This is a genomic window from Pseudomonas sp. UBA5706, assembly GCF_002419965.1.
GTDB lineage: Bacteria > Pseudomonadota > Gammaproteobacteria > Pseudomonadales > Pseudomonadaceae > Aquipseudomonas.
On sequence record NZ_DIHC01000016.1, the window covers coordinates 158,619 to 270,639 of the forward strand.

Consider the following 112,021-nt stretch of genomic DNA (forward strand, 5'->3'; position numbering starts at 1 on the left):
TTGGCGTAGATACACGTACCCAGGGCACCAAATCGCAGGCATTAAAAAGCCCGATAGCAACATCGGGCCGGGGTTGGCCAGGCAGGCCGTAATCTGAACTGCTTCGCGGTGCAATGCCGGAAAAAATCTGGAGACACATCTCACGCGTTAACGGAAACGACCCGTCTTGATGCACAGTGCACTGAATGTAGACCCTATTGGTGCATCTGTCTGCGGCGCGCCTGTTTATTTTTTCCATTCCCAGCCGATCATGACGGCCTCTGGTCGTTCGTTTCACCGCTGCGTTTAACGCCATCATTCTCTGAATACTCCCTTATAAAAAGTATCTTTTTACCTGCGATTTGCCGGTTTTGCCTGCTGTCTGTCGAATTGACAATTGCTGGAATATGGCCGAAGGTAGGCGCACCCAAATCAAACGGGCGTATGAATTGAGCGTTTGCCACAGGAACGCTCCGACAAACGCCCGAATCGTGTCGACGGGGTGCCTGGCGTTTGGTGTTCGCATTGACGGAGACGTCTATGTCTGCCGCCGGATTCCAGCGTCTGACGCGTATTGTTCAGCTTCCATATCGTGGAGATCAGTTGATGATTTACGAAGGTAAAGCCATCACGGTTAAGGCTCTTGAAAGTGGCATCGTCGAATTGAAATTCGACCTCAAGGGTGAGTCCGTCAACAAGTTCAACCGCCTCACCCTCAACGACTTGCGCCAGGCCGTCGACGCCATCAAGGCCGATGGTTCGATCAAGGGCGTCATCGTCAGCAGTGGCAAGGACGTTTTCATCGTCGGTGCCGACATCACAGAATTCGTAGAAAACTTCAAGCTCCCGGAAGCCGAACTGGTCGCCGGTAACCTTGAAGCGAACAAAATCTTTAGCGACTTCGAAGACCTTAGCGTGCCAACGCTGGTTGCGATCAACGGCATTGCACTGGGCGGCGGCCTGGAGATGTGCCTGGCAGCTGACTTTCGCGTGATGTCGGCTACCGCCAAGATCGGCCTGCCGGAAGTCAAGCTGGGCCTCTACCCTGGTTTCGGTGGCACCGTACGCCTGCCGAGGTTGGTAGGCGTTGACAACGCGGTCGAGTGGATCGCTTCGGGTAAGGACAACGGCGCCGACGATGCTTTGAAAGTGGGCGCGGTAGATGCGGTCGTGGCTCCAGAGAAGTTGCAGGATGCTGCACTCGATCTGATCAAGCGTGCCATTTGCGGCGAGTTCGATTTCCGGGCTAAGCGTCAGCCGAAGCTGGAGAAGCTGAAGCTGAATGCCATCGAGCAGATGATGGCCTTTGAAACCGCCAAGGGTTTCGTCGCCGGTCAGGCCGGCCCCAACTATCCGGCGCCGGTCGAAGCCATCAAGACCATTCAGAAAGCCGCGAACTTCGGACGCGATAAGGCATTGGAAGTGGAAGCCGCCGGCTTCGTGAAAATGGCCAAGACCTCGGCCGCCGACAGTCTGATTGGCCTGTTCCTGAACGACCAGGAGCTCAAGAAGAAAGCCAGAATCTACGACGAAGTCGCCAGAGATGTGAAACAGGCTGCGGTACTGGGTGCTGGCATCATGGGCGGCGGTATCGCTTATCAGTCGGCTGTCAAAGGCACGCCGATCCTGATGAAGGACATTCGCGAAGAAGCCATCGAACTGGGCCTGAACGAAGCGTCCAAGCTGCTGGGCAAGCGCGTCGAGAAAGGGCGTCTGACCGCAGCGAAGATGGCCGAAGCGCTGAACGCGATTCGCCCGACTCTGTCCTATGGCGATTTCGGTCATGTAGACCTCGTGGTAGAGGCGGTGGTCGAGAATCCAAAGGTCAAGCAAGCCGTGCTTTCTGAAGTCGAAGGGCAGGTGGCCGAGAACACGATTCTGGCGTCCAACACCTCGACCATCTCCATCAGCCTGCTGGCCAAGGCGCTCAAGCGTCCCGAAAACTTCGTCGGCATGCATTTCTTCAACCCGGTGCACATGATGCCGCTGGTGGAAGTGATTCGTGGCGAAAAGTCCAGTGACGTCGCGGTCGCAACCACCGTGGCGTATGCCAAGAAAATGGGCAAGAACCCGATCGTGGTCAACGACTGCCCGGGCTTTCTCGTCAACCGTATCCTGTTCCCCTACTTCGGCGGTTTCGCCAAGTTGGTCAGCGCCGGTGTCGATTTCGTACGCATCGATAAGGTCATGGAAAAGTTTGGCTGGCCGATGGGCCCGGCCTATCTGATGGACGTGGTCGGCATCGACACCGGCCACCACGGTCGCGATGTGATGGCCGAAGGGTTCCCGGATCGCATGAAGGACGAGCGACGCTCCGCGGTCGATGCGCTGTATGACGCTAATCGTCTGGGCCAGAAAAACGGCAAGGGTTTTTACGTCTACGAGACCGATAAGAAGGGCAAGCCGAAGAAGGTCGTCGACGCTTCTGTGGCACAAGTGCTCAAGCCGGTCATCTACGAACAGCGCGAAGTCAGCGATGAAGACATCATCAATTGGATGATGATCCCGCTGTGTTTGGAAACCGTACGCTGCCTGGAAGACGGTATCGTCGACACCGCAGCCGAAGCCGACATGGGCCTGATTTACGGCATCGGTTTCCCTCCGTTCCGAGGCGGTGCACTGCGTTACATCGACTCGATCGGTGTCGCCCAATTCGTTGCCCTGGCTGACAAATACGCTGATCTGGGCGCTTTGTACCACCCCACTGCGAAGCTGCGTGAAATGGCCAGGACCGGCCAGCGCTTCTTCGGCTAAGTGCCCAACGAACAGGTGAGAATATGAGCTTGAATCCGAGAGACGTCGTGATTGTCGACTTCGGTCGTACTCCGATGGGCCGCTCCAAGGGTGGCATGCACCGCAATACCCGCGCCGAAGATATGTCGGCGCACCTGATCCGCAAGCTGCTCGAGCGCAACAGCAAGGTCGATCCGGCGGAAGTCGAGGACGTCATCTGGGGTTGCGTCAACCAAACCCTGGAGCAGGGCTGGAACATCGCGCGTATGGCGTCGCTGATGACACAGATCCCGCACACCTCCGCTGCGCAGACGGTCAGCCGCCTGTGCGGTTCGTCCATGAGCGCGCTGCATACCGCTGCGCAGGCGATCATGAGCAATAACGGTGACGTGTTCGTCATTGGCGGTGTCGAGCACATGGGCCATGTCGGCATGATGCACGGCGTCGATCCAAATCCGCATTTGTCCCTGTATGCGGCCAAGGCCTCGGGCATGATGGGGCTGACCGCCGAGATGCTCGGCAAGATGCACGGCATTACTCGGGAAGCGCAGGATGCGTTCGGTGTGCGCTCGCACCGCTTGGCCCACCAAGCGACCGTTGAAGGCAATTTCAAGGACGAGATCATCCCCATGCAGGGGTATGACGAGGACGGCTTCCTCAAGATGTACGACTTCGACGAGACCATTCGTCCAGAAACCACGCTGGAAAGTCTTGCGGCGTTGAAGCCTGCGTTTAATCCAAAAGGCGGTACCGTGACAGCTGGCACTTCGTCGCAGATCACTGACGGTGCTTCCTGCATGATCGTGATGTCTGGTCAGCGCGCGATGGACCTGGGCATCCAACCGATGGCCGTCATTCGTTCCATGGCGGTGGCGGGTGTCGATCCCGCCATCATGGGTTATGGCCCTGTCCCGGCGACGCAGAAAGCGCTCAAGCGCGCGGGTCTTGGCATTGCTGATATCGACTACTTCGAGCTCAATGAAGCCTTCGCTGCACAGGCGCTGCCCGTGCTGAAAGATTTGAAAGTGCTCGACAAGATGGAAGAGAAGGTTAACCTGCACGGCGGCGCTATCGCTTTGGGTCACCCGTTCGGTTGCTCGGGAGCGCGTATTTCCGGCACCTTGCTCAATGTCATGAAGCAGAAGGGCGGCACTTTGGGTGTAGCCACGATGTGCATCGGCCTGGGCCAGGGCATCACCACCGTGTTCGAACGCGTTTAATCGGTGTGAGTGTGCAAGCCGGGGCCAGGTGCCCCGGCTTTTGCTTTTCTCGGGGAACGGTTTTGCATTATTTTTCGCGTCAATCCGTGAGGTCAGCAGCGTGCAGTTGAAGCCAGGTCTTTACCGACATTACAAAGGTCCCGAGTACCGTGTATTCGGTGTCGCAAAGCATTCCGAGACTGAAGAGCAAGTGGTGTTCTATCAGGCTCTGTATGGCGAATACGGCCTGTGGGTGCGTCCTTTGAGCATGTTTACCGAGTCAGTTGAGGTTGACGGCGAGCAAGTGCCGCGCTTTGCTTTGGTCCAGGCCGAAACCGACCTTTTTTCAAGGCCGTGAGGCGAGACCTTGCAACAGCCTGTGCTTGACCTCACCTTATAGCCACTATATATAGCGGGGCCTCGACGGCTCCAACGTCATTTTTCTCGCATTAGGAATTTTCCGATCCATGGGCAAATCGCTGGTCATTGTGGAATCCCCGGCTAAGGCCAAGACCATCAACAAGTATCTGGGCAGCCAGTACGTGGTGAAGTCGAGTATCGGCCATATCCGAGACCTGCCCACCAGCGGTTCGGCAAGCGCCGCCAAAGAGCCTGCTGCCAAACGTGGCAAGACTGCGTCTGAAGCGCCCGCGCTGTCGCCCAAGGAAAAGGCCAAGCGCCAACTCGTGGCGCGCATGGGTGTCGATCCCGAGCACGGCTGGAAGGCCAAGTACGAAATCCTTCCCGGCAAGGAAAAGGTGATCGACGAGCTGCGCCGCCTGGCCAAGGATGCCGACACCATCTACCTCGCGACGGACTTGGATCGCGAGGGAGAAGCCATTGCCTGGCACCTGCGCGAGGCCATTGGTGGAGACGACCAGCGCTACAAACGCGTGGTGTTCAACGAAATCACCAAGAAGGCGATTCAGGAAGCCTTTTCCAAACCTGGCGAACTGGACATCGACCGTGTTAACGCACAGCAGGCGCGGCGCTTCCTCGACCGGGTTGTGGGTTACATGGTCTCGCCGCTGCTGTGGCAGAAGATTGCCCGTGGCCTGTCCGCAGGTCGGGTGCAATCGGTTGCCGTGAAGCTGGTGGTGGAGCGTGAGCGCGAGATCCGTGCGTTCATCCCGGAAGAGTATTGGGAAGTCCACGCTGATCTGGGGACTGCCAAAGGCGCCAATGTGCGTTTTGAGGTGGCCAGAGAGAAGGGAGAAGCCTTCAAGCCGTTGAACGAAGCCCACGCCATGGCAGCGCTGGAAAAGCTCAAGGTTTCGTCGTACAGCATCGCCAAGCGCGAAGACAAGCCGACCAGCAGCAAGCCGTCCGCTCCGTTCATCACTTCCACTTTGCAACAGGCCGCAAGTAACCGCCTGGGCTATGGCGTGAAGAAAACCATGATGATGGCTCAGCGCTTGTACGAGGCGGGCTATATCACCTACATGCGTACCGACTCGACCAACCTGTCGGCGGACGCGGTAGCAATGGCGCGCACTTACATCGAAAGCGAGTTCGGCAAGAAGTATCTGCCTGATTCGCCGAACGTCTATAGCAGCAAGGAAGGCGCGCAAGAGGCGCACGAAGCGATTCGTCCTTCCGACGTCAACACTCACCCGAGCAAGCTGTCAGGTATGGAGCGTGATGCCGAGCGTCTGTACGAGCTGATCTGGCGCCAGTTCGTGGCCTGTCAGATGCCGCCTGCACAATACCTCTCGACCACCGTCAGCGTGGCGGCGGGCGACTTCGAACTGCGAGCAAAGGGTCGTATCCTCAAGTTCGACGGTTACACCCGCGTGTTGCCGCAGATGAGCAAGCCGGGCGATGACGACGTCCTGCCTGACATGGCTCAGGGCGACAGCATGAAGCTGATCAAACTCGACCCGAGCCAGCACTTTACCAAGCCGCCCGCACGTTATTCGGAGGCGAGTCTGGTCAAGGAAATGGAGAAGCGCGGCATCGGTCGTCCATCGACTTACGCGGCGATCATCTCGACTATCCAGGATCGTGGTTATGTGGCGTTGCACAACCGCCGCTTCTACTCGGAAAAAATGGGTGACATCGTCACCGAGCGTCTGTCCGAGAGCTTCTCCAACCTGATGGACTACGGCTTTACCGCCGGCATGGAGGAGAACCTTGACGACGTGGCCCAAGGTGAGCGCGACTGGAAAAACGTGCTGGACGAGTTCTATGGCGACTTCAAGAAGAAGCTGGAAGTGGCCGAAGCCACTGGCAGCGGAATGCGCGCCAACGAACCGGTCATGACCGACATCCCCTGCAAGGTGTGCGGTCGTCCGATGCAGATCCGTACAGCTTCCACGGGCGTGTTCCTCGGTTGCTCTGGCTACAGCCTGCCGCCCAAGGAGCGCTGCAAGGCCACCGTCAACCTGACCCCGGGCGACGAAATCGCCGAAGACGATGAGGGTGAGTCTGAGTCCCGCGTGTTGCGCGGCAAGCACCGATGCCCGATCTGCAGCACGGCGATGGATGCCTATCTGCTCGACGAGAAGCATAAACTGCACATCTGCGGTAACAACCCGGATTGCGCAGGCTACGAGATCGAAGAAGGCACGTATCGCATCAAGGGCTACGAAGGTCCAAGCGTCGAGTGCGACAAGTGTGGCGGCGAGATGCAGCTTAAGACCGGCCGTTTCGGCAAGTTCTTTGGTTGCACCAACTGCAAGAACACGCGCAAATTGTTGAAGAACGGTGAAGCCGCGCCGCCGAAGATGGACCCGGTCAAGATGCCCGAACTCAAGTGCGACAAGGTCGACGATACCTATATCCTGCGTGACGGCGCTTCAGGTCTGTTCCTGGCTGCCAGCCAGTTTCCGAAGAACCGAGAGACCCGCGCTCCCTTGGTGCTGGAAATCGTGCCGCACAAGTCAGAGATCGATCCGAAGTACCACTTCCTCTGCGAAGCACCGCAGAAAGACCCGGATGGACGCCCAGCGGTGATTCGTTACAGCCGCAAGTCCAAGGAGCAGTATGTGCAGACTGAAGTGGACGGCAAGCCTACCGGCTGGCGTGCATTCTACGACGGTGGCGTCTGGAAGGTGGAAGACAAGCGTTGATCGCCTGATGTCAGGTCGTAAGTGACTGGCGAGCGTTCGCACTTTGCGTTAAAAGAATCCCTCGATGGCATTCCTGTGCATCGAGGGATTTTTTTGCCTTGGCAGATTGGTTGAATTTCATTGATGTGGAGGCCACCTTCATGGCTCACGAACTCTATACCCGCACCAATCAGAAGATCTTCTTCGCAGGGCTGGCCCTCGAAGCGATGGCAAAAGCGCAAGAAAGCAGGGCGATGAACGCTCAAGGGCTTGAACAGGCAGAGCGAGAGTCGGCGATCTTCCATCTTTACGGAGCGTTGCTGGGCTTGTGCCACGAAATCGCCGGTTTTTACCGCCTCCCTCAGGCCAACAGCGCCCGTGCCGAGGATTTGCTGACCCCTCAAGTCCTGCAAGCCATCGCCATACCCGAAATGGGTGAGCTGGTGGAGTTGGCACAGCAGCGAGAGACTTGGCTGGCCCAGTTGCTGGCGTCCTATAACGCGCTGTTCCAGCCGCCCAAGGCGCCGAAAAAACCTAAGGGTGATGTCACCCAGCCATTAATCATCGCAGTGGGCGCTGATGAGGAAGTCGCGCTTGAACTGACTCGCGAGGAGTTGGAAAGCTGGCGGCAACAGCTCAAGCGCCTGGCAATTCGCTACCGGGAAGGGCTGAGCGAGTGTTGAGACATTGTGATAGGTGGGCTAGGGCATGACTCATCGGGCTGCTACAATGCCCGCCTTTCGTGGAGAACTGTCCTGATGCCAACCTCTTTTCTGGAAATTGTCGAATTGCCTGACGGCCGCATCGAGTTGCGCCGTGCTGAGGATGAAGGGTCACTGGTGACCTTGAACTTCTCCGAGGATGCCAAGGCATTTCTACATGGCCAACACGTCGAGGTCGCCAAAGCGATGCTCAGCGTGGGTGTGCAAATGGCCGGTCGCTTGGCTGAGGGCGAACTGACCAAGGAAGACGAGGGCGCGCGGGTTCTGCATTGATCCTGCGCTGTTTTTGTTCAGGGTCAGCCCAAGCCGCATCGACATCGTGTGTCACGGCTTCTTGCTGCTCAGGATTCGCGCTACCGCGCAGTCTTTAATAAATTCACTGCGGCGTTCACCTATATGCAGCCTGATTGTTCAGCCCAGGCGGATATTAAGGCTCTGCGCATTCCCGGTCCGTGCTGCGCCGATCAACTGCTGACGTGCACTGGCGGAAATCGGGTTGATCCAGCTCACCACCGTATGGCTTCGACCCAGGCGTAGTGCTTCGCCAGTCAGTTCCAATGCACTCTGCGTGCCCCTTGGATGCATCAGGATAATGCGTTCCCGGTTCAGGCCCGCGTCCCGCAGCCAAGCTTGCGTGACGCTGGAGGGTGGTGCAATGAGCGTCAGCCAGCGGTCATTCCGGTCCTGGCTCAGATCACGCAGGATGGGGGCAAGCAGATTCAGGCAGTTCCCGGCGGCTCCGCGCAATGACAATTCACTAAAGACTTCTGGTTCGTTGCTCCAGGGTGCTTCGACCCTATCGTCGATACCCGGCACCTGAAGCAAGGCAACGTCCAGCATTGGCAGTACAGGAGCCATAAATGCTTCGAACAGTGGCAGTTGTGCATGTTGTTGCGGTGTCTGTGGGAACTGCATAATCGTTCTCCTTAACGGCGAATCACGCCGACGCTCAGCCCTTCGATGACGAGGTCCTGATCTTTTAGGTTCACTTCAATCGGGGCGAAGTCAGGATTCTCGGCCAGCAGCCAGACCCTGCTGCCTTCGCGCTTGAAGCGCTTTACGGTTACCTCGTCCCCGATACGGGCCACGACAATCTGGCCGTTGCGCGCCTCGCGAGTGGTGTGGACGGCCAATAGGTCGCCGTCGAGGATGCCGACATCTTTCATGCTCATGCCGTGAACGCGGAGCAGGTAATCGGCACTTGGATGGAAGAAGGCCGGATTGATGGCCAGTGATTCTTCGATGTGTTGCTGTGCCAGGATCGGAGCACCCGCTGCGACCCTGCCGATGATTGGCAGGCCGTTTTCTTCGGCCTTTGCCTCGAAGCCCGGAATTCGGATACCGCGAGAGGCACCTGGGGTCATTTCGATCGCCCCCTTACGGGCCAGCGCTTTAAGGTGCTCTTCGGCAGCGTTGGGGGATTTGAACCCCAGTTCCTGAGCGATTTCCGCACGGGTCGGCGGGTAGCCGTTGTCTTCCAGACAGCGTTTGATGAAGTCCAGGATTTCAGCTTGGCGTGAGGTCAGTTTGATCATGTGAATCGCTCTGTCTTTTTATACAGTGACTGGGATTATATACAGTGATCGCGTATTGGCAATGATCCTTTTTACAAGCCTGATGAGTGGGGCCGGAAAATATCGAACCTGTCGAGCAGGGCAGTGGCAAAGCGCCGCATTTTTTGTGATTAAATGGCGCGACTGTTGATTCAGAAAGCGAACGGCCAGGGTTGACAGTCGATTGGCTGAAACGTATGTTTCAAACAAGTGTTTGTCAGGCGAGAAACCATGGCCCAGTCGGAAACAGTTGAACGAATTCTCGATGCTGCGGAGCAGCTGTTCGCGGAAAAGGGATTTGCCGAGACGTCATTGCGGCTGATCACCAGCAAGGCGTCGGTTAATCTGGCAGCGGTGAATTACCATTTCGGATCGAAGAAGGCGCTGATCCAGGCTGTGTTCTCGCGATTCCTGGGACCGTTCTGCGCCAGCCTGGATAAAGAGCTCGAACGTCGACAAGCAAAGCCCGAGCACAAGCCTTCACTGGAAGAGCTGCTGGAAATCCTCGTTGAGCAGGCTTTGGTCGTGCAACCGCGAAGCGGTAATGATCTATCTATCTTCATGCGTCTTCTAGGACTGGCTTTCAGCCAGAGCCAAGGGCACTTGCGGCGTTATCTGGAAGACATGTACGGTAAGGTTTTCCGCCGCTACATGCTGCTGGTCAACGACGCGGCCCCGCGTATACCCCCCATCGAACTCTTCTGGCGCGTGCATTTCATGCTCGGCGCGGCGGCGTTTAGCATGTCCGGTATCAAGGCATTGCGCGCCATTGCCGAAACCGATTTCGGCGTGAATACCTCCATCGAGCAGGTGATGCGTCTGATGGTGCCGTTTCTGGCGGCCGGTATGCGTGCCGAAACCGGCGTGACCGAACCGGCAATGATCAGCGCCCAGCTCAAGCCTCGCAGCAAAAGCACTGCGCCTGCCCCTGCCAAAGTCTGACATGCGTCCCAGGGGGTGCCGTGCATTGCATCGCACCCCTTGATCCCGCACCATGCCGCACTGGCAATGGTTGTTGAAGGATCTTCATATGAGTTCTGGTCTGCATGGCTCCCTGATGGTGGATATCGCCGGTACTTGGCTGACATCCGAAGACCGTCGGTTTCTGCGTCAGCCCGAGGTGGGCGGCCTGATCATTTTTGCACGCAACATTGAAAGCCCTCGGCAAGTCCGCGAGTTGAGCGCCTCCATTCGCGCGATTCGTCCTGATCTGCTGCTGGCAGTCGATCAGGAGGGCGGGCGGGTTCAACGGCTGCGCCAGGGGTTCGTGCGCCTGCCAGCGATGCGGGCACTCGCGGGCTGCCCGAACGCCGAAATGCTGGCAGAGCAATGCGGCTGGCTGATGGCGACGGAGGTGCTGGCGGTTGGGCTGGATTTGAGTTTTGCTCCGGTGCTGGATCTCGATTATCAGCGCAGCGCAGTCGTGGGCAGTCGCTCGTTCGAGGGCGACCCGCAACGAGCGACCTTACTCGCCGGCGCTTTTATCCGGGGCATGAACGATGCGGGCATGGCTGCCACCGGCAAGCACTTTCCCGGGCATGGATGGGCCGAGGCGGACTCCCATGTTGCGATTCCCAACGATGAGCGCAGCCTCGAGACCATTCGAGCGAACGATCTGGTGCCTTTTGCACGCCTGAGCCAGCAACTGGCGGCCGTGATGCCTGCTCATGTCATCTACCCGCAGGTCGACCCACAACCGGCCGGTTTCTCCCGGCGCTGGCTGCAGGACATCTTGCGTGGCGAACTGGGGTTCGATGGCGTCATCTTCAGCGACGACCTGTCCATGGCCGGCGCGCATGTGGTCGGCGACGCCGCCAGTCGCATCGAAGCAGCGTTGACCGCAGGCTGTGACATGGGGCTGGTGTGTAATGACCGTGCCGCCGCTGAGCTGGCCCTCGGTGCCGCGCAGCGGATGAAGATCCGCCCCCATGAGCGTATCGGCAGAATGCGCGGCCAGGGATTGGCGACTACCGAATACCGTCAGCACCCACGCTGGCTGGCAGCCCTGAGTGCGCTGCGCACCGCCCAATTGATCGACTGAGGATCTGCAATGACTGTCTACGCGATTATCGGCGGTACCGGGCTGACGCACCTTGAAGGGCTGACGATTCGCCAATCTTTACCCGTGAACACGCCCTACGGTGCACCGTCCGGCGAGATCCAGATCGGCGAACTGGCCGGGCGCGAAGTCATGTTTCTTGCCCGCCACGGGCACCCGCACCGGCTGCCACCGCACAAAATCAACTACCGGGCGAACATCTGGGCGTTGAAACAGGCAGGTGCACAGGCGATTCTGGCAGTGAACGCGGTAGGCGGTATCCATCCTGACATGGGGACCGGCCACTTCTGCGTGCCTCACGATCTGGTGGACTACACCAGTGGCCGGGAGCACACCTTTTTTGCCGACGACCTGGAGCAAGTGACCCACATCGATTTCAGCCACCCGTACAGCCACCCGTTGCGCACGCGACTGATTGCTGCGTTGACGGCCGAAGGGTGCCGGTTCAGTGATGTCGGCGTGTACGGCTGTACTCAAGGGCCACGTCTGGAAACGGCCGCAGAGATCGTCCGGCTACAGCGCGATGGCTGCGACATCGTCGGTATGACCGCAATGCCGGAGGCTGCGCTGGCCCGCGAACTCGAGCTGGAATATGCCTGCCTGGCGCTGGTCGTCAATCCGGCGGCGGGCAACGGAGCGGCTGTGATCAGCATGGCGGAGATCGAGCAGGCGCTACATCATGGTATCGACACAGTCAGGGCAGTACTGTCCCGGGTGTTGAACGCCCCTTAAGTGTTGCACCGATGTGCGGTCCAGGGCATTTGCATCGATGTTGTCTGTCATCGAGCGCGCAGCAGCAGATGCCCCTGTTCATTGATGGAAATGCCGTAGGCGTCATAGCTGTTCAAACTCGGGTATGGGGTCGCAAGGGAGTGCTTGTGGGTCGCGGTAATGACCATGACCTTCGCCCCAGCCGCTTCAGCGGCGGCGATCCCGGCCGGCGCGTCCTCGAATACCAAGCATTGCTCAGGCTTCACGCCCAGCCTTCTGGCGGCCAGCAGGAAGCAGTCAGGCGCCGGTTTGCCGCGCTCGACATCCTCGGCAGCCACCATGATCCGGGGCAGTGGCAGCCCTGCCGCCTGAATCCTGCGCTCGGCCAGCAGCCTTGGCGCAGACGTCACCACCGCCCAGCGATCGGCAGGCAGCGCCGCCAGAAAACGCGCCGCGCCTTCGATGCACACTACGCCTGCCACATCGTTGGTTTCAGCCTGGGCGATCAGCTCTGCCTCGCGCTCGGGATCAACGCCCGGCAGGTTCAGCCGACGTATAGTGTCCACGCAACGCACGCCATGAATGCTCGCCAGCAGCTCTTCGACATTCAGCCCCTTGCTCTGCGCCCATCGGGTCCAAACCCTCTCTGCGGCGGCGATCGAGTCAGTCAGCGTACCGTCCATGTCGAACAGGAAGGCAGCGAATGTGTGCTGTCCCAGCATGTTCATGTGCCCTCAGTTATAGGTGTGTCCGGGATGCTAGCACGCCGATTTTCACTCGATGCTCGGCAAACGACGCTTTTTTCAGGACGCTGGTCGGCCAGGCGGTCGTGCTGCGGCCTTGCTCGACAGCTATTGTGTACTCTGTCCAATCACCTATCTTCGATGAGGAAAGCTTATGAATACCAGCGATCTGCTGGAAAAACTCTTGCGTGCCAGTCAAGGGGCGGCAACGCAGAACAATGGCGATGCGTCGGGGCGGGGCGGCCTTGGAGGATTACTTGGCGGGCTATTGGGCGCTGGTTCAACTGGCAACGGCGCCGGTGGCGGTTTGGGCGGCTTGTTGGGTGGCCTGCTCAACGGGGGTGGCCTGGCGGGCAGGAGTGGCGGTACGCAGACCCAGCCCGGTGGTAACAATTACGCCATGTTGGCGTCGCTTGGCATGATGGCGTTTCAGGCCTACCAGGCTTGGCAGCGGCAGCAGGCCAGCGCTCCGCAAGAGCCGCCGCGTACCGTTGATCAATTGATGGGCCCGGAGGCCGACGATCACAGTCACGCTATCCTGGTCGCCCTGATTGCAGCCGCCAAGGCCGACGGCCACATCGATGACCAGGAGCAGCAAATGATTAACAAGGAGGTAGCGCGACACGCCGATGATCCGCAAGTGCAGCAATGGCTGAACGCTGAGGTGGCCAAGCCGCTGAGCGCTCCCGACATTGCGCAGGCAGCCAACGGACAGCCCGGCGTGGCCGCTGAGATGTACCTGGCCAGCGTGCTCATGGTCAATGATCAGCAGGTTGCCGAGCGCAGTTATCTGGATGAGCTGGCGGCTGCACTCAAGATCGACCCCCAGCTCCAGGTGCATCTTGAGCAACAGGCCAAGGGCGTGGCCGTCTGAAGGCATCAACGATGGAACCCTCGCGGCGCAACTTCCTCGAACCCTTGGGCGCTCTAAATCAAGCGTTTGCCAAGACACGAGTTAATTGGAGGGGGTTATGGGCATCAGTGTGGTCACATGGACATTGGGTATGACGGCTGCCGCCGAGGTGACATCCAAGGCAATCGAACTCGGTCTCGATGGGATTCAATATGCAGGTGATCATCGTGACGTTGCTGCGGCAGATCTCAAACATCATGCCACCCAGACGGGCTTGAAGATTATCGCCGTAGACCCGATCAATGCCGCGCCTTCGGAGCCGAAGGCGGCAACGGAAGCCGATGCCATCGCTTACTACCGCGACGTGGTGGATTTTGCAGCCGAGCTGGGTTCGGTGCCGGTGACCCTGCACGGCCTTTCACTCTGGACACGCAATTGTTCGGACAGCACCGCGGCCAGAGAAAGGCTTGTAAGGTGCTGCAAGGCCGTCGATGGCTATGCACAACAATGCGGCGTGAGAACCCTTTACGAGGTGTGTAATCACTACGAAGTGCCGCTCATACATACCGCCAGTGAGTGCAGGGAGCTTATGCGCCAGATCGGTGGGAACAACATGAGCCTGATCCTGGACAGCTTTCACATGAACATCGACGAACCTGATCCGAACCAGGCGTTGCGTGACAACCTTGACGTATTGGCGATCTACCACATATCCGACTCTGGACGTGGTGGTATCGGGAGCGGGCATCTCGACTTCCGGGCCCACCATGACATTCTCGTCGATGGCGGCTTTGCAGGTGAAATCGCCATAGAGCCTGTCTTGCCTCATCTCACCCCCAGCACTGCACCCACGAACAGGAGTGAACGCGCTGCGCTGGATCAGGAGATAGAGCGCAGCGCGCAGTGCTGGCGAGCCTATTCGGCACGCTAGGCAGGCCGAACGGAGTCGTCGAGAAAGGAGGGGGGCGAGAAATCCCCTATTCTTGCCACAATGCACTGCAGATTTCGAGCCTGTATGAGCCGTGGAGGATCGTCCTGCCCACACGATTTCAAACGGTGGGCGGATTGGGCGGCTAGTCTCGGAAGTCCCTGAAAGTCAACGCCATTTTGTTCAAAAAGTTGTCCACGGAAAGCGTGAATATCTCTGTGGATAACTGGCTGTAAGCCCTTAAATGCAAGGGCTTACTTGCAATGGTCGTTTAATGATCAGTTGATTCAATGGCGCCGATGCAACACGTTGATTGTCAGCAAACCCTTCACTGGAAAGCCGTGCTGAACGAGGTATCGATCACGCTCTGCGTATCAAATCTCTTGGGCAGGGCACCGGTCTGTACGAGAAAATCGGCAGTGTCCTGGTAATCCTTAGCTGCATCGGCATCCACGGGTCCTACACTCATGTCGGCCTGGCCGATCCAGTGGCGTGAGACTGCGTGATCCAGATTGGCCTTTTTTGCCCACACATCGGCATACGCCTGCTTATTGGCCTGCACCCAGGCTCGGGCTTTCTGCAGGCGACCGAGGAAGTCGGCAATGGCCGCCCGCTTCGGCTCGATAGCATGGGCACTGGCGGCGATGCTCGACAGGCCCGGCATCAGCCCGCGGGCAGTGATGATCGGCCGGGCGCCGGAAAATACCTGCTGTTGCGAGATGTACGGTTCCCACACCGGGAAGGCGTCGATGCTCCCTTGGGGCAGGGCGGCGGCTGCGTCGATCGGCATCAATTTGACGAACTCGACATAGTCTCTCGGCAATCCGGCTTTATCCAGGGCGCGCAGCGTCAGCTGCTGGCTCCAGGCGCCGGGCCAGTAGGCGACTTTTTTGCCTTTGAGGTCCTGGATGGTTTTCGCGGGTGAATCCTTGGGTACCAGCAGCGCGATGGTGTCCGGGTTTTGGCGCGACACGCCGATGAGCTTGACCGGTGCACCTTTGGCGGCGAGGAAGATGAAGCCCGAGTCTCCCAGAAAGCCCAGATCCAGCGCGCCAGCCTCCAGCCCTTCTGCAACGGGGGCAGCCGACTGGAAGTGCTTCCACTCAACGGAATAGGGGGCATCCTTGAGTGCACCGCTAGCCTCCACCGACGCGCGGACGTTGTAGTAATTCTGATCGCCGATTACCAGCGTGACGGGTGTAGCGGCGTGGGCGAAGGGTGTGAGCAGAGCAAGCGAAGCGAGGCTGTGGCGAAAAAAGCGGGGCAGGGTCATTGCGATGTCTCAATGGGGGTCGATCCGGGTGGGGTTAGTGTCGACGTACAAAAGTCAGAACGCTCAGGATTGGCCCGAGCGTGGACTGAGGATTGCAGGGGATGTGCCATCACCGCTGACCGTAACGGCGGCGGGCAAGCATTCTGGAGGGCGGGCGGTGTGCAGTAGCGGCTTGAATCAATAGTCGAGCAACGGCCGGTAGGCGAGTGTTCGAAATTGTTGAGGCAACGAAGCTTGAAAACAGCAAATTGAGCTTTCGCTGCTGCCTGGTAAACACTTGTACGAATCTGGTGACAACCGAAAACTTCGGGGAGCCGGGCTCTCCCGTCGTCAGCTGAGCATCGACGGGGTAGCGCGCGCGTCGCGCGCGCGCTTAGCAGCTCAGGACTGCGCCCATTCCACGTCCGTCAACCCAAGCTGCTCGGCCTTGGGTTTACTAACTTTCGGCACTTTGTCCGAACGGTATTTGGGTATCTGCCCAAATCCAGCGTCAACGGAAGCCCAATGCCAAGCGGAAGCGTTATCCATATTCTCGGCACTGATATAGAAGCTTTTGTATTTGCCATGCAGCAGATAATCGATTCTGAAATGCTTGTACTGTGCCACTCTCTGAAACCTCCCTATCAGTCGCTCACAGTTCGTTGAGTCGCCGCCGACGGGAAAATTCACTCGGATTAACGCATTCACGGCCAAATGGCTGGAAGTGGTACAGACGGGGGGTTAAAAGCTTACAGAGATTATCGAACGGATGGATTAAAGGTCGAAATCCTTTCGTTCGAGTATGTGGGCGAGGAAGCGGTGGGTAATGTTCTCACCTCGATCCAGTGCTGCGAAAGGCAAGTAAGTGCCGGGTCAGACAACTGACTGACCCGTCAACCTCGTAAACTCACAATGCAGTGAGTTCGAAACGCAGGCTATTTACCCGAAAACTTGAAAATCGTGGTTTGGGTGTATGCCTTGCCTGGATCCAGCCGCGTCGATGGAAAGCCCTTCTGGTTCGGCGAGTCAGGATAATGCTGGGTTTCGAGCGTGAACGCGCCCCAGTGCGGGTAGATCTTTCCTGCCTTGCCCTTGACCCTTCCGTCCAGGAAGTTGCCGGTGTACAGCTGGACCCCAGGCTCGGTGGTAAACAGTTGCAGACGGCGTCCGGATTTGGGATCGACCACATCGGCTGCCACGTTCGACACCTTGCCTGCGGTATCCAGCACCCAATTGTGGTCATAGCCACCTTGGGTGGGTTCGGCATGTTTCAACTGTTGATTATCCTCACGGATGCGCTGGCCGAAGGCGACAGGCTTGAGGAAGTCGAAGGGAGTGCCCGCCACCTGCGCCATTTCACCGGTCGGGATCAGCTTATCGGTGATCGGGGTGTAGCGGCTGGCGTGAACGATGGCCACCTGATCGAGTATGTCGCCATTTCCCGCACCTGCAAGGTTGAAATAGCTGTGGTTGGTCAGGTTGAGTACCGTCGGCTGATCGGTGGTTGCATGGTACTCAATGCGCAGTTCGTTCTTTTCATTCAGGCTGTACGTCACTTCTGTCTTCAGGGTGCCGGGAAAACCCATCTCGCCGTCGGCTGAAACGTAGCTTAGTTTCACCCCGACCCATCCCTTATTCTTGATCTGCTCGGCTTTCCATATCTGTTTATCGAAGCCTTTCGTGCCACCGTGCAGCGCATTGCTCTTGTCGTTCAGCGGGACTTGATACTGCTTGCCGTCGAGGCTGAACTTTCCATCGGCGAGGCGATTGCCGAAGCGGCCAATAGTGGCGCCAAAGTAGTCGGTTCCGTTCAGGTAGCCGTTCAGGTCGTCGAAACCCAACACCACGTCTTCGGTCTTGCCATGCTTATCAGGCACCAGTAGCGACTGCAGCGTGCCGCCGTAAGTGATCACCGTAGCCTGCATGCCCAGGCTGTTGCGTAAAACGTACTTCTCGACCGTCGTGCCGTCCGCCAGCTTGCCGAAGGCAGCATGCTCGCTGGTAAGTCCGGTGCCTGCCTGCGCCTGAAGGGCAGCGGCCAGTAAAGTCAGTCCGAGGGCGGGGATCAGTGTCTTTCTCATTGGCGGTGTTCCTGTTGTTGTTTTGAGGTACGGGATACGTTCAAGCTGTATGAGACCGATTGGCAGATCATCGGCGAGATTCGAGCGGATACTGGTATGACTAATAGCCTTCATTTCGCCGAATTTTTGCCTTTCCAACCTAAAATAATTCGATTTATTTATTAATTGTAATACTATTTAACAAGGCTGCCGCCTGGGCCACGTGCCGAACAGGTTTAGCCCAGCATTTGCAGGTTGTACAGTCGGTTTGACACTCAATCGTATGATGATTAGCCTCGGACCCGCGCAGAACACTGCAGGAAGGGGCGGACGGATGAGCAATAGTTTTCACGCGTCGACAGTAGACCGGCTTGGCGCCTGGATTGCTCAAGGCACTGTTGCGCCCGGGCAATCACTGAAGGTAGAAGCAGCATTGGGCGAGGAGTTCGGTGTTAGTCGCACCGTCATTCGCGAGGCTATCAAGACCTTGGTAGCCAAGGGTCTGCTGGAAGTCGGGCCAAAGGTTGGCACTCGTGTGTTGCCGGTGCGCAGTTGGAATCTGTTCGACCCTCAGGTGGTCGGCTGGTTGGCGGCCAAAGGGTTGCCTGAGAGCTTCGTCGTGGACCTGCTGGATTTGCGTCGCGCCATTGAGCCCATGGCAGTGCGATGGGCCTGCGAAAGGGCCAGTCCCGAGCAGATTGCCGAGATCCAGGCGGCCTATGAGCAACTGGCCGCGTGCGTGGCGAACAAGGGCGATTACAACGACGCCGACCAGCGTTTTCATGAGGCGGTGCTGGCGGCCAGTCACAACCAGTTCATCGAGCAGATGCTGCCGGCGTTGGGCGCGTTATTGGCGATTTCCTTCGAGGTGTCATCGGCGGTGCCAGGCGAGCTGGGCAGGACGCTGCCGTTGCACAAGGACCTGGCCGATGCCGTTGCGACCCGCGATGCAGCGCGGGGCGTTTGGGCTTGCATGAGCCTGATCGAAAATGCCGCAGAGGTGATTTCTCGCTCGCGGGTCCAGCAGTAAACGGTCAGGCATCCGCAGCGACAGGTACTCGCGACATAAACCCGTACAAAAAATAAAAACAGGAACTTGCGATGAAATGGCAGCCGGTCTGTGACCTGCGATTCAAATTGGCCGAAGGGCCATTCTGGGATGATGTTCATCAAGGCCTTTACTGGGTGGACATCGCTGCATTCCGCGCCCTTTGCCTGCATCAGGGGCAGGTGCGCCATTGGCAACTCAAAGAGCCGGTATCGGCCTTTATTCCTACTACTCAGGGCGATGCCCTGGTGACCCTGGCCAGTGGCGTTTATCGCCTGGATCTGGACTCTGCCGCCGAAGAGCCTGCGCTTTCGCTGCTGTGTGTGGCCGATCCCGTTGCGGGCAACCGCGCGAACGAAGCCCGTTGCGATGACGCCGGCCGGCTGTGGCTGGGGAGTATGCAGAACAACCTGGATGCCGAAGGCGGCGACCTGCCGTTGGAGCGCCGTTCGGGCGGCTTGTTCCGGGTCGATGCCCAGGGCCAGGCCACGCCATTGCTCAGTGAACAGGGCATCGTCAATACGCTGCTATGGACCGACGACGGCCGTGCATTGCTAACGGCCGACAGCCTCGACGGGGTTATCTATCGATACCCGATCCACGCTCATGGGGCGCTTGGGGCGCGCGATGTCTGGGCGGCCCGGCATGAGCGCGGTACGCCCGACGGCTCGGCAATGGACGCCCAAGGTTACGTGTGGAATGCCCGTTGGGGTGGCCACTGCATCATCCGCTTTGCTCCCGATGGTGGCGTCGACCGGGTCATCGACCTGCCGCTCAGCCATCCCACCAGCTGTGTATTCGGCGGCCCGGACATGACCACCCTGTTCATCACCAGCGCCAGGCCCGCCAGCGACGCCTTGGCTCTCGACGGCGCCGTATTGCAGATGGAAACCGGGATCACGGGCCTGAACTCGCAGCGTTTTGCCGGGTGAGAAATGCGTAGGGTCAGACCCCTGGCAAAGGCCAGGTCAGGAGGTGTGACACTCGGTTACATAGGGTTCATTGATAATATGATATGAATATTTTCAGTCGCTCAGCCTGTGGTGGTCCGTCACCCGCGCTGCTTCGACACTCACTGCTGGACGCTGTAGCTAGTCAATAAAAATAAGGAGTTAGCTATGTTGAGTCGCCATGGGATTCGATCCCTGTGCTGTGCCGCCGTTGCCACCGCCATTGTCGGTATGAGTAGCGCCGTATTGGCTGCCGATCAGGTCAAGATCGGCTTCCTCGTCAAGCAAGCCGAGGAGCCCTGGTTTCAGACCGAGTGGGCCTTCGCTGAAAAAGCCGGTAAGGAACACGGTTTCGAAGTGATCAAGATCGCGGTCCCCGACGGTGAAAAAACCCTCTCCGCTATCGACAGCCTGGCGGCCAATGGCGCCAAGGGTTTCGTCATTTGCCCACCTGATGTGTCGCTTGGCCCCTCGATCGTTGCCAAAGCCAAGGCCAATGACATGAAGGTCATGGCGGTGGATGACCGCTTCGTCGATGCCAAGGGCAAATTTATGGAGGACGTACCGTACCTGGGTATGGCCGCCTTTGAAGTCGGCCAGAAGCAGGGCGCCGCGATGGCGACCGAAGCGCAGAATCGCAAGTGGGACTGGAAGGAAACCTACGCGATCATTAACACCTACAACGAACTGGACACCGGCAAGAAACGCACCGACGGTTCGGTCGATGCGCTCAAGAAAGCCGGTCTGCCGGAAGACCACATCCTGTTTACCCCGCAGAAAACCCTCGACGTGCCGGGCAGCATGGACGCCACCAACGCGGCCTTGCCTAAACTGCCAAGTGGCGCGAAAAATCTGATCGTTGGCGGCATGAACGACAACACCGTGCTCGGCGGCGTGCGCGCGACCGCAGGCGCCGGTTTTGCTCCGGCTAATGTGATCGGCATCGGTATCAACGGCACCGACGCCATCGACGAACTGAAGAAAAAGGAAAGCGGCTTCTTCGGTTCGATGCTGCCAAGCCCCGACAAAGAGGGTTACAACACCGCCCTGCAAATGTACGAGTGGGTCAAGGACGGCAAGGAACCACCGAAGTACACCGCGATGGACGACGTGACCCTGATCACTCGCGCCAACTTCAAGGACGTGCTGACCAAGATCGGTCTGTACAAGTAAGCCACGGCGCACATCGGGCCAGTCTGGCCAGACCTGATCGGCCAGACTGGCATCAGCAAGGGCCTCGCTCCACACCGTTCGGGTGGGGCGAGGAGGAGGTGGTTCATGCAACAGGCATCGATTCAGCAACAGCTGTCCGGCGGCAGCCTGCGCTTCAACGGGATCGGCAAGACCTTTCCCGGTGTGAAGGCGCTGTCGGACATTACTTTCCAAGCTCGGCCAGGCAGCGTACATGCATTGATGGGCGAGAACGGCGCGGGCAAATCGACGCTGCTCAAAGTGCTTGGCGGTTCGTATCAGCCCAACAGTGGCGACCTGCAAATCGGCGATCAGCATTTGGCGTTCAGATCCACCGCCGACAGCATCGCCGCAGGTGTCGCCGTGATTCACCAGGAGCTGCATCTGGTGCCGGAAATGTCAGTGGCGGAAAACCTGCTGCTCGGCCACATGCCCAATCGCTTCGGGATGGTCAATCGGCGCGCCATGGTCCGCCGTGCCCGCGATCTGCTCAAGGGGCTGGCAGACGAAATCGACCCCAATACCCGTCTGGGCGATCTGTCACTGGGCCAGCGGCAACTGGTGGAAATCGCCAAGGCCATGTCCCGCAATGCCCACGTCATCGCGTTCGACGAGCCGACCAGCAGCCTCTCGGCTCGGGAAATCGATCGTCTGATGGAGATTATCGTCAAGCTGCGAGACGAGGGGCGGGTGATCCTTTATGTGTCCCACCGCATGGAAGAGATCTTTCGCGTTTGCGATGCGGTGACCGTGTTCAAGGACGGTCGCTTCGTTCGCACCTTCGACGACATGGCCGACCTCGACCATGATCGTCTGGTCACTTGCATGGTCGGGCGCGACATCCAGGACATCTACAATTATCGACCCCGGCAGCATCAGGGTCCAAGCCTGCGCGTGACCGGGCTGCTGGGGCCCGGCCTTCAGGAACCGGTGAGTTTCGCGGTCGAGAAAGGCGAGGTGTTGGGATTTTTCGGGTTGGTCGGCGCCGGTCGTACCGAGCTGTTTCGTCTTTTGTCGGGTTTGACCCGCAGCCAGGCAGGCACGCTGCAGCTCGATGGCAAACCGCTGAATCTGCGTTCGCCACGGGATGCGATTTCTGCTGGTGTCCTGCTGTGCCCTGAAGATCGCAAAAAGGAAGGCATCGTGCCGCTGTCCAGCGTCGCCGAGAACATCAACATCGGCGCGCGCCCCCGGCATGTGCACTTGGGCTGCCTGATACAAGGTCGCTGGGAGCGCGACAACGCTAACCACCAGATCCGCGCGATGAACGTCAAGACGCCTTCGCCCGAGCAGCAGATGCTGTTTCTTTCCGGGGGTAATCAGCAGAAGGCCATTCTGGGCCGCTGGTTGTCGATGCCGATGAAGGTCTTGCTGCTCGACGAACCGACTCGTGGCATCGATATCGGCGCCAAGTCCGAGATCTACCAGATCATCCACAACCTCGCTGCCGACGGTATCGCAGTGATCGTGGTGTCCAGCGACCTGATGGAGGTGATGGGGATTTCCGACCGCATTCTGGTCATGAGCGAGGGTGCCATCACCGGCGAGCTCTCTCGCGAAGAGGCCAATGAACAACGATTGCTGCAGTTGGCATTGCCGCGCACGCGCGGATGATAACGGGTCACCCAGTGAAAAATAAAAACGAGGTGCGTATGTCTACCGAAACCAGCCTGACGGCTCCCCGTCAGGGCATGAATGTGCGTCGATTTTTCGACGATTGGGCCATGCTCCTGGCCGCACTTGGCATTTTCGTGCTCTGTGCCTTGCTTATCGACAATTTCATGTCACCCCTGAACATGCGCGGCCTTGGGCTGGCGATCTCCACGGTTGGCATTGCGGCCTGCACCATGCTGTTCTGTCTGGCGTCCGGGCATTTTGACCTTTCCGTGGGTTCGGTCCTGGCCTGCTCCGGGGTGATCGCGGCCATCGTCATTCGCGATACCGACAGTGTATTTCTCGGTGTTTGCGCGGCGTTGGCTATGGGCCTTCTGGTAGGGCTGATCAATGGCATCGTCATCGCCAAACTGCGGATCAATGCATTGATTACAACGCTGGCAACGATGCAGATCGTTCGGGGACTGGCGTACATCTTTTCCAGCGGTAAGGCCGTGGGGGTCGGCGACGAGGCGTTCTTCGTGTTTGGCAACGGCCAACTGTTCGGGGTCCCGGTGCCGATCCTGATCACCGTCGTGTGTTTCGTGTTCTTCGGCTGGCTGCTCAACTACACCACCTATGGCCGCAATTCGCTGGCAATCGGGGGTAACCAGGAAGCGGCGCTGCTGGCAGGCGTACATGTTGACCGCACCAAGATCATCATCTTTGCCGTGCACGGCCTGATCGGCGCTCTGGCGGGAGTGGTACTGGCATCGCGCATGACGTCGGGCCAGCCGATGATCGGCCAGGGTTTCGAGCTGACAGTGATATCCGCCTGCGTACTGGGTGGCGTATCACTAAGCGGCGGTATTGGCATGATTCGTCACGTCATCGCTGGCGTGCTGATTCTGGCGATCATCGAAAATGCCATGAACCTGAAAAACATCGACACCTTCTATCAATACGTCATTCGCGGCACGATCCTGTTGCTGGCGGTGATCATTGACCGGTTGAAACGGCGCTAGTGGTGCTTCCCGCTTGCGCGATCCTGTGCAGCAGGCCGAGTGGGCGGGTGGGTCGAAGGGGCGGGGCATCCTTACGTTGGGGCCGTAAAGCGCGGTCGTGACTGCGGATCATGCTCTCTTACCGCTATCGGCCCTAAACCATGGGGGAAGGTGGTCTAACTCAGCTTTGAGGTGGTGAAGATCAGGCGAACCGACGCTTGGGCCAGTTCCTGGGTTTCGGTTCTGATGGTTTCCAATTCCCGTTTGACCGTGTCATCGCTGGTGCCGCTGGCACGCAGTTCGATCATCAGGGCCATCTGGTACAGCGCGTCGATGAGTCCGTGAAGATTGCGGTGCAACTGGTGAGTCACTTTATCCAAATGCTCCTCTTTGGCCGGGTCAGGTTCCAGTACACGAGCACCCGACCTACCCGCTTCATGCAGGTGGATTCCCGTTAAGACGTAGTTGATATCGACACCTGCTTCGCTAATGCGTAACAGATAATCGGCTTTAGGGGAGCGTAGCCCGCTTTCATAATTCCCCTGCGCATTGGTTTCCACCCCACCGATGGAACCCAGCGCGCTTTGGGAGAGTTTCAGTCGATTACGCTCTTCCCGCAGTCTTTGCCCAATCCCTATCATATGTTCCTCCAATAGTGCCTCTTGTGGACATGGACAAATCAGCGGACGACCCACACATACATACGCTGCCACTTCGTGCAAGTAATTTTCCGCAGATTATCGCTCGCTCGCTTCGCAGCGGTGCGACGCAATTTGGTGCAATAACGATAGTCAATTCCAGACCCAGTGGAAACTAATCCAATCGGCTGGATCGATTTTATTATTAGGCGGCCGTATGAATGGATATTGCAAGTTGTTTCGGGCCGATCGGCATCCTGTGATCAGCTTTGGCCGTTTTCTCTGAATGCGGGGGGCAGGGACGCCGCGAGGCGACGTCCCGGGCAGGATTTCTTCAGGACGGGCAGGGCAGGTTGGTTTGCCGCGCCCATGCACCAGCCGTTCTGGCAATGGCGTCCGCCAGCGTCGATACGGCCTTCTGGTGTGCGACCACCAGGCTTTCCATGCCTATCCCTGCTGGCTGACGAATCACGCTGCTGCAGGTGATTGTTTCGCGTTTGCTGCCTTTGGTCGTACTGCGCAGGCTGAGGTTCCAAACCACGTCGATTAACGCGTAGCGGCCAAGCACCGATTCAAATCGCCGCACATCCGTTCGGATCGAAAGCACCGGGCGGTCGCTTTGCTTCGGCAGCCCCGCCAGATCGCGGGTGCCGAAGCGTCGCTCCAGTTCACCGGTCAGCGCATCGTGAAACTCATCGCCCAACGGCGCGCCCCAGCGCTCGTTCTCCAGGATGGCCAGGCTCCCATCGCCTTGGCGCACGACCAGGGGCGGTTGGTCCACCTGCACCGCCATCAGCACCGGCTGCATCTCGAACTGGAACGGTGCCTGGGCGACATTCGCAGCAGGCTGAGTCGCCGGCGCGATCAGCGTGTAGTAATGCGTCGGCGTTGACGAACACGCGCCCAGGCTCAACGCGCAGGCTAAGGCCAGTAAATGAGTACGCACAGTCATTGCACAGGCTCCGGAGCTATTTCACGGGAAGAGGACGAACCTTTGTACGAGCCGGGCGCTGCGTCGCCTGCACGGCCGCGAATCAGTGACTCGGGGTGGCGGCTGAGGAAGTCGGTCAGTACGCGAACCGAACGCGCGGTGCGTTGCACTTCACCCAATGCCTGACCCAACTGCTGACGCGCGGGCGAATCGTCGGAAAGTGTCTCGTTGGCAGCGCCCAGGGTTTTCTGCGCCTGCTGCAAGGTGCCGGTCATCTGCGGCAGTACCTGCCCGTTGACGTTCTTCATGGTCTTCTGCAGTTCGACCAGACTGCCATTGAGGTTCTTGGCCAGCTCGTCGATCGGGATCTTCCCAAGTTTGTCGACGAAGGCCTGAAGCTGCTCCTGCAACTTGTCGAAGCTGCCGCCTGTCGTCGGGATGTTCAAAGGGCGGGATTTTGGGTCATAGGCGACTTTTGGCGCTTTGGGGTCGAAATCCATGGCTACATACAGCTGCCCGGTCAACAGGTTTCCGGTGCGTATCTGAGCGCGCAGCCCGCGTTCGACAAAGCGGCCAAGGATCCGTGACGTCTGCTCCTCGGCATCACCACCGCCAGCCTGCTCCTTGAGCTTGTCGTTGGCTGCACCCAGACGCTGCGGGTAGATCACCGCGCCGACCACGCCCGGGAAGGTGCCGGTCGCTGCGTCATAGTCCAGATCCACCGACACGACACGGCCAATATTCACGCCCAGAAAGTCCACCGGGGCATTAACCACAAGGCCGCGCAGAGACTGGTTGAAGCGCATGCGGATGTATTTCGGGTCACCATCGGGCGGTGCCAGAGCGGTCGTCTGGTCCTCGAACAGCTTGAACTCGGCATTAGGCTCGGCAGGTTTGGCGTCCCGGCTGTATTTAGGTTCGCGAAAGGCGATGCCGCCGGAAACGATCGATGTCAGCGACTGAGTCGAGACTTTCAGCCCCGAGGCGCCGAGGCTCACGTCAACGCCGCTGGCGTTCCAGAAGCGCGAGTCAGTCAGCACGTACTGATCGTTAGGGGAACCGATGAAGATTTCAACGTCCACGCCCTTGCCATCCTTGGCCAGTTCGTAGGCCACGACCTGACCGACCTGGATGCGCCGAAAATAGATCGGCGAGCCAATATCCAGCGACCCGAGGTCGTCGGTGTGCAGCATGAAGCGCTTGCCCTTTTCGCCGAAGGTCACCGCCGGCGGATTCTCCAGGCCCTTGAAGTTCTTTTCGGTTTTTTCCGAGCTGCCAGCATCGGCGCCAATGAAAGCCCCCGACAATAACGTATCGACCCCGGAAACCCCATGGGCGCCGATGCGCGGGCGCACCACCCAATACTGCGAATCCGCCCGAGTGAAGGGAGCGGCCGACTGGTTCAGCTCGACGGTCGCCAGCACGTGGGTGCGATCATCGCTCAGCGAGATGTCGGTCACCGTACCGATCACTACGTTTTTGTATTTGACCTGGGTCTTCTTCGCTTCCAGCCCTTCGGCGGTCAGGAAACTGACCACCACCTTGGGACCGACGTTGAGAAAGTCATGGATGACCATCGACAGGCCAATCACACCGGCAATGATAGGGACCAGCCAGACCAGCGAAATGCGAAGCTTGCGCGCTTTGACCTGCGGTCTTGCAGGCTCCGGTGCGGAGGGGGGTAGGGCGTTATCGGACATCTTCAACCTCTGCGTCCCAGATCAACCGGGGATCGAAACTCATGGCGGCAAGCATCGTCATCACCACCACCAAACCAAAGAACAGGATGCCCAGCCGTGGCTCGATGGTGCTTAGGCCGCGGAACTGGACCAATGCCGCCACCAGGGCCACCACTAGCACGTCGAGCATCGACCAATAACCGATTAACTCGATAAAACGATAAAGCCGTGAACGCTCGCGCATCGCCCACCGGCTGCGGCGCTGGCAGGTTACCAGGAGCATTGTCAGTACCAGGAATTTGATGCAGGGCACCAACACGCTGGCAATGAAGATCAGAATCGCGATGTCCCAGGAGCCGCTTTCGGCAAACTCGATCACGCCGCTCATGATGGTGTTTTCGCTGGCGCTACCCAGCAGCGTAGTGAACATCACAGGGAGCAGGTTGGCCGGAATATAGAAAATCAGCCCGGCGATCAAGAACGCCCACGTGCGCGTCAGGCTATTGGGCTTGCGTCGATGCACTGCGGCGTCGCAGCGTGGGCATTCGTGGGCGTCCTGCGCGCAGATATAGCTGCAGATATGGCAGAGGGTAACCTTGCGTTCGTAAGCGAAGGGGATGCCGTTCATTCAGCCTCCACGCCCAGATCGTCCCACAGCCGCCGGATATCCTTACCCGCGATCAGGACGATCAGCACCATCAGCATGGCCATGGCCCAGAGGCCGACGCCGGGATGGACATCGAGCATCCCGCCCAGCTTGATGATCGCTACCAGCACCCCCAGCAGGCAAACCTCCAACATGCTCCAGGGGCGAAGGTGCTCGAGGGTGCGCATGCAGACCTTGAAACCCGGTGCTATTTCGTTGCGTCGAGCGTGGACCAGGACCCAGAACAGCAAGGCGATCTGCAGTGCCGGCGCAAGGATGATTGCAAGGCCGGCCACCAGTGCAATCAGGGTTATCTGCCCTTGCGCCAGCGCTTGCACCGACCCCCAAAGCGTCACCTGATTGTGCAGGCCCTTCATGCTGATGCTGATCACCGGAAACACATTGGCGAAGATGAACATGATGCCTGCAGCAATGCTCAGTGCCAGCATCTGATCGATGGTCATGCGCTCCCCGCGATCGAGCACGGCGGCGCAGCGCAGGCAATAGGCAGTCTCACCCTTGTCCAGAGGCTGGGCCTGGTAAAGCGAATCGCAGTGCTCGCAGATGATCCACTGTGCCGGATCGCACAGCGCCGTCGAGGTGCGCGGCGCTGGCGCCGGGGTAGAGGTGGATGTGGTCACGATAATTTGGCTTCAAGGGGCAGCGGGCGCAACGGGCGGATCGCGAAAGCAGCTACGTCGGCGCGATACGAATTCGTTTTACACAGAGTCATGAGCGGCACATTGATGAGTTCGACTGAGAGATTGACCACAATGCCATCATCTGGTTCGGTGCTGGATAAGAGAGAATGGGGAAACGTGGGAATGAAAGCACTTTTCCAGCCGCATGATCAGGCAAAGAGCCGAGCGAGTCGTTGCCGTTTGTGTCACCGCGACGACGGCGATTGTAGCGCGCCCACTCGCGCAGCGCCCGCCAAACTGACATGAACCGGCGAAAAAACGAGGGTGCTCGCCCGCAAAGTCATTCAAGTGTTGTCAGGGCTGCCGCCGAGGCCCTTAGTCGCCTGCGGCCGGGGTTGCCCAAACGTCAGCGGTAAACATCACTCAACGCCAGTCCCCGGCCTGAACAGGCGGATTTCAACGGGAATGTCCCAACGTCTCCCGTGCGCCCGCAGCAGTTTGCCACTGCCTCACCGGTAACGAATTGTACCCAAGCGTGTTTCAGCCGTTCGGCGACTGGGTCGACGGCGCTCGCGTCGAGAACGGTTACGTCGGCTTGCGGGATATCTCGGGGTGGGGTTCGAGGCCAAGTCGGCGTCGTATAGGCCGATGCGGGAGCTGGGCGAGGGCGCCTGAAATGGCGCGCTACCGCGTCGCATCGTCGCAGGTCTGGCCCGCGAGCGAGGCCTGCCGGCGGGCGCCGTCGGCGACTGGCTGGCGGGGTTACAACTCGCAGCGATGCGCGGTGGTAGACTCTCGCCACTTCAGACGAGGAGCAACACACGTGCGCAAGATGGCAATGATGGTGGCGGTATTGATGCTGGCAGGCTGCGATGGCGGCAAACCGGCAACGCCCGCGAAGGTTCCGACTGCCGATTCAGTCGCAGAAGCGCCGACTCCGGCGTCTGCCCAATGGACCATTCGTGTTCATTTGAAAGAAGCCCTGAGCGACATGACCTACTGGTTGGTCGAACACCATTACCCCTCTTACGTGGTCAAAGTCGACGGCTCGGAAGTCGTCATGATTGGACCGTTCGATTCCCAGGACAGCGCCGAAAAAGCCAAGGCCGACATTGATGCGGCATTGACCAAGGGCCATCGCCTGTCCCAGCTGCAAGTCATCGCGCCGAGGTCCTGACTGTGCGCTGACGATGTAAGGCGACACCCCGTCGTGGCTGTGCCACCCTTGGCCTCACGTGCTCGAATACTCGGGCGCGTGAACCAGGAATCGCCGCTATGGACGAAATTCAACGCCTGAGCGAGTTGCTCATCGCCAATCAGCGCTATGAAGAGCAGAAGCACCAGCGTTTCCACGATGACCTGGCGCAATGGAATGCCAGCATCGAAGCCCTCTACCAGCAGGTTGAGACGTGGCTCAAGCCTCTGGTCGACGCAGCTCAGACCTCGTTCGACTACGAGCCGCACCTGGCCCAGAGCAAGGGCTACCCTGATGAAAACTCACCCTTCAGAACCCGCCGCATGAGCTTCTACCTGAGCACTCACACCGTCGCGTTCGTGCCCGATGCCATGGGAACGAAGGGGCAGGTGAGCATTTCGGTGAGCGGGTTAAGTCTGCACGGGCAGGAGAAATACACCCTGCAACGGGAAGCAGGCAGCGGTGACTGGATGTTGAGGAAAACGGTGGGGGTCAAGGACGCCGAGCCCTTGGCGTTTACAGCGGATTACTTCGGCAAGTTGCTGCAGAGCGTGGTGCCACAGCGGCAACTGTAAGCACGCTTCGACGCTATACGTCGTGCTTGAAATGGTTTCTAGAGGGTGCGGGAATTGCTTAGGTCGCTGCAGCAGCTCAATTATCGACGTGGTTGCCTTGATGAGGCATACGCCGGTTGGTCGAGCTGCCGCAGCAGGGGCGTTAACCGATGGTTAACGCGCATTTGTGACGAATCAACGACGACCCAGCAACAGGCCTACCACCAGACCGAAGCCTGCCGAGGCCGCTACGGTCTGCCATGGATGACCGCCGATGTAGCTTTCTGTCGCTTCCACGGCCGGCTTGGTTTTCTCCCGCACGCTGCCCAGTGATTCGACAGCTTGCTTGAGCTTCTGACTCAGCTGTTGACGCACGGTTTCTGCCTCTTCGCCGACAAGCGATGCGCTGTCCTTGAGCAGTTTGTCGGACTCTTCGATAAGGGCCGCCAATTCGCTGAATGCTTGATCCTGAATCTGTTCGGCGGCGTTTTGGGCAGCAGGTTTACGAGCCATGGGATGTTCCTTTCAGTTGATGATGGCAATGACCAATGGAGTCGCAAGGACCGGGAAAAGTTGCAGCGTATTTGCAGCGGGGGCAAAAAGTGTGACGACTGTGGTCGGTCATTGGGGGCGTCCGGTGTAAGATGCTGCGGCGTGCGAGCCGGTATCCGGCTGCAGCTTCAGCATTACGTTTTTGCATACAGAGGTAACGTCATGAGTTTCAATCTGGCCAACAAGACCCTCGCTGAGCGTGCCGTGATCGAGGACGAGAAATCCCGTCTGTTCGAGCTGTGGCAGAGCAACCTGGGCAAGGCCAAGGGCGAAGCCGCCCGACTGATGGGCGAGCGTGCCAAACGAAAGGGCAAATGGTCAGAGTGGGTGCGCGCGGAGCTTGATGCCATGTCTCCGCCGGAGTACGCCAACATGGTGCGCGCAGAGGTCAACCGCCTGGTGGCTGCAGCCCGCGGTTGACGGCACCCGGTTCGCGGCGGATTCCGGTGCAAATGGTGGGGGAGAGCAACGGCCATGGCGTCGAGTTGCACCCCATCTTGCGGGGTGTAGTGAGTGCACTTACTCCCTGGATTTCCCACTGCCGCAGGTCTTGTGACAGCTGCGTGCCTACCGCCGCATCATCAAGCAGCACCTGCCAACGCTTGCGCCTCTCACCGATTCGACACCGCAGCCACTTCGTTCACCATCCCGACGAGCTGGGCGTGAGAGAAGGGTTTGGTCAGGCAGGGGACGTCGACGGTCTGTCCCGGCACTCCCTCGGCGTACCCTGACACCATGATCAGCGGCATTCCGGGAAAGCGCTGCCTAACGCTGGTAATCAGTTGCGCGCCGGTCATGTGCGGCATCGCGTGATCGGTGATCATCAGGTCGAATCGCTGCTGTTCCAGCCAGTCCAGCGCCTCGCGCGCAGAGCTTGCGGTGCGCACGCGGTGGCCCATGTCCTCAAGCATTTCTGCGGTGCTGTTCAGCACCAATTCATCGTCGTCCACGGTGAGGATATTCAACGCCGTTTGATGACTCGCGCCTTGCGCTGGTTTGTCGCTGTCGTCTTCGCTCATCGCTTTGGGCGCTGTGGTCATTGGCAGCCACATTTCGGCAGTGGTGCCGATACCCACGCCGCTGTGCAACTGCAGGGTTCCCGCGCATTGCTCAAGCAGACCGTGGACCATCGACAGCCCCAGGCCTGTACCCTGGCCGACGCCTTTGGTAGTGAAAAAGGGTTCGGTCGCTCGCTTGAGGGTTGCTTCGTCCATGCCTTCGCCCGTGTCTGTCACGCACAGGCACCAGTAGTCGCCAGGCGCAAGCCGGGTGTCTGACGGGGCAACGCTGCGCAATTTCGTCTGGATCTTGATATGGCCCTGGCCTGCCATCGAATCGCGCGCGTTAACCGCAAGATTGAGCAAAGCGGCTTCCAACTGATTGGGCTCCGTGCGCACCCAGGCGGGCATGGGCGCGGGGGTGATCTGCAATTCGATCGTCGGGCCGAGAGAACGCTGCAGCAATTCACTCATGCCGGCCACCAGTTCACCCAATTCGACGGCCTCGGTGCGCAGTTCCTGTCGGCGGGCGAACGCCAGCATGCGCGCGATCAGCGTGGCGCCACGTTCTGCGCCAGTCCTGGCGTTATCGACCAGCCGCAACAACTGCGGCTCGGCCGGCATGCGCCGACGCAACAGGTCAAGGCTGCCCAGGATGGCCATCAGCAGGTTGTTGAAGTCATGGGCGATACCGCCCGTTAGATTACCCAGCGCCTCCATTTTCTGCGCCTGCTGCAGCGCCTGTTCGGTGCGCCGGATATTGGCCTCGCTCTGGCGCAGGGCCTCGGTGCGCTCAATCACTCGTGCCTCCAGATCCAGACGAAAGCGCTCTTCGCTTTCCCTGCGCCTGGCCTCGGCGCGCACGCGCTCGATGTGTGCCCAGGAGCGCTCGGTGACTTCTGCCAGCAAGGACATTTCGTGCGCGGTCCAGCGGCGAGGGATTCGATCATGAATCGCCATCAAAGCGGTCAGCAGACCATCCTTGACCAGCGGCATGCAGATCGTAGCGGCCAGCCCCATATCCAGGAACGTCTGCGCTGCTTCGGGATCCAGCTGCGCGGCATTGTCTTCGAGAATCAGGGGCAAGCCTGCGTGAAGTTTCTTCAGCGTCAGTGCACCGAAGCTGGCCAGGCTGTAGTGGCCTACGCTGCTCGATAATTCGGCGCCGTGCCAGTCGCCGCGAATGGTGAAACCGTCCTGGTCCGGGTCCATGTCCGCATAGGCGCAGACTGCGACCTGCAGGTGCTCGCCCAACATTTGCGTAGTGATCGCCATGATTACATCGGCATCGGTGCTGCGGGCGGTTTGCTTGCCCAGTGCGTCCAGGAAATTCAGGCGGCGTTCGTTGGCCCGCAGCGTCTCTTCTGCCTCGCGGCGGGCGCTGATGTCCGTTGACGTGCCAAACCATTCGACGATCTCGCCGCGCTCGCCGAATAGAGGCACGGCCCGGGACAAGGCCCAGCCAGCGCTGCCATCGGCGCGTATCATGGGATGCTCCAGGCTCAAACTGGCCTTGTCCACGATGGCCCGTTCGATGGCTTGCCTGATTTCAGGCTGATCGGCCGGCTGGATGTAGGTCTGCAGCCAACTGTTTTGAGAGTGCGATGGTGGTTCGAGCATGCCCAGGTCGTCAGGCTGGCGCAGGAAGCTCCAGTCAGGCGATAGCCGGTACGTCACGTCGGCAGTGGCGTTGACCAGCGCCCTGAAACGCTGCTCGCTGTGCAACAGGTTGCGCGCAGCCAGCACACGTTCGGTCGTTTCCACGACAATGGCGATTACGCCAGCGGGGTTGCCGCTTTCATCGGGGACAGGGGAATAATCCAGGTCCATCCAGACCTGCTCGGGGCGCCCACGGCGATGCAGGGTCAGTTCCTGATCCTTGTAGGCCAGGGTCTTTCCGGCCAAGCCCATGCGCATGACGTTGTCGTTGAAATCCGCGACTTCCGCCCAGCCCTTGCGCACCTCCGAGCCCAACAACAGGGGATGGCGGTCGCCTGCAAAGCCGGAATAGGCATCGTTGTAGATCATGATGCCCTGTTCACCCCACAGCAGTACGATGGGGACGGGGGAAGCCAGCAGCATGGCGGTAACTGTCTTCAGGCTTTGCGGCCACGTCTCGGGGTGGCCCAGGCCGCTGGCAGTCCAGTCGTGGCGACGTATCAGCTCGCCAAGCTCACCACCGTGAAGAAATAGCAGATTATCCGCGCGGGCTTGCTGGGTCATAAGGACCGGTGTCCGATGGGCAATAAAGGGTAAGTATGTAAGAGCCTCAATGCCTTGAAAAGCTGTGCCCCAGGCCGCTTCGACATCAGGCACCAATGACCGTTCAAAAGCGCCAGCGGCTTGTGCCCCGGGCATGCCCGCATCGGCAGGTGTCGTTTCAACGTAGAACCCCGCGCTCGGGTGCGGGTTTTTGCCGTAGCGCATTTCCTGCGCCTTGGTGAACTGTGTGATCGACAACCCTTTGGCATTGCCGCAGGGCAGGCTCGCGCAGCGTTGATCAGCAGGCTGCGCTGCAACGCACAAACGCTGGCAGCACTGACCTTAATGAAAGACGCCCACCGCCCGTCAGCCACGGCTATGCTGATGCGATGCCTGTCCGAAGCGACCGGCACGGGGCTCGCTGTGGTGCGGGTGTTGAATACATGGAGGTGTACGTTGCAAGTGCAAGACGAAGGGCTGCAAATCCTGGTCGTGGATGACGAAGAAGAAAACCTGATGGAAATGCAGGAGTTGCTCGAAGAACTCGGCAGAACCATTCATTGCGCTGACTCGGGGGCCAAGGCACTGGCGTGCATGACGACCGGCAACATCGGCCTGGTGTTGATGGATGTGCAGATGCCCGGCATGGATGGTTTTGAAATCGCGCGGCGAATGCGTGCCGATCCTTCGACGCGATTCACGCCAATCATTTTTATCTCGGGCATGCGTCAGACCGACGCGGTGTTGAACCAGGGGTACACCGCCGGCGCAGTGGACTTCATGACCAAGCCGGTGCACCCGACGATGCTGCTGCATAAAGCACGTGCGCTGCTCGAGCACGATCACTACCGGCGCGGGCTGATACGAACCAGTGAGCAACTGGAGCGCGAGCGCTCGTTCAACGCTTCGATACTGCAAAACACCGCCGAGGGTATTCTCGTGGTGGGCAGCGACGGTCGCATCCAGTTCGCCAATCCGGCCATCACCCGCATGCTTGGCTGTTCCGGCGACGAGCTGCACGGTGCCATGTTGCTCGACTGGGTCGAGGTGCCTCATGAAGACGATTGGCAATCCTCGGTATGGCTGGAGCATTTGCAGAGGGGCGAGAGTCTGCGTCTTCATGATGCCAATCTGCGCGGTCGCGAGGGTCGCAGCATCCCGGTGGCCTTGTCCTGCTCGCCGCTGTCTGCAGCGTGCGATGCCATGACGCTGCTGGCGCTGGACATGTCCGCGGTGCGGGAGCTGCATCAAAAACTCGAAGTCATGACCATCACCGATGCACTCACCGGGTTGCTCAACCGGCGTGGTTTCGTGCAGGCCTTGCAGGCGGCGATCTCGCGTAATCAGCGTACCGGGCGGATGAGCGCGTTGTTGTACCTTGACCTGGATGGCTTCAAGCAGATCAACGACCAGTTCGGTCATGAGCGGGGCGACGAGGCGTTGCGTTGGGTCAGCGGCCAGTTGCAGGCGTGCCTTAGACCCTACGACCGTCTGGCGCGAATTGGCGGTGACGAGTTCACGGTCATCATCGAAGGCGTCGATGGCACCGACGATGCCGCGGCCGTAGCCGACAAGCTGATCGCGCAGGTGTCTGCCGATCAGGCCAGCTTTCGGCTAGGGGCAAGTGTGGGCATCGCGTGCCTGCCAAACGATGGAGTTGACGTGGAGGAGCTGATGCGCGCTGCCGATTCGGCAATGTATGACGCCAAGCGTCGGGGCAAGGGTCAGTACCGCTTCGCGACCAGCGTCTGAGGGTTGCTCGCTGCCGGCTTGCAGCCGGACAGGGCGGGCAGTTACCAGTTGCCGCTGACCGGTTGCGGCAGGCTCAGGGTGCCACTGTCGGAAAAGCGCATGGTGCCAAACAGGCCCCCAGCAAGCTTGCCGTGCAGTTCATAGGGCAGATTGTCCAGGCTTTGCGCCTCTGTCAGCCCTACTGCCTGACGCAGCGCGGCGAAGGCTGAAACGGTGACCGGCACCATCAGCACGCCTTCGGAAAATCGGTTGATCGTGCCCTTCTGATCGCTGACCCCGGAGGCCAGAAGCTTGCCGTTGACGTCCAGGTTCAGCGCCACGCCGTCATAAGGAATGTCCGTATCGTTGGGGTTCTGCAGCCGCAGCTTGACGGCGAGGCGGATCTCCAGGTCCTGGCCTGGCAACGGCTCGATGCCTACCACATTGATATTCAGCGGGTCGCGGTTGGGCAACAGCGCGCAGGCGCTCAACGCCAAAATGAACAGGCATGCGAGCAGGTAGCGAATCGGGCGTAACGGCATCATGGTGCTCCGGTTGCCAGGGCAGGCGGGAGAAGGCCCCCGCCTGGTAAACCTGACGATTCAACTGTGCGACCACGTGGCTGAAGAGAGGTTCTGTCGCGGGGCCTTACGCTGGATCCTGCAACACCTTGACGGTTGAGGCTTCCGGGTCGAATTCGCTGACCTCTGCCTCGGTTTCCATGGCCTCCTCGGGCAGGAAGATATTGAGCAAAATCGCGCAGAACGCGCCGACCGTGATCGGCGATTCGAAAATGTTGTGCAGCGCCTTGGGCAGCTCGCGCAGCACTTCCGGCACGGCAGCCACGCCCAGGCCCATGCCCAGGGAGATCGCCACGATCAGCATGTTGCGTCGATGCAGCCCGGCCTCGGAAAGAATCTTGATTCCGGCCACCGCCACCGTGCCGAACATGATCAGCGTAGCGCCGCCCAGCACCGGCTTGGGCATCAGTTGCAACACGGCGCCGATGATTGGAAACAGCCCCAGCAGCACCAGAATCCCGGCAATGAAGAACGCCACAAAGCGACTCGCCACGCCAGTCAGTTGAATCACCCCGTTGTTCTGGGCGAAGGTCACCATCGGCAAGCTGTTGAAGGTCGCGGCGATCGCCGAATTGAGTCCGTCTGCCAGCAGACCGGACCTGATTCGGCGGATGTACACCGGCCCACTGACCGGCTGCTGGGAGATCATCGAGTTTGCGGTCAGGTCGCCGGCCGCTTCCAGGGGCGAAACCAGGAAGATCACAGCAATCGGAATGAATGCCAGCAGATCGAACGAGAAGCCGTACTTGAACGGTACCGGGATGCTCATTACCGGCACCTGCGGCATGTGCGCGAAATCCACCCGACCCATGTACCAGGCCACCAGGAAGCCCAGGGTCAGCCCGATGATGATTGCGCTCAGACGCAGCAGCGGGATGTTGAAACGATTGAGGACGACAATCGTAACCAGCACCAGCGCAGCCAGCCCAAGATTGGCTGCCGACCCCAAGTCTGGCGCGCCGAATCCGCCGGCCATGTCGGTCATCGCCACCTTGAGCAGCGACAGGCCCATCAAGGTGATGATGGTGCCCGTGACCACCGGAGTGATCAACTTGCGCAGCTTGCCGATGAATTGGCTCAAGACCACCTCGACAAAGGCTGCGCAAAAGCACACCCCGAAGATGGTCGAGAGGATTTCATCGGTGCCGCCGCCGCGGCTTTTTACCAGGAAACCGGCGCTGAGGATCACGCTGAGGAAGGAAAAGCTGGTGCCTTGCAGGCACAGCAACCCCGAGCCGATGGGGCCAAAACGCTTGGCCTGGACAAAAGTACCCAGGCCTGAGACGAACAGCGCCATGCTGATCAGGTAGGGCACCTCGCTGTCGAGGCCCAGCACGCTGCCAACGATGAGGGTCGGCGTAATGATGCCGACGAAGCTGGCCAGAACGTGCTGCAACGCGGCAAAGAGAGCGGCGGTGAAGTGCGGGCGGTCGTTCAGCCCGTAGATCAGATCGGTATTTTTCGCGAGCGGGCGCGATGGGGAAACGCTTTGCGGGGTGGTCATGGTTAGCCTGCCAATTGTTGTTATTCGGTCATGGGCTTTGCGATTGACATTACACCGGCCTGTATACAAAAGCTGTCTGCAAGGTCAGGTTTTTCGACTGTACAACATGTGGCCACAACTAAGCACAATTTATTTAAAAGTTGTGTACAGAAAATTGGCATGAGCAAGGGCTAGGCGTAGGGGAAAGGGCGCGCAGAATGCCAGAAAATACTTCGCGGGTCAGCGATAGCGGCTTATTCTGTTGCCTCTGAACCTTGCAATGCGAGTGGGCGTCCAAGGGTTGCTCAGGGTCGGAGCGGTGAGCCTCATGGGCTCGCGTGGCCTCGCAGATGTTCGACGAACAGGTTTCGACAGGGAGGTTTTAACGGGGGCGTAACCAGTTAGATGAGCACCGCATTGCATTTATCGCTGACCGATCAGCAAATCGCACGGATTTCCCGAGCGCTCGCGGACCCCAGACGCTACCAGATCCTGTTGCAGATCAGCGCATCCCAGGATGCCGTGCCCTGTGCCGAATTGCTCAGCACTCACCCTGTCAGCGCGGCGACCGTCTCGCACCATACCAGGGAGCTGGAACGTGCTGGCTTGATCACCACGTTGCGTGAAGGCAAGTACGCCAGTTTCAAAACCCGGCGCGAAGTACTCGGCGCCTATGCAGCGCAGTTGATGCGGTTCTGCTGAGCACGCGCATACACCCTCAACCTGGCGTCACCTTGATAGCTGCAACCAGACGCCTGTAGATTGCTCGACCTGCCTCTTCCCATTCTCCCGTCTCCTGCAGGCACCTCCGGAGTTTTCCTATGTACCCAGATGTTCAGTTGTATATCGATGGCCAATGGCGCGCCAGTGAAGACGGTCGCACCATTGCCGTGTTCAACCCGGCGACCGGTGACACCCTGGGCACCGTTGCCCATGCAGACATCGCCGATCTGGATCAGGCCCTGGCCGCGGCCGAGCGTGGTTTCGAAACCTGGCGCAGCACGCCGGCTTACGAGCGCTACAAAATCATGCAGAAGGCCGCCAACCTGTTGCGTGATCGCGTTGACCACATCGCCAGTGTCATGACCCAGGAGCAGGGCAAGCCGCTGGCCGAGGCGCGCGCGGAAACCCTCTCCGCCGCCGACATCATCGACTGGCTGGCCGAAGAGGGCCGTCGCGCCTATGGCCGTCTGGTGCCATCGCGCAACGCCTCGGTGGAGCAGAAGGTCATCAAGGAACCGGTCGGCCCGGTGGCCGCGTTTACGCCCTGGAACTTCCCGATCAACCAGGTGGTGCGCAAGCTGTCGTCGGCCCTGGCAGCCGGTTGTTCGATCATCGTCAAGGCACCGGAAGAAACCCCGGCAGCGCCCGCCGAGCTGATTCGTGCATTCATCGACGCAGGCGTTCCGGCGGGTGTCATCGGTCTTGTGTTTGGCGACCCGGCGCAGATCTCCAGCTACCTGATCGCCCACCCGGTGATCAAGAAGGTGACGTTCACCGGCTCAACGCCCGTGGGCAAGCAACTGGCCGCACTGGCCGGGCAACACATGAAGCGCGCGACCATGGAATTGGGTGGGCATGCCCCGGCGCTGGTGTTCGACGATGCCGATCTGGATCTGGCAGCGCGTACGCTGTCAGGCGCCAAGTTTCGCAACGCGGGGCAGGTGTGTGTCTCGCCGACCCGTATCCTGGTACAGCGCGGTGTCTATGAGCAGTTCATCGAGAAGTTCGTTGGCCTGACTCGCGAGGTCAAGGTCGGCAATGGACTGGAGCAAGGCGTGACGATGGGGCCACTGGCCAACGAACGTCGGGCTCCGGCACTGACGGCGCTGGTCAACGACGCTGCTGATCGTGGCGCCAGGCTTCACACCGGTGGCAAGCGGGTCGATGGGCCGGGCTATTTCTTCGAGCCGACCGTGCTCAGTGGCCTGACGCCGGAAATGCGCATCATGAATGAAGAGCCGTTTGGTCCGGTGGCCTTGATCGTGCCGTTCGATACGGTGGAGGATGCAGTCAAGGAGTCCAATCGCGTGCCGTTCGGACTGGCCTCGTATGCGTTTACGACGTCGATGAAGACTGCGCACATTTTGAGTACGCGAATCGAGGCGGGTATGTTGTCGATCAACCACCAGGGGATTGGGTTGGTGGAGGTGCCGTTCGGTGGAGTCAAGGATTCCGGCTATGGCTCCGAGGGTGGGACCGAGGCGATCGAGGCGTATCTGAATACCAAGCTGGTGACGGTGTTCAATTTGTAACTGGACCGTTTTTTCCGGCGGGTGGCGCCTTGACGGGGGGCATATCTGACACTGGGGCGGTGCTGATTTAAGTTCGTCCTGACGTCTGATTGTTTCACCGGCAAGTGACCTGGAAAGCCGGCATGCCGGACTCACCTCAGGTACCAAGGGCGTTTGCTCTTGGTTTTGCCTCGACTCATCAAGGTTCCTTTCTGCGGCAACGCTTCGCGGGCCCGCCGCCATGGGCCATCCATGGCCGGGGCGGCTCTCGGGGCCTTCCTGGCGCTCGTCCCACGGAACGCCGCCTGCGCCGACCCGGTTAGGGCTCGATTATCGCCGCGCGCTTTTCGCGTTTCATTTGCATCACCAGGGTAAATCGGTCATCCGGATACACGATCTCCGAGACTGCAATCAAACCGCCCTGATCGTCGCGATACTGACGAATGATGTTCAACCCCAGCGAACCTGGCGCAGCATTCAACCGAGCGGCCAGGTCGGCATTGAGTTGCACGGGCCGGACTTGCTGATCCACTGCATCGATCCGGCGACCGAACTCCTTTTCGATCAGCGCGGCAATCAATTCCCCCGGGCATTGTTCGGCCAGCGGGATCACTTGCGCGTACATCCGGTCGGCATACACATCGGTCCAGCACAGCGGGGAATGCCGCTGGCTCACGTCAACCTTGATGCTCGACATGCAGAAGCAATGCCCACCGGGTTCAAGCCCCAAGCGCCGTGCCAGGGCGATGTCAGCCACGAAATGCCGGACATGCTGAACGTCCCGGATGTGGGTCTCCGCCACGTGCACCAGGTCCGCAACCGAAGCCAGCGATTGCGAGTAACCGCCGCTTGGCGTGGCGGCCTCGACGCGCGTGCCGACGCGTTTGCGTCGCGACACCATGCCCTGATTCTGCAATTGCGTGCTTGCCCATTGCATCGGCATCTTAACCGACAAGCTGATCAAGGGGCTTGCGGTCAACCGGCAGCGGCTCGCCGACAACCTGGAAAACGCCTTGCTGATGGCGACCGTGCATAACCCGGTTCTGGGTTACGACCGCGTGGCACAAATCACCCGCAAGGCCGCGCAGGAAGGCCTGTCACCCAAGGCTGCGGCGGTGGCGCTGGGTTTCATGACCGCCCAGGACTACGAGCGGTTGGTCAGACCGGAGCTGATGGTCGAGCCTCAGGGCTCATCGTCAGCCACTCACGACGGATCGATTAGCTGAACTCCCGCAGCCGCTCGGGGCTCTCACACCAGAGGTCATCTCCGACCTCTCAGGTGTGAGGATCACCCATGGCAGACGCTGGCACAGTCTTCGAAACCGATCTTCCAGCGCGTCTGGATCGCTTGCCTTGGGGGCGTTTTCACACATTGCTGGTGTTTGCACTGGGCATCACCTGGCTGCTCGACGGCCTGGAAGTCACGCTCGCGGGCTCTGTGTCCGGCGCGCTTAAAGAGAGCCCCGTGTTGCACCTGACCAATGCCGATATCGGCCTGGCCGGTGGCGCGTATATTTGCGGTGCAGTGCTAGGGGCGCTGTTTTTCGGCTGGCTGACCGATCGCCTGGGGCGCCGCAAGTTGTTCTTCATTACCTTGGCGTTGTACATCAGCGCCACCGCCGCCACGGCATTTTCCTTCAGTGTGTGGAGCTTCATGCTGTTCCGCTTTCTGACCGGAATGGGCATCGGCGGTGAGTACACGGCCATCAATTCGACGATCCAGGAATTCACCCCGGCACGTTTCCGGGGATGGGTAGACTTGACGATCAATGGCACCTTCTGGATCGGCGCGGCATTGGGCGCAGGTGGTGCGATCGTTCTGCTGGACCCCGGCTGGATGGGCGCCGATCTGGGCTGGCGTCTGTGTTTCGGCATCGGCGCGGTGCTTGGGCTGGTGATCCTGGTGATGCGCCTGTGGCTGCCGGAAAGCCCGCGCTGGCTGCTGATTCATGGCCAGGCCGAGGAGGCGAGGGTGATTGTCGAGGGGATTGAAGACCGCCTGCGTCGGCAGGGTCACGCACTGGCCGAACCCGGTGGCCAGATGCTGCGACTGCACGCACGGGATCACACGCCGCTGCGGGAAATCTTCGATACGCTGTTCAACACTTATCGGCAACGGGCATTGGTCGGCCTGACGCTGCTGACCGCTCAGGCGTTTTTCTACAACGCCATTTTCTTTACCTATGCCTTGGTGCTCACCGAGTTTTATCAAGTGCCGTCGGCGTCGATTGGCTGGTATGTCTTGCCCCTGGCGTTGGGTAATTTCTGCGGGCCGTTGCTGCTGGGCAGGCTGTTCGATGTGGTCGGGCGACGGGTGATGATCAGCCTGACCTATGCCGTGTCGGCCGTGTTGCTGTGCATCAGCGGCTATCTGTTCGAACATGGCGTGCTCGATGTCACTCAGCAAGCTATTGCCTGGATGATCATTTTCTTCTTTGCTTCGGCGGCGGCGAGTTCGGCGTATCTGACGGTAGCCGAGACCTTTCCGCTGGAGATCCGGGCGCTGGCGATTGCAGTGTTCTACGCCTTCGGCACTGCGTTGGGCGGAATCGTCGGGCCGACGTTGTTCGGTGAGCTGATCGATAGCCACCAGCGTGGGCCGGTGTTCGTCGGTTATCTGATCGGCGCGGCGTTGATGTTGCTGGCCGCCGTCGTACAGGCGATCTGGGGCGTGGCGTCCGAGCGCAAGTCATTGGAGGAGGTGGCCCGGCCCTTGTCGCAGGCCAGTGATTAGCCGCAGGGGCACAAGCATCCGCGTTCATCTCGACGCTCTCCTGACAGGTGAGTTTTGTTCAATACCGCCAGGTCGCCGCCCATTAACGTCTCCCCTCATTCATCGAACGGAGAAGAGCGGTAATGAACCTGATGCTTTCCATGGCGGCGTTCGCACTCGCTGCATCGATTTCCCCCGGCCCGGTAAACGTGGTGGCGCTCGGCTGCGGCGCGCGATTTGGTCTGGGCGCGAGTTTGCGCCATGTCATGGGCGCGACGGTGGGGTTCGTGGTGCTGCTGGTGTTCACCGGATTCGGCCTGCATGAGGTGCTGCACAATTACCCGATGCTCACCGACGTCATTCGCTGGGCAGGCATGGGTTTTTTGGTGTACCTGGCGTGGAAACTGGCGATGGACGACGGGCGCCTGAATGTCGACAAACCCACGCAACGGCCGTCTTTCTGGCATGGCGCTGCGATGCAGTGGCTCAATCCCAAGGCGTGGCTGGCAGCGGTGGCAGGAATGGGCGCGTTCGTGGCCGATGGCCAACCGCAGTTGATCGGCTTGTTCGCGCTGATCTACTTCGTGGTCTGTTACCTGTCGGTCGCATGCTGGGCCTACGCCGGGGCGTTTCTCGGCCCCTGGTTGCGTAGCCCACAGCGCATTCGCACCTTCAACCGAAGCATGGCCGCGCTGCTTGCCGGGTGCGCGGTGTCGCTGTTGTATATCTGATCACCGACGATACTGGCCGGGTGTCGCGGCCAGGTGTTTTTTGAACACCCGCTGCAAATGCGCCTGATCGGCAAAGCCGCTCTGCTGAGCGATGTCGGCGATCAGCTCGCCCTGGCGCAGCTGCGCCTGTGCATGCTGGACACGCCGGTTGATGAGATAGGCGTGGGGCGTCATGTGGTAATGCTGTTCGAAAGCGCGAATCAGATAAGCCTGCGACAGGCTCGCCGCTTCACAAATCTCCTCCAGCCGGATGGCCCGCAAACAATGCTGGTCGATGTACTGCGCGGCACGCTCGACCCGTTGGTTGAGCTTTTTCAGCGGCGCATCGAAACCGCCGAGACGCTGCTGCATCAGCACGAAAAATGCGATCGCCGCCTGGTGTTTCTCCAAAGCCTCCCGGCTCGAGTCAATCAGTAGCCGGTGCAGGTCCAGCAGCCCGGAGAACAGCGCAGGATCAGTGCTGCAAGTGGCTGGAACGGGTTGGAAACCCGCCACCCCGCATGCCTCCTGCACCCCACCCAGCCAGTGCGCGTCGACGTAGAACATGATGTACGACCAAGGCTGGTCATCGATGGGATTGCAGGCATGAACGTCACCGGGGTTCATCAGCACCACGGTGCCGGAGGCAATCGTCTGGCGGGTTTTTTCGTGCAGGTAGGTGCTTTGCCCGGCCGTGATCGCACCGATGGAAAAAACGGCATGGGAATGGCGCGCGTAGCAGACCTTGCGGCCATCGGCGATGGAGCGGGCTTCGATGAACGGCAGCTCTGCATCCCGCCAGAACACCGGTATCTGCGCGTTGCTTGGCGGGTTCTGCAGGGGCATGTCAGTCATCCTTTGTTGCGTTTGCAGCTGTGAAAAATGTCCAGCGCCGGCTGGTATTCGGTGGTGGTGACGCCGAGCAAGCCTAGCACCGAATGAAACAGGTAGTCATGGCTCAGGTCCGGCTGGTTCTGCTTGGCCGCCAGGCAACTGCGGTCGATGCTGGCGTCGTCCAGGGTCGAATGGCCGAACCACATGACCATTGGCACGTGGGTCTGCGCGGTCGGGGCGATGGCGTACGGTGCGGCGTGCAGGTAGATGCCGTTTTCCCCCAGCGACTCACCGTGGTCCGAGAGATAGATCATCGAGGTGTCGACCTTGTCCTGATTGCGCTTGAGCAGCGCGATGGTCTGTGCCAGGAAGTGATCGGTGTAGAGAATGGTGTTGTCGTAGACGTTCTTCAGCTCATCGGAGGTGCAACTGCCCAACTGGTTGGTCTGGCAGACCGGCGTGAAGCGTTCCAGGGACTTGGGGTAGCGGTCGTAATATTCCGGACCGTGGCTGCCATCGGAATGCAGGACGATGATGGCGTTGTCGTTGAGCGAGTCGATGTACGCCTGCAGGCCCACCAACAGGGATTCATCCAGGCAGTTCTGACCGTCGCAGAAGGGGCTCGGCTGGTTTTTCGGAATGTCGCTGTGGGGTACGCGCAGGCAAGTGCCCTTGCAATCGCTGTTGTTGTCCAGCCACAGCACGGAAAGCCCGGCGCGCTGCAGCATGTCCAGCAAACCTTCGTAGGTCTTGCCCTTCTTGTCGTTGTAATCGGTGCGCGGAAAACGCGAGAACATACAGGGCACCGACACCGCCGTGGAAGTGCCGCAGGATGCCACCTGGGTGAAATTGAGAATGTCCTGCGTCTTCAATTCGGGGTTGGTTTCGCGGGCATAACCATTGAGCGAGAAGTGATCTGCCCGCGCCGTCTCGCCTACGACGACGATCATCAGGCTCTTTTTTGGCCGCTGCCGGGCTTCGGGGCTGAGCACAGCGTCGGCGCCCACGGTCTGGATCTTGACCGTTTCCTTGATCGCCACGGTCTGCTTGGTCAGTTTGCCGATGGCATAGATGTAGTTGGTCGGGTTGATGAAGTGGGTCAGCTTGTCTTCATCACGGAAGATCGGCGCATAGGTCGAATAGAAAGGGCCGATTGCGGCCGCGATCACCAGAACACAACCGATGCACACCAACACTTTGTTGACCAGCCCCGGCAGTACCCGGCGATAGGTCACGGGAATCAACCAGATCACTGTGATCGGCAGCACCCCGAGCAAGCCCAGGTACACAAACAGCTTGCCGCTTAGTAGCGCCTGGGCTTCGCCGGGGTTGGTCTCCAACACGTTCTGCATCATCGTGGTGTCGATGCTGATGCCGTAGGTGTTCATGAAATACGCCGCTGCCGCTGAACACAGCGCGACCAGGCTCAACATCGGTTTGAGTATCGGGCGGAAAGAAAAGAGGGTCAGCAGCAGGGTAATCGCCGCCCATAGGAAAAACCCGAACGACACATAAAACGCTGCGGCCTTGAAGCCTTGCAACTGGGTCAGAGCGAGCAGTGCATGCCAAGTGGCCAGGTTGTAGAACACCACCAGGCACAAGGAAGAAAGCATGACCAGGCGCGTAGAAGTGATGGGTTGCAGCCTTGAACGCATATCCATATAAAGCACTACTCGCAACGGGTCTGCACGTGGACTTCCAGTCGGCTAAGTCCCTGCGACGCTCACGTCAGACTGACCTGCGCATGGCAGGTGGTGGATGAAGAACCAGGATCGCGCGGAGTTTTCCAGAACGATTGTGAATACTTCGTGAAACAGCCTGGACGCTCACGGCACTGGACACAGGGCGTCCGGCAAGCGATCCCAAACCCGGCGACAAGCGATCATCCACCCCGTAATCTCAAGGCTTGTTCACGCCACCAATTGCACCGAGCACGCCATTGATTCGGGTAGCCATCGGGTGCAACCGCACATCCTGCTACACCGCAAAACCTGTAGGAGATCCGAAGGTTGCGCCGGCAGCGAATGCGGCTGGACAGCTAGGGATGTGTTGTCTGGAACTCGCCGTTGGCGAAACAGTTCGCACATTAGAAAGAAGCACTGTCAGTGCCACCGGAAATAACTGATGCGCACACAGACCGGAATACCGCGTCAGCGCGCGCGTATGACCTATCGAGCCATTGCCCTGGCTACCGTCCCATCATCCTTCAGCCGGGCAAAGGCGGTGATCACTCGCTGCACCGTCTCTGCCGGAGTCTTCAGGCTTAACGCCACATACAACCCTCTGGAAAGCTCATCAAGGGCGTAGACACTCTCAAGCTGATCAAAGGCGACATGAAGTTCCTCACACTGCACCCGCGCCTCGCGCTCCGGCATTGGCACCAGCGCGACCTGACCGTTGAGCAACTTGCGCAAGTTATCCAGATTGTTCGCCGACACCACCATTTTGTTGAAACCCTTGGCCTCCAGGTATTTCTGCCGCGAGTCGTCACGCACGACGCCCACGGTATAGTTGCCGACGTCCGACAGCTGATTGATCACGATGTCGTGGCGCTCGCGCAGCCTATAAAACAATGGCGTCACCTCATCCAGCTCGCCCACCCACTTGAACAACGCTTCCCGCTCGGCGCTGCGGAGAATCGGGTAGATCATCACGTTGGGCTCCAGGCGGGCCATGTCATAGGCGCGTGCCCACGGATACAGCGCTACGCGGTAATCCGTGACGCCCGCTGCGGCGAGCAGCTGTTCGACCACATCGCTGGCCGGCCCCACCACTTTGCCGTCCTTGAACGCGCTGTAGGAGGAATCCTCAGTCACGACCTGCAGGGTTTGGGCCTGAACGCTCATGCAACCGAGCACCAGCACCGTGCTGCATAACAATTTCCAGTGCTGCTTTAGCCAATGGTGGGTACGGCGCATGTCACATTCTCCCCGTGATCAAATCTCACACCGGTTACGACCCTGACTTTTGGCCCGGTACAGGGCCATGTCGGCGCTTTGCAGCAATTGGTCGAAACGCTCCATGTTCGCAGGGTCGAGTTGCGCAGCGCCGATGCTCATCGTGACGTAAGGCGATACCGCCGACCCCGTGTGTGGCAGTTTCTGCTCGGCCAGCAGGGCTTGCAGACGCTCGGCACAATCAAGCGCCTGCTGCCGGTTCTGCCCTGGCAGCAGCACGGCGAATTCTTCGCCCCCCAGACGCGCCACCAGTTCGCCGGAACGGGAGAACTGCGTGCTCATGATCAGGGCGACATCGCGCAGGCACTGATCGCCCGTGGCGTGGCCGTAGGTGTCGTTGTAGAGCTTGAAAAAATCGATGTCGCACATCAGCACCGAGAACGGCTGGCGGTGACGCAGCGCTCGATTGAATTCCAGCTCCTTGATTTCGTCGAAATGCCGGCGGTTGGCCAGGCCCGTGAGCGGATCGAAGCGGGTCAGGGCTTCCAGGCGGATGTTTGCCGCCCTCAATTGCGCGGTGCGTTGTTCGACCAGTTCGGCCAGTTGATCGCGGCTGGCCGCCAGGACAAGCTCATCACGGGTCTGGCGTTCGAGGTGGTTGGCCAGTTTGTCTTGCAGGTCATTGACGCCCGCTTCCAGCAGGTCCAGCTCGTCGCGGGTCTTGCCGCCGCGTCCGAGCGCCAGGTGATTTTTCAGGTTCTGCGGCGTCAGTTGTTCCAGATGCCGGGCGATGCGCCGCACATGCAAGGTCACCGATCGGTTGAACATGCCCATGATCAGCCCGGCCAAGGCCAGCGACTGGATGATCTGGGTCAGCATAATGATCGCGACTTCCTTGCCCAGGCGCCGCCACAGCAGACGGGCATCGCCCTCGATGCTCAGTTCGCCCACCACTTCGCTGGCGCCGGGGTAGGGGGCCACGGTCAGTTGGCGCTGCAAGGCCGGGGCGAACGAGGAGCCTGCGTGGCCCGGGTGCTGGCGCTCCAGCACCTGCGGTGCGCGACCGGGGCGCAGGACCTTCAGCTCGACGCGGCCCACCGGTGGCGCCAGCGCCACGCTGTCGATCTGTGCCTGCAAGGCTTCGTTGTCCATTTCCCATACCGCCTTGGACAGCGTGCCCTGGAACACCTGATCGATCAGGCCCAGTTCGGCGTTCATGTTCGAGAGGTTGGCATTCCAGGCAAACCAGGTGCGCACTGCAACGGTGGCCAGGGTGAACAGCACGCAGAATGCCAGCGTCGCCAACACCAGCCTGCGCGCGAGTGAACCGGCAGGGGGCGGCGCGGCGGCCTTTGCGGGCAGCTGCGTGTCAGAATCGACGGGCATGCTCATCTCCACTTCCGTGCGATGGCGTCGTAGGTTCCGTTTTCGCGGATGGCCCTCAGCCCTTTCTGAAACAGCTGCACGGTCGCGTCCGGTGTTGACAGGCTGAACGCCATGTTCAAGCCACCATCCTCTTCCAGTTCAGGGACGCGCAAGGATTGCACCAGTGTGCGACCCGGCTCTTCTCCGTCCTGCCGTACCAGGTAATCGGCGTTCAGTTCATCGGAGATCCACAGGTCGACATGCCCGGTTCGAAGCTTCTGGTAGTTCAGTTCGTAGTGATTGCTGGACTGCAACTGCTGGCCGATGACGAATTTCTTGCCGATCAGGTACTGCTCGCCTACATCCTCATTGACCGTCGCGATCTGCCAATCGCGCGCATCGTCCAGGTCCATCAAGCGGATGGGGTGCGCGGACGAGGAGTAGAGATACCAACGCGTGGTAGCAATGGTGCCGACCCACTTGAACGAGTGCTCGCGCTCGGCGGTGCGGGTGATGGAATAGATCAATACGTCGGGATCGTGCAGCGCCAGGTCGTATGCCCGCGCCCAAGGCATGGACTGGATGCTGGCCTGCACATTGACTTCCTTGAGCACTGCCTGCACCACCTCGGTACTCATCCCTGTCAACTGGCCGTCGCGGGTCATGCTGTAGGGAGGCAGCTCCTCGGTGACGATGCGCAGGGGCTGCGACCGCGCTTGGGCACCGCAGACGCTCAGGCAGAGCATAAACACGCCATACAGCGCGCCGCGAGCTTTGCGAACGAGGGGCGGGGATGTCATGAACGGCTACCTCATAGACTTGCAGGCGCGGCGCTAATCCGGTTTCCGGCGTGTATCAAAGGGTAGCCGGACGGCCTGTTACCGCCACGATATCGGCGGGGAAATCTGCCGCTTGAGGCCATTTTCTAACGTTTAACATCGTGCTCCGAGCTACGCCAAATCCGGGAACGACGGGTTGCCGATGTCTGCTACCCGGTAGCGATCTCGCAGGCTTTACCGCCGTCAAGGCGAACCGTTACAGAGCGCAAAACCGGTGCTGGCGATTCCGAAGCCGCGTCGCTGGCAAGTCGGACCACGCAGGTACGGCAGCGGCAAATAAACGCCGGTGAAATAGCCTGTGGCGTTGTGTCACACCGCCCGGTCCTGACTTCTTTTGACCTGGATCAACGGCCCCGAAAAGCGCTGTTGGAAAAATACCGTGCACCCCGACGAGTCATGCATATGCCCGGTCCTTTCGATTTCCTCAAACACCCTCTGGCGAAAGAAATAGGCCTGATCCTGCTGATCAAACTCGTTCTGTTGATGGGAATTCGCAGCGTCTGGTTCGACGCTCCGGTCGAGGTCAAGGACGACGGGGTGCAAGCTGGCCTGCATGTATTGGGCGCCCCTCCCGTGTCTCCTGAGAAGAACCCAAAATGATATCGGAATTCGTCGTCGACTTATCTCGGCTGCAGTTCGCAATGACTGCGCTGTACCACTTCCTGTTTATCCCGCTGACGCTGGGCATGGCTTTTTTGCTGGCGATCATGGAGTCGGTGTTTGTCATGACCGGCAAACAGGTCTACCAGGACATGACCAAGTTCTGGGGCAAGCTGTTTGGCATCAACTTCGCCCTGGGGGTCACCACCGGCCTGACCATGGAGTTCCAGTTCGGCACCAACTGGGCCTACTACAGCCACTACGTGGGCGATATCTTCGGTGCGCCGCTGGCGATCGAAGGGATGATGGCCTTTTTCCTTGAATCGACGTTTATCGGTCTGTTTTTCTTCGGCTGGGATCGCCTGACCCGCGTGCAGCATCTGGCCGTGACCTGGCTGGTCGCAATCGGTTCGAACCTGTCGGCGTTGTGGATCCTCATTGCCAACGGCTGGATGCAGAACCCGGTCGGCGCCGAGTTCAACTTCACCACCATGCGCATGGAAATGACCAGTTTCGCGGACCTGATCTTCAACCCGGTCGCGCAGGTCAAGTTCGTGCACACCGTCGCGTCCGGTTATGTCACCGGTGCGATTTTCGTCCTGGCCATTTCCAGCTGGTACCTGCTCAAGGGCCGCGACATCGGCTTCGCCCGGCGCTCGTTCGCCATTGCTTCGGCGTTCGGCATCGCCTCGATTCTATCGGTGATCGTGCTGGGCGATGAGTCCGGCTACGAAATCGGCGACGTGCAGAAAACCAAACTCGCGGCCATCGAAGCCGAGTGGGATACCGAACCTGCGCCCGCTGCGTTCACCTTGTTCGGCCTGCCGAACCAGGCCGAGCAGCGCACTGATTACGCGGTGAAGATCCCCTACGTAATGGGCATCGTCGCCACCCGTTCGGTCGACAAACAAGTCACCGGGATCAAGGATCTGGTCAGTGAGCACCAGGGCCGCATCCGCAACGGTATGGTTGCCTACGACCTGTTGGGCAAGCTGCGCGCCGGGGACAAGAGCGAGCAAACCCTCAACGCGTTCAACGATGTGAAGAAGGACCTGGGTTACGGCTTGCTGCTCAAGAAGTACACCGACAAGGTGGTGGATGCCAACGAGCAACAGATAAAGCAGGCTGCACTGGATTCGATTCCCCATGTGGCGTCGATCTTCTGGACGTTCCGCATCATGGTACTCAGCGGCGTGCTGATGCTGCTGTTGTTCATCTGCGCGTTCTGGGCCTCGGCACGCAAGAACGAATCGAGCAAGCCCTGGTTGCTTAAGTGGGCGCTGTTGAGTCTGCCACTGCCGTGGATCGCCACGCAGACTGGCTGGTGGGTCGCCGAGCACGGTCGTCAGCCATGGTCGATCGGTGAAGTACTGCCGGTTCACTTGTCTGCGTCGACCCTGTCCAGCGGCGATGTCATTGGCTCGATTCTGGCGCTGGTCGGTTTCTACACCGTGCTGTTGATCATCGAGATGTACCTGATGATCAAGTTCGCCCGCCTGGGTCCAAGCAGCCTGCACACCGGTCGTTATCACTTCGAAGCACGCGGCGCCGCTGTGTCTGCTGCCAAACAACCTGTGCTGGCCTGAGGAACACATGATGTTCGATTACGAGACACTCAAACTCATCTGGTGGGTGCTGGTCGGCGTGCTGCTGATCGGCTTCGCCCTGACTGACGGCTTCGACCTGGGCGCGGCGATGCTGATGCCTGTGGTGGGTCGCTCGGATAACGAAAGACGTGTGGTGATCAACACCATCGCCCCGCACTGGGACGGCAACCAGGTCTGGCTGATCACCGCCGGTGGCGCGTTGTTCGCTGCCTGGCCACTGGTCTACTCGGCGGCGTTTTCCGGCTTGTACTGGGCGCTGTTGCTGGTGCTGTTCGCGTTATTCGTACGCCCGGTGGGCTTTGACTATCGCAGCAAGCTGGAAAACACCCGCTGGCGGCAGAGTTGGGATTGGGCGCTTTGTGTGGGCGGCATAGTGCCTTCGCTGGTGTTTGGCGTGGCATTCGGCAACCTGCTGCTGGGTGTGCCGTTTCAGTTCGATGAAACCATGCGCTCCAGCTACCAGGGCAATTTCTGGCAGTTGCTCAGCCCGTTCGGCCTGCTGGCCGGCGTCGTCAGCCTGAGCATGCTCGGCCTGCATGGCGGTACCTGGCTGATGATGCGCACCGAGGGCGCGATTGCCCATCGTTCGCGGCGCGCGGCGCAAGGGCTGGCACTGGTTTTTCTGCTGTCCTTCATCGGTGCCGGCGTATGGCTGCTGCTGGGCGCAATTGAGGGGCTGTCGATTACCTCGGCGTTCGATGCCGGCGCTGCGCTCAATCCGCTGGCCAAGACGGTCGAGGCATCCAACCACGGCTGGATGGCTAATTATCAGCAACATCCCTTGACCGTTATCGCGCCACTGTTGGGCATCTTTGGCGGTCTGCTGGCGCTGCTGTGCGCCAGTGCGGGGCAGGGCAGGATGGCGTTTCTGGGCAGCAGCCTGGCGATCGTCGGCGCCCTGTGCACCGCAGGTTTCGCCATGTTCCCGTTCGTCATGCCATCGAGCCTGGATCCGGCCTCCAGCCTGACCGTCTGGGATGCAGTGTCCAGCAGCAAAACCCTGTCCATCATGCTGGTCGCGGCCGTCATCTTCGTGCCGTTGATCCTCTGCTACACCCTGTGGTGCTACGCCAAGATGTGGGGCAAGGTCACCACCACGCATATCGACCATAACCCGCACGGCCTGTACTGAGCCGAGGAGAGAACATCATGTGGTATTTCGCCTGGATACTTGGCGTGTTGCTGGCCTGCAGCTTCGGCATCATCAATGCCCTGTGGCTGGAGTCTTCGGATGCCAATGCCGTGGAGAACGGTCGTGACCGCTGAGGCGCTGAACGCACCTTTCAGGCATGCCATCGGCCGGGCCCTGTCCCTGCTGATGGCGGTGCCCCTGAGCCTGGTGCTGCTGATTCACCCAGCGTCGATGCTCGACGCCAGCGGTCATTACTCCCATAGCCTGCTGATGCTGATCATGTGGGGCGTGGCCGGTGGTTTCGTGCACGGCGTCGGCTTCGAACCCCGGGCGCTCGCCTGGCGAGTGGTGTTTCACCCGCTGTTGGCCTGGGGCTTGATGGCCGTCGGCTTTGGCATCTGGCTGACGGCGCGGTAGCGGCTCTAACCCGTCGCGGTGCTGGCAAACTTCAGCACGGATAACCCCTCCCACGCGCTGCTGCTACGGAGCCAGCGGCAGCGCATTTTCACGGGACCTCCCACGCGCTGCTGCTACGGAGCCAGCGGCAGCGCATTTTCACGGGACCTCCCCAAGCCTGTAGCCGTCCGGCGTGCCAGCGGTAACGGCTTGGGCATCGCCACTGCCAGCGCATCATCCCTTACAGGGACAGTGCGCCCGCACTGTCCAAAACGCTAATATCCCCACTCATTCAAAACCCCGCCGTACAGCCGAGCCCGTCCATGGACAGATTTCAGGAAATGCAGGTCTTCGTCGCTGTGTGCGAAGAGCTCAGCTTCGCAACCGCCGCGCGCCGTTTGCACATGTCCGCGCCCAGCGTCACCCGGGCGGTGGCGGCGCTGGAAAAACGTATCGGCACACTGTTGTTGTCGCGCACCACCCGCAGCGTGCACCTGAGCGAAGCCGGGCAGCGCTATCTCACCGATTGCCGTCGCATTCTCGGTGAACTGGAGGAAGCCGAAGACGCCGCCGGTGGCAGCATCGCCGCGCCGGCCGGCCTACTCACGGTGACTGCGTCGCTGCTGTTTGGCGAGCTGTTCGTCATGCCGCTGGTGGTGGGCTATCTGCAGCAACACCCCGGCGTCAGCATCAACGCGCTGTTGCTGGACCGCGTCACGCACATGGTCGAGGAGGGCATTGACGTCGCGGTGCGCATCGGGCATCTGCTGGACAGCAGCCAGCACGCCATCAAGGTGGGTGAGGTGCGTCGCGTGTTGTGTGCATCGCCGGCTTATCTCAAGGCCCACGGGGAGCCTGGACATCCTAACGATTTGAAACAGCATCGACTGGTGGTCTCCTCGGCCAGCACAGCGGTTCGCCGCTGGGATTTCAGCGACGGCGGCAAACATTTGCAGGTCGAACCGCAGTCGCGCCTGACCGTTTCTGCCAATCAGGCAGCGATCACCGCCGCGACCATGGGATGGGGCGTGACGCGGGTCCTGTCTTACCAAATCGCAAGCCAGGTGACGAGTGGCGAGCTGGTCCTGATTCTGCAGGCGTTCGAAGAGGTGCCCTTGCCCGTGCATGTCTGCTACCAGAGCGAGCGCAAGGTGTCGGCCAAGGTGCGGACCTTCGTCGATTACTGCGTCGAGCGCATGCGGCACGACCCCGCCATCAAGGCCGCCGGGCGGAGCTGCGACTGATGGAGCGCCATCGGCAGATGACGATCTTCCAGGCCGTGGCCAGTGAGTTCGGGCTGGCGGCGGCGTCACGCCGACTGGGCATTTCCGAAGCCACGGTCAGCCGCGCACTGGCTGCGCTGGAACGGCGGTTGGGCACGCCGTTGCTTAAACGCAGTACCCGTGGCGTGATGCTGACTGACGCTGGCCGACAGTTCGCCGCCGATTGTGCGCGTGTGCTGAGGGCGACGGACGAGGCGGATGCGTCTGCCAAAGGCCATCACGTCGAGCCGCGTGGGCTGCTGACGCTGGCCACGCCATTGTTGTTCGGCGATCAGTTGCTGATGCCCGTGATCCTTGATTACCTGGACGCCTGGCCGGATGTGCAGATCTGCGTCATCTATCTGGATCGCTTTCCCAATCTGCACGAAGAAGGGGTTGATGTGGCGGTTCTGATCGGCGACCTGCCGGATGGATACCTGGCCGCCCGCCGGATTGGCGCTGTTCGCCAGATGATCTGCGCCAGCCCGGATTACCTTCGTCACCGTGGCGAACCCCGGACGCCCAGCGATCTGACAGGCCATGCGCTGGTCATGTGCAGTGGGGCCAACCGCTCCATGGACTGGCGTTTTCAGGTCGATGGCGCCGCGCGCAGTCTGGCCTTGAAACCCGGCTTGCGTTGCAGTACGCCGCTTGCGGTGATTAACGCAGCCGTCAGCGGCGCCGGGTTGGCGTCGTGCCTGCACTACCCGATTCAGGAGCATCTTGAAGCGGGTCGTCTGCAACCGGTGCTTGAAGCGTTCGAGCAGGACCCGCTGCCGCTGCATCTGGTGTACCGCGAAGGATTTCGGGCATCGGCAAAGGTGCGCAGTTTCGTCGACTTCGCCACGGAGCGCCTGCGTCGGCATCCGGTGCTGAGCGCCTGAGCCGCCATCACAGACTCGATCATTTCGTTTTCTGAAATACTGGATTGCATTTGCTGGCGATTCTGCTCGATGACGTCGTGGGTCATGATCCCCTTACGGCGCGGCGAACCGGTCGGCGAGAACGTCGGAGCCGTACGGACCCCAAGCCACGACGGTCACAGGAGCCGCTCTCATGAATGCCATCAAGCTTTATCACTTTCCGTTGTCCGGTCACTCCCACCGCGCGCAGCTGATGCTGTCGCTGCTGGGGCTTGTGCCGGACGTTCACATCGTCGACCTGGCCAGCGGCGCCCAGAAATCCGCAGAATTCCTGGCCCTCAATGCGTTCGGGCAAGTGCCGGTCATTGACGATAACGGTACGGTCGTCGCCGATTCGACGGCGATTCTGGTGTATCTGGCCAAGACCCGTGATCCCTCGGGCAAATGGCTCCCGGACGACGCCCAAACGGCTGCGCAAGTGCAACGCTGGTTGTCGGTGGCCTCGGGGCCGATCAACAACGGGCCGTGCCGTGCGCGGCTGATCACAGTTTTCGGCGCCGATTTCGATCCCACGGACACTCTTCAACGCGCCCATGCCGTGTTGCAGGTGATCGATAAGCACCTGGCCGGGCGTCAGTTCCTGGCGGCGGCCCACGCCACCATCGCCGACATCGCCGCGTACACCTACATCGCCCATGCGCCCGAAGGCAATGTATCGCTTGACGGCTACCCGAATGTACGTGCTTGGCTGCTGCGCATCGAAGGGCTGCACGGCTTCGTGCCCATGCCGGTAACCAAGGCGGGTCTGGTGGCCTGATCCGCGAAATCGTTGCTGATTGGAGTTCGCATCATGAACGATAGAGCCGCCGAAAACCTTTCGCCCTGGCACGCGGGAGAGGTCCAGCTGCAGGCCCACGCCGGTGTCGCCGAGCGCATGGACGCCGTGGGCAGAAAGGTCATTCGGGACTACATGCCGGACCAGCATCGCGCGTTCTACGAGCATCTGCCGTACCTGTTCGTGGGTGCGGTAGACGAGCAAGGCTGGCCGTGGGCAAGCCTGATGGACGCGCAGGCTGGCTTCATTGCCTCGCCCGATCCCCGGCGCCTGGACATCAGCCGTTTGCCCGACGCCGATGATCCCCTTGGCGCGCAATTGGCAGCGGGTACGGCGCTGGGGTTATTGGGGATCGACCTGCACACGCGCCGGCGCAATCGCGTCAATGGGCAGGTCCGGGACGTCAGTGATCACGGCTTCTCGATGGCCGTGGAACATTCGTTTGGCAACTGTCCGCAGTACATTCAGTTGCGCGAGCTTAAGCAGGTTGATCTGCCTCATGCTCAGCAACGCCCACCCGCCGAACGCATGAGTGCGCTGGACGAGGCGGCGATTGCGACCATTCGTGCCGCCGACACTTTTTTCGTCGCCAGTTACATCGATCTCCAAGGCCCTCAGCCGATCCGCTCGGTGGACGTTTCCCATCGCGGTGGGCAAGCGGGCTTCGTGCGGGTCGAAGGCGATGTGCTGACTGTCCCGGATTTCGCCGGGAACCTGCACTTCAATACCCTGGGCAACTTTGCCCTCAACCCGAAGGCCGGGCTGGTGTTCATCGATTTCGCCAGCGGCGATCTGTTGCAGTTGACCGGCACCGTCACACTGATCCTCGAAGGCCCGGAAATCGAGGCGTTTCAGGGGGCCGAGCGGCTGTGGCAGGTCAAGGTCAAGGCAGCGGTTCGACGCCCTTCGGCGCTGCGTTCGCGCTGGGAGTTTCAAGGCTTTTCACCCAACAGCCTGATGACCGGCGACTGGGAGCAGGCGGCGGCGCGCCTGCAGGTCCAGGCGCAGCGCGACCGGTGGCGGCGGCTGCGGGTGACGCGGATCGTCGACGAAAGCCTGGGCATTCGCTCATTCCATTTCGAGCCTGCCGACGGCGCCGGTCTGCCCGCGTTCAAGGCCGGTCAGCATTTGCCGGTGCGCGTTTGGGTAAAAGGCCAGGCTAAACCGATGATCCGCACTTACAGCCTGTCGAGCGCGCCGTCCGACGACTTCTTTCGCATCAGCGTCAAACGCGACGGGCGGGTTTCAGGCCACCTGCACGACGAAATCCAGGTAGGTGACCTGATCGAAGCGCTGGCGCCACAAGGCGGCTTTGTGGTGGACATTCACGAATGCCGGCCATTGGTGTTGGTGGGCGCGGGCATTGGCGTAACGCCGATGCTGTCGATGCTGCGCGAGGTGATCGATCAAGGCAAACGCGCTCGGCCCATGCGCCGGACCTGGTTCATTCAAAGTGCACGTCGTCTGGTGGATCTGGCGTTTCGTGAAGAATTGGACACACTGATTGCCGACGCGGGTGATCAATTGACGGCTGTGCGGTTACTGAGCCAGCCCGATAGTCCGGCTCTCCCCGGGCAGGCCCCTTACCTTGCAGGCCGTATTGACCTGAGTTTGCTCAAGACCCTGTTGCCGTTCGACGACTTCGATTTCTATGTCTGTGGCCCGGCAAGCTTTACCCAAGGGTTGTATGACCAGATGAGGGGGATGAGCATTGCCGACGAGCGGATCCACGCCGAAACCTTCGGCCCCTCGACTCTCAAGCGTACGAGCGCCGGACAACCGGCCGCCATGCAACAACCGCCCGCTGCTACGACAGCGGTGCCTGTGGTATTCGAACGGTCTGCCATACAGGCGCGCTGGGAGCCTGACAGCGGCACCTTGCTGGAGCTGGCCGAACGTCGTGGCCTGCAACCCGAATACAGCTGCCGCAGTGGTGCCTGCGGCACCTGCAAGACCCGGTTGGTCAGTGGCCAGGTGCATTACCCGGTGCCGCCCGCCGAGACACCGGCGGCCGACCAGGTGCTGATCTGTTGCGCAGTGCCGGCCGCAGGGACGCTGGTGCTTGACCTGTAGTGGCAGGTGCTCGATCTGCCCTGATCCCTGCACGCAAGACCTGATTGACGGGAGTCGCTGCGATGAGTGAATGGCCAGCGTTCGAGAAGGAAGATCACCTTGATCCGTACCCGGCGACCGAGCAGGAGTTGTCCTGGCTGTTGCCGCAATCCATGGCGTCACTGGCCGGGGAACTGGCGGCCAGTCATCAGGAGCATGATGGCTCGGCGACGCTGGCTCTGATCGGTCGGCGCCTGATCATCTGGACGCGTTCGGTTTCCTCGCTCAATCGTCATCGGTGATTGCTCGGTGATAGGGCTATGTAGTAAACAACACAGCCAGATTACAGAAGGCAACATCGGGGTATGACATGAACACAGTGGCAAAAGAAGCGGTTGGGGCCATTTACGACATCGAGGCCATGCGCCATGCCCAAGCCATGACCTGGAAGGCGATCGACCTTGTGTCGCAGCGTATCCAGCCCGGCATGCGCGAATCCGAAGCGGTGGCGTTGGGCATGCAGGTGCTGGCCGAGCTGGACAGCCAGCGCATCTGGCACCCGATGCTGATCCGCTTTGGCGCCAATACGCTGAAAACCTTCAAGCAGCGCTCCGAAGACGACCCGGTGTTGGGTGAAAACGACATCTACTTTATCGACATGGGCGCGGTCTGGCACGGCCACGAGGGCGACGCCGGCGCCACCTTCACTACCGGTGACGACCCGGACATGCAAGCGTGTTCTGCTGCGGCCAAAAGCCTTTTCGAACGGGTCGAACAGCGCTGGAAAGCCGGCACCGTCGAAGGTATCGAGCTGTATCGTTTCGCTGAGCAACAAGCTGCTGTAATGGGCTGGACGCTTAATCTGGAGATCAAGGGCCATCGCGTCTGCGACTTCCCTCACGCGATCTACCGGGGCGGCAATCTTGGCGACTTCGATGCGGTGCCCAATCCCGGTCTGTGGATTCTGGAAATCCAGATCGCCCACCCGAGCAAACCCTATGGCGCTTTTTATGAGGATTTGCTGGCCTGACGGGTCGGCAAGCAGGGCGCTATGGTTGTAATCACACGACGCGAACCCGGAACATGGCGACCTTTTTCCGCTCATCACCCAAGGACACCGGTATGAAAGTTAGCGCGCGCAACGTCTTCAAAGGTACCGTCAAACAGATCCAGGAAGGTGCAGTCAACGCCGAAGTGGTCCTGACCCTCGCCGGTGGCGAAGAGCTGGTCGCCGTGGTGACCCTGCAAAGCGTCAAGAGCCTGGGCCTGGCCGTCGGCAAGCAAGCGGTTGCCCTGATCAAGGCGCCGTGGGTCATGCTGATGACCGACTCCAGCGGTTTCCGCCTTTCGGCGCGTAATTGCCTGCAAGGCGAGGTCACCCGGGTCAGCGATGGCGCGGTCAATGCCGAGGTGATCATCACTCTGGCCGGCGGCACCGAGGTCTATTCCATCGTTACGCGCGAAGCGGTGACCGAGCTGGGTCTTGAGCCCGGCGTCAGCGCGAGCGCGGTAATCAAGGCGTCGCACATCATTCTGGGTGTGCCTGCCTGATGCGATGATCGCCGTGGGGTAACAGCCGCCGTGGCAGGCGGTTGTTGGCGGCGATCCTGTTGTTCAATTGCCACGACAAGGAAGTGCATTTTGATTACTCGCAGAACCCTGGTCGGCGCGTCGCTCATGGCGATTCCTGCCCTCTGGACTTTCAACTCCCTGGCGGCCTCTGCTGCCGCTGCTTCCAGCCCCTCCATCGAGCAACAACTGGCCGAGCTGGAACTTCGCCATGGTGGTCGGCTGGGCGTGGCCATTCTCGATACCGCCAGCGAGCGTCTGATCAGCCACCGCGGTGATGAGCGCTTCGCGTTGTGCAGCACCTTCAAAGCGCTGGCCGTCGCCCATGTGCTGGCCCGGGTCGATCGGCAGCAAGAGGACCTCTCGCGGCTGATCGTCTATGGCAAGGAACAGCTGGTGACCTATTCGCCAATCACCGAACAGCATGCGGGCGCGGGCGGGCTGAGCGTCGGCTCCATCTGCGAAGCGGCCATTACCCTCAGCGACAACACCGCTGCCAATCTGCTGCTGGACAGTTTTGGCGGACCCAAGGGACTGACCCAATGGCTGCGCTCGACAGGGGATCAGATCACCCGTCTGGACCGTCGCGAGCCTGAGCTGAACGAAAACCGCGCCGGTGACCTGCAGGACACCACCACCCCCGTCGCGATGCTGCAAAGCCTGCGCACGCTGGTGTTGGGCGATGTACTGTCGGGCGCATCGCGTGATCAGCTGACTGCCTGGCTGGCCAGCAACACGACAGGCGATCAGAAACTGCGCGCCGGTCTGCCGAAGGACTGGCGGGTAGGGGACAAGACCGGGTCGGGAAGCAATAACGCCAGTAACGACATCGCGATCATCTGGCCCCCCGACCGCTCGCCGCTGATCGTCACGGTGTACTACACCGACTCCAACGCCAGCAGCGAACAGATCAATGATCTGATGGCTGCGATCGGGGCGCTGGTAGCGTTGGGCTAGGCGAGTCAGCTAACCATCAGGTGCACAGCGGCGGACAACCCGGTGTGCACGGTGGGTCTGATCGCGCGGTGTGGAGCCTTACTGCCGGTTTTCGGCGGCAGATCACGAGCAAGCTACGCTCTCGCGACCCCGGCAGAGGCGCAATGTCGCGCGCCTCTTACGGAATCAACTTGCGCGCCCGCAGTGCGTCGAACACGTCGTAAAACGCCTGGTCGCTGGCCTGAAATTCCTTGAAGCCCAGGGCGCGGCTTTTCGACATGTCCGTCACTACCTCGATCGGCCGCCCGAGGTCGGCGTCGGTGTGCCACGGTGAGATCAGGCGATCGATATCAGGCTCGTTCAAGGCGTGCTCGCGAACGATGCCGTCCCACACCTTCTGATCGTCCGTCATTTGCGTCTGAAGTGGTGCCAAGCTCGGCGGATAGGCCGCCGGGTGCAGGCCGAAATATTCGGCGATCCGGCCCCACATCCACTTCCAGCGGAACACGTCGCCGTTAGTGATGTTAAAGGCCTGATTCGCCGCCGCCGGCGTCGTTGCCGCCCACAGCTGCTGCTTGGCCAGTTGCCGTGCATCGGTCATGTCGGTGAGGCTGTCCCACTGCACCCGGGAACCGGGGAACACGAACGGTCGGCCCGTGGCTTTGCAGATCGAGGCGTATACCGCAAGGGTGGTCGCCATGTTCATGGCGTTGCCCACTGCAACACCGGTGACCGTGTGCGGGCGGTGCACGCTCCAGGTGAAGCCATCGCGCTCGGCAGCGGCGAACACTTCGTCCTCCTGGGCGTAGTAGAAGTTCTCGATATCCAGACGGCCCTGTTCTTCACGAAACGGCGTCTGCGGCAGCGTGCCCTTGCCATAAGCCTCGAACGGGCCCAGGTAATGCTTGAGACCGGTGACCAGGGCGACGTGCCGGACGCATTTTGCTTCTCTGAGTGCATCGAGCACGTTGCGCACCATCGCCGCATTGACCTTGATGTTTTCGGCCTCGGTGGCCTGCCGCGACCAGGTGGTCATGAATACGTGAGTCGGCTTCAGACCGTCGAGCGCCTGTTTCACCGAGGCCGGGTCCTGCAGGTCCGCGGCAACCGGAATCACGCCGGCCGCTGGCGAAGGGTTGCGCGAGAGCGCGGCGACCTGCCAGCCATTATCGAGCAGCAGTTGGGTGGTTGCGCTGCCGACGATGCCACTGGCACCGACGACCAATGCGGTCTGGGTCATGAGAATCTCCGTTGAGAACAGGAATGATCGGCCAATGCGGCCCTGATCACTCAGAACCGACGCAAAGGGCACAGGTTCAGCGCAATACGCAGGGCGTTGCGTAAACGGTTCAGCCCACCAGCAACGCGGTGCCGTACATGCCGATGGCGAACACCACGTGGCCAATGACATTTTGCAGGCGGGCCACCGTCGGGTTCGGCGCCTTGCTGCACGCCACGCCCACGCCCATCCCTGGCTGTAAAATGAACCAGCCTGCGCCGACCGTGACCAGCCCCACCACCAGCGCCGGCAAGAACGTCGGGAAGTGCGCCCACTGCACACCCCAGACCAGCAACACGATCGCCGCGAAAACGATGCCAACCAGGTAATGCATGGCCCAGCCGATCTTCAGCTCGCTGGCCACGGGCGCAGCGTCTGCAATGCCGTTGCGGTACACGAACCGGCCGTTGCGCATCCCGGCGAACCAGCGCCCGACCAGATGCCAGGAGGGCGTCGGCAAGCCCAGCGTGGTTTTGAGCAACAGCGCCCATAGGTCGAGTAACGCCGTGCCGCCGATACCGATGACCACAGCGAGAAAGATGAATTCGAACATGGTTTTCCTTGAGAATTGTCGGTTACCGATACATGCGCATTGGCAGCACACGTTAGCAGCTGAATTATTTTTTTGTGAAATGTGCATCCATTCTTTGCTGCAGAACGTATAGAGCCGTTAGCCACGAAACCGTCGCCATTGGGCGCGGTGAACAATTTAAGGAATGACGGGAGGGTAGGATGTGGAAGCGCAAGCCGCGCACAACGCTGGCGCAGGATCTCTACGACACCGCAGGGAATCTGCAGACAGTGGTGCGTCAATTGATGGAGTTGTCGCTTGAACTCTCCGAGGATGGCAACGAGCGTGCAGCCCAAGCCACCACCTGGATGATTCTGACCCTGCAAGAGCGGGAGGCCGGATTGAGGAAACACGCCGATCGATTGACCAAGACAGGCAATCTAGGCCGACGCGCATCAGACGCGGTGACCGGCACTAACCCGCCGAGAAAACCATTGGCCAAGCCTCGTCTGATCGATGATGCAGGTCGTCTGGATTAACGCGCCGGGGCTGATACACGGCTTTACGCGGCGTTCCATTCCACTTGTGTAAGGCCCAGGGACTCGGCCTGACGTTGGGTCAGGCGCGGGACTTTGTCAGAACGATATTTGGGTATCTGACCGATGCCGGCATCGACGGTCGCCCAATGCCAAGCCTCATCCTTATCCATCGCGGCGGAGTGGATGTAGAAGGTTTTGTAACTGCCGTGAATCAAATAGTCGATTCGGAAGTGCGTGCTGTTGGGCATCTCGGTTATCTCTGGAAAAAGCGCGAATTTAAGGTGGCGATGCTTAATACGGCGTCGATGCTTAAACAGGCGCGCAAAAGGCGCATCAAACTTTGTGCATAAAGTAGAGATTCCCCGTCATCCAGATAATTCCGGCATTTTTGCGGGCAGCCGCCGGAGGGCAGAGATGGACGCGCAAACATTCTGCAACGTCGCGCATGGCCACGTGTCTACAAGGCAACTCCCCTTAAAGAAGCCTCCATGAAAACCCCTCGTCCTGCCGCACGGCTTGAACCTCTTCAGCAACTTCGCAATTTGAAAATGGCGCGGTCTGCCCATGCCTATGTGCGCGGCAGTACGGTGCAATTTTATGAATGGCTGCACTCTCAATCCGGCCGCCGCCTGCCCAATGGGCCACCGGTCTGGATCTGTGGGGACTGCCACGCGGGCAACCTGGGCCCCACCGGCGATCTGAAGGGGCGCATCGACATTCACATCCGCGACCTGGACCAAACGGTGATTGGCAATCCTGCCCACGATCTGGTCCGGCTTGCGCTGTCCCTGGCCACCGCAGCGCGGGGTTCGGACCTGCCGGGCGTTGCGACCGCACGCATGCTCGAAGAAATGATGGTCGGCTATGAACTGGCGTTTGAAAGTACCGTCGATGAGGAGCCGCCACGGCCCGCGCAGGTCAAGGCCGGCATGCGCAGCGCCGTGCAGCGGACCTGGAAGCACCTGGCCGAGGAGCGCATCGAGGATATGCGACCGACCATCCCGCTGGGCAAGCACTTCTGGGCGTTGTCCAAGGCAGAGCGTGGAGCGCTCAAAGCGTTGTGCGCCACGGATGAAATTCACACCCTGGTGACCTCACTTAAAGGGCGGTCCAAAGACGATAGCGTCGAGCTGCTGGATTCGGCGTACTGGGTAAAGGGTTGCAGCTCGCTGGGCCTGCTGCGTTACGCCGTACTGCTTGGTGTTGGCGACGATCAAGACCAGGAGTTCTGCCTGCTGGACATCAAGGAAGCGGTGGCTGCGGCTGCTCCGCGTACAGCCCGGGCCAGCATGCCGCGGGACAACGCCAAGCGGGTGGTGGAGGGCGCGCGCCATCTGTCGCCGGGTCTGGGCGAGCGCATGCTGTCCACGCGGCTGCTTGATCATGGTTTCTTCATCCGCGAACTGTTGCCCCAGGACATGAAGCTGGAACTGGATCAATTGAGCCAACCCGAGGCAATGCGGGCCGCAGGCTACCTGGCCAGGGTGGTGGGCATCGCCCATGCGCGCCAAATGGACCTGGAAACTCGTGCTGCATGGATTCGCGAATTGCGGGCCAGTCGTTCGCAGACGCTGGACGCGCCCTCCTGGCTTTGGTCCAGCGTGGTTCAACTGGTGGGCAGTCACGAGCAAGGGTATCTGGAGCACTGCCGGCGGTATGCGTTGCAAGGCTAACGTGTGACGCTGGTTTCACAGCGCCTCTTTCGGACAGCAGACGGCTGCTCGCGAGTGCGAGTACGCCGTTCCTGAAAACTTGTTGGGCGGTGCCGACAATCCATTCGTTCGAAACTCTAACGCCCAGCCTGGTTGCGAGCAGCCATTCAATCGAACGCTGTTTATTTATTGGCCTCCGCCGGTCGGCCAGTGCGCATTAAACGTCGTCATGATAATCGGCGCCTTCTGTCGCAAGGCCGAGCATAACTGCGAATTACTCGGCATTGCCTGCATCCCATCTATGAGCGAGACAGCTCGGACGGGCGAATCCAGCAGTTGGCGGTATTCAAATAACGTCCCGGGAGTCGTCACATTAGACAGTCATAGCCTGATTGGGAGATACACCATGTTTCTTCACAACAAACGACTTCAATATACCGTGCGTGTTGCTGAGCCTAACCCGGGTCTGGCTAATCTGCTTTTGGAACAATTCGGTGGCGCGCAAGGCGAGCTAGCCGCCGCCACCCGTTATTTCACCCAGGCATTGGCTGAGGAGGATCCAGGGCGCAAGGATCTGTTGCTCGACATTGCGACCGAAGAGTTGAGCCACCTGGAAATCATTGGCTCTATCATCGTGATGCTGAACAAAGGCGGTAAAGGCAAGCTGGCCGAGGCTGTCCAGGACGAAGGCGAGCTTTACCGTGACCTTAATGGTGCGGGTAACGACTCGCACATCACCAGTCTGCTATACGGCGGTGGTGCTCCACTGTGCAACTCGGCAGGCGTTCCATGGACTGCTGCCTACGTCGATAACATCGGCGAACCCACGGCGGACTTTCGCTCCAACATCGCCGCCGAAGCTCGGGCCAAAATCGTGTACGAACGCTTGATCAACGTCACTACCGATCCCGGCATCAAGGAGGCGCTGGGTTTCCTGATGACCCGAGAAATCGCCCACCAACTGTCATTCGAGAAGGCTCTGCATTCGATCCAGCCTAACTTCCCGCAAGGCAAACTGCCGGGGATGCCCGAATTCACCCGCACGTACTTCAGCATGTCCAACGGCGAACCTAACGTACGCGGGCCGTGGAACAATGACCACGATTTCGAATACGTGGAAAACCCGCATCCGGCTGTGGACGGCGGAGATGGCACGGCATCGGTCACCTTGAGCGATGCTGAGTCGGACACGCTGGCGATGCTTGCAGAGCGCACCAAGTCCGACCTGTCTGTTGATCCAATGACGGGGGCAGATCTTGGCTCCGGGTTGGCGCAGGGTGATACACCACCGAGTGAGCGCACGCGCTGATCAAAAACACAGGCCGCGCTGGTTGGACAGCGCGGCCCCTTATTTTCTTTTTGTCGAGGGCTGGCTCATGGCTTCTTCGTTCAAGCGCAGACAGGCACCGGGGCATATCCGGGAAGAACAGGTAGAGGGTGTTGGGGAATTTGCTGGAAACGTCGTGGGCACTTTTGGTCGTACGGCGCAAAGTTATGAAGTCCAGGCGGGGATCTTGGCGCGGGGGATGCAAGCGGCGTTATTCGTCGAGCGATTCAAGAAAGGTTTATTGAAGGTTCCCGGACGAGAGTAGCCATTTGTGTCGCTAGTCGTCGATCTTGCTCGCCCGCGCTATGCGCGGGTTTTTTAGCTAAGGGGCATTGGGTGAGGGTGCCGCTCCATTGTTCCAGCGTCCCTGGGGTTTGCCGATCGCCAGACCCCAGCAACGCTTTCAAGACAACCTTCCCCCCATACAAAAGCCCGCGATTGCCTGGATCACCGGCTCCGTGTCACCGTCAACACCACCGCCGCGATTCGATCCGCTTGCTGATACGGCGCAGTGTCCAGCTCCTCACCAAACACATCAGGGTCCATCTCCCGATACGTCCACGCGAGTTCTGGTCTGTCAACCACCGCCCGAGCCTGCTCCAGAAACAGATCAACCCCATCAACCGACGGCGCGCCGGTATACAGCACCAAACTCCCCCCGACCGTCAAACGCTCTACCGCCTGGGTCAGAATCCGAATCGACAGCTCGGAGCCCAGCCGTTCCCCGCCATGCCGATAGGCTCGCTGTTGCGTGTCCTGCATATACGGAGGATTGGCGACGATCAGATCGAACGCCCCCGTCGTACCCTCCAGAATGTCGCTGTGATACGCCGAAACATTTTCAACCCCGGCCAGCGTTGCGTTGATCGACGTGAACCTCAGCGCCGTCGGATTGATATCCACCGCCAGGACCTGCGCGTCGCGCCTGGCCTTGGCAATCAGAATCGCGCCGACACCGCTGCCGCAACCAATGTCCACCGCCGTGCGCACGGGGTGAGTCGTCGTACGTAAATGGTCTTCGATGGCTTGCGCGAAACGGTAGGTGTCGGGGCCGAAAAATACCGAGTCATTAGCCAATGTGGGAAAGCTTGAATGCACGAACAACACGTTCTCCAGGCTGGACCATCGCACATCGCTGACCCAGAGCCCGGCATGGGCGCGTAACACGCCGCTGTCCAGTAATGCCTCCAGTTCCGCCTCGGGCAGCAGCTCGCTTTCGAACGGTCGACTCCAGCCAAAAATGTCCCGCAGGCTGCGCGCTTTACGGTTTTCTTCCCGCGCATTGACCCGCTGATGCGTCAATGGCGTGACGGTTACGAAGCGGTATTGTTCGGCGCTCAGATGCTTGCCCAGCCGCAATAAGGCCAGATCATGGTCTGTGTCAGTCGACAGGTCAGCCGGGGTCGGTTCCAGAATATTGAGGTTATTCATCGGGTCAGGCATCCAGGAGAAAGTCGCTGTGCATAGATTCGAGTGGCAAGCAAGCCGTCCGGAGTGGCATGGGAGGCGGGCGCCATCAGCGCAATGAGTTCATTGACCGGGCGGGAAGGGGGCACAGGCAGCAGGTGTGGACTTGCGCTGGACAACGCAGTCGGCGCGCCGCTGGACGCCTTGCGGCGGAATCTCGCGCGAAACGGATTAGCCTGCCGCGGCGGTGCGTCCGCCTGCCAGTCACCCGCTATCCAGTCGCTGAGCAATTGCATTTCGTAGCCACTGAATACGCCGAACATGACCGCGCCAGCGCCGCTGATCAATTGCCAGAAGCGGCTTTGCGCAGGGTCTTGATGACGTTTGATCCAGCCGCGATCCTCCAGCGCACCGAGCAGTTGGCGGCTCTGGCCGGGGGTGGCCAGCCATTCATTGATGGTGCGCCCTTCGAGGCGGCAGTAGTCCGAATGCATGTGCTGGCCAAAGGTGCTCTTGTCTTCCAGCATCCTGACGACTTCGTGCTCAAGATTGAACGAGCGGATCACGTCATTGGAGTTCAGGCCCAGGTCATTGAGCAGATAGCCTGCACGCAGACGTCGCAAGAATTCGCCACGCGACTCGTCGCTGGGCAACATATCGATCACGGCGGCAACAGCCTTTTGGGCATGGCCGGTGCTGGCGTTGTCAACGGTGACGTGGAGGGTGAAGTAATAGGGGTCGATGCCCAACTCGCTGAGTTCAAATGCAGTGATCAGCAAATGCAGCGGCAGCTGTTCGTAGCCCAGGTTGTAGCCGATCACCTCAGGCAGAAATTCATCCGAGAGATGTCCAAGAGCCAACTGGATGGCGCCCTGCAGATAAAGACCATCCTCTAGCGGCGCGGTGGGCGCGCAGTCGTGCTCAGACAACAGATTGCGATAGAGCAGGACATGATTCAGAGCCGGATCGCCATCGCCCAGTTCTTCCAGGTAGGTGCGGATCAGACCTTGGTAGCGCCAGTCGTCGGCATGCTTGATCGCACCGTACAGCCATGCGCCATCCACCAGTTTGCTCGGCGCGACATGCTGGAGGAAATGCAGGGCGTGCGCTTTATTGCTGAAAAAACGGCGCTCGCCCCCTGCATGACGCTCTTCCAGGTAGGTGCGATAGCGTTCAGCGACCGACTGACTGTTGCTGGTCACCCATTCGCTCAGATCGGCAGGATCCTCAGGGAGATTGGACGGCAGTGCGCTGGCAATTTTCAGCTGCTCGCGCAGGAAGTCACGCGCGTCCCGCTGCTCGCTGTCGGCGGGTGCGTGCAGCAGGGCCGAATAGAGCGAAAAAGCTGTAGCCGATGGGGTGGGTGGGACAGCGGAGGGGTGGGCAAACCGCAGTAAGGAGGTCATGTAAACGCCTGCTAATGTTCTTGGTATGTCTCTCAGAGGGACGCCGCTGGCGATAATTCAAAAGAGTTGTGCAGTGAGGGACGAACGACACGTTCATTTCATCATCGGCGCTTGCGTTGGCAATCGTTGGCACTTCGCAGACACGCCCGGCAGACGCCTCTGACCATCTGTCGTTGCGCCGTGTTAATGCGCTGAACGATGGCAAATCGGTAGCAGTCATTAGCTTTGTCCGTTGCAAACGCGCGCGACAGTGCGAGCGACGGACAGACCAAACCGTGACCTATGGCCGATACCAGCGGAGATACCCCGATGACTGACCTACCTGAAACGCGTCTGCCGGTTGTGCCATTGCCTTTCGAGCCCGCCTTTGAAGTGATTCCCGACGACGAAGCCCAGACCAGCAAGGAGCTGGCCGAGACGCTGCATACCATTCTGGAAACCACGTTCAAGGACGAGGGTCATGCCAACCGCAGCGTGCATGCCAAATCCCATGGATTGTTGCGGGGTCGAGTCACGGTGCTCGACAATTTGCCGCCGCAACTGGCTCAAGGTGCCTTCGCCAAGCCCGGAACGTTACCGGTGGTGATGCGTTTTTCGACCAACCCGGGGGACATTCTCGATGACAAGGTCTCGACCCCTAGAGGCCTGGCGTTGAAGATCGTCGGCGTTGAGGGTTCGCGGTTGCCCGGTTCTGAAAACGACGTCACCCAGGATTTCGTCATGCAGAACGCCAAGGCGTTCACCGCTGCCAACCCCAAGGCGTTTCTGAGAACCCTGAAACTGCTGGCCAAGACCACTGACAAGGCGCCCGGGATGAAGAAGGCATTCTCGGCGTTGCTGCGCGGCGTGGAGTCGACCATTGAAGCGATGGGCGGCGAAAGCGGCACACTGAAGAGCCTTGGCGGCCATCCGCAAACCCATATTCTGGGCGAGACGTTTTACAGTGTCGTGCCGTTTCTCTACGGCCCTTACTACGCCAAGTTGTCGGTCGTGCCAGTGGCTGAGTCGTTGACGGCACTGACCGATAAGCACGTGGATTTCGAGGGCAACCCGGACGGGCTGCGCAAGGCCGTCAACGACTATTTTGCTCAGCAGGGCGGAGTTTGGGAGATACGCATTCAACTGGCGTCTGACCTGGACAAGATGCCAATCGAAGACGCTTCGGTGGTCTGGCCCGAAGACGTCAGCCCTTACGTCACCGTCGCTCGTGTTGAGGTCGATGCGCAACCGGCCTGGAACGCGCAGAGCGCTCGCGAAATCGATGACGGCATGGCATTCAGCCCTTGGCATGGCTTGCAGGCGCACCGTCCATTGGGCGGCGTAATGCGCGTGCGCAAACCGTCCTACGAAATGTCTTCGGGTTTCCGCGCAGAACACAATGGCTGTCCGATGCACGAACCACGCCCTAGCCAGGATCCACGCTAAGTCAGGCCTTCGGGCGAGGTCACTCCATGCAGCTTCTTCACCCTGTTGCGCACTTCCGGCCCTATACCTCCGCGTCCGGAGGATGGGGTTCGGCTCATTCGGTCATGAACATCCTGTGGCGCGAGCAGGCTTACCGCAAGGCGCCTATGGCGTTGATTCGACAAAACAAACCCAAGGGCTTTGCCTGTGTCAGTTGTGCCTGGGCCAAGCCTGGTAACCCCCATGCGCTGGAGTTCTGCGAGAACGGTGCGAAGGCCACGGCCTGGGAATTGACCTCTTTGCGGACCGGGCCGGATTTTTTCGAAGCGCACTCGCTGGCCGAGCTTCGAGATTGGGACGATTACGATCTTGAGCAGCACGGTCGCTTGACACACCCGTTGCGATACGACCCGGTGAGCGATCGCTACCAGACGACGACCTGGGAGCAGGCTTATACGGAAATCGGTGAACAGTTGCGCCAGTTGGAACCTGATCAGACGGTGTTCTACGCCTCGGGGCGTGCGTCACTGGAAGCATCGTTCATGTATCAGCTGTTGGCCCGCGCGTATGGCACCAACAATCTGCCGGACAGCTCGAACATGTGCCACGAGAGCACGTCGGTCGGGCTGCAGGAAAGCATCGGTGTACCCGTGGGCACGGTCACCTTGGCCGATTTCGAGCACACCGACTGCATTTTCTTCTTCGGTCAGAACGTGGGCAGCAACAGCCCGCGGATGCTGCATCCGTTGCAAGATGCGCGCAAAAGAGACGTTCCGATCATTACCTTCAACCCGATTCGTGAGCGCGGGCTGGAGCGTTTCGTCAACCCGCAGTCACCCCGCGAAATGCTCGGGCCTGAGTCGACGATCATCAGTACCCAATACCATCAGGTTTCCATTGGCGGTGACACCGCCGCCGTGATGGGCATTGCCAAGGCGTTGCTGGAAATGGACCGGGTGAGCGGCGGTACGGTGCTCGATCACGCCTTCATCGCTGAACACACCGACGGCTTCGACACCTTCCTCGCGCAAGTCGAGCGCCATACCTGGTCCGAGCTGGAAAGCCGTTCGGGCCTGCATCGCAGTGCGCTGGAGGCGGCGGCGACGGTGTACGCCCGCAGTGAGCGGGTGATGGTGATCTACGGCATGGGCATGACGCAGCACCGCCACGGCGTCGAGAACGTGCAAATGCTGGTCAACCTGCTCCTGCTGCGCGGCAACATCGGCAAGCTGGGGGCTGGCATCTGCCCGGTGCGCGGTCACTCCAACGTGCAGGGTCAGCGCACCGTTGGCATCACCGAGGACCCGGCCAAGGTGCCGCAGGAGAAGATCGAGTCACTGTTCGGCTTCAAGGTGCCGCCGAACAAGGGGCTGGCCACGGTCGATGCGTGCATGGGCATTCTCGATGGCAGCGTTAAAGCCTTTATCGGGCTGGGCGGCAATTTTCTACGCGCCGTGCCCGATACCGATCGGATGGAACCGGCCTGGTCGCGGCTCGAACTCAATGTGCAGATTGCCACCAAGCTTAATCGCACCCACCTGATTCCCGGGCAGCGTGCGTGGCTGTTGCCGTGTCTGGGGCGTATCGAAATGGATGTGCAGGAGGGTGTCGAGCAGGTGTACAGCACCGAAGACAGCACCGGCTGCATCCGCGCCTGGCAGGGCAGAAGTGAACCGGGCGGCGAGCAGTTGCGCGCCGAGGTGGCGATCATTGCGGGGCTGGCGAAGGCGACCCTTGATGGCCAGGCCCAGATCCCGTGGGAAGCCTGGCGCCGGGATTACGCGAAAATTCGCGAGGCGATTGCTCAGGTCTACCCGGAAATCTTTCATGACATGGAGTCGCGGATGTGGGAGCACGGTGGCTTTCATCGGCCGATCCCGGCTGCGCAACGGCAGTGGAAGACCGAAACCGGCAAGGCGCGCTTTGTCTCGCCGCGCAGTCTCGATGAAAACAGTGACGTTTCTTCAGGCTTGACCGCGCGTGATGTCATTCAGTTGATGACCCTGCGCAGCAACGACCAATTCAATACCACGATTTATGGCTATGACGACCGCTTTCGCGGCGTGCACGGAACACGCAGCGTGGTGTTCATGAACCGTAACGACGTGGTGCGCCTGGGATTTGCAGCCGGCGATTGGGTCACATTGCGTACAGCCATCGAGCCTGAAGTGCTCAGGGAAGTCGGGCCCATGCAGATCATCGCCTATGACATCCCCGTTGGCTGCGCAGCGGCGTATTACCCCGAGTGCAACCCGCTGGTCCCCTTATGGCACCACGCCGAACGCAGCAAGGTGCCCGCAGCCAAATCGGTCCCGATCACGTTGCACAAGGCCCAAGCCAACGCGCGTGCGCAAAAACGCGCAGTGCCCAGGAAAGATCAGGTGGTGTAGTCGAATAATGGCGACCTGCAGCGCCGATCTCATTCTCCGCGTCGGTCAGGATTTGTGAGACCACCCTGGAATCTGTGGAATCTGTGGAATCTGGGGAGCTGCGGAACCTGTGGGAACTACTGGAGGTGTGCGACAGTGGCGAAGGTGGTGGGTCGGTTGCAAAATGTATTGACTGACCCGCCGCCTTCGCTGCCGCTGTAACCTCCGGCGTTTCCCACCGTGCCGCGTCATCACCTCGATGTCCCCCACCAGCGTTCCTCGGTGCTTTTAGACCTGAGGTCGCTATTGCCATTCACGGGAGTTTCCGGGGTTCTGCATGCATCGCTTTGCAGTGAAAACCGGAATCAAATCTGCTCCAGCAACCACGTCCGAAACGCCTGCAAGGAGGGGAGCATTTCATTGCGCGGTGGATAGCTGAGAAAGTAGCTGCGCTGGCTGGCGAAGGGCTGGTCCAGGGCGATGAGTTCCGCGCTGGCCAGCTCCTCGGCCACCAGAATGCGGGGCACCAGGCCGATGCCGATGCCGGCCCTGACCGCCTGGATCAGGTGCGAGGTCAGTTCGAAGCTTGGCCCAAGGCGCATCATGCGATGGGGCAGGTGGTGGTGGCTGAACCAGTCGCCCCAAACGTTGGGGTTGTTGGCGACATTAAGCAGCATCTGTGCGGCGATGTGTTCGGGGTTCCAGTTTTCCTGCTCCCGGGCTTTGTGCGAGGAGAGGATCACCACCAGTTCTTCGGCGTGCAGGCGATGGCTGATCAGCCCCGGCAGGCCTGCATGACCGACCACGATCGCCGCATCGATGCCGCTGGTCTCGAAATCCACGGCATCGATGCGCGAGTTGATGTGCACCAGCATGCCGGGGTGAGTCTTGTAAAAATCGTGCAGGCGCGGCAGCAGCCACTTGGAACCGAACGTCGGCAGCGTCGCCAGACGCAGGCTACCGCCGCCGGATTGATAGGCCATGGCCTGCAGCGTGGCGCTGCGAATGCGCCCCAGTGCGTCACTCATTTCCCGCTGATACAAGCGCCCGACGTCGGTCAGCTGCACCTGCCGACCTTCCCGACGAAACAACGTCAACCCCAGTTGCTGTTCCAGCGCCTGCACCTGACGGCTCACCGCACTTTGGGTCAGCGACAGTTCCACGGCGGCGCGGGTGTAGCTTTCATGTCGTGCGGCGGCCTCGAAAGCCAGCAGCAGGGACATCGACGGGGTGAGATGGCGGTAATTCATTCGGAAAAGTCATCGATAGCGGCAGGAATATCCATTTGTATCGCGTCGGGACCTGCAGGATCATTGGCGCAAACAAAGACCCGAGGCTGACCGATTAATGCCCGGGCGACAAGTATTTTGCTGTTTCCCGTGATCAGACCGACAAGAGCCCATCCCACGATGATCGCCCAACTGCCTACCGCAACGCCCGCGGCCCAGTACCCAGACTTTCTCGACGCCCTGCGTGCCAGCGGTTTTCGCGGTCAGCTCAGCGCCGATTACGCCACCCGCACAGTGCTGGCGACCGACAATTCGATCTACCAGCGCTTGCCGCAAGCGGCGGTCTTTCCTCTAGACGCTGACGACGTCGCACGCATTGCGACGCTGATGGCCGAGCCGCGCTTCAGGCAGATCAAGCTCACGCCACGGGGCGGCGGCACCGGCACCAATGGCCAGTCGTTGACCGACGGCATCGTGGTCGATCTGTCGCGGCACATGAACCATATCCTCGAAATCAACGCTCAAGAGCGCTGGGTGCGGGTTCAGGCGGGGGTGGTCAAGGATCAGCTCAATGCGGCGCTCAAGCCTCACGGGCTGTTCTTCGCCCCTGAATTGTCGACCTCCAACCGCGCCACGGTCGGCGGCATGATCAACACCGATGCCAGCGGGCAGGGCAGTTGCACCTACGGCAAGACCCGCGATCACGTGCTGGAACTGCACAGCGTGCTGCTGGGTGGCGAACGCCTGCATACCCAGCCACTGACCAATGAACAACTGGAGTCAGCCTGCGCGCGGCCCGGCCGCATCGGTGAGGTGTATCGCACCGCGCGGCAGATCCAGGAAACCCAGGCCGACTTGATCGAGTCGGTGTTCCCCAAACTCAATCGCTGCCTGACCGGTTATGACCTGGCGCACCTGCGCGACGAGCAGGGGCGCTTTAACCTCAACAGCGTGCTTTGCGGTGCGGAAGGTTCGCTGGGTTATGTGGTCGAAGCCAAGCTCAACGTGCTGCCGATTCCGAAATATTCGGTGCTGGTGAACGTGCGCTACAGCAGCTTCATGGACGCCCTGCGCGACGCCAACGCTTTGCTTGCGCACAAGCCGTTGTCCATCGAAACCGTGGATTCCAAGGTGCTGATGCTGGCGATGAAAGACATCGTCTGGCACAGCGTCGCCGAATATTTTCCCGCCGATGCCGAGCGCCCGACACTGGGCATCAACCTGGTGGAATTCAGCGGCGATGAAGCGGCCGAGGTCAACGCCCGGGTGGCGGCGTTCGTCGATCACCTGCAGGCAGACACAAGCATCGAGCGGCTTGGGCACACCCTTGCCGAAGGGGCCGACGCCGTCACTCGTGTCTACACCATGCGCAAGCGTTCGGTGGGCCTGCTGGGCAACGTCGAAGGCGAGATTCGTCCGCAGCCCTTCGTCGAAGACACCGCCGTGCCGCCCGAGCGACTGGCCGATTACATCGCTGAATTTCGTGCGTTGCTGGACGGCCATGGTCTGGCCTACGGCATGTTTGGTCACGTCGATGCCGGCGTGCTGCACGTACGTCCGGCGCTGGACATGAAAGACCCGGACCAGGCCGCGCTGGTCAAACCGATTTCCGATGCTGTTGCCGAGTTGACCCAGCGCTACGGCGGTCTGCTGTGGGGCGAGCACGGCAAGGGCCTGCGCTCGGAGTACGTGCCTGCATTCTTCGGTGAGCTGTACCCGGCGCTGCAAGCGCTCAAGGGCGCGTTCGACCCGCACAACCAGCTCAACCCAGGCAAGATCTGCACCCCGTCGGATGCCACCGAAGGGCTGCTCAAGGTCAACGAAGTTACGTTGCGCGGCGACCTTGATCGGCAGATCGACGAGCGCGTCTGGCAAAGCTTCGGCACCGCAGTGCACTGTAACGGCAACGGCGCCTGCTACAACTTCGACCCGAACGATGCGATGTGCCCGTCGTGGAAGGCAACCCGCGAGCGCCAGCATTCGCCCAAAGGCCGCGCATCGTTGATTCGCGAGTGGTTGCGTCTGCAAGGTGCGGCCAACATTGACGTGCTGGAGGCGGCCAAAGGCAAGGCAGCGTGGATCACAGGCCTGCCGACGCGACTGCGCAATAACCTGGCGCGCTCCCGGGGGCAGGCGGACTTTTCCCATGAGGTCTACGACGCCATGGCCGGTTGCCTCGCCTGCAAGTCCTGCGCGGGACAATGCCCGATCAAGGTCAACGTACCGGAATTTCGCTCGCGTTTTCTCGAGCTGTACCACGGTCGTTATCAGCGTCCGCTGCGCGATTACCTGATCGGTTCGCTGGAATTTTCCATTCCCTACATGGCCTATGCGCCCGGTCTGTACAACGCGGTGATGGGCTCGAAGTGGGTCAGTGGCCTGCTCGAACGCCACGTCGGCATGCTCGACAGCCCGCTGATTCATCGCTACAACCTGCAAAGCACGCTGTCGCGCTGCAATGTGGCGGTCGCCAGTGTTCCGGCTCTGCGTGAGCTTAGCAATGAGCAGCGTCAGCGCAGTGTGGTGCTGGTGCAGGACGCTTTTACCCGTTACTTCGAAACGCCGTTGCTCGCGGCGCTGATTCAGCTCGTGCATCAGTTGGGTTACCGGGTATTCCTGGCGCCTTACAGTGCCAATGGCAAGCCGTTGCAGGTGCAGGGCTTCCTCGGCGCATTCGCCAAAGCCGCGGTGCGCAACGCGGGTCAACTCAAGGCACTGGGCGACTGTGGCGTGCCGATGGTGGGCCTTGACCCGGCAATGACCCTGGTCTATCGCCAGGAATACCAGAAGGTGCCGGGGCTGGAAGGCAGCCCGAACGTCCTGTTGCCTCAGGAATGGCTGATTGACGCACTGCCTGAAACCACAGATGCGATGCAGAGCGCGTCATTCCGCCTGATGGCTCACTGCACTGAGAAGACCAACGTTCCGGCCAGCACCTCACAGTGGGAAAAAGTCTTTGCCCGCATCGGTCTCAAACTGGTCACCGAAGCCACCGGCTGCTGCGGCATGTCCGGCACCTACGGCCACGAAGCGCGCAATCAAGAGACGTCGAAAATCATCTTCGAACAGTCATGGGCGACCAAGCTGGACAAGCCGGGTGAAGCGCTGGCAACGGGTTATTCGTGCCGCAGCCAGGTCAAGCGCCAGGCTGACACGCAACTGCGTCACCCGCTGGAAGTGGTGCTGGAACGATTGTTGGCGCGGTGAGCGATGGCGCGGCAGCGAAGGCGGAGCGTTATTCGTTCATAGGACGGCAGACCTACTGCCTTCGCCCCCCCCGAGTTATGAAGCACATTCAGGCAAGGGCGGTGCAGCGACTAATGCTGCAGCCGAGGCTCTCGCTCAACGCAGTCCACTAGAAAATCCATCACCGCCTTGACCGATGGTGAGCGCCGCAGGTCGGGATACACCGTCAGCCACAGGTCGCGGGTCGGGGCTTCGCTGTCGACGGGCAGACGCTGGAGCAGCGGGTCCTTGTCGCCCACCGTAGTTGGCAGCACGACTGCGCCGGCCCCCGACCGGGCCGCCATTTGCTGGGACATCAGGTCACTGGCGGCGAATACCACAGGGCGATGCTGGCGGATCTGATGCAGCCAGGCCTGTTGCGGCAGATGATCGCGGCTGTCGTCATAGGCGATGAACGCCCACTGCTCGGGCGCACGCTCAACGAATTCGGGGCAGCCGTACAAGGCGAAGCGCACCACACCGATTTTTCGACGCACCAGCGCGTCTTCTTCCGGTCGCACCGTGCGCAAGGCAATGTCTGCCTCGCCCTTATCCAGCGCCGCCATGGACACCGAAGGCAGCAGGATAACGTTGAGCCTGGGGTGCTGCTGTCGCAATTGAGCGATGCAAGGGGCGAGGGTGTGGACGGCCAGAGAGGGCGGGGCGCTGACCTTGACCGTTCCTGCCACGGCAATGGAGGCAAGTCGCGACAGTTGTTGTACCTCGCTGGCAATCCTGGGCATGGCGCTAAGGATACGACTCAACGCGCGCCCTTCTTCGGTCAATGGCCGGCTTCTCGGCAGTCGATCCACCAGGCGCAGCCCCAAGGTTTTTTCCAGGGCATCGAGGCGACGACCCACGGTCGCATGCTCGACCTGCAATTCCCTGGCGGCCGCCGAGAGCGATTGCGTACGCGCCAGCACGCTGAAGAAATAGAGATCCTGCCAATCGAACATCGGTTAATTTCCGCGCGGACAGTGTGAAGGTTTTGGGAATTATCGACCCGAGCATGCAGTTCTATCATGGATCCGCTCATTGAACGACGTGGGTGTGCCACGGCGTTCTGAATCCTCTGCGCAAGGAGTCTCATCCTGATGAAAGGCATCATGATCGAAAGCTACGGCGGGCCCGAGGTCGTACAGTTGCGCTCCGACCTGGTCAAACCTTCGGCAGCGCCGGGGCAGGTGGTGGTCAAGGTCGCGTGTGCGGGCATCAATTTCATGGACGTGCACACGCGCCAAGGCAAGTACGCTACGTCTGTCACCTATCCGGTGCGATTGCCGTGCACGCTGGGCATGGAAGGTTCGGGTGTGGTCGTTGAAGTGGGCGAGGGCGTGCATCAGCTCACGGTGGGTGATCGTGTGGCCTGGTGCATCGCATGGGGCAGTTATGCCGAGTACGCCGCTGTGCCGGCGCAAAGGGTCGCAACGATACCCGACGCGATTGATTTCGACATGGCCGCGGCGGCCATCTTTCAGGGCGCCACCGCGCATTATCTGGTGGACGACATTGCGCGGCTGGGGCCGGGCAGCAGCTGTCTGATTCATGCGGCGTCCGGCAGCATTGGCCAGTTATTGATACAAATGGCCAAGGCCAGAGGCGCGCGGGTGTTTGCCACTGCCAGTAGCGAGCGCAAATGTGCAATCGCCATCGAACGGGGAGCCCATCAAGCGATGCTGTACGACCAGGGCCGCTTCGCCGAGCGTATCCGTGAAGCGACCCAGAGCAAGGGGGTGGATGTGGTGTTCGACTCGCTGGGCAAAAGCACGTTGCGCGACAGCTTCCGGGCCTGCCGCACCCGCGGCCTGGTGGTCAATTACGGCAACGTTTCCGGCTCGGTCACTGACCTTGATCCCATCGAACTGGGTGAGGCAGGTTCGCTGTTTTTGACTCGCCCAAGACTGGCTGATCATATGGCCGATGGCGCGACCGTCCAGCGCCGCGCCGATGCGGTGTTCGCGGCGATCCTCGAAGGTTCGCTCAAGGTCGAGATCGAAGGGCGCTACCGGCTGGAAGAGGTGCAGGCGGTTCACGCACGCATCGAGGCACGCGAGCAGATTGGCAAGTCAGTGATGTGCATCGACGGGGCTCAATGAGCCACGGTCGAAGCTTCAACGCCGGGCGTAACTTTGATCACTGAGCGAGTCCTGATGACGGGCGATGCCGGGGCTGCGGGTCGAGATCAGGATTATCGCGACAGGCTAAGGCCAGCGAAAGCAGAGCCGGCATCGAGTGACCGGCCCTGTACTGAGCGCCTGCGTTAAGCGAAGCCCACCACGGCATGGGGAATGTAAGGCGCTTCCAGCTCGGCGCGCTCGGCGTCGCTGAGCTTGAGTTCGATCGCCGCCAGCGCATCGTCCAGATGACCGGAGCGCGAGGCGCCAACAATCGGCGCGCTGATGCCCGGATGCGAAAGCACCCAGGCCAGGGCTACCTGCGCCGGTGCCACCCCCCGAGCATTGGCAACCCTGGCCACGGCTTGCACCACCTTGCGATCGGCATCAGCGGTATGGGCATACAGCGTCTTGCCGAATTCGTCGGACTCAGCACGTTCACTGCTTTCATTCCAAGGGCGCGTCAGGCGGCCGCGGGCGAGCGGGCTCCAGGGCATCACACCAATTCCCTGCGCTTGACACAGGGGCAGCATTTCGCGCTCTTCTTCGCGGTACAGCAGGTTTACATAATTCTGCATGGTCGAAAAACGCGTCCAACCGTTGGCTGCAGAGGTGTGCAGCATCGTTGCAAACTGCCAGGCGAACATCGATGAAGCGCCGATGTAGCGAACCTTTCCGGCCTTGACCAGATCGTGCAGCGCTTCGAGTGTCTCCTCAATCGGGGTCTCGTAATCGAAACGGTGAATCTGGTACAGGTCGATGTAGTCGGTGCCCAGGCGGCGTAGCGAGTTGTCGGCCTCTTGCAGTATCGCCTTGCGACTCAAACCGGCACCGTTAGGGCCATCATGCATGCGGCCGTTGACCTTGGTGGCGAGGACGATTTCGTCGCGTCGGGCAAAATCCTTGAGGGCGCGGCCGACGATTTCTTCCGAGGTGCCGTCGGAGTACACGTTGGCGGTGTCGAAGAAATTGATCCCGGCTTCGACGGCCTGCCGGATCAGCGGACGACTTTGTTCCTCGTTCAAGGTCCATGGGTGCGTGCCACGCTCAGGCACGCCGTAGGTCATGCACCCCAGGCACAGGGGTGAGACGTCAAGTCCGGTTTTTCCCAGCTTCGAATACTTCATGTGCGTTTCTCCAAGAGGCGTTGATGGCTATTGATTGAGTCCACCGGGCATTCGTTCCGCGCGCCTGACCCACCGGGTGCCTCATGGGTCAGCCATTGGCCATGGTTGATCGGCACCGCGGACGCCTGGAGGCAGGTGTTGTAAAAAACACCGAACTGATCGCGACCCGCCAAAGTCCACCCTCAATGCGCACCCTGCTGCGCCGGCAACTTTTGAGGAGAATGTGATGACCGATTACCCCAAACCACCGTTCAAACCGCAGCAACAACAGGTGCCTGGCGATCAGAGCCGAATGGACCCGTACCCGGACTGCGGCGAGAAGAGCTACAAAGGCTCAGGAAAGCTGGTCAACAAGATCGCCCTGATCACCGGCGGCGACAGTGGCATTGGCCGGGCCGTGGCCATCGCTTTCGCCCGTGAAGGCGCAGACGTCGCGATCTCCTATCTGGATGAGCATGAAGACGCCAAGGAAACAGCGCGCTGGGTGGAGGAAGCAGGGCGTCAATGCCTGCTGCTGCCTGGCGATCTGGCGCAAAAAGAGCATTGCTCGGCCATCGTCGATAAGACCGTTGCCCAATTCGGGCGCATCGATGTGCTGGTGAACAACGCCGCGTTCCAGATGAGCCACGAGACCCTGGAAGAGATCCCCGACGAGGAATGGGTCAGGACGTTCGATATCAACATCACTGCCATGTTTCGCATCTGCAAGGCGGCCTTGCCTTCGATGGCAGCGGGCAGCTCGATCATCAATACCAGCTCGGTCAACTCGGACACGCCCAAGCCAACATTGATCCCGTACGCCACCACCAAGGGCGCGATTGCCAACTTCAGCGCTGGTCTTGCGCAGTTACTCGGGCCACGCGGCATCCGCGTGAACAGCGTGGCGCCGGGCCCCATCTGGACGCCGCTGATCGTGTCGACCATGACCGATGATGACGTGAAAAGCTTCGGGGAAGAGACGCCGTTGGGCCGGCCGGGGCAGCCGGTCGAAGTCGCGCCGATCTATGTCCTGTTGGCCTCGGACGAAGGCAGCTATATCTCAGGAACGCGGTATGGCGTTACCGGGGGCAAGCCGATACTGTAAAGCCGCATCGCTGCGCGCACTGCGGCATTGGTGGCGCGCAATGCTCAACCCTATTGAGGGCTCCTGCTGCAGGGGCCCTTTTCTTTTCTTTTTGACGCAGTGGAGGCCAGTACTGCAATGCTGTTCGTAGTCATGCTCGGCGGCAAGCACCCCAGAGCCCGGATCGAAGTGCACGATGTCGCGTTCGTCGTCGCAGATAGCCTTGAGGCGGCCTATCCACAATTGCGGCAAAGCTGGTTCGGCAATCCCCAAGGGCTGCATATCGACGCCTGGATGGCAGTGGACGGTGTCGAGCAATGGCGTGTTGAACTGAGTCCGCTGGCGCCGGCGGCGGAGTCCAATCGTCTGTATTTCATCAATCTGGGGGGATATGAGTCGCAGCGCTTTGGTGAGTCCCACCATTACCTGCTGGTGGTGGCGCGAAACAAACGCGAGGCGACGGCCAAAGGCAAGCGTCAGATGCTCAGGCATTGGACTCAGGCGCATACCGATGGGGTGCTGGATATCGACGACTGTTTGCCCATCGACGAGGTCAGTGGTCGCTTTGTCCATCTGGTCGAAGGTGCGCACGAGGGCGTGAGGCAGGTGAACGATTACATCGTAATCGCGCGCTGAACTGTCTGACGAACGAGTGGAACCATCGTGCCACTATCGCCTCAAAGCTCCACGGTGGCCTTGTGCCCCATGACGCCAGCAGGGACGGTTTCTGGCATTCGCAAACCGGTGCCTGAGGGTTAGATATGCAAAATACGCCTGCCACCACTACGCTCCTGCATACCCTGTTAAAGAATCAGCATGCAATGACTGATGCGCTTTTGAAGTTGGCAGACTGGGCAGAGGAAGGGGAAACCCAACGTGGATTTGCGGTCGCTTTGTCGGTCCGGGAGTCCGTGAAGAGCGTAGAGGACAACCGCCGCCTCATTGGCCAGTGCATCAGTGAGCTTATGAGCCAATAGCGTTATGACCGACGTGCCACCCGCGTTATTCGTTCTGTAGCAACCCAGCGCGCTAATGGTTCGATCTTGAGAACCTTGTCGTCGGCGCGCCGCGTTGCTACACAACAGCCAGCCTGGTTACTGCTTGGCAGCATCGCCCCCATGGGCTTTTGCCAGGGCCTTGGCGTCTTCCAGATGTTTTTCCAGCTTAGGCAAGGTCTCTTTTGCAAAAGCCTTCAGGTCAGCGTCCTTGCCGTTGTCGGCTTCGTCCTTGAACAGCGCGATGGTCGCCTCATGTGCCTTGACCTGATTGTTGGCATACGCCTGATCGAACGACTTGGCGCTGCGCAATTCAAGGATCATCGCTTTGGTCTTGTCCAGCAGTTGAGCGCTGTCGGAGACCTTCAGCTTCTTCTCATTGGCAATCGCCTCAAGCTTGTTGTTGGCAGCGGTGTGATCCTTGACCATCATGTCGGCGAAGCTTTTAACGTCTGCAGCAGTGCCTTTTTCCTGGGCCAGTTTGCCGGCTTCGACTTCCGCTACACCTTTGGCCGATGCGTCTTCGACGAAGTCATCATTGCTCTGTGCGGCGTAGGCACCGTGACAGGCCAGGGAAAAAACCGCTGCTAGGGTGAGAGTGCGAACTGTGTGAGCCATGTCGTTATTTCCTTATTGTTTAGAGCTGTATTGGTTGGGGCAGTTATGTAGAGCACTGTGATATTCGTGTGCTCGAATTCTTCTGATAAACCCGAGCACTAATCGTTCAGTGTTTTTTCATCCAGCGTATGCACTCTCGGGCGTTTTATGCACTCTCGGGCGTTTATCGACATCGCCGTCGAATTTTGGAATACCTGCATGGAATTGCTCGGTCCTTCGACAGTCAACATTCAATTAAACGCCATTGATGACAATAAGAAGGTGCGTCTTATGAGTTGCTTGATCTGCGCAGGCCCGGCGGAACAGCTTCCTTGCATGGCCAACTGGGAAGAGCGCAAGTGTGCGCAGTGCGGCCATTACCGAGTCTCTGAAACCTTGATCCTGGCCCTGATGGACCAGGGGCAGATCTTCGACGTGGCCAGGGCCCGGGCCTGGCTCGCTGCGCAGCAGGGGGGCGCGGTGGTGCCGCACATCGAGACTGCTGAAGGCCTGCTGGTTATCTAAACGATGCCTATGAGGCGTTGCGCTTAGCCGTTGACTGCCACCGGCTAAATGATCGTGTAAGTGCATAAGTCCCGGGTTGGGCTGTCGCTCTCGCCGATAAGTGCGCATCGAGGCGGCAAAGGGGCGGGCGAAATATCAACGGGGCTGGCTGAAAGATCATGGCCGTAATTGCGGCTGCATGACTGGATCGTCTGAAATGTACCGCTCGTCAGGCCATTGTTTAAAAGTTTGAGCGTATGCCGTGAGCCGCCGGACAGATACTCGTAAGCAGACGAAAACCACCTCATCGTCTATCGAACGGGAGAAACCAATGAAAGCCATCGTATATAACGGGCCGCGCGATGTCAGCGTGCAAAATGTCCCCGATGCCAGAATTGAAAAACCAACCGACGCAGTCGTTCGCGTCACCACCACGAATATCTGTGGTTCCGATTTGCATATGTACGAAGGCCGCACCTCGATGGAGACCGGTCGCGTATTTGGTCATGAAAACCTTGGGGAAGTCGTCGAAGTCGGCGCTGGCGTCGACCGCATCAAGGTCGGGGATCGCGTATGCCTGCCCTTCAATATCGGCTGCGGGTTCTGCGAAAACTGCGAAAAGGGCCTGACCGGGTTCTGCCTGACCGCTAACCCAGGCAGTGCCGGCGCGGCCTACGGCTTCGCCGACATGGGCCCTTATCAGGGTGGGCAAGCGGAATTGCTACGTGTTCCCTATGCCGACTTCAACTGCCTGCTGCTGCCTGAAGACGCGCAGGAGAAAGAAAACGACTACGTGATGCTCTCTGACATCTTCCCCACCGGCTGGCACGCCACCGAACTCGCCGGTTTGCTGCCGGGTGAGAGCATCGCCATTTATGGCGCAGGTCCCGTCGGCCTGATGGCTGCGCACGCAGCGATGATCAAGGGCGCCTCCCAGGTGTTCGTAGTTGACAACCATCCTGACCGTCTGAAGCTTGCAGCGCAGTTGGGCGCCACGCCGATCAATTCGCTGGAGAAAGAGGCAGTCGATCAGATCCTCAATCTCACCCATGGCAAGGGCACCGATCGCGGTTGCGAATGCGTGGGCTACCAATGCTGCGACAAACACGGGCATGAGGCGAATCATCTGACCATGAATAATCTGGTGGCATCGACCAAGGCCACTGGCGGCATTGGCGTCGTCGGGGTATTCGTGCCGCAGGACCCGGGGGCCAAGAATGAGCTGGCGAAGGAGGGCAAGATGGCCTTCGACTTCGGCACCTTCTGGTTCAAGGGTCAACAGATCCGTTCCGGTCAGGCCAATGTCAAAGCCTACAACCGCCGTCTGGCAGAGCTCATTCATCACGGACGGGCGAAACCTTCCCAGATCATTTCCCACAGCCTGAAGCTGGAAGAGGGGCCGGACGCGTATAAGCATTTTGACGCCCGGGATGAGGGCTGGACCAAGGTCATTCTCAAGCCGGCGGCGTGAAGACTCTCTATGCGGGGCGCCGTGCAAGCCTGTTGCGCGCGCCCCTGTCACTGTTTAAGAAAAATCATGGCCTGTGCGCAGGCCTGCCCTGTATCCGAGGAGTCAACAATGATGGCGATCCAGCGTAATAAATGGCTGTGGGCAGTTTCCGCCGTAGGTGTCGTGGCGATGCTGCACGGCTGTGCACGCGACCCGGAGAAGCATTCGGTTTCCGAGCTTGCCGTCAGTGGTACCAAAAGCATGCTGCGCGCTGATGCGGACATGCAAAAAGTGCTGAACAAGTTCGCCAGCTTCGACGCCAAGGCGGTTGAAAAAATCACACCGGCCGAGGCCCGCCTGCAACCTACAATGGCCGATGCCGTGAAGGGCGTGCTCGCCGACGAGAAACGCGACAGCACACCAAGCGTACTGGTGCCGGGCGTCACGTCCCGCGACATTAGCGTGCCGGGTGCCGCAGGCTCGATGCCTGCCACGGTTTATACCCCGGACGGTGTAGGGCCGTTCCCGGTGGTGCTGTACTTCCACGGCGGTGGCTGGGTGTTTGCCGATCGCAAAGTGTATGACGGCGGCGCCCGCGGCCTCTCCAAGCAGGCCAATGCGGTGGTCATTTCAGTCGATTACCGTCTGGCGCCGGAAAACAAATTTCCAGCGGCTCACGATGATGCCCTTGCGGCGTACCGCTGGTTGACCACCAATGCCACGTCGGTCAATGGCGATCCTAAACGGCTGGCACTGGCCGGTGAAAGCGCAGGCGGCAACCTGGCCGTAGCCACCGCTGTGGCTGCTCACAAGGCAGGTCTGACCGCGCCCAAGCACGTGCTGTCGGTGTACCCGGTCGCGCAATCGAATACTGATACCGAGTCGTACCTGAAGTACGCTGACGCGATGCCGCTGAATCGCCCGATGATGCTCTGGTTCATCTCGCAGGTGACCAAAACCGCAGCGGACGCCAAAGACCCACGGATCGATCTGGTCCATGCCGATTTGAAAGGCTTGCCACCGGTGACCATCATCAACGCCGAGATCGATCCGCTACGTGACGATGGCGCGCAACTGGAAACGGCGCTGCGCAGCGCGGGTGACAGCGTGGAGCGCAAGGTCTATCCAGGCGTGACCCATGAGTTTTTCGGCACCGCCGCCGTCGTGCAGAAGGCCGAACAGGCTCAGGCGTATGCCGGTCAGCGTCTTAAGGCTGACTTGAGCAAGTAAGCGCGAGCCGATGGTGCTTGCTAGTGGCTTGAAGAGTTGCGATTAAACGTGGCTCTGCGCCGGTTCATTGAACCGGCGTTTTCTTTTCCGTTGTGCTTAATAAAAGCCACGCCAGGTATGGAAACTCTTGATGAACACGCCCATCAGTGCTGCTGATCTAAACATCCATCTCACGGGTGGCGATGACTCTGCGCTGTTCAAATGGCTGGTCGCCAGCTTCCTGATGGGTAAACGCATTCAGGGCCCGATCGCCGCCGATGCGTATCGGGTCATCGTGGAAAAACACCAGCGCGATACGCCACGCAAGCTGGCGGCATGCACCCACCGTGAATTGGTCAGAATGCTGGGTGAGGCACGCTATACCCGGTATGACGAATCCACCGCCGAGCGATTATTGAAGCTTAGCCACAAGCTCAACAGTGAGTATGCGGGCAAGCTGACGCAGATCCGCGAGGGGTGTGAGAACACAGCGCAATTTGCCGCGCGCCTGCAAGCGTTTGAAGGCATCGGCCCGAAGACCGTGGAAATCTTCATGCGTGACGCCGAAGGCGTACTGTTTTGAGTGCCGGGCCGCTGTATATCGGCTGTGCGGGCTGGAAGCTCGGGCGTGAGTATTGGCCGGACTTTCCGGTTCAGGGCTCGCATCTAGAGCGCTATTCGGCGCGCTGCGATGCAGTCGAAATCAATAGCTCCTTTTACCGGTCCCATCGCCCTTCGACCTACGCCAAGTGGGCAGCGTCCGTAAACCCAGGCTTTCGCTTCTCGGTGAAGATGCCCAAGTCAATCACCCACTTGAACCGCCTGCACGACTGTTCGGTGTTGCTCGACACGTTCCTCGCCGAGTGCACCGCCCTTGGCAGCAACCTGGGCTGTCTACTGATCCAGTTGCCACCCTCGCTGGCATTCGATGCAGCGGTTGCCGGCGAGTTTTTCGACAACCTCAGGGCGCGTTATTCGGGGCATGTGGTGATCGAGCCCCGGCACCCCTCCTGGGTGTCCGCGCAGCCCATGCTGATTGCTCAGCAGATCGCCCAGGCCGCCGTTGACCCGCCGCGCATTGGCAGCGACGCTGTGCCCGGCGGTTGGGACGGACTCCGTTACTGGCGCCTGCATGGTTCGCCGCGTATTTATTACAGTGCTTATGAAGCCGGCTGGCTGGAGCAGTTGGCACAGGGCATCAAGGAGGGAGTAAACGACGGCGTGCCCACCTGGTGCATTTTCGACAACACTGCCCGCGATGCGGCGCTGGGCAACGCGCTGTTTACGCAGACGCTTTTACGCTGAAACCTTTCACTCGGTCGGCAGCGGCATGTGGACGCGGATGACTCAAAGTGAGCACCGTACGCTGGATGAAAACAGTTGGAATTCCCTTACGTAGGCGATGGTCAACCCTACACATAATAAGGAAATACCGACATGGCCATCTCAGCACTTGAACTTCGCCACATTATTGAATCCGGATTTCTGCCCATGCGCTGCAAGTGTTCAGCGACCGCCGACGGCGAACTGACGCTTGATGTCGTTGATCCAGAGACCGGTGCCAGCGCGGTCATGGCTGGCATCCCCGTCGCCAGCCTTAATACCAGTCGTGCGATAGCCGATCTGATCGCGCAGGTGCGCCTTCAGGTCCGCTCTTCTGTCGCCGCGCGCTGCGAACGCCACGCCTCGTTCTAATGCCTGAAGCTCACAGCAGCCTCGATCGGTGGAGGCTGCTGTCACTCCCCTTGACACGCAAGCGCTGCGTGGACCAGGGTCAGATGGCTAAGGCCTTGAGGAAAGTTGCCAAGGGGCTGCCCGGTGTCAGGATCGAGCATTTCCGCCATGACACCGCTGTTGCCCATGGTTTTTGACAGCAACGCGTCCATGGTCTGGCGGCCCTTGGGCAATTCGTTCAGCAGGGCGTAGGCTTCGACCAGCCAGAATGAGCAAGCCAGGAAACACCCCTCTTTGCCTTGAGCACCGCTATAGCGATACAGCAGGGAAGTGACGCCTGTCTCGCCAGCGCCCAGCTTTTGCACCACGGCGTCACGGGTCAACGCTATACGGTCCCGACGCTCGAAGCCAAAACGCGCGGCCAGCAGCAGCGAGGCGTCCAGCCGGTCCGTGCCTGGATACATGGTGTAGGCCTGCATCTTGTGCGACCAGCAATGCTCGTCGATCCAGTCGCGGACTCGGTCGCGTTCTCGAGCCCAGCGCTGGGCTTTGCCATCGGGAATCTGTCCGGCCTCAGCCAGCTTGCTGGCGCGATCCAACGCTACCCAGCAACCGATCTTGGAGATGGTGTAGTGCTGCTGTTCCGGCAGCTCCCAGATACCCGCATCCGGCGTGTTCCATTCGTCAGCGCACTGGTCGGCCAGGCTATGCAGCAATTGTGCGGTGGATTCATCGAGCAGGTGCCCGCGATCCACGAACAGCTTGGCGGTTTCGAGAATGTCGCCGTACAGGCTCAACTGCAATTGATCGAAAGCGGAATTGCCGATCACCACCGGTGGGCTGTTCTGATAACCCGACAACGGAATCTGCTGCACATCGTCGACCCGCTCTGCGTCCAGCGTGTAACACACATGCATGCGCGGACCGTGCTTGCGGATGGCGGCAATCAGCCAGGCGAATGCCGCTTTGGCCTCCTGAAGCGCACCGATGCGCAGCAGCGCCTTGATGGAGTAAGCAGCGTCGCGCACCCAGGCGTAGCGATAGTCGTAGTTGCGATCGGAACCGATCTTTTCTGGCAGCGAACTGGTAGCCGCCGCCGCGATCGCGCCACTGGGCGAGTACAGCAACAGCTTGAGCGCCAGCGCCGAGCGGCGCACTTCGGTGGCGTACGCACCGCTGTAGCCCAGGGTCTCGGTCCAGTTGCGCCAAGCCCCGTCGCTGAGCTCGATACGAGCGTCGATCTGTTCCAGGGTAGGCACTGCGAAGGGCTCATCATCGGACGCGAGCACCGCGAAGACTACCCTCTGCCCGGCACGCACCGTGCACTGTGCTCGGACCAGACGGTCGCTGTATTCAGTGATCACCACCTCGGGGCTCATTCTCAACATCACCATCAGCGTGGTGATATGGAAAACCTTGCCGTGACGGGTGTCCTGAATCCACGGGCTGACGCTGTCGGCGCGGGTGCCGGGTCTGAACACCATCTCGAACTCGACCTGACCCTCGACACCTTCCAGACGCCGGGCCAGTTCGCTCCACGGCAGCCGGCCGGCATTACCGCTGTTGAGCGATTCGGTCAATCGTACCGAGCCTGTAGCTGTCTTGAATACCGTGTACGCGACATTGCTGTCAGGCAGGTAATCGCGCTCAACGGTAAAGACATCGCGCGGCGTGAGGCTGAAGTAGCCGCCCTTGTCGGCGCTGAGGACTTTGTCGAACAGTGGCGGCGAATCCATATTGGGCGCGCACCACCAATCAATGGAGCCGTCGGTGGCCGACAGGGCGACGGAGCGACCGTCCCCCAGGGCAATGTACTGATCCAGCGCAACGTAGCCGTTCTCGCGGGTCGGAGTGGACGTTTGGCGACTCACGGCAGTGGGTTACCGCCGGTGACGCCAAACACTTCGCCGGTGATGTAGCTGGACTCCTGGTTCGCCAACAGCACGTAGATCGGCGCGCATTCGGCAGGCTGGCCCGGACGGCCCATCGGGGTCTCCGAACCGAACTCGGGAATTTTCTCCTGAGGCTGACCGCCGCTCGGCTGCAGAGGCGTCCAGAACGGACCCGGTGCTACGGCGTTGACACGAATGCCCTTGCTGATGACTTGCTTGGCCAGCGCTTTGGTGAAGGCGACGATGGCCGATTTGGTCGGCGCGTAGTCAAGCAGCGTCTCGGACGGCTGGTATGCCTGGATCGACGCAGTGTTGATGATGGTCGCGCCTGGCTGCAGCAGTGGCAGAGCGGCCTTGCACAACCAGAACAGCGCATAGACGTTGGTCTTGAACGTCGCATCGAACTGCTCGGTGGTGAGATCGGCAATCGCTTTTTGCGCGGTCTGCTTACCGGCGACATTGACCAGCACGTCGAGCCCGCCCAGCCCTGCAGCCGCTTTGCTGACCAGGTCCTTGCAGAATGCTTCGCTGGTGATATCGCCTGGAATGCACACGGCCTTGCGACCCTCGGCCTCGATCAATGCCACGACTTCCTTCGCGTCGGCTTCTTCTTCGGGCAAGTAGTTCAGCGCAATGTCCGCGCCTTCACGGGCATAAGCAATCGCCGCAGCGCGGCCGATGCCGGAGTCTGCCCCGGTGATCAGCGCCTTGCGCCCAGCCAGTCGGCCGAAGCCCTTGTAACTGGTCTCGCCGTGGTCGGCGGCAGGCTGCAGCTTGTGCACGGTGCCGGGCGGGGTCTGGGGTTGCGTCGGGAATTCAGGCTGTGGGTATTGCGTCAGAGGGTTCTGCATCGAGTACTGGTTTTCGGTCGCCATGTACGCTTCTCCTGATGAGTCTGGTAAGAATCCGATGGCGTTTATGCCAACAAGGTCCTTATCTGGGAGAGCGCTCTGCAGGGTTGGTTCAGTCTTTTTGCAGTTCGGCGATTATTTCATGAAGACAGCAAAGTTGGGGTGCTGAATCGAAAAAGCATGATGCGTTAAGGTCAGTGCAACGAGGCCGGCAGGCCCCGTTGCGTACTCGCTTATTTGTTGCGCGTCACCCGCCAGATCGTGTTTGAAAGATCGTCGGCAATGATCAGCGCGCCGCGCGGGTCTACCGTCACACCCACGGGTCGGCCACGGGTCTTGCCATCGGCACCGCGGAAACCGGTAGCAAAGTCGATCGGCTCACCGGCGGCACGGCCATTGTCGAAGGGCACGAAGATCACCTTATAGCCGACCGGGTTGTCGCGGTTCCAGCTGCCATGCTCGCCGACGAACACGCCGTCGGCGAATTTCTCACCCATGGCCGGCAGCGAGAAATCGAGACCGAGCGCGGCGACATGAGAGCCCAGGCTGTAGTCGGGTTTGATCGCAGCCGCGACTCTTTCCGGGTTCTGCGGTTGAGCGCGGGTGTCGACGTTCTGGCCCCAGTAGCTGTAGGGCCAACCGTAGAACGCGCCTTCACGCACTGAAGTCAGGTAATCGGGCACCAGATCCGGCCCAAGCTCATCGCGCTCGTTGGCCACCGCCCACAGTTTTCCGGTGCCTGGCTGAATCTTCAGTGCTGTCGGGTTGCGCAAACCGGTGGCGTATGGCTTGTGCGCACCGGTCTGGGCATCGACCTGCCAGACCCTGGCGCGGTCCACTTCGACTTCCATTCCGCGTTCGGTGATGTTGCTGTTGGAGCCGATCCCCACGTAGAGATAGCGGCCATCAGGGCTGATCGCCAAGGACTTGGTCCAGTGGTGATTGACCTGCGAAGGCAGCTCGGTAAGCGTCGCAGGTGCGCCACCGGCCTTGGTCTGGCCGTCGGTGTAATCGAAACGCACCAGCGCGTCCTGATTGGCGACGTAGATCTTGTCATCGGCATAGGCCAGGCCGTAAGGCGCGTTGAGGTTGTCGGCGAACACCGTTTGCAACTCGTACTTGCCGTCGCCATCGGCATCACGCAGCAGCGTCAGGCGGTTACCGCCTTTGACCTGGGTATTGCCCTGAGCCTTGATGTAACTGGCAATCACGTCCTTGGGCTTGAGCTTGGCCTCGCTGCCGCCACGGCCTTCGGCGACGAGAATATCGCCGTTGGGCAGGACCAGCGTCTGGCGCGGGATCTTCAGGTCGGTGGCAATGGCCGTGACGCTGTACCCCTGCGGCACGGTGGGCTTCTGATCGCCCCAGGCCACAGGCTCGGCGATCTTCATGCTCGGCAGCAGCTTGTGGTCGGGGGCGGGCATTTGCGGGTCCGGGCCGCGGGCCTGGGGGGTGTCCTGTTCGGCGCCACAGGCACTTAGCAGCATGGCAAGCGTCAGGGCGGCGAGGGGATAGGCATGTTTCATTGCACCACCTCCGACTGCTGATGGGTCAGCCCTGTCCACACCGCGGCGGTGCAGAGCAACGTAACGATGATCGACAACACCAGACCCGACGGCATTACGGCCCAGGCGTCCTTGGCATGTTCGAACGAATTGATCAGGCCTAGCACCCAGGTGGCCAGCAGCAACAGCAAGTACACCAGCGCTGGCCCCGTTTTGCGCTGGGCGCGCAACAGATTGACCACTGCGAACAGTCCCGCCAGCCCGCTGAACAGCAGCCCCGCGGCAAGCAGCCAGGCGGCGAAATTGCTCCACTGACTTTGATAGGTCGTGAAGTAGGCGATGTCACTTAGCAAGCCGCCGAGAAACAACGGCAATGATCCGGCGAGCAAAATCGTATGCAGCGGCCCGGGAGTGGCCCTGTACAGGGTGCGGTGGGGGGAAAGGGTAGTGTCGTTCACGGCGGCTCCTTGTCGTTCATCGGCGCCATGGGCATGGCGCAACCCGAAACTGATCCCGACACTGCTGCGCCGGGCCTGATCGCGCTGACTGCGCGATAAAGGTGATCCTGCTGCACAACGGATAGTTCAACCCGAATGCGCGGCGGTCATGTTCGTAAATGGCTCGCGATAGCACGGGAAGGTAATTGTTCGAACGCTCTGCGTGTCGTGATAACGGACGCGACTGCTTATCTGGCTAGGATGATTTTTAGGGGGCAGCGCCGATGTCGTGGAGCTAAAACCGAGTCTGCGCACCTGGCGATCTGGAACGCACGCCTGCAGTATCGGATCGACCACTGTAGCCTTTCGGTGAATGGCGCGCCTCTCTGACAGTGTGTACGACTCGAAGGTGGGTGATCAGGCCCGAGGCGATGACTACGGTGATCCACGCAGTTAAGGGCCAGCTGAGAGCCTGCTTTTGACGCGCCATGGGTATGCCATGATTGCGCGGTAACCGCAGGCACGTTCAGATGTTACCGGCCCTCGCCACGATGCTCGACGGGCCATTTGCACCTTGTGGAATAAAGATTAGAGCCGCTGCCATCGGCAACTATCACCTTGAGCGATACCGAAAATTTGTGAAAAAAATGTGTTTTTTTTGTGAAAATAGCGTTAGCTCCCTCGGATCTTTCTTTCCCCCCAACAGGGGACCTGCTGGAGCTAACGTTGGAAAATATTCAAAGCGACTTGAAAACCGCGTCCTTGGGCATCTTGCTGAGACTTGTGTTAATCGGGGTTGTGTTCGGCATGATCTGGCTGGACATTGATGTGTTCAAGACCGATATCCTCGAAATATCCTTCACCGAAATCACCCAGGAAATCATGTTGTTCGCCTGTGCGTTGCTGTTCTGGCTGGCTCCCGGTTCGTTCGAGCAACGGGGCTTCAAAATCCTGGCGGGTGGTTTTTTTGCCTGTCTGCTGATGCGCGAACTCGATGGCCTGTTTGATCCCATCAGTCACAGCGCCTGGTGCTGGCCGTTCAGTTTCATCGCGCTGGTGTGCATTGCCTTGGCATTAAAGGCCAGTAATCGCAGCAATACGCTGGCGGCCCTGGCGTCGTTCACGCGCACGCCGGCCTTCGGGGCCATGTCCACCGGCTTGGGGGTACTGGTGTTTTCCCGGGTGTTCGGCATGGGCGCTTTGTGGCATCTGATTCTCGGCGAAGGCTACGCCCGACTCGCCAAGACAACGGTCGAGGAGGGCATCGAGTTGCTCACCTATTCGATGTGGTTGGCGGCCTCGATCGAATACTTCCTGCTCCAGCGGGCCGTGCAGACCGGTAAAGCGGAAGCTTATGCGTCGGGCGCAGGACACGCGCTGCATGCCCGTCACTGATAGCCACTGAAAAGTCGAACGCGTGCCCGGCGCGCGTTCTGTGAAGGTGAGCGGCGTTTTTGCTGCGTTGTCATCCAGGACCGAGGACGTCAAACCGTGGTTGACTAAACTTGCCGCCGTGCGTGGGGGAGCGACCGATACTGAAATTATAGAGCCGCCACGTAGAATATTTGCCATTAGTTTATTCGTAATAAGTGCATGGCGTTCTGTTGGAGGTATTGGCGTTTTAGGTTATCTTCCCTCGCCGTTAATAACTGATAAACAACGCCTGTATTTATAATGCCCGTGTAAGGCCCCTTAACTTTAAGGGCTGTGCACTTAGAGTGCCAGCGCGCGGAGTTGACAGTCTTTAAAGGCTTAAATTTATTCAATTCAATTCAATTGAATGTCTTGTTTGGATTGCTTGAAGTTGAGGCCGGCGTGCTCTTGGATGATCGTCAAACCTGTTGTTATCGACGGTGCGGTCTTGTTCGAGACCTTGCAACAATGCGCGCAGACTGCAACCCAGGTGAGTTGTCCGGCCGCAATGCTGGGCGGCCCTAAAAGCATGTTTTTAACGCTGACGAGTGCCGCCGTCATCAGCTACGGAATATTTAACCGCTTTATTAAAAGCGACGATTTGTCCGCAGGGGATTTTGTCGTCATGTTCACCCTCTCGACGAAGTTATCCGATACTATTTTTAATATCGGCGAAGCCTATCGATTCGCGAACCAGTTTTCTTCGGATTAAAAAAGTTTCGTGATCTGTTGGGGCAAGCGGCCTTTAAGGATGGCCTCCCGGCCTCACTCAATATTCAGCACCTGTTCGAACAATCACCGAATCGATACGTCAATGAAGATGCCAGCAGCATTTCGGGCCGGGAGGCCGAGAAACTTTCACTTCTGAGGGTGTTGCTGCACCCTGGCCGAATCAATCTGTTCGATGAGCCCACTTCCTCAGTCGACCCTCACGGAGCGCCTTTGTATGGAATGCTCTTTTTCAACGCTTTAGCGGTAGAAGCCTGATTTGTGTGACCCCTGATTTTGTGATGCTGGGTCATTTCGACCGAGTGATCGTGCTGGGCGACGGTGCCGTTGTTGCTGACGGCAGTGGCAGGATGTGGTCGTGCTGGATGCGGTATCCAGCGTTGTGCAAAAGGTCCGGCAGGAGAGCACATGACGTCGCCGTGAAGCTGGGGCTGACCGGTCGCGCCCGAAGTGCGCCCAGGCCCGGCAACACGAAAAGTGCTGCCGGGCCTGACGATGTCGAGCAGGGTTAATCAGGTCTTGAACTGCTCGACCATGCGATTGAGGTTCACGGCCAGTTGCGAAAGCTCCTGGCTGGCGACGAGGGTTTGCCGGGTGCCGGCGCTGCTCTGCTGGGCGAGATCACGAATGCTGACCAGCGCCCGGTCGACTTCGCGGGCGACATGTGCCTGCTCCTCGGATGCGGTGGCGATCTGTTGATTACGTTCGTCGATGACCTGCACCGAATCCGTGATCAGCTTCAGCGAACGGCCTGCTTCATCGGCAGTGCGCTGAGTGTTATGCACTTCCTCGGTGCTGCTGCTCATTGATTGCACCACTTGCGAGGTGCCGGCCTGGATGGTCGAAATCATTTGCTCGATTTCCTGGGTGGACGTCTGCGTGCGATGGGCGAGGGCGCGGACCTCGTCGGCCACCACCGCAAACCCCCGGCCTTGTTCACCCGCACGTGCCGCTTCTATGGCCGCGTTGAGTGCCAGCAGGTTGGTTTGCTCGGCGATGGCCCGAATCACGCTCAGCACCTTGCTGATGTCCTGCGCCTGCCCGGCAAGGCCATGCACCTGTTCCGAGGTCAGTTCGACGCGATCGGTAAGGGTGCGCATCGCCTGCAGCGTCTCACCGACCTTCTGATTGCCGGTCGCCGCCGCCTGGTTGGAGTCCTTGGCCGCTTGCGAAGTGGAAGTGGCATTGCGCGCCACCTCGTCCACTGCCGCGCTCATCTGGTTCACCGCAGTGGCTGCTTGCTCGATCTCGCTGTTCTGTTGTTGCAAGGTGCGATTGGCCTGTTCGGTGATGCTGTTCATGCTCTGCGCGGCAGCGGTGAGCTGTGAGGACGAACCTGCGATGTGCCTGATGGTGGTGCGCAGGTTGTTCTGCATCAACTCAAGGGCCAGCATCAATTGCGCTGCCTCGTCCGAGCCGCGACTGTCGATGTTGCCAGTCAGATCGCCTTTGGAAATGCGCGTCGCCAGGGACAGCGAGGCATGGATCGGCTGGGTGATGCTGCGGGTCAGCAGAACGGCCAGCAGTACGGTCAAGACCAGCGCGACTATGACCACCGCCAAAAGCACCATGACGCTGTTGTTGTACACCGCCAATGCGTCGGTGCCCGCCTGTGTCGCGTCCTGATTGTCTGCATCGCGCAGCGCAGTCAGCTGTTCTTGGTAGGCGGCGGCGTTCTGAGCCTGCTCGGTGTTGGCAAACAGCACCGCTTTGTCGTGATCGGCGGCGTCCAGCGCAACGACTTTATCGACGCCAGCCAGGTAGCTGTCCATCAGCGCCTGGGCCTTATTGAATTTGATAATGTCGTCCGGCTCGCTGACGAAGTTGTGGCGGTACAGGTCAGTACGCTCGTTCATCCGCGCCTTGGCGGCGTTGAGGTTGGCCAGCACGTTGTTACGGGCTGCCGGTTCGCTGGTGGCTAGCAAGCGAATGCTTTCCAGGCGCGCGTGCAGCAGCGCGATCTGCAGGTCGTCACCCACCTGGATGCTGGGCAGCAGGTTTTTTTCGATCATCTGCTCGGTCGCGCGCAACTGGTTGAGCTGCAGGTAGGCAAACACCCCCAGGGCAATCAAGAGGCAGGTAATGGCTGCGAAACACATCGACGCGCGGGGCGCGATGTTGATGGACCGAAGATTCATGGGGGCCTCAGGGTGGAAGTTGTGCATGCGTGCGTGTTGTATAGCTATCGGCAGCGCAACATGGAGCTTGAAGGCGATCCCGATTCAGCTGGCCGCTGCCTCCAGCGCCCCCCAGGCGCTGGTCGGCAGACGTAATCTGCGGCATGCCGAGGGATGGGAACGACCCGCCGCCCCAGGCGGGTCACTTGCTGCTTTGACCAAACGCCCGGTGCTGCCGCCATTTCCAGGGTTCACGCCGGACAAGTGGGCTTCAGCGGGCCGCCGGAGAGACCGCATCGGGGCTTTCACTCCATTCGTGCCCCGGTGGCTTTGTCGAACAGGTGGATATGTTCGCAGCGGCCACACAACTGCACGGTGTCGCCAAGCCCGAGGGAGTCCCGGCGCGACAATGCCGCGACGATGGCCGTGTCGCCGGTGCGTCCGTAGACATGACTCTCGGCGCCCGTGGGTTCGATCAGCTCCACGCTGAACGGCAGGGTGAACGCCGGGCCCTCGATAGGGGAGAGCGCCAGGTGCTCGGGCCGAATGCCCAACACCACCGGGCTTGAGGCCGGCAGCCCGATACGACGGCCCAGCGCGAGCCGTTGACCGCCGACCCGAACCAGAGACCGGTCACCTTCGTGCTCCAGCAGGCCGTCGATGAGGTTCATGGCGGGCGAGCCAATGAACGTCGCCACGAACAGATTGGCCGGTCGGTCATAGACCTCGATGGGCGCGCCGACTTGCTCGATCCGCCCGGCGTTCATGACCACGATGAGATCGGACATGGTCATCGCTTCCATCTGGTCGTGAGTCACGTAGATGGCGGTGGTGCCGAGCCTGCGTTGCAGGGTGCGAATTTCGATGCGCATTTGCACCCGCAGCTTGGCGTCAAGATTGGACAAGGGCTCATCGAACAGAAACACCTGGGGATGACGCACGATGGCACGGCCCATCGCCACCCGCTGGCGCTGGCCGCCAGACAACGCCTTGGGATAGCGGTCCAGGTAGTTGGACAGACCGAGCATGGCCGCCGTTTCTGCTACGGCCTTTTGGATGCGTTCAGGCGAATCCTTGCGCAGCTGCAGGCTAAAGCCCATGTTTTGCGCCACGGTCATGTGCGGATACAGTGCGTAATTCTGAAACACCATGGCGATGTCGCGGTCCTTGGGCGACAGATCGTTGATGACCCGACCATTGAGTTCGATGGTCCCGGAAGTGACCGATTCCAGCCCGGCGATCATGCGCAAGAGCGTCGATTTGCCGCAGCCGGAGGCGCCGACCAGCGAGACGAACTGACCGTCGGCGATGGCAAGGTCAATACCATGCAGGACGGGGATTGCGCCGTAGGTTTTACGAAGTTGCTGAATATTGACGGTTGCCATATCGAAGGAGCTACCTATGCGGACCCATTGCTTCAGGAAAGACGCACGACCTTGGTGAGGTGGCGCGGCGCAGTGCTGTCCAGTTTCTTGTACTGGGCCAGGCGTTCGCCAAACAGCTGCAAGGCCGGGAGGATTTCCAGGCTGCGGTCCAGCCCGGTCTGCACGAGGTCGACATACAGGTCACCCGGCCCGCCAAAGCCGATGACCAACGCGCCTTTGTCCTTGAGTTCGGTGTAGAGCTTTGCTTCTTCGTCGCGTGTCTGCGGGCTGTAGATCAACACCACGCAGGTCGCGTCGTCGACCAGGCTGATAGGGCCGTGACGGTACTCCATCGGATGGAAAACTTGGGTGTAGGTCAGGCTCATTTCTTGTAATTTCAGCGCACCTTCGCTCGCCAGTCCGTAGTACGCGCCGCCCCCCAAATAGACGAAGTGTGTGCGCGATAGCGGTGTGTCGGTCAATTGGCGATCCAGCGATTGCAGTGCGAGTTCGGCTTGAGCCGCGATGTCGGCATCGACCTTGACCCCCGCCAGGCGCAGGCCCAGCAGCAGCATGAGGCTGGCCGAGCTGCTCATGACGATGCCTTCCATTGCATGGGTCGGGGCAAAGAGCACTTCATCGCTGCACGTGGCCAGGCTGCTGGCGCTTTCACAAGTGATGCCCAGGGTCTTCAGGCCGCGTACGCGACTGGCCTGTACGGCCTGCACGGTTTCGGTGGACTCGCCGCTGCGCGACAGGGCGATGACCTGCACGTCGGTCGTATCGGCCAGGTAGGCTTCAGGGCGTCGTGCCCATTCACCGCCGGGCACGGCAATCGCCCGCCTGCCGTTGAGGTTCAGTGCGCTGGCGACAACCTGCGCCAGGTAGTACGAGGTGCCGCAGCCGACCACCACGATGGTGGCGGCGTTCAGGGTGGGCAGCGGCTGGGTCAAGGCCGCGCTCCAGAACGGGAATTGTTCGACGATGACGCGTTCGGTAACGTTCATGAATGGCTCCTTCAGAGGTTATTTGGTCGCGCCGGCAATCAGCCCGCGCACAAGGAAACGGTTGAGGAAAATCACCAGCAGGACCGGTGGCAGCATGGCGACGACACCGGCGGCATTCATCAGGCCGTAGTCGACGTAATTGCGGGTCACGAATTCGGGAATCAGCACGGTCAGTGACTTGGTTGCCAGCGACGGCGAGAACACCAGCGGCACCATGAACTGCCCCCAGGCGCTGAGGAACGTGAGGATGGCCGTGGCAATCAGGCCCGGCGCAGCCAGGGGCAACACGATCCGCACCAGGGTATAGGTTCGGCCCGCGCCGTCGAGCCAGGCGGCCTCTTCCAGCGACACCGGCAAGGACTGATACACGCTGCGCATCAGCCACAGTGCCAAGGGCAGGAAGGCCGAGACGTAGATCAGCGTCACCCCCAGATAGGTGTCGATCAGGTGCAGGGAAATCATCAGCCGGTACAGAGGGATCATCACCGTGTAGGCCGGCACTGCCATGCTTGCGACCACCAGGCCAAACAACAGATCCCGGCCCGGGAAGCGCAGCCGGACGAAGGCGTACCCGCCGAACGCAGCGGCGACCAGGGTGACCAGGGTCGCTGCGACGGAGGTCACCAGGCTGTTGATGAAGGCCCTGGAGAACTGTGGCCACACCGACTGCACTTCGTTGCCTTGTGATGAGCTGCTGGCGCCGAACAGTTTCGCGAAGTGCTCGAGTGTCGGATGCTGCGGCCACAGGCTCAGGTGCTCGCTGAGCATGTCCCGAGGGTCGGTGAAGCTGGTGATCACGGCCCAGTACACCGGGCCGAGCGACCACAGCAGCAGGGCAAGCACAGCAAGTGCGAATCCTGCCTTGCCAAGATAATGCAGCCAGAGTTTGCGCATCAGTCGAACCTCGTTTCGCGGTAGACCTTGAGCACGTAGACCAGCGAGACCACCAGGGACGCGATCATCGCCAGCACCGACAGGGCCATGCCGTAGGAGAATTTCAGGTTCTGAAACGCCGACATGTACACCTGAATGATCAGGCTTCGGGTGTCCAGGCTTGAGCCGTTGAGAATCCAGGCTTCGTCGAACAGGTTGAAGGCAAAGACCGTCGATTGACTGAGCGCGATGGCCAATCCCCCCGCGATCAGCGGCAGGGTGATCATCCGGAAGCACTTGATGCGTCCGGCGCCGTCGAGCCGGGCGGCCTCGTACAGGTCGGCGGGAATTGCCTGCAACGCGGCCAGCAGGATGATCGCGGTCAGAGGCAGCATGCGCCACACGTGGACCAGCGCGACCAGCAGCAAGGCGGTGTTGTGATCGTTGAACCACACCACGTTCTCGTCCAGCAGCCCTAGGGCCTTTAACAGGTTGTTCAGCAGACCGTAGCTGGGGTTGTAGATCCATAACCAGACCAGGGCATTGACCACCGGCGGCAGGCACCAGGGCAGCACCAGCACGGCCAGCAGCCATTGCCTGCCGCGACGTACCTTGTTCAGCAGCAAGGCTGCGCCGAGGCCACCGGCGGTCTCCAGCAACACCGCCAGCACCACGTAGACCAAGGTGTTCCACGTGGCGTGCTGAACGTTGCTGTCGGCGGTCAGGTTCTGATAATTGAGCAACCCGACGAAGGGCATGCCTGGGCGCATGGGATCGACTCGATACAAGCTGTCGAGCACGGTCGTGACCAGCGGCACGAACACCAGACTGGCCATCACCAGGATGATCGGCAGCACGTACGCGAGCCCAAGCCAGGTTTCACCGGGAACGGGGCGCAGCCGTTCCCTGATCGAGGCTGGCTTCATCACGGCTGCATCGCACTCTGAGCTTGTTCGGCAATCTGCGCGACAGCCTGCGCCACGGTCAGTTGCCCTTTGGCCGCCTGATTCAGCGCGCTGGACACAGCGCTGGTGAACTGCGGATACCAGACGGGCGTGCCCTGCTTGAACAGCGGGTCGACCAGCGTTGCCTGCGCGAGGATCACGTCACCGCTCTTGAGCTTGCCTTCGCTGTTGAGTTGCTTGAGCACCGAGGTGCGGGTCGGCAGATTGCCGAGGGTTTCGTAGCTTTCGATCTGGTTCTGCGGCTTGACGAACCAGTTGATGAACGCTTTGGCGCCTTCCTTGTTGTTCGCCGTAGCGGGAATGCCCACCGCTTCCGGCAGGCCGATGGTGCGCGCCGTTCCGGTGGTCGTCAGCATCAGGGCGGCGGCCACGGAGTCGGCCACCTGGGACTTGGCTGGATCGCTATAGACGGCGATGTTGCCTGCCCAGCCTGCCAGGTCGAACGAAGCGTCGCCTTTTTTGAACAGCTCCTGCACTTCGACATCCTTGAGCCCCGTGGCCGCCGGGCTGATCAAACCGGCCTTGAGGGCCTCGACCTCGAATGCCATCGCCTTGTACCCGGCTGAGTCGGGCTTGACGAATTGCGGCTCGTACTGGTCGTTGAACAATTCGCCGCCAAACACCTTGGTCAGCAGATACCAGGCTGTGGCGCTGCCTTCGGTGGCTGATAGCGGCAGCGCGATGGGGTATTGGCTGATGTTCCTGGCCTTGATCGTCTTGGCATCGGTCAGCAGTTGTTCCGGCGTGGTCGGTGCAGCTGCGATACCGGCTCGCTTGAGGTGGTCGCGGTTATAGATCAGCACCCGAAAATCGTTGGCGTAGGGCACCGCCAGCAATTGACCGTTGAACATGAACAGCTTCGACGATGGGATGTCGGCGATGGTGGCCGCGTCCACCACGCCCTCCAGCGGCTGATACCAGTTGGCGGCGCCGAACTGCCCGACCCAGGACCAATCCACTTCGCTGGCATCGGCAGGCGGACTGCCGGCAATCATCGAAGTCGCGATCTTGGTCAGGATCTGGTCCCAGCCCAGGGTCTGCGTTTCCAGAGCCATGCCGGTTTCGGCGCTCAGCCGGTCAGTCATTGCCTTGGGCAGCGTCCCCCAGGGTGGCAACAGCACCTCGGTGGCCGAAGCGGCTGTCGCTGTGGGCGCAAGCGGTGGAATGGCGAACGACAGCGGCAGCAGGGCGAGCGAGGCAATCAAGTGGCGTCGGAGCATGGCAAAACCTCTACATTGGACAAGGGGAGGTTGATGGCAGTGCAAGGGTGGTACGAAGGCTTGAGGACAGGTTGTCTATCCAATGGTTATCGGGGTTCCATCCCGCATCATGGGCGGCACGCCACAGCGCCCCGCCGATGGGCGGCAGGCGGGGGGAGCGGGGCGTGGCATGCAGCTGCTGTTGAAGTTGTTGAACGATCCAGGTGTTTGCAAATACCCCGCCCGCGTGGCTCCAGACCGGCGGGCCGTCCTGGCCGATCGCGCGCCATGCGGTGCTGACGTGTTCGGCCAGATGCCGGGCGGCACCTTGCAAAATCGCGGTCGCGGCCACATCACCAGCCTGAGCCCAGGCCGAAACCTGTTGCGCCAGCGCGGCGATGCTCGCTCGGCGATTGGGCAGGCCGTAAACCCAACCTGCCAGTTGCTCCGGCGAGCATTGCAAGTGATCGAGCAATGCCTGGGTCAACCGCGGTTGACGAGCCCGGCCATCCAGGCTGCGACTGGCGGTGACCAGTGCTTGCGTCCCGATCCAGTAGGCACTGCCCTCATCACCAAACACGTCGCCCCAGCCGCCCACTCGCACATGCTGCGCACCGTGGGCGTTACTGTTGGCCCACGCCATCGAGCCGGTGCCCGCCAGGATCAGCACCCCCGCCGATGCCGCGGTGAACGCGCCATCGAAGGCAATGCGCACATCGTTTTGCACCGTGACGGGACAGCGCAGCGCCCGTTCGGCGACGTAGCGCTGGGCAATCGAGTCGTCGACCAGTTCACCATGCAGCGGCAACCCCAACACTGCGGCCTTGAGCGGCAAATCCGTCACTGACTGCAACAGCGCGGTCAATTGCTGTTGCCATAGGGCGTTGGCCGTTGGATCCAGGCCGTCGGTCGTTTCGAGCCTGAGCACCTGGCCTTGACGATCAGCGATGGCCAAAAGCGTTTTCGAACCGCCGCTGTCCAGGCCCAGAACGCACTCGTTCATGGCTTTGCATCATCGGCGGCAGGCGTCTGGTTCGACGCCTTCAAAAGGCGGCAGCCCAGCTCGTCGAGCTTCGCGCTCCAGGCGGTTGGCAAGCGTTCGTCACTGATGACCGTCAGCGAGGCGTTCAGCGGTGCCACGCGGTACGTCAGGCGTTGGTCGAACTTGCTCGAATCCACCAGCAGCAGGGTGGTGCCGGCGCGCGCCAGCATCTTTTGATTAAGCTGCGCTTCACTGGCGTCCAGGCTGTAGATGCAGGCGTCCGGAGCGACGGCCCCCGCCCCCAGAAACAGCTGGTCGAACCATAGGTTTTCGATCATCGCCTCGGCCAGTGCACCGACCATCGAAGCGTTCTCCGCACGCAGTTGCCCACCCAGCAGCACGACAGTAATGCCTGGGGTGTTCATCAATAGTTGTGCGACGTTCAGGCAGTTGGTGAACACCGACAGGGGCAATGGATCAAGACGCAGGCGTCGGGCCAACTGCAGAACGGTGGTGCCAGCGTCGAGAAAGATGGTCGAGCCTGAAACGATCTGTTCATAGGCCACTTCGGCGATTGCCCGCTTGGCGAACAGGTTTTGGTTTTCTCGCAGGTCGAACGCCACTTCGACGCCTGCACTCTTGGCGATTCGTGCACCTCCATGGGTGCGGTGGATGACGCCGTCGTTTTCCAGGCTCAGCAAGTCCCGGCGCACCGTCGCCAAAGACGCATCCGCGATGTCGGCGATGGTCTGAATGGTGCTTTCGCCATGGCTGTAAAGATGCTGGCAGATCAGCGAAAGTCGCTCGTCTTTAGTCACTTTGGTTGCTCATTAGTGATTTATAGATAGGAATATAGAGACTAAAAAATCACTGTCAATCAAAAATGTGATTGATATTGATCGTTTCGTTCTCGTAAGGTGGCCGCTCTACATTCTCGAGAGGCAGCGGTCATGCAGGCTCATTATCTTCAAAAACTGGTGGATGCTCACGCCCGGGGGGGGCTGGCCGGGATCACCTCCGTTTGTTCGGCCCACGCCTTGGTCATCGAAGCGGCCATGCGTGAAGCGCAGGCACATTCAGGGCCGGTGTTGATCGAAGCCACCTGCAATCAGGTCAACCACGAGGGCGGCTACACCGGCATGACCCCGGCCGATTTTCGCCAGTTCGTGTCCACTATTGCCGAGCGGGTGAACTTCGCTACCGAGCGCCTGATCCTGGGGGGAGACCATTTAGGGCCCAATCCGTGGAAGGATCTGCCCGCCGGGCAAGCGATGAGCAAAGCGCAGGACATGCTGCAGGCTTATGCGCGCGCAGGTTTTTCCAAGATTCATCTGGATGCCAGCATGGCCTGCTCGGGGGAGGCCGATCCGCTGCCGGGGCCGGTGATCGCAGAGCGCGCGGCGCGGCTGGCGGCGGTGATGGAACGCACGGTTAGCGACGCGGGCTTGCCACTGCCGGTGTACGTCATCGGGACCGAGGTGCCGGTGCCCGGTGGCGCCTTGGAAAAGGTCGAAGACCTGCAGGTGACGACCCCCGAGGCGGCGCGCGAAACCCTCGAGCAGCACCGGCAGGCGTTCGCTGCCTTGGGCCTGGACGGCGCCTTTTCGCGGGTGGTCGGGCTGGTGGTTCAGCCGGGCGTGGAGTTCGGCAACGAAAACGTCGTGGTGTACCAGCCGCAAAAGGCCCGTGCGCTCAGTGCGGTGCTGAAGATTGAGCCGCAGGTGGTGTTCGAGGCGCACTCCACCGATTATCAGCCTGCGGCCGCGCTGGCTCAACTGGTGCGCGACGGCTTCGCCATCCTGAAGGTCGGTCCGGGCCTGACCTTCGCCTTGCGTGAAGCGCTCTACGCCCTCGATCAGATTGCCGCCACCCTGGGCGTGATTTCCCCGAAGCATCGCTTGCAACCGATCATGGAAACCCTGATGCAGGCCCAGCCGCACTATTGGGACAAGTACTACCACGGCGATCAACCGGCGTTGCAGTTGCAAAGGCATTTCAGCTACAGCGACCGAATCCGCTATTACTGGCCCTTCGACGTCGCGACCCAGGCTGTGGAGGTGTTGCTTGCAGCGTTGGGAGATGCACCCATTCCCGAAACGCTGATCAGCCAGTACCTGCCGCACCTTTACCCTGAGGTTGCAAACGGTTTGGGCGACACCTCGGGCAAAGGGTTGCTGATCGCCGCGATCGAGCATGTGCTCAAGCAGTACCGTGCGGCCTGCGCGGCAATCGATACTTGATGGGCCTGCCGGCGCAGCCGGCGTGGATGAGCCAATGGCCGAGCGCGTCTCGGCCATTGCAGCTGTGGCGGGCCTGCGGTCTCTGACCGCCAGCGACGGTGGCGAATATCTTGTGTACTTGCCCAGGGTAAATATCATTAAACTGGCGTTTGGAGTCTGGAAAACACCCGGGCAGGCCACTCACGCCAGGCCGCCGCCCCCAAGACAGGTAATGAGAATGCAGCACGTCGCGCTTAACCGCTTTTTCACTGGACTGCTCAGCCTGATGCTGCTGTGCGTCGCCGTGCCGGCTGTAGCCGAATCAGTCGCTGTGGCGAACGGCGATCCTGCCACGGTGCAGGCGCCGGTCGATGGTCCAACGCTGGACCAGCTCAACGATCAGCTCGATCAGATTCGGCAGAAGGTCTCGGTCAGCGCCAATGACGATTTGCTGTCGGACCTGCGCCAATCGGCACTGCAGGTGCAGAAACAGGCAGACGTGCTGGTCGCCCAGCAGGCCGCCAGCATCGAGCACCTTAATGACCAGCTCAATATTCTGGGGCCGGTCCAGCCTGACGAATCGCCAACCATTAGCGGCCAGCGCAAGGCCCTGACCAAGCAGAAGAATGCGCTGGTCGACGATGAACGTCAGACCAACACCCTGAGCCAGTCGGCCCGCGACCTGGCGACGCAGATTTTCAGCCTGCGTCGCAGCCTGTTTGACTCGCAGATCACCGCGCGTTCAGCCAGCCCGCTCAGTTCGGTGTTCTGGTCAACGATGATCCGCCCGACCGACGATGATCTGGGGCGCTTGCACGGCCTGTTGGACGATGTAAAGACCGCCGCCAATACGGCCCTGGCACCGGGCAAACGCCTGTTCTTCTTCAGCGTTGCGCTTGCGGCAGTGTTTATCTGGGTGGTAGGCCGGCGCGTGATGGAACAGCTGTTGGTCTGGTTGATGGTCCGCTGGTTGCCCGAGGGTCGCCTGCGTCGAAGTGCGCTGGCGCTGACCGTCGGGCTGTCGACCGTCATCACCATCGGCGCGGCCACGTCCCTGGTTCGCTGGGGTATCGACAGCAATGCTGCCGTCAGTGCCGACGTGTTCAACCTGCTTAACCAGATGCAGACGCTGATCATTTTCTGCGCCTTCATCGTCGCTCTCGGTCGCGCGTTGTTAATGCGCTCGCACCACTCGTGGCGTTTGCCACAAATCCCTGACGAAATTGCCAATGCGGTCGGCTATTTTCCGCCGTTGCTCGGGCTGGCGCTGGTGATCATCGGCACGCAGGAGCGCATCAATAGTGTGATCGCCAGCAGCATGGCCCTGACGGTGGCCGTCAACGGGTTGACCGCGCTAGCGGTGTCGCTGGTGTTTCTGTCTGCCTTGCTGCGCTACCGCCGCACCCGTCGCCGTCATAACCTGGAGCGTCTGCCCAGCTACGGCGGCCTGATCCCCTTCGTGGTGACGATGTGGGTCGGCTTGAGCCTGCTGGCGTTGTTGAGCGGCTACCTTACCCTGGCGTACTTCCTGACGGTAAAGCTGCTGTGGATGAGCGTGGTATCGGCCACGGCCTATCTGCTGATTACCTTTTTCGGCGACATCTGCGAGACCCTGTTGTCGCCCAAACAGCCCGGCGGCCAAGCGCTGGGGGCTGCACTGGGGCTGTCAGCCCGGCACCAGGCACAGGCCAGCACCCTCCTGGCGGGCATCGGTCGGACGTTGCTGTTGTTCACCGCGGTACTGCTTGCCTTCATGCCTTCCGGCTCCAGCCCCGGTGAGTTGCTCCAAGGCTTCACCCAACTGGATTTGGGCAACAAACCGCTGGGCGGCCTGACCATTGCACCGACGGATATCCTGTTATCGCTGGCCGTACTCATCGTCGGCATGCTGGGCATACGGGTGCTCAAGCAATGGCTGGGCGAACGGCTGCTGCCGGAAACCAACATGGACGCCGGCATGCGCGCATCGCTGGTAACCCTGGTGGGTTACATCGGCGTCGTCCTGCTGGCGATCGTGGTGATGTCCACGCTGCATATTAGCCTCACCAACCTGACCTGGGTGGTCAGTGCGTTGTCGGTGGGGATCGGCTTCGGTCTGCAAGCGATCGTGCAGAACTTCATTTCCGGCCTGATCCTGCTCACCGAACGGCCGGTAAAGGTGGGTGACTGGGTCAGTCTGGCGGGGGTGGAAGGGGATATCCGTCGAATCAATGTGCGTGCCACGGAAATCCAGATGTCCGACCGCTCTACGGTGATCGTGCCGAACTCGCAGTTCATCACCCAGAACGTGCGCAACGTGACCATGGCCAACGCCCTGGGCGTCGTGGGCATTACCCTGACGTTGCCGCTGGACACCGACGTGCTGAAAATCCGCGACCTGCTGCTGGCAGCCTTCACCGAACATGCAGCGATACTCGAGACGCCGGCGCCGTCTGTGTCGTTCAAGGACCTGACCACCACCGGGGTCATCATCAGTGTTAGCGGTTATGTGAACAGTCCGCGATCGGTGGGGGGCGCGCGCAGCGATTTGCTGTTCACCGTTCTGGGACGCCTGCGGGAACTGGGCATCGCCTTGTCCTCCCCGCAAAGCATGGTGCTGGTCAGCGAAAATGCGGAAAAATTGCCCGCTGCACAATGATGTATTGGCCCGGATGCGCAGCGCCGCTCGGCAGATCGTGAGGCAAACGAAGTCACAACGAAAATCGAAGATGCAGAGGTGCACCTGATGGACGCGTTGCCCAGGTACCGAGAGGCCACAGTAGAGGATGTACCCACGATCTGTGCGCTGGGACAGTTGCTCAACGCAATTCACCACGCCGCGCGCCCTGACCTCTATACCGCTGCCACGCCAGACCCTTTGCGTGACGTGCCGCACTGGATGAGTTTTTTCGAGCGTCCGGACCAGGCTGTGTTCATGGCTCTGTGTGAGGGGCAGCCCGCGGGTTTTATCACTGCCAGCCTGTCGTCGGGTGCCGGTCCGTTAATGCAGCCGATGGATTTCGTCCGCATCGGCTCGGTGTGCGTCGCAGAGGATTTCTGGGGAAAAGGTATCGGACGAGGTCTGGTGTATGAGGTTCAGCGCTGGGCGGTCGGGCGCGGTGCGAAGGACATCAGGTTGTCAGTCTGGGCATTCAATACCCGCGCCATCCGCGTGTATGCAGAGCTGGGGTTTGAGACACGTGCATTCGAAATGGGGATGCCTCTGCTTTCGCAATAGCTTGCCGATGATAATGCGCCTCCCTGGGTTCATATAAGGCGGGCAACGTCGTGCTTCTGAGGCACTTATCCGGAACATCGCCGCGGTACGGCCAGCAGGCATTCATCGCCTCTCTCAGCGATCATGGAGCGGCAACGCGTCGTGCAGAGCGAAAAACGATGCGTCGATGCTGGCCGATCGGTCAGTTTTTGGACATAGTGGTCGGTCACTCTCTGATCGTTGCACGAGGCATTGGAATGCAAGGCGTCAAACGCAAGCTGGTTTTCGTCACTTCTTTCGAGTTGATCGCTGTTGCATTCAACACCCTGATCCTGACTGCGCTTGGCCACGACACCAGCCTTTCCGGCGGTCTGGCGATTGCCTGCTCGACCATCGCCATGCTCTGGAACCTGTGCTGGAACACTGCATTCGAATACTGGGAAGCGCGCCGTGCCGATCGCAGGCGCACCCTGTTTCGCAGGGCCTTGCATGCCATGGGTTTCGAGGCTGGCCTGCTGGGGATGCTGGTGCCGTTGTTCGCTTATGCCCTGCAAATCCCGCTGCTCGACGCCTTGGCGTTGAACGTGGGGCTGGTGGTGTTCTTCCTGGTCTACACCTTCACGTTCAATCTGCTGTTCGACAAACTCTTTGGGTTGCCCTTGTCGGCCCAGCCGGCTGAGGCGTCCTGACACCTGAAATAAGGCAAGCCAGCGCTGCGATCCAGGTTGCGCTGCATTGCATCAGGCGTCCCGTTAGGGCACATCGCCGAGCAGATCCAGCACCGCCTGCGCGAATTCGATTGGCGCTTCCTGCGAGATGTTATGCCCAACCCCGGCCAACACCTGCCTGCGCACCGGTCCGGCAAAACCCTTTTTGGCTGCGGCGTCGTCGCGTTTGGAGGACACACCGTCATCGGCACCGCTTAAGATCACCGTCGGCACGAAAATGGCCGGGCTTTGTGCCAGTGTTTGCTCGATATCGGCGTAGCGTGGATCGCCTTCGACCAGGCCGAAGCGGTGGCGGTAGGAGTGCGTCACGACGTCGACAAAATCCGGGTTGGAAAACGATTCGGCCGTGGCGGCGTAGGTGGCGTCGCTGAATCTCCAGCTCGATGACCACAACGCCCACAACAGGCGGCAGAACGGCTCGCGGTTGGCGGCAAGTCCGGCGTAGCCACGTTCGCCATGCAGGTAGTACTGATACCACAGGCGCCTTTCGGCTTCGGGCGAGGAGGGCTTGCTGGCGCTTGCGATGTGCTGGATGTTGTAGCCCGGGTCGCCGCTCACCAGGCCGATCACCCGTTCCGGCCACAGGGCTGCGACCACGCAGGCCGCGCGCCCGCCCCAGTCGTATCCAGCCAACACCGCCCGCTCGATGTTCAGCGCGTCGAGCAGCGCCAGCAGGTCGGCTCCCAGCGCTGCCTGTTCCCCGGACCGAGGGGTTGCCGGGTCGACGAAGCGGGTAGGGCCATAGCCTCGCAGGTAAGGCACGATGCAGCGGCAGCCGGCCTCGGCCAAGCGTCTGGAGACCTCATCGAAGGCGTGAACGTCGTAAGGAAATCCGTGCAGCAGCACCACGACCGGCCCGTCAGCAGGCCCGGATTCCAGATAAGACGTCTGAAGTACACCTGCCAGAATCTGTTTCATGCTTGGCTCCCGCGTTCAGGTTGTGTTGCCCGGCCCAGTCAGCGTTTGCTGCGCTGCAACCGGGCCGCCTGGGTCTGTGACCGTGGTCAAGCCGTAGAGGTTTAGCCCATCTGGCAGGATCCGGCGCAAAAAAGAAGTGCGAGCGTGACTGGCCGATCTGACAGCCGGATGAACGGACCGCAGCGGCAGCGAAGGGTTAACCGGGCGCACCCCTATTCAAGTGCGGCCTGCAGGTTCCCCGCAGGAAAACTGAACGGCCATCAGGTCAGGGGATCGGAGTTAATGTCCCTAACTGCGTGCCCGGATGTGCTTGCCGAGCGAGGAAAGAACCATGGCTGTAAAGGTAAAGAAACTCGACCCTGCGCAGGTGCCTGAAGGATTGCCCGGAGACGAAAATATTCAGGCTTTTGAAATAACCGACGACGCAGGACACGCCCACTATGCACGCGGCGAGGAAGAGGCCGCCAGGCTTGCGGTGGAGCTCAGTGAAAAGGCCAGGCAGTGAGAACAGTCGCGGCGCAGACCCTGCGCACGCTGCCGTCGACGACCCCGGCCGTTAGTGGCCATCGCGTGGCTGAGCGAAAAAACTGTTTAACGCCGGAGTCTGTACTGGCGTCGCCGCTCGCGATGCTGACGGGGCGCGAGCGCACGAGCATAAACAAGTACCGAGATTGCTGGCAGTGCATGACCTGACATAGCATCGTTCAATCACGAGAAATGCGCTCGCGTGCGACATCCAACAAGGGGTAAACACATGAACAGTGATCAGTCAGATTTCGAGGGCAGTTGCCACTGCGGCACGGTGCGTTTTCGCGTCCGGTTGAGCGACGGACTGAACACGGCGCGCAGGTGCAGCTGTTCCTACTGTCGGATGCGCGGCGCGGTGGCGGTTACTGCGGTTCACGAGGATTTTCATCTGATTGCAGGCGAAGAAGCACTGACCCTCTACGAATTCAATACCCATACCGCCAAGCACTACTTCTGCTCTAAATGCGGGGTGTACACCCATCATAAACGGCGCTCCAACCCTGCTCAGCTGGGTGTCAACGCGGCTTGCCTTGCGGGTGTAAGCCCGTTCGATTTCAGGGAGGTGCCGGTGAACGATGGTGTGAATCATCCTTCCGACCGGGCTGGCGAGGCAGGAAGCGGAATCCTGGGAGTCTTGACATTTGTGCCCGGGGATGAAGGGGCACGATAATTCCCATTCGCCGTCGCCAGCGCAGGGCCTTGAGCACTCTGCCCGTATTTCGGGCATAGAACCGAAGTTTATGCTGGCCCTGCACCCTGCCCGACAAATTTCAGCCTTGGCCGCACGCTGGCGACGTTCGTTCAGTCGATCATTCATGCCGCGCGTGCGTATCAGCGCGCAGCGGGGGCCAGACCACCTGCCTGAAGATTCTTATGGAAGCGCAGGGCGCCGGCTGCATGCCGATGTACAAATGCAGGTCTATACCCACCGCAGTGCCTCGAGCAGCATCGTGGTGCCGGCTGTTGCCGAGCCGATGTGGGTCCTGGTGCTGTCAGGTGCTGCGCGCGTGCAGGAGCGCGCCTTCGGACAGGCCTGGAGTGCACACGACGTGGGCCCAGACGATTTTTTTCTCACCATGACTCACGAGCCCTACCCGATGCAGTGCAGACGCTTCAGGGGATCGAGTTCTGCGTGTTGCATGTGTATCTGAGCCAGCGTTTGCAGGACCTGGCAGCACAAAGCGTTTCGACGGGTTGGGAAAAGGGCTTCGGCTTCTCGAAGTCTCGGGGGGGCCAGGGATGCGCAGATTGCCGCGCTGGTAAGACTTCTGCATCAGGAGCTGGTGGAAGGCACAGCGCCCAATCCGTTGTACATCGACGGTATCTCTCAGGCGCTGGCGGTGCATCTGGTGCGCTGTTACCGCGACGGCGATGCACCGCTCAAACAGCGCAATGCGTTGCCGGCCTACCGGTTGCATCGGGTGCCCGAACGGATGGACCTGTCGCTGAACAGCGACTTCAGCCTGTCCACCTTGGCCGCAGAAGCCGGGCTGAGATTTCTACTTCGGCCGTCTGTTCCGTCAGGCCACGGGTCATTCACCCTCGCAGTATTTCATTCAACTGAGGCTGGCCTAGGCTCGCCGGTTGCTGTTCAGTACCTCTGAGCATCATCAACATAGCTTTGGAGTCGGCTACGACAGCCCCGGGCATTTTGCTCAGGTGTTCCGGCGTCACATGGGCATGACGCCTCGCCAATATCGGCAGAAGTGACGCT

The 112,021-nt window shown here is 60.3% G+C and carries 107 protein-coding genes and 2 pseudogenes (1 of these 109 running past the window's edge); 66 read left to right on the top strand and 43 right to left on the bottom strand.

Annotated elements, in window-relative coordinates; translation table 11 throughout:
- The 7 genes from B3I26_RS08770 to B3I26_RS08800 all read left to right on the top strand — a co-directional run.
- Nucleotides 1-9, top strand: the 3' portion of a protein-coding gene (locus B3I26_RS08770) for a hypothetical protein (protein ID WP_296257081.1). The gene continues 429 nt to the left of window position 1, outside the view; the window shows 9 of its 438 coding nt (coding positions 430-438); its start codon lies off the left edge, out of view; the stop codon is at nt 7-9.
- 576 nt (nt 10-585) lie between these two features.
- Entirely contained in the window at nt 586-2,733 is a 2,148-nt protein-coding gene (fadB, locus tag B3I26_RS08775) for a fatty acid oxidation complex subunit alpha FadB (protein ID WP_296257472.1), read from the top strand.
- A gap of 23 nt (nt 2,734-2,756) precedes the next feature.
- A complete protein-coding gene (gene fadA, locus B3I26_RS08780) occupies nt 2,757-3,932 on the top strand; it encodes an acetyl-CoA C-acyltransferase FadA (RefSeq protein WP_296257083.1) in 1,176 nt (391 codons plus the stop codon).
- Between the two features lie 100 nt (nt 3,933-4,032).
- A complete protein-coding gene (locus B3I26_RS08785; protein WP_296257085.1) occupies nt 4,033-4,269 on the top strand; it encodes a DUF1653 domain-containing protein in 237 nt (78 codons plus the stop codon).
- A 109-nt stretch (nt 4,270-4,378) separates the two neighbouring features.
- A complete protein-coding gene (gene topA / locus B3I26_RS08790; RefSeq protein WP_296257086.1) occupies nt 4,379-6,982 on the top strand; it encodes a type I DNA topoisomerase in 2,604 nt (867 codons plus the stop codon).
- A gap of 140 nt (nt 6,983-7,122) precedes the next feature.
- Entirely contained in the window at nt 7,123-7,644 is a 522-nt protein-coding gene (locus tag B3I26_RS08795; protein WP_296257088.1) for a DUF6586 family protein, read from the top strand.
- A gap of 75 nt (nt 7,645-7,719) precedes the next feature.
- Nucleotides 7,720-7,956, top strand: coding sequence for a hypothetical protein (locus B3I26_RS08800; protein ID WP_296257092.1), 237 nt, complete (start codon nt 7,720-7,722; stop codon nt 7,954-7,956).
- 138 nt (nt 7,957-8,094) lie between these two features.
- On the opposite strand, the gene sulA is transcribed toward B3I26_RS08800, so the two are convergent.
- Nucleotides 8,095-8,598, bottom strand: coding sequence for an SOS-induced cell division inhibitor SulA (sulA, locus tag B3I26_RS08805; RefSeq protein WP_296257095.1), 504 nt, complete (start codon nt 8,596-8,598; stop codon nt 8,095-8,097).
- A gap of 11 nt (nt 8,599-8,609) precedes the next feature.
- The gene (gene lexA, locus B3I26_RS08810) at nt 8,610-9,218 is read right to left on the bottom strand and encodes a transcriptional repressor LexA (RefSeq protein WP_296257097.1); all 609 of its coding nucleotides are present in this window, start codon (nt 9,216-9,218) and stop codon (nt 8,610-8,612) included.
- 249 nt (nt 9,219-9,467) lie between these two features.
- On the opposite strand from lexA, the gene B3I26_RS08815 reads away from it, so the two are divergent.
- The 3 genes from B3I26_RS08815 to B3I26_RS08825 all read left to right on the top strand — a co-directional run bounded on the left by B3I26_RS08815 (nt 9,468) and on the right by B3I26_RS08825 (nt 12,027).
- Entirely contained in the window at nt 9,468-10,178 is a 711-nt protein-coding gene (locus tag B3I26_RS08815; RefSeq protein ID WP_296257099.1) for a TetR/AcrR family transcriptional regulator, read from the top strand.
- Between the two features lie 100 nt (nt 10,179-10,278).
- Nucleotides 10,279-11,277 carry a beta-N-acetylhexosaminidase gene (nagZ, locus tag B3I26_RS08820; RefSeq protein WP_296257474.1) on the top strand — a complete coding sequence of 333 codons (999 nt, stop codon included), beginning with the start codon at nt 10,279-10,281 and terminating at the stop codon, nt 11,275-11,277.
- Between the two features lie 9 nt (nt 11,278-11,286).
- Nucleotides 11,287-12,027 (top strand): S-methyl-5'-thioinosine phosphorylase, encoded by a 741-nt coding sequence (locus tag B3I26_RS08825; protein ID WP_296257102.1) that lies wholly within the window; start codon nt 11,287-11,289, stop codon nt 12,025-12,027.
- Nucleotides 12,028-12,074: 47 nt separating this feature from the next.
- On the opposite strand, the gene B3I26_RS08830 is transcribed toward B3I26_RS08825, so the two are convergent.
- Entirely contained in the window at nt 12,075-12,728 is a 654-nt protein-coding gene (locus B3I26_RS08830) for an HAD-IA family hydrolase (RefSeq protein ID WP_296257476.1), read from the bottom strand.
- 175 nt (nt 12,729-12,903) lie between these two features.
- Between B3I26_RS08830 and B3I26_RS08835 the strand changes: the two genes are divergently transcribed.
- Both B3I26_RS08835 and B3I26_RS08840 read left to right on the top strand, forming a co-directional pair.
- Nucleotides 12,904-13,623 carry a tellurite resistance TerB family protein gene (locus B3I26_RS08835; RefSeq protein WP_296257105.1) on the top strand — a complete coding sequence of 240 codons (720 nt, stop codon included), beginning with the start codon at nt 12,904-12,906 and terminating at the stop codon, nt 13,621-13,623.
- Between the two features lie 97 nt (nt 13,624-13,720).
- The gene (locus B3I26_RS08840; RefSeq protein ID WP_296257107.1) at nt 13,721-14,533 is read left to right on the top strand and encodes a sugar phosphate isomerase/epimerase family protein; all 813 of its coding nucleotides are present in this window, start codon (nt 13,721-13,723) and stop codon (nt 14,531-14,533) included.
- 325 nt (nt 14,534-14,858) lie between these two features.
- On the opposite strand, the gene B3I26_RS08845 is transcribed toward B3I26_RS08840, so the two are convergent.
- From B3I26_RS08845 to B3I26_RS08855, 3 genes are all read right to left on the bottom strand, one after another.
- Nucleotides 14,859-15,803 carry an ABC transporter substrate-binding protein gene (locus tag B3I26_RS08845; RefSeq protein WP_296257110.1) on the bottom strand — a complete coding sequence of 315 codons (945 nt, stop codon included), beginning with the start codon at nt 15,801-15,803 and terminating at the stop codon, nt 14,859-14,861.
- A gap of 381 nt (nt 15,804-16,184) precedes the next feature.
- Complete coding sequence (locus tag B3I26_RS08850; RefSeq protein WP_296257112.1) at nt 16,185-16,409, bottom strand: DUF6555 family protein; 225 nt, start codon at nt 16,407-16,409, stop codon at nt 16,185-16,187.
- Nucleotides 16,410-16,717: 308 nt separating this feature from the next.
- Complete coding sequence (locus B3I26_RS08855; RefSeq protein ID WP_296257477.1) at nt 16,718-17,863, bottom strand: aldose epimerase family protein; 1,146 nt, start codon at nt 17,861-17,863, stop codon at nt 16,718-16,720.
- Nucleotides 17,864-18,176: 313 nt separating this feature from the next.
- On the opposite strand from B3I26_RS08855, the gene B3I26_RS08860 reads away from it, so the two are divergent.
- The 5 genes from B3I26_RS08860 to araH all read left to right on the top strand — a co-directional run bounded on the left by B3I26_RS08860 (nt 18,177) and on the right by araH (nt 23,649).
- Nucleotides 18,177-18,872 (top strand): FadR/GntR family transcriptional regulator, encoded by a 696-nt coding sequence (locus B3I26_RS08860; protein ID WP_296257115.1) that lies wholly within the window; start codon nt 18,177-18,179, stop codon nt 18,870-18,872.
- A gap of 71 nt (nt 18,873-18,943) precedes the next feature.
- Complete coding sequence (locus tag B3I26_RS08865) at nt 18,944-19,822, top strand: SMP-30/gluconolactonase/LRE family protein (RefSeq protein WP_296257118.1); 879 nt, start codon at nt 18,944-18,946, stop codon at nt 19,820-19,822.
- A gap of 186 nt (nt 19,823-20,008) precedes the next feature.
- Nucleotides 20,009-21,013 carry a substrate-binding domain-containing protein gene (locus tag B3I26_RS08870; RefSeq protein WP_296257120.1) on the top strand — a complete coding sequence of 335 codons (1,005 nt, stop codon included), beginning with the start codon at nt 20,009-20,011 and terminating at the stop codon, nt 21,011-21,013.
- 105 nt (nt 21,014-21,118) lie between these two features.
- Nucleotides 21,119-22,645, top strand: a complete 1,527-nt coding sequence (gene araG, locus B3I26_RS08875) for an L-arabinose ABC transporter ATP-binding protein AraG (protein WP_296257123.1) — start codon at nt 21,119-21,121, stop codon at nt 22,643-22,645.
- A gap of 38 nt (nt 22,646-22,683) precedes the next feature.
- Nucleotides 22,684-23,649: an L-arabinose ABC transporter permease AraH gene (gene araH, locus B3I26_RS08880; protein WP_296257125.1), complete on the top strand. Its 966-nt coding sequence runs from the start codon at nt 22,684-22,686 to the stop codon at nt 23,647-23,649.
- 155 nt (nt 23,650-23,804) lie between these two features.
- Here the strand turns inward: araH and B3I26_RS08885 are convergent, their stop codons facing one another.
- The 5 genes from B3I26_RS08885 to B3I26_RS08905 all read right to left on the bottom strand — a co-directional run bounded on the left by B3I26_RS08885 (nt 23,805) and on the right by B3I26_RS08905 (nt 28,112).
- Nucleotides 23,805-24,269, bottom strand: a complete 465-nt coding sequence (locus B3I26_RS08885; RefSeq protein WP_296257479.1) for a helix-turn-helix domain-containing protein — start codon at nt 24,267-24,269, stop codon at nt 23,805-23,807.
- 331 nt (nt 24,270-24,600) lie between these two features.
- Nucleotides 24,601-25,218 carry a PqiC family protein gene (locus tag B3I26_RS08890; protein WP_296257127.1) on the bottom strand — a complete coding sequence of 206 codons (618 nt, stop codon included), beginning with the start codon at nt 25,216-25,218 and terminating at the stop codon, nt 24,601-24,603.
- Nucleotides 25,215-26,897: an intermembrane transport protein PqiB gene (locus B3I26_RS08895; protein WP_296257130.1), complete on the bottom strand. Its 1,683-nt coding sequence runs from the start codon at nt 26,895-26,897 to the stop codon at nt 25,215-25,217. Before B3I26_RS08895 ends, B3I26_RS08890 begins: the two co-directional genes overlap by 4 nt.
- Entirely contained in the window at nt 26,887-27,504 is a 618-nt protein-coding gene (locus B3I26_RS08900; protein WP_296257131.1) for a paraquat-inducible protein A, read from the bottom strand. The genes B3I26_RS08895 and B3I26_RS08900 overlap by 11 nt, the downstream gene beginning before the upstream one ends.
- Entirely contained in the window at nt 27,501-28,112 is a 612-nt protein-coding gene (locus B3I26_RS08905) for a paraquat-inducible protein A (RefSeq protein WP_296257480.1), read from the bottom strand. Before B3I26_RS08905 ends, B3I26_RS08900 begins: the two co-directional genes overlap by 4 nt.
- A 559-nt stretch (nt 28,113-28,671) precedes the next feature.
- Between B3I26_RS08905 and B3I26_RS28685 the strand changes: the two are divergent.
- The 3 genes and pseudogenes from B3I26_RS28685 to B3I26_RS08915 all read left to right on the top strand — a co-directional run.
- Nucleotides 28,672-28,838 (top strand): annotated as a pseudogene (locus B3I26_RS28685) (mandelate racemase); the annotation flags it as partial.
- A gap of 148 nt (nt 28,839-28,986) precedes the next feature.
- On the top strand, nt 28,987-29,340 hold the full coding sequence (locus tag B3I26_RS08910) for an SPOR domain-containing protein (RefSeq protein WP_296257133.1): 354 nt from the start codon (nt 28,987-28,989) through the stop codon (nt 29,338-29,340).
- A 98-nt stretch (nt 29,341-29,438) separates the two neighbouring features.
- A complete protein-coding gene (locus B3I26_RS08915; protein ID WP_296257135.1) occupies nt 29,439-29,933 on the top strand; it encodes a hypothetical protein in 495 nt (164 codons plus the stop codon).
- A gap of 174 nt (nt 29,934-30,107) precedes the next feature.
- Here B3I26_RS08915 and B3I26_RS08920 read toward each other — a convergent pair whose 3' ends face one another.
- Nucleotides 30,108-30,425 carry a DUF883 family protein gene (locus B3I26_RS08920; RefSeq protein WP_296257137.1) on the bottom strand — a complete coding sequence of 106 codons (318 nt, stop codon included), beginning with the start codon at nt 30,423-30,425 and terminating at the stop codon, nt 30,108-30,110.
- A 201-nt stretch (nt 30,426-30,626) separates the two neighbouring features.
- Between B3I26_RS08920 and B3I26_RS08925 the strand changes: the two genes are divergently transcribed.
- Complete coding sequence (locus B3I26_RS08925; protein WP_296257138.1) at nt 30,627-30,884, top strand: hypothetical protein; 258 nt, start codon at nt 30,627-30,629, stop codon at nt 30,882-30,884.
- A 191-nt stretch (nt 30,885-31,075) separates the two neighbouring features.
- Here the strand turns inward: B3I26_RS08925 and B3I26_RS08930 are convergent, their stop codons facing one another.
- Nucleotides 31,076-33,685 carry a response regulator gene (locus B3I26_RS08930; protein ID WP_296257140.1) on the bottom strand — a complete coding sequence of 870 codons (2,610 nt, stop codon included), beginning with the start codon at nt 33,683-33,685 and terminating at the stop codon, nt 31,076-31,078.
- A 441-nt stretch (nt 33,686-34,126) separates the two neighbouring features.
- Between B3I26_RS08930 and B3I26_RS08935 the strand changes: the two genes are divergently transcribed.
- Nucleotides 34,127-35,416: a GGDEF domain-containing response regulator gene (locus tag B3I26_RS08935; protein ID WP_296257481.1), complete on the top strand. Its 1,290-nt coding sequence runs from the start codon at nt 34,127-34,129 to the stop codon at nt 35,414-35,416.
- Nucleotides 35,417-35,457: 41 nt separating this feature from the next.
- Here B3I26_RS08935 and B3I26_RS08940 read toward each other — a convergent pair whose 3' ends face one another.
- Nucleotides 35,458-35,937, bottom strand: a complete 480-nt coding sequence (locus tag B3I26_RS08940; RefSeq protein ID WP_296257482.1) for an LEA type 2 family protein — start codon at nt 35,935-35,937, stop codon at nt 35,458-35,460.
- A 106-nt stretch (nt 35,938-36,043) separates the two neighbouring features.
- Nucleotides 36,044-37,480 (bottom strand): nucleobase:cation symporter-2 family protein, encoded by a 1,437-nt coding sequence (locus tag B3I26_RS08945; protein WP_296257142.1) that lies wholly within the window; start codon nt 37,478-37,480, stop codon nt 36,044-36,046.
- A 384-nt stretch (nt 37,481-37,864) separates the two neighbouring features.
- On the opposite strand from B3I26_RS08945, the gene B3I26_RS08950 reads away from it, so the two are divergent.
- Nucleotides 37,865-38,161 carry an ArsR/SmtB family transcription factor gene (locus B3I26_RS08950; RefSeq protein WP_296257143.1) on the top strand — a complete coding sequence of 99 codons (297 nt, stop codon included), beginning with the start codon at nt 37,865-37,867 and terminating at the stop codon, nt 38,159-38,161.
- A gap of 119 nt (nt 38,162-38,280) precedes the next feature.
- Entirely contained in the window at nt 38,281-39,714 is a 1,434-nt protein-coding gene (locus tag B3I26_RS08955) for an NAD-dependent succinate-semialdehyde dehydrogenase (RefSeq protein ID WP_296257144.1), read from the top strand.
- Nucleotides 39,715-40,012: 298 nt separating this feature from the next.
- Here B3I26_RS08955 and B3I26_RS08960 read toward each other — a convergent pair.
- Nucleotides 40,013-40,621, bottom strand: a pseudogene (locus B3I26_RS08960) (GntR family transcriptional regulator); the annotation flags it as partial.
- Between the two features lie 91 nt (nt 40,622-40,712).
- Here B3I26_RS08960 and B3I26_RS08965 point away from each other — a divergent pair.
- The 3 genes from B3I26_RS08965 to B3I26_RS08975 all read left to right on the top strand — a co-directional run bounded on the left by B3I26_RS08965 (nt 40,713) and on the right by B3I26_RS08975 (nt 43,137).
- On the top strand, nt 40,713-40,919 hold the full coding sequence (locus B3I26_RS08965) for a hypothetical protein (RefSeq protein WP_313482379.1): 207 nt from the start codon (nt 40,713-40,715) through the stop codon (nt 40,917-40,919).
- A gap of 68 nt (nt 40,920-40,987) precedes the next feature.
- Nucleotides 40,988-42,427 carry an MFS transporter gene (locus B3I26_RS08970; protein WP_296257150.1) on the top strand — a complete coding sequence of 480 codons (1,440 nt, stop codon included), beginning with the start codon at nt 40,988-40,990 and terminating at the stop codon, nt 42,425-42,427.
- Nucleotides 42,428-42,549: 122 nt separating this feature from the next.
- Nucleotides 42,550-43,137: a LysE family translocator gene (locus B3I26_RS08975; protein WP_296257152.1), complete on the top strand. Its 588-nt coding sequence runs from the start codon at nt 42,550-42,552 to the stop codon at nt 43,135-43,137.
- Here the strand turns inward: B3I26_RS08975 and B3I26_RS08980 are convergent, their stop codons facing one another.
- From B3I26_RS08980 to B3I26_RS09000, 5 genes are all read right to left on the bottom strand, one after another.
- Complete coding sequence (locus B3I26_RS08980; RefSeq protein ID WP_296257153.1) at nt 43,138-43,962, bottom strand: AraC family transcriptional regulator; 825 nt, start codon at nt 43,960-43,962, stop codon at nt 43,138-43,140. It abuts the gene before it with no gap.
- Between the two features lie 5 nt (nt 43,963-43,967).
- Nucleotides 43,968-45,611, bottom strand: coding sequence for a phosphoethanolamine transferase (locus tag B3I26_RS08985; RefSeq protein ID WP_296257154.1), 1,644 nt, complete (start codon nt 45,609-45,611; stop codon nt 43,968-43,970).
- A gap of 507 nt (nt 45,612-46,118) precedes the next feature.
- Entirely contained in the window at nt 46,119-46,868 is a 750-nt protein-coding gene (locus tag B3I26_RS08990) for a substrate-binding periplasmic protein (protein ID WP_296257156.1), read from the bottom strand.
- 18 nt (nt 46,869-46,886) lie between these two features.
- Nucleotides 46,887-48,233: a GGDEF domain-containing protein gene (locus B3I26_RS08995; protein WP_296257158.1), complete on the bottom strand. Its 1,347-nt coding sequence runs from the start codon at nt 48,231-48,233 to the stop codon at nt 46,887-46,889.
- Between the two features lie 2 nt (nt 48,234-48,235).
- On the bottom strand, nt 48,236-49,012 hold the full coding sequence (locus B3I26_RS09000; RefSeq protein ID WP_313482345.1) for a substrate-binding periplasmic protein: 777 nt from the start codon (nt 49,010-49,012) through the stop codon (nt 48,236-48,238).
- 441 nt (nt 49,013-49,453) lie between these two features.
- Between B3I26_RS09000 and cydP the strand changes: the two genes are divergently transcribed.
- The 13 genes from cydP (at nt 49,454) to bla (ending at nt 60,324) form a co-directional block, all read left to right on the top strand.
- Nucleotides 49,454-49,651: a cytochrome oxidase putative small subunit CydP gene (cydP, locus tag B3I26_RS09005; protein WP_296257160.1), complete on the top strand. Its 198-nt coding sequence runs from the start codon at nt 49,454-49,456 to the stop codon at nt 49,649-49,651.
- Nucleotides 49,648-51,237 carry a cytochrome ubiquinol oxidase subunit I gene (locus B3I26_RS09010; protein WP_296257162.1) on the top strand — a complete coding sequence of 530 codons (1,590 nt, stop codon included), beginning with the start codon at nt 49,648-49,650 and terminating at the stop codon, nt 51,235-51,237. The genes cydP and B3I26_RS09010 overlap by 4 nt, the downstream gene beginning before the upstream one ends.
- Before the next feature lie 10 nt (nt 51,238-51,247).
- The gene (gene cydB / locus B3I26_RS09015; RefSeq protein ID WP_296257163.1) at nt 51,248-52,390 is read left to right on the top strand and encodes a cytochrome d ubiquinol oxidase subunit II; all 1,143 of its coding nucleotides are present in this window, start codon (nt 51,248-51,250) and stop codon (nt 52,388-52,390) included.
- A 17-nt stretch (nt 52,391-52,407) separates the two neighbouring features.
- Nucleotides 52,408-52,524: a cytochrome bd-I oxidase subunit CydX gene (gene cydX, locus B3I26_RS09020; protein ID WP_296257165.1), complete on the top strand. Its 117-nt coding sequence runs from the start codon at nt 52,408-52,410 to the stop codon at nt 52,522-52,524.
- Complete coding sequence (locus B3I26_RS09025; RefSeq protein ID WP_296257167.1) at nt 52,514-52,807, top strand: cyd operon YbgE family protein; 294 nt, start codon at nt 52,514-52,516, stop codon at nt 52,805-52,807. Before cydX ends, B3I26_RS09025 begins: the two co-directional genes overlap by 11 nt.
- Before the next feature lie 302 nt (nt 52,808-53,109).
- The gene (locus tag B3I26_RS09030) at nt 53,110-54,030 is read left to right on the top strand and encodes a LysR family transcriptional regulator (RefSeq protein ID WP_296257169.1); all 921 of its coding nucleotides are present in this window, start codon (nt 53,110-53,112) and stop codon (nt 54,028-54,030) included.
- Entirely contained in the window at nt 54,030-54,932 is a 903-nt protein-coding gene (locus tag B3I26_RS09035) for a LysR family transcriptional regulator (protein WP_296257171.1), read from the top strand. Before B3I26_RS09030 ends, B3I26_RS09035 begins: the two co-directional genes overlap by 1 nt.
- Nucleotides 54,933-55,104: 172 nt before the next feature.
- Nucleotides 55,105-55,728, top strand: coding sequence for a glutathione S-transferase family protein (locus tag B3I26_RS09040; RefSeq protein ID WP_296257173.1), 624 nt, complete (start codon nt 55,105-55,107; stop codon nt 55,726-55,728).
- Between the two features lie 33 nt (nt 55,729-55,761).
- Nucleotides 55,762-57,819 carry a pyridoxamine 5'-phosphate oxidase family protein gene (locus tag B3I26_RS09045; protein ID WP_296257175.1) on the top strand — a complete coding sequence of 686 codons (2,058 nt, stop codon included), beginning with the start codon at nt 55,762-55,764 and terminating at the stop codon, nt 57,817-57,819.
- A 62-nt stretch (nt 57,820-57,881) separates the two neighbouring features.
- Nucleotides 57,882-58,100, top strand: a complete 219-nt coding sequence (locus tag B3I26_RS09050; protein WP_296257177.1) for a hypothetical protein — start codon at nt 57,882-57,884, stop codon at nt 58,098-58,100.
- Between the two features lie 68 nt (nt 58,101-58,168).
- Nucleotides 58,169-58,828: a M24 family metallopeptidase gene (locus B3I26_RS09055; RefSeq protein WP_296257179.1), complete on the top strand. Its 660-nt coding sequence runs from the start codon at nt 58,169-58,171 to the stop codon at nt 58,826-58,828.
- Between the two features lie 92 nt (nt 58,829-58,920).
- Nucleotides 58,921-59,349, top strand: a complete 429-nt coding sequence (locus B3I26_RS09060; RefSeq protein WP_296257180.1) for a TOBE domain-containing protein — start codon at nt 58,921-58,923, stop codon at nt 59,347-59,349.
- 90 nt (nt 59,350-59,439) lie between these two features.
- Nucleotides 59,440-60,324: a class A beta-lactamase gene (bla, locus tag B3I26_RS09065; protein WP_296257182.1), complete on the top strand. Its 885-nt coding sequence runs from the start codon at nt 59,440-59,442 to the stop codon at nt 60,322-60,324.
- Nucleotides 60,325-60,481: 157 nt separating this feature from the next.
- Here the strand turns inward: bla and B3I26_RS09070 are convergent, their stop codons facing one another.
- Both B3I26_RS09070 and B3I26_RS09075 read right to left on the bottom strand, forming a co-directional pair.
- Nucleotides 60,482-61,543 (bottom strand): SDR family oxidoreductase, encoded by a 1,062-nt coding sequence (locus B3I26_RS09070; RefSeq protein WP_296257184.1) that lies wholly within the window; start codon nt 61,541-61,543, stop codon nt 60,482-60,484.
- Between the two features lie 109 nt (nt 61,544-61,652).
- Nucleotides 61,653-62,135, bottom strand: a complete 483-nt coding sequence (locus B3I26_RS09075) for a DUF2938 family protein (protein ID WP_296257186.1) — start codon at nt 62,133-62,135, stop codon at nt 61,653-61,655.
- A 179-nt stretch (nt 62,136-62,314) separates the two neighbouring features.
- Here B3I26_RS09075 and B3I26_RS09080 point away from each other — a divergent pair, with 179 nt between their 5' ends.
- The gene (locus B3I26_RS09080; RefSeq protein WP_296257187.1) at nt 62,315-62,632 is read left to right on the top strand and encodes a hypothetical protein; all 318 of its coding nucleotides are present in this window, start codon (nt 62,315-62,317) and stop codon (nt 62,630-62,632) included.
- Nucleotides 62,633-62,655: 23 nt separating this feature from the next.
- On the opposite strand, the gene B3I26_RS09085 is transcribed toward B3I26_RS09080, so the two are convergent.
- On the bottom strand, nt 62,656-62,880 hold the full coding sequence (locus tag B3I26_RS09085) for a DUF6555 family protein (RefSeq protein WP_296257189.1): 225 nt from the start codon (nt 62,878-62,880) through the stop codon (nt 62,656-62,658).
- 240 nt (nt 62,881-63,120) lie between these two features.
- Between B3I26_RS09085 and B3I26_RS09090 the strand changes: the two genes are divergently transcribed.
- The 3 genes from B3I26_RS09090 to B3I26_RS09100 all read left to right on the top strand — a co-directional run bounded on the left by B3I26_RS09090 (nt 63,121) and on the right by B3I26_RS09100 (nt 65,876).
- On the top strand, nt 63,121-64,305 hold the full coding sequence (locus B3I26_RS09090) for a DUF2252 domain-containing protein (RefSeq protein ID WP_296257190.1): 1,185 nt from the start codon (nt 63,121-63,123) through the stop codon (nt 64,303-64,305).
- Nucleotides 64,306-64,690: 385 nt separating this feature from the next.
- Nucleotides 64,691-65,593, top strand: coding sequence for a manganese catalase family protein (locus B3I26_RS09095; RefSeq protein WP_296257192.1), 903 nt, complete (start codon nt 64,691-64,693; stop codon nt 65,591-65,593).
- Nucleotides 65,594-65,660: 67 nt separating this feature from the next.
- Entirely contained in the window at nt 65,661-65,876 is a 216-nt protein-coding gene (locus tag B3I26_RS09100; protein WP_296257194.1) for a hypothetical protein, read from the top strand.
- A 182-nt stretch (nt 65,877-66,058) separates the two neighbouring features.
- Here the strand turns inward: B3I26_RS09100 and B3I26_RS09105 are convergent, their stop codons facing one another.
- Nucleotides 66,059-67,042 (bottom strand): class I SAM-dependent methyltransferase, encoded by a 984-nt coding sequence (locus B3I26_RS09105; protein WP_296257196.1) that lies wholly within the window; start codon nt 67,040-67,042, stop codon nt 66,059-66,061.
- Nucleotides 67,039-68,424 (bottom strand): iron-containing redox enzyme family protein, encoded by a 1,386-nt coding sequence (locus B3I26_RS09110; RefSeq protein WP_296257198.1) that lies wholly within the window; start codon nt 68,422-68,424, stop codon nt 67,039-67,041. The genes B3I26_RS09105 and B3I26_RS09110 overlap by 4 nt, the downstream gene beginning before the upstream one ends.
- 309 nt (nt 68,425-68,733) lie before the next feature.
- Here B3I26_RS09110 and B3I26_RS09115 point away from each other — a divergent pair, with 309 nt between their 5' ends.
- Nucleotides 68,734-69,849, top strand: a complete 1,116-nt coding sequence (locus tag B3I26_RS09115) for a catalase family protein (RefSeq protein ID WP_296257200.1) — start codon at nt 68,734-68,736, stop codon at nt 69,847-69,849.
- Nucleotides 69,850-69,875: 26 nt separating this feature from the next.
- Nucleotides 69,876-72,218: an FdhF/YdeP family oxidoreductase gene (locus B3I26_RS09120; RefSeq protein WP_296257202.1), complete on the top strand. Its 2,343-nt coding sequence runs from the start codon at nt 69,876-69,878 to the stop codon at nt 72,216-72,218.
- Between the two features lie 344 nt (nt 72,219-72,562).
- Here B3I26_RS09120 and B3I26_RS09125 read toward each other — a convergent pair whose 3' ends face one another.
- Nucleotides 72,563-73,447, bottom strand: a complete 885-nt coding sequence (locus tag B3I26_RS09125; RefSeq protein WP_296257204.1) for a LysR substrate-binding domain-containing protein — start codon at nt 73,445-73,447, stop codon at nt 72,563-72,565.
- Nucleotides 73,448-73,606: 159 nt separating this feature from the next.
- On the opposite strand from B3I26_RS09125, the gene ydiJ reads away from it, so the two are divergent.
- Nucleotides 73,607-76,633, top strand: coding sequence for a D-2-hydroxyglutarate dehydrogenase YdiJ (gene ydiJ, locus B3I26_RS09130; RefSeq protein ID WP_296257206.1), 3,027 nt, complete (start codon nt 73,607-73,609; stop codon nt 76,631-76,633).
- A gap of 110 nt (nt 76,634-76,743) precedes the next feature.
- On the opposite strand, the gene B3I26_RS09135 is transcribed toward ydiJ, so the two are convergent.
- On the bottom strand, nt 76,744-77,607 hold the full coding sequence (locus B3I26_RS09135; RefSeq protein ID WP_296257208.1) for a LysR family transcriptional regulator: 864 nt from the start codon (nt 77,605-77,607) through the stop codon (nt 76,744-76,746).
- A 138-nt stretch (nt 77,608-77,745) separates the two neighbouring features.
- On the opposite strand from B3I26_RS09135, the gene B3I26_RS09140 reads away from it, so the two are divergent.
- Entirely contained in the window at nt 77,746-78,747 is a 1,002-nt protein-coding gene (locus tag B3I26_RS09140) for a quinone oxidoreductase family protein (RefSeq protein ID WP_296257210.1), read from the top strand.
- 164 nt (nt 78,748-78,911) lie between these two features.
- Here B3I26_RS09140 and B3I26_RS09145 read toward each other — a convergent pair whose 3' ends face one another.
- Nucleotides 78,912-79,892 carry an aldo/keto reductase gene (locus B3I26_RS09145; protein ID WP_296257212.1) on the bottom strand — a complete coding sequence of 327 codons (981 nt, stop codon included), beginning with the start codon at nt 79,890-79,892 and terminating at the stop codon, nt 78,912-78,914.
- Nucleotides 79,893-80,115: 223 nt separating this feature from the next.
- Here B3I26_RS09145 and B3I26_RS09150 point away from each other — a divergent pair, with 223 nt between their 5' ends.
- Both B3I26_RS09150 and B3I26_RS09155 read left to right on the top strand, forming a co-directional pair.
- Complete coding sequence (locus tag B3I26_RS09150) at nt 80,116-80,976, top strand: SDR family oxidoreductase (protein ID WP_296257214.1); 861 nt, start codon at nt 80,116-80,118, stop codon at nt 80,974-80,976.
- Nucleotides 80,977-81,093: 117 nt separating this feature from the next.
- Nucleotides 81,094-81,591: a DUF1543 domain-containing protein gene (locus B3I26_RS09155; RefSeq protein WP_296257216.1), complete on the top strand. Its 498-nt coding sequence runs from the start codon at nt 81,094-81,096 to the stop codon at nt 81,589-81,591.
- Nucleotides 81,592-82,049: 458 nt separating this feature from the next.
- Here B3I26_RS09155 and B3I26_RS09160 read toward each other — a convergent pair whose 3' ends face one another.
- Nucleotides 82,050-82,568: a DUF4142 domain-containing protein gene (locus B3I26_RS09160; protein ID WP_296257218.1), complete on the bottom strand. Its 519-nt coding sequence runs from the start codon at nt 82,566-82,568 to the stop codon at nt 82,050-82,052.
- Nucleotides 82,569-82,766: 198 nt separating this feature from the next.
- Between B3I26_RS09160 and B3I26_RS09165 the strand changes: the two genes are divergently transcribed.
- From B3I26_RS09165 to B3I26_RS09190, 6 genes are all read left to right on the top strand, one after another.
- A complete protein-coding gene (locus B3I26_RS09165) occupies nt 82,767-83,072 on the top strand; it encodes a hypothetical protein (RefSeq protein ID WP_296257220.1) in 306 nt (101 codons plus the stop codon).
- A 310-nt stretch (nt 83,073-83,382) separates the two neighbouring features.
- Entirely contained in the window at nt 83,383-84,522 is a 1,140-nt protein-coding gene (locus B3I26_RS09170; protein WP_296257222.1) for a glutathione-independent formaldehyde dehydrogenase, read from the top strand.
- Between the two features lie 108 nt (nt 84,523-84,630).
- The gene (locus B3I26_RS09175; RefSeq protein ID WP_296257224.1) at nt 84,631-85,731 is read left to right on the top strand and encodes an alpha/beta hydrolase; all 1,101 of its coding nucleotides are present in this window, start codon (nt 84,631-84,633) and stop codon (nt 85,729-85,731) included.
- Between the two features lie 130 nt (nt 85,732-85,861).
- The gene (locus B3I26_RS09180) at nt 85,862-86,293 is read left to right on the top strand and encodes a DNA methylase (RefSeq protein WP_296257226.1); all 432 of its coding nucleotides are present in this window, start codon (nt 85,862-85,864) and stop codon (nt 86,291-86,293) included.
- Nucleotides 86,290-87,015 carry a DUF72 domain-containing protein gene (locus tag B3I26_RS09185; RefSeq protein WP_296257228.1) on the top strand — a complete coding sequence of 242 codons (726 nt, stop codon included), beginning with the start codon at nt 86,290-86,292 and terminating at the stop codon, nt 87,013-87,015. Before B3I26_RS09180 ends, B3I26_RS09185 begins: the two co-directional genes overlap by 4 nt.
- A gap of 132 nt (nt 87,016-87,147) precedes the next feature.
- Nucleotides 87,148-87,405 (top strand): DUF1652 domain-containing protein, encoded by a 258-nt coding sequence (locus B3I26_RS09190; protein WP_296257229.1) that lies wholly within the window; start codon nt 87,148-87,150, stop codon nt 87,403-87,405.
- A gap of 41 nt (nt 87,406-87,446) precedes the next feature.
- Here B3I26_RS09190 and B3I26_RS09195 read toward each other — a convergent pair whose 3' ends face one another.
- The 4 genes from B3I26_RS09195 to B3I26_RS09210 form a co-directional block, all read right to left on the bottom strand.
- Nucleotides 87,447-89,255: a glycoside hydrolase family 15 protein gene (locus B3I26_RS09195; protein WP_296257230.1), complete on the bottom strand. Its 1,809-nt coding sequence runs from the start codon at nt 89,253-89,255 to the stop codon at nt 87,447-87,449.
- Nucleotides 89,252-90,151, bottom strand: a complete 900-nt coding sequence (locus B3I26_RS09200; protein ID WP_296257232.1) for an SDR family oxidoreductase — start codon at nt 90,149-90,151, stop codon at nt 89,252-89,254. The genes B3I26_RS09195 and B3I26_RS09200 overlap by 4 nt, the downstream gene beginning before the upstream one ends.
- Nucleotides 90,152-90,360: 209 nt before the next feature.
- Nucleotides 90,361-91,653 (bottom strand): PQQ-dependent sugar dehydrogenase, encoded by a 1,293-nt coding sequence (locus B3I26_RS09205; protein WP_296257234.1) that lies wholly within the window; start codon nt 91,651-91,653, stop codon nt 90,361-90,363.
- Nucleotides 91,650-92,090: a DUF2231 domain-containing protein gene (locus B3I26_RS09210; RefSeq protein WP_296257235.1), complete on the bottom strand. Its 441-nt coding sequence runs from the start codon at nt 92,088-92,090 to the stop codon at nt 91,650-91,652. Before B3I26_RS09210 ends, B3I26_RS09205 begins: the two co-directional genes overlap by 4 nt.
- Nucleotides 92,091-92,795: 705 nt before the next feature.
- On the opposite strand from B3I26_RS09210, the gene B3I26_RS09215 reads away from it, so the two are divergent.
- Both B3I26_RS09215 and B3I26_RS09220 read left to right on the top strand, forming a co-directional pair.
- Nucleotides 92,796-93,464 (top strand): hypothetical protein, encoded by a 669-nt coding sequence (locus tag B3I26_RS09215; RefSeq protein WP_296257237.1) that lies wholly within the window; start codon nt 92,796-92,798, stop codon nt 93,462-93,464.
- A gap of 430 nt (nt 93,465-93,894) precedes the next feature.
- Nucleotides 93,895-94,194 (top strand): hypothetical protein, encoded by a 300-nt coding sequence (locus B3I26_RS09220; protein WP_296257239.1) that lies wholly within the window; start codon nt 93,895-93,897, stop codon nt 94,192-94,194.
- 529 nt (nt 94,195-94,723) lie between these two features.
- On the opposite strand, the gene B3I26_RS09225 is transcribed toward B3I26_RS09220, so the two are convergent.
- The 8 genes from B3I26_RS09225 to B3I26_RS09260 all read right to left on the bottom strand — a co-directional run bounded on the left by B3I26_RS09225 (nt 94,724) and on the right by B3I26_RS09260 (nt 103,536).
- The gene (locus B3I26_RS09225; protein WP_414707594.1) at nt 94,724-96,376 is read right to left on the bottom strand and encodes a methyl-accepting chemotaxis protein; all 1,653 of its coding nucleotides are present in this window, start codon (nt 96,374-96,376) and stop codon (nt 94,724-94,726) included.
- A gap of 257 nt (nt 96,377-96,633) precedes the next feature.
- The gene (locus tag B3I26_RS09230) at nt 96,634-97,713 is read right to left on the bottom strand and encodes an ABC transporter ATP-binding protein (protein ID WP_296257242.1); all 1,080 of its coding nucleotides are present in this window, start codon (nt 97,711-97,713) and stop codon (nt 96,634-96,636) included.
- Between the two features lie 32 nt (nt 97,714-97,745).
- Nucleotides 97,746-98,699: an SIS domain-containing protein gene (locus B3I26_RS09235; RefSeq protein WP_296257243.1), complete on the bottom strand. Its 954-nt coding sequence runs from the start codon at nt 98,697-98,699 to the stop codon at nt 97,746-97,748.
- A gap of 18 nt (nt 98,700-98,717) precedes the next feature.
- Nucleotides 98,718-99,593, bottom strand: a complete 876-nt coding sequence (locus B3I26_RS09240; RefSeq protein WP_296257245.1) for a carbohydrate ABC transporter permease — start codon at nt 99,591-99,593, stop codon at nt 98,718-98,720.
- On the bottom strand, nt 99,593-100,498 hold the full coding sequence (locus B3I26_RS09245) for a carbohydrate ABC transporter permease (protein WP_296257247.1): 906 nt from the start codon (nt 100,496-100,498) through the stop codon (nt 99,593-99,595). Before B3I26_RS09245 ends, B3I26_RS09240 begins: the two co-directional genes overlap by 1 nt.
- Entirely contained in the window at nt 100,498-101,757 is a 1,260-nt protein-coding gene (locus B3I26_RS09250; protein ID WP_296257250.1) for an extracellular solute-binding protein, read from the bottom strand. Before B3I26_RS09250 ends, B3I26_RS09245 begins: the two co-directional genes overlap by 1 nt.
- A 10-nt stretch (nt 101,758-101,767) precedes the next feature.
- Nucleotides 101,768-102,739 carry an N-acetylglucosamine kinase gene (locus tag B3I26_RS09255; protein ID WP_296257252.1) on the bottom strand — a complete coding sequence of 324 codons (972 nt, stop codon included), beginning with the start codon at nt 102,737-102,739 and terminating at the stop codon, nt 101,768-101,770.
- On the bottom strand, nt 102,736-103,536 hold the full coding sequence (locus B3I26_RS09260) for a DeoR/GlpR family DNA-binding transcription regulator (RefSeq protein ID WP_296257254.1): 801 nt from the start codon (nt 103,534-103,536) through the stop codon (nt 102,736-102,738). Before B3I26_RS09260 ends, B3I26_RS09255 begins: the two co-directional genes overlap by 4 nt.
- Nucleotides 103,537-103,668: 132 nt before the next feature.
- On the opposite strand from B3I26_RS09260, the gene B3I26_RS09265 reads away from it, so the two are divergent.
- The 4 genes from B3I26_RS09265 to B3I26_RS09280 all read left to right on the top strand — a co-directional run bounded on the left by B3I26_RS09265 (nt 103,669) and on the right by B3I26_RS09280 (nt 108,822).
- Nucleotides 103,669-104,958: a D-tagatose-bisphosphate aldolase, class II, non-catalytic subunit gene (locus B3I26_RS09265; protein WP_296257255.1), complete on the top strand. Its 1,290-nt coding sequence runs from the start codon at nt 103,669-103,671 to the stop codon at nt 104,956-104,958.
- Nucleotides 104,959-105,175: 217 nt separating this feature from the next.
- Nucleotides 105,176-107,575, top strand: coding sequence for a DUF3772 domain-containing protein (locus B3I26_RS09270; RefSeq protein ID WP_296257257.1), 2,400 nt, complete (start codon nt 105,176-105,178; stop codon nt 107,573-107,575).
- 87 nt (nt 107,576-107,662) lie between these two features.
- Complete coding sequence (locus B3I26_RS09275) at nt 107,663-108,154, top strand: GNAT family N-acetyltransferase (protein ID WP_296257259.1); 492 nt, start codon at nt 107,663-107,665, stop codon at nt 108,152-108,154.
- A gap of 236 nt (nt 108,155-108,390) precedes the next feature.
- Nucleotides 108,391-108,822: a PACE efflux transporter gene (locus B3I26_RS09280; RefSeq protein WP_296257261.1), complete on the top strand. Its 432-nt coding sequence runs from the start codon at nt 108,391-108,393 to the stop codon at nt 108,820-108,822.
- Nucleotides 108,823-108,885: 63 nt separating this feature from the next.
- Here the strand turns inward: B3I26_RS09280 and B3I26_RS09285 are convergent, their stop codons facing one another.
- Nucleotides 108,886-109,779: an alpha/beta fold hydrolase gene (locus B3I26_RS09285; RefSeq protein ID WP_296257263.1), complete on the bottom strand. Its 894-nt coding sequence runs from the start codon at nt 109,777-109,779 to the stop codon at nt 108,886-108,888.
- 331 nt (nt 109,780-110,110) lie between these two features.
- On the opposite strand from B3I26_RS09285, the gene B3I26_RS09290 reads away from it, so the two are divergent.
- From B3I26_RS09290 to B3I26_RS09305, 4 genes are all read left to right on the top strand, one after another.
- Nucleotides 110,111-110,284 (top strand): hypothetical protein, encoded by a 174-nt coding sequence (locus B3I26_RS09290; RefSeq protein ID WP_296257265.1) that lies wholly within the window; start codon nt 110,111-110,113, stop codon nt 110,282-110,284.
- A gap of 249 nt (nt 110,285-110,533) precedes the next feature.
- A complete protein-coding gene (locus B3I26_RS09295) occupies nt 110,534-110,977 on the top strand; it encodes a GFA family protein (protein WP_296257267.1) in 444 nt (147 codons plus the stop codon).
- A gap of 613 nt (nt 110,978-111,590) precedes the next feature.
- A complete protein-coding gene (locus B3I26_RS09300; RefSeq protein WP_296257269.1) occupies nt 111,591-111,911 on the top strand; it encodes a hypothetical protein in 321 nt (106 codons plus the stop codon).
- On the top strand, nt 111,892-112,017 hold the full coding sequence (locus B3I26_RS09305; protein WP_296257271.1) for an AraC family transcriptional regulator: 126 nt from the start codon (nt 111,892-111,894) through the stop codon (nt 112,015-112,017). The genes B3I26_RS09300 and B3I26_RS09305 overlap by 20 nt, the downstream gene beginning before the upstream one ends.
- Nucleotides 112,018-112,021: the final 4 nt, after the last annotated feature.

What these genes read in the sequence shown, in the direction of transcription:
- fadB (WP_296257472.1), top strand. Translation starts at nt 586, where the DNA reads ATGATTTACGAAGGTAAAGCCATCACGGTTAAGGCTCTTGAAAGTGGC.
- fadA (WP_296257083.1), top strand. Translation starts at nt 2,757, where the DNA reads ATGAGCTTGAATCCGAGAGACGTCGTGATTGTCGACTTCGGTCGTACT.
- topA (WP_296257086.1), top strand. Translation starts at nt 4,379, where the DNA reads ATGGGCAAATCGCTGGTCATTGTGGAATCCCCGGCTAAGGCCAAGACC.
- B3I26_RS08795 (WP_296257088.1), top strand. Translation starts at nt 7,123, where the DNA reads ATGGCTCACGAACTCTATACCCGCACCAATCAGAAGATCTTCTTCGCA.
- B3I26_RS08800 (WP_296257092.1), top strand. Translation starts at nt 7,720, where the DNA reads ATGCCAACCTCTTTTCTGGAAATTGTCGAATTGCCTGACGGCCGCATC.
- sulA (WP_296257095.1), bottom strand. Translation starts at nt 8,598, where the DNA reads ATGCAGTTCCCACAGACACCGCAACAACATGCACAACTGCCACTGTTC.
- lexA (WP_296257097.1), bottom strand. Translation starts at nt 9,218, where the DNA reads ATGATCAAACTGACCTCACGCCAAGCTGAAATCCTGGACTTCATCAAA.
- B3I26_RS08815 (WP_296257099.1), top strand. Translation starts at nt 9,468, where the DNA reads ATGGCCCAGTCGGAAACAGTTGAACGAATTCTCGATGCTGCGGAGCAG.
- B3I26_RS08825 (WP_296257102.1), top strand. Translation starts at nt 11,287, where the DNA reads ATGACTGTCTACGCGATTATCGGCGGTACCGGGCTGACGCACCTTGAA.
- B3I26_RS08830 (WP_296257476.1), bottom strand. Translation starts at nt 12,728, where the DNA reads ATGCTGGGACAGCACACATTCGCTGCCTTCCTGTTCGACATGGACGGT.
- B3I26_RS08835 (WP_296257105.1), top strand. Translation starts at nt 12,904, where the DNA reads ATGAATACCAGCGATCTGCTGGAAAAACTCTTGCGTGCCAGTCAAGGG.
- B3I26_RS08840 (WP_296257107.1), top strand. Translation starts at nt 13,721, where the DNA reads ATGGGCATCAGTGTGGTCACATGGACATTGGGTATGACGGCTGCCGCC.
- B3I26_RS08845 (WP_296257110.1), bottom strand. Translation starts at nt 15,803, where the DNA reads ATGACCCTGCCCCGCTTTTTTCGCCACAGCCTCGCTTCGCTTGCTCTG.
- B3I26_RS08855 (WP_296257477.1), bottom strand. Translation starts at nt 17,863, where the DNA reads ATGAGAAAGACACTGATCCCCGCCCTCGGACTGACTTTACTGGCCGCT.
- B3I26_RS08860 (WP_296257115.1), top strand. Translation starts at nt 18,177, where the DNA reads ATGAGCAATAGTTTTCACGCGTCGACAGTAGACCGGCTTGGCGCCTGG.
- B3I26_RS08865 (WP_296257118.1), top strand. Translation starts at nt 18,944, where the DNA reads ATGAAATGGCAGCCGGTCTGTGACCTGCGATTCAAATTGGCCGAAGGG.
- B3I26_RS08870 (WP_296257120.1), top strand. Translation starts at nt 20,009, where the DNA reads ATGTTGAGTCGCCATGGGATTCGATCCCTGTGCTGTGCCGCCGTTGCC.
- araG (WP_296257123.1), top strand. Translation starts at nt 21,119, where the DNA reads ATGCAACAGGCATCGATTCAGCAACAGCTGTCCGGCGGCAGCCTGCGC.
- araH (WP_296257125.1), top strand. Translation starts at nt 22,684, where the DNA reads ATGTCTACCGAAACCAGCCTGACGGCTCCCCGTCAGGGCATGAATGTG.
- B3I26_RS08885 (WP_296257479.1), bottom strand. Translation starts at nt 24,269, where the DNA reads ATGATAGGGATTGGGCAAAGACTGCGGGAAGAGCGTAATCGACTGAAA.
- B3I26_RS08890 (WP_296257127.1), bottom strand. Translation starts at nt 25,218, where the DNA reads ATGACTGTGCGTACTCATTTACTGGCCTTAGCCTGCGCGTTGAGCCTG.
- B3I26_RS08895 (WP_296257130.1), bottom strand. Translation starts at nt 26,897, where the DNA reads ATGTCCGATAACGCCCTACCCCCCTCCGCACCGGAGCCTGCAAGACCG.
- B3I26_RS08900 (WP_296257131.1), bottom strand. Translation starts at nt 27,504, where the DNA reads ATGAACGGCATCCCCTTCGCTTACGAACGCAAGGTTACCCTCTGCCAT.
- B3I26_RS08915 (WP_296257135.1), top strand. Translation starts at nt 29,439, where the DNA reads ATGGACGAAATTCAACGCCTGAGCGAGTTGCTCATCGCCAATCAGCGC.
- B3I26_RS08920 (WP_296257137.1), bottom strand. Translation starts at nt 30,425, where the DNA reads ATGGCTCGTAAACCTGCTGCCCAAAACGCCGCCGAACAGATTCAGGAT.
- B3I26_RS08925 (WP_296257138.1), top strand. Translation starts at nt 30,627, where the DNA reads ATGAGTTTCAATCTGGCCAACAAGACCCTCGCTGAGCGTGCCGTGATC.
- B3I26_RS08930 (WP_296257140.1), bottom strand. Translation starts at nt 33,685, where the DNA reads ATGACCCAGCAAGCCCGCGCGGATAATCTGCTATTTCTTCACGGTGGT.
- B3I26_RS08940 (WP_296257482.1), bottom strand. Translation starts at nt 35,937, where the DNA reads ATGCCGTTACGCCCGATTCGCTACCTGCTCGCATGCCTGTTCATTTTG.
- B3I26_RS08945 (WP_296257142.1), bottom strand. Translation starts at nt 37,480, where the DNA reads ATGACCACCCCGCAAAGCGTTTCCCCATCGCGCCCGCTCGCGAAAAAT.
- B3I26_RS08950 (WP_296257143.1), top strand. Translation starts at nt 37,865, where the DNA reads ATGAGCACCGCATTGCATTTATCGCTGACCGATCAGCAAATCGCACGG.
- B3I26_RS08955 (WP_296257144.1), top strand. Translation starts at nt 38,281, where the DNA reads ATGTACCCAGATGTTCAGTTGTATATCGATGGCCAATGGCGCGCCAGT.
- B3I26_RS08965 (WP_313482379.1), top strand. Translation starts at nt 40,713, where the DNA reads ATGGCGACCGTGCATAACCCGGTTCTGGGTTACGACCGCGTGGCACAA.
- B3I26_RS08970 (WP_296257150.1), top strand. Translation starts at nt 40,988, where the DNA reads ATGGCAGACGCTGGCACAGTCTTCGAAACCGATCTTCCAGCGCGTCTG.
- B3I26_RS08975 (WP_296257152.1), top strand. Translation starts at nt 42,550, where the DNA reads ATGAACCTGATGCTTTCCATGGCGGCGTTCGCACTCGCTGCATCGATT.
- B3I26_RS08980 (WP_296257153.1), bottom strand. Translation starts at nt 43,962, where the DNA reads ATGCCCCTGCAGAACCCGCCAAGCAACGCGCAGATACCGGTGTTCTGG.
- B3I26_RS08985 (WP_296257154.1), bottom strand. Translation starts at nt 45,611, where the DNA reads ATGGATATGCGTTCAAGGCTGCAACCCATCACTTCTACGCGCCTGGTC.
- B3I26_RS08990 (WP_296257156.1), bottom strand. Translation starts at nt 46,868, where the DNA reads ATGCGCCGTACCCACCATTGGCTAAAGCAGCACTGGAAATTGTTATGC.
- B3I26_RS08995 (WP_296257158.1), bottom strand. Translation starts at nt 48,233, where the DNA reads ATGCCCGTCGATTCTGACACGCAGCTGCCCGCAAAGGCCGCCGCGCCG.
- B3I26_RS09000 (WP_313482345.1), bottom strand. Translation starts at nt 49,012, where the DNA reads ATGACATCCCCGCCCCTCGTTCGCAAAGCTCGCGGCGCGCTGTATGGC.
- cydP (WP_296257160.1), top strand. Translation starts at nt 49,454, where the DNA reads ATGCCCGGTCCTTTCGATTTCCTCAAACACCCTCTGGCGAAAGAAATA.
- B3I26_RS09010 (WP_296257162.1), top strand. Translation starts at nt 49,648, where the DNA reads ATGATATCGGAATTCGTCGTCGACTTATCTCGGCTGCAGTTCGCAATG.
- cydB (WP_296257163.1), top strand. Translation starts at nt 51,248, where the DNA reads ATGTTCGATTACGAGACACTCAAACTCATCTGGTGGGTGCTGGTCGGC.
- cydX (WP_296257165.1), top strand. Translation starts at nt 52,408, where the DNA reads ATGTGGTATTTCGCCTGGATACTTGGCGTGTTGCTGGCCTGCAGCTTC.
- B3I26_RS09030 (WP_296257169.1), top strand. Translation starts at nt 53,110, where the DNA reads ATGGACAGATTTCAGGAAATGCAGGTCTTCGTCGCTGTGTGCGAAGAG.
- B3I26_RS09035 (WP_296257171.1), top strand. Translation starts at nt 54,030, where the DNA reads ATGGAGCGCCATCGGCAGATGACGATCTTCCAGGCCGTGGCCAGTGAG.
- B3I26_RS09040 (WP_296257173.1), top strand. Translation starts at nt 55,105, where the DNA reads ATGAATGCCATCAAGCTTTATCACTTTCCGTTGTCCGGTCACTCCCAC.
- B3I26_RS09045 (WP_296257175.1), top strand. Translation starts at nt 55,762, where the DNA reads ATGAACGATAGAGCCGCCGAAAACCTTTCGCCCTGGCACGCGGGAGAG.
- B3I26_RS09050 (WP_296257177.1), top strand. Translation starts at nt 57,882, where the DNA reads ATGAGTGAATGGCCAGCGTTCGAGAAGGAAGATCACCTTGATCCGTAC.
- B3I26_RS09055 (WP_296257179.1), top strand. Translation starts at nt 58,169, where the DNA reads ATGAACACAGTGGCAAAAGAAGCGGTTGGGGCCATTTACGACATCGAG.
- B3I26_RS09060 (WP_296257180.1), top strand. Translation starts at nt 58,921, where the DNA reads ATGAAAGTTAGCGCGCGCAACGTCTTCAAAGGTACCGTCAAACAGATC.
- B3I26_RS09070 (WP_296257184.1), bottom strand. Translation starts at nt 61,543, where the DNA reads ATGACCCAGACCGCATTGGTCGTCGGTGCCAGTGGCATCGTCGGCAGC.
- B3I26_RS09075 (WP_296257186.1), bottom strand. Translation starts at nt 62,135, where the DNA reads ATGTTCGAATTCATCTTTCTCGCTGTGGTCATCGGTATCGGCGGCACG.
- B3I26_RS09080 (WP_296257187.1), top strand. Translation starts at nt 62,315, where the DNA reads ATGTGGAAGCGCAAGCCGCGCACAACGCTGGCGCAGGATCTCTACGAC.
- B3I26_RS09085 (WP_296257189.1), bottom strand. Translation starts at nt 62,880, where the DNA reads ATGCCCAACAGCACGCACTTCCGAATCGACTATTTGATTCACGGCAGT.
- B3I26_RS09090 (WP_296257190.1), top strand. Translation starts at nt 63,121, where the DNA reads ATGAAAACCCCTCGTCCTGCCGCACGGCTTGAACCTCTTCAGCAACTT.
- B3I26_RS09095 (WP_296257192.1), top strand. Translation starts at nt 64,691, where the DNA reads ATGTTTCTTCACAACAAACGACTTCAATATACCGTGCGTGTTGCTGAG.
- B3I26_RS09100 (WP_296257194.1), top strand. Translation starts at nt 65,661, where the DNA reads ATGGCTTCTTCGTTCAAGCGCAGACAGGCACCGGGGCATATCCGGGAA.
- B3I26_RS09105 (WP_296257196.1), bottom strand. Translation starts at nt 67,042, where the DNA reads ATGAATAACCTCAATATTCTGGAACCGACCCCGGCTGACCTGTCGACT.
- B3I26_RS09110 (WP_296257198.1), bottom strand. Translation starts at nt 68,424, where the DNA reads ATGACCTCCTTACTGCGGTTTGCCCACCCCTCCGCTGTCCCACCCACC.
- B3I26_RS09115 (WP_296257200.1), top strand. Translation starts at nt 68,734, where the DNA reads ATGACTGACCTACCTGAAACGCGTCTGCCGGTTGTGCCATTGCCTTTC.
- B3I26_RS09120 (WP_296257202.1), top strand. Translation starts at nt 69,876, where the DNA reads ATGCAGCTTCTTCACCCTGTTGCGCACTTCCGGCCCTATACCTCCGCG.
- B3I26_RS09125 (WP_296257204.1), bottom strand. Translation starts at nt 73,447, where the DNA reads ATGAATTACCGCCATCTCACCCCGTCGATGTCCCTGCTGCTGGCTTTC.
- ydiJ (WP_296257206.1), top strand. Translation starts at nt 73,607, where the DNA reads ATGATCGCCCAACTGCCTACCGCAACGCCCGCGGCCCAGTACCCAGAC.
- B3I26_RS09135 (WP_296257208.1), bottom strand. Translation starts at nt 77,607, where the DNA reads ATGTTCGATTGGCAGGATCTCTATTTCTTCAGCGTGCTGGCGCGTACG.
- B3I26_RS09140 (WP_296257210.1), top strand. Translation starts at nt 77,746, where the DNA reads ATGAAAGGCATCATGATCGAAAGCTACGGCGGGCCCGAGGTCGTACAG.
- B3I26_RS09145 (WP_296257212.1), bottom strand. Translation starts at nt 79,892, where the DNA reads ATGAAGTATTCGAAGCTGGGAAAAACCGGACTTGACGTCTCACCCCTG.
- B3I26_RS09155 (WP_296257216.1), top strand. Translation starts at nt 81,094, where the DNA reads ATGCTGTTCGTAGTCATGCTCGGCGGCAAGCACCCCAGAGCCCGGATC.
- B3I26_RS09160 (WP_296257218.1), bottom strand. Translation starts at nt 82,568, where the DNA reads ATGGCTCACACAGTTCGCACTCTCACCCTAGCAGCGGTTTTTTCCCTG.
- B3I26_RS09165 (WP_296257220.1), top strand. Translation starts at nt 82,767, where the DNA reads ATGGAATTGCTCGGTCCTTCGACAGTCAACATTCAATTAAACGCCATT.
- B3I26_RS09170 (WP_296257222.1), top strand. Translation starts at nt 83,383, where the DNA reads ATGAAAGCCATCGTATATAACGGGCCGCGCGATGTCAGCGTGCAAAAT.
- B3I26_RS09175 (WP_296257224.1), top strand. Translation starts at nt 84,631, where the DNA reads ATGATGGCGATCCAGCGTAATAAATGGCTGTGGGCAGTTTCCGCCGTA.
- B3I26_RS09180 (WP_296257226.1), top strand. Translation starts at nt 85,862, where the DNA reads ATGAACACGCCCATCAGTGCTGCTGATCTAAACATCCATCTCACGGGT.
- B3I26_RS09190 (WP_296257229.1), top strand. Translation starts at nt 87,148, where the DNA reads ATGGCCATCTCAGCACTTGAACTTCGCCACATTATTGAATCCGGATTT.
- B3I26_RS09200 (WP_296257232.1), bottom strand. Translation starts at nt 90,151, where the DNA reads ATGGCGACCGAAAACCAGTACTCGATGCAGAACCCTCTGACGCAATAC.
- B3I26_RS09205 (WP_296257234.1), bottom strand. Translation starts at nt 91,653, where the DNA reads ATGAAACATGCCTATCCCCTCGCCGCCCTGACGCTTGCCATGCTGCTA.
- B3I26_RS09220 (WP_296257239.1), top strand. Translation starts at nt 93,895, where the DNA reads ATGATCGTCAAACCTGTTGTTATCGACGGTGCGGTCTTGTTCGAGACC.
- B3I26_RS09225 (WP_414707594.1), bottom strand. Translation starts at nt 96,376, where the DNA reads ATGCACAACTTCCACCCTGAGGCCCCCATGAATCTTCGGTCCATCAAC.
- B3I26_RS09230 (WP_296257242.1), bottom strand. Translation starts at nt 97,713, where the DNA reads ATGGCAACCGTCAATATTCAGCAACTTCGTAAAACCTACGGCGCAATC.
- B3I26_RS09235 (WP_296257243.1), bottom strand. Translation starts at nt 98,699, where the DNA reads ATGAACGTTACCGAACGCGTCATCGTCGAACAATTCCCGTTCTGGAGC.
- B3I26_RS09240 (WP_296257245.1), bottom strand. Translation starts at nt 99,593, where the DNA reads ATGCGCAAACTCTGGCTGCATTATCTTGGCAAGGCAGGATTCGCACTT.
- B3I26_RS09245 (WP_296257247.1), bottom strand. Translation starts at nt 100,498, where the DNA reads ATGAAGCCAGCCTCGATCAGGGAACGGCTGCGCCCCGTTCCCGGTGAA.
- B3I26_RS09250 (WP_296257250.1), bottom strand. Translation starts at nt 101,757, where the DNA reads ATGCTCCGACGCCACTTGATTGCCTCGCTCGCCCTGCTGCCGCTGTCG.
- B3I26_RS09255 (WP_296257252.1), bottom strand. Translation starts at nt 102,739, where the DNA reads ATGAACGAGTGCGTTCTGGGCCTGGACAGCGGCGGTTCGAAAACGCTT.
- B3I26_RS09265 (WP_296257255.1), top strand. Translation starts at nt 103,669, where the DNA reads ATGCAGGCTCATTATCTTCAAAAACTGGTGGATGCTCACGCCCGGGGG.
- B3I26_RS09270 (WP_296257257.1), top strand. Translation starts at nt 105,176, where the DNA reads ATGCAGCACGTCGCGCTTAACCGCTTTTTCACTGGACTGCTCAGCCTG.
- B3I26_RS09275 (WP_296257259.1), top strand. Translation starts at nt 107,663, where the DNA reads ATGGACGCGTTGCCCAGGTACCGAGAGGCCACAGTAGAGGATGTACCC.
- B3I26_RS09280 (WP_296257261.1), top strand. Translation starts at nt 108,391, where the DNA reads ATGCAAGGCGTCAAACGCAAGCTGGTTTTCGTCACTTCTTTCGAGTTG.
- B3I26_RS09285 (WP_296257263.1), bottom strand. Translation starts at nt 109,779, where the DNA reads ATGAAACAGATTCTGGCAGGTGTACTTCAGACGTCTTATCTGGAATCC.
- B3I26_RS09290 (WP_296257265.1), top strand. Translation starts at nt 110,111, where the DNA reads ATGGCTGTAAAGGTAAAGAAACTCGACCCTGCGCAGGTGCCTGAAGGA.
- B3I26_RS09295 (WP_296257267.1), top strand. Translation starts at nt 110,534, where the DNA reads ATGAACAGTGATCAGTCAGATTTCGAGGGCAGTTGCCACTGCGGCACG.